The sequence below is a fragment of the Aphanothece stagnina RSMan2012 genome (assembly GCF_046764815.1).
Lineage (GTDB): Bacteria > Cyanobacteriota > Cyanobacteriia > PCC-6307 > Cyanobiaceae > NIES-981.
In genome coordinates, this window is sequence record NZ_JBKOUC010000003.1 from 1 (window position 1) to 113,631 (window position 113,631).

Genomic DNA, 113,631 nt, shown 5'->3' on the forward strand with positions numbered 1-113,631 from the left:
CCACCTACCCGAGTCTGGATCTCGATCCTGCCGTCCAGGCCGAGAAGCAGGACCTCCAGGGAGGTTCCCGATGACATCCACGCCACTGCTCGAGCTGCGCGGTGTGAGCGTCAGCTTCGATGGCTTCTGGGCGCTCAGCGATCTCAACCTCCGTCTTGCCCCGGGGGAACTCAGGGCCGTGATCGGCCCCAACGGTGCCGGCAAGACCACCTTCCTGGATGTCATCACCGGCAAGGTGCGACCCACCAAGGGAGACGTGTTCTTCCGCGGCCAGTCGCTCCTCGGCATCAGTGAGCACAAGATCGCCAGGCTCGGGATCGGTCGCAAGTTCCAGACGCCCCGCGTCTACCAGAACCTCACCCCCCGCCGCAATCTGGAGCTAGCCGTCAGCCGCCGTTCCTCCCCCTTCGATCTGCTGTTCGGCCGGCTCGATTCCAGCGCCCGGGACAGGGTGCAGCACCTGCTGGGGGTCGTGGGCCTCGAGCCCCACGCCAACCAGCGGGCCGGCGGTCTGTCCCATGGCCAGAAGCAGTGGCTGGAGATCGCCATGCTGGTGGCCCAGGATCCCCAGCTGCTCCTGGTGGATGAGCCGGTCGCGGGTCTGACGGATGAGGAGACCATGCTCACCTCCGAACTGCTCAAGCAGCTCTCCGGCGATCACACCGTGCTGGTGATCGAGCACGACATGGAGTTCATCCGCGACCTCAAGGCTCCTGTCACGGTGCTCCATGAAGGGCATGTGCTCTGCGAGGGCTCGATGGATCAGGTGCAGAGCGATCCGCGGGTGATCGAGGTCTATCTCGGCCGTGAGTCCGAGGGCGAATTCAACTGAACCGGAAGTCCATGACCGCCATCACCGTCCAGCCGACCTCCCCCCAGCCCGTCTCGGACAGGGTGCTGGAGGTTCAGGATCTGAACGTCTATTACGGCGAGAGCCACATCCTGCGCAATGTCGATCTGTCCGTGCGTCCCGGGCAGATGGTCTGCCTGATCGGCCGCAACGGGGTGGGCAAGTCCACCCTGCTCAAGACGGTGGTCGGGCTGCTCCGCCAGCGCAGTGGCCGGGTGGAACTGCTGGGCCGGGACCTCACCGGTCTGCCGCCCCACCGCAGGGCCCGCGGGGGCATCGCCTATGTGCCCCAGGGGCGCGAGATCATTCCCCAGCTCACCGTGAGGGAAAACCTCATGCTGGGCATGGAGGCGCTTCCGGGCGGCCTGGGCCAGCACCGCCACATCGATCCGGTGGTGTTCGAGCTCTTCCCCGTGCTGGAGAAGTTCCTGGCGCGACGTGGCGGCGACCTCTCGGGCGGGCAACAGCAGCAGCTGGCCATCGCCCGGGCCCTGCTCGGCAAGCCGAAGCTGCTGCTGCTGGACGAGCCCACCGAAGGCATCCAGCCCTCGGTCGTGCTCGACATCGAGCGGGCCGTCCGACGCATCATCGAGACCACCGGCATCAGTGTGCTCCTGGTGGAACAACATCTCCACTTCGTGCGCCAGGCGGACTGGTACTACGCCATGCAGAAGGGCGGTGTGGTGGCCAGCGGTCCCACCGCCGAACTCAGCAAGGAGGTGGTGGACCGCTTCCTCAGCGTCTGAGCAGCCGGCGCCAGAAGCTTTCGGCCCCCTCCAGCCGCGGCAGCGGCTGGTTGTCCAGCTGGCTGATCGGCCGGCAGCCCAGGCTGTTGAGCAGTACGGCGCCATCCCCGTGCAGGAGCTGGTCGGGCTGCACCACTCCCTCCGTGGCCAGTCCCAGGGCGAGGGCCCGGGCCCGCATCACCCCGGGCAGGCACCCGCTCGCCAGGGGCGGGGTGATCCAGTGGTGGCCCTGCCGCAGCATCAGGTTGGCCGCCGTGCCGCAGCAGAGCCCGCCAGCACTGCTGCTGAGCAGCGCGTCGTCGGCCCCTGCCGCGGCGGCCTGCCGACGGGCCTGGATGGCGGATGCATAGCTGAAGGTCTTGCAGCGGCTCAGCAGGCTGCCGGCCTGGCGCCGCTCCGTGGGACTCACGATCACCCGCACCGCGCTGAAGCTGGCCTCGAGGGCGGTGAGCTGCAGCCAGCACCGGTGCGCGCTGTGGCGGGGGATCGCCAGACCCCGTCCCCCCCCCGAAGCGGCGCTGCCCCGGCTCCAGTTCAGACGCAGGGCTCCCCGCCGGATCCCACTGCGCCGGATGGCCTCCGCGATGGTGTGCGCCAGGACCGGGGCCAGGGGCGGCGGCTCCATCCCCAGCAACCGGGCCCCGTCCGTCCAGCGCTCGAGGTGCTCCTCCAGCAGCCAGGGCTGACCTGCCTCCACCCAGACCGTCTCGAAGATCCCGTCGGCGAGCAGCAGGCCCCGGTCATCGAGGGGCAGCTGCAGCGCCCCCGGCTCCCCCCAGCGCCCGTGGGGGGCTGGGGAATCGATCCAGGCGATCGCTGCACTGCTCATGCCAGGGCGTCCAGCAGGGGATCCAGCTTCCAGCCCATCTCGTCGGCCTCGGCCTCGGGATCGGAGTCGGCCACGATGCCGCAGCCGGCATGGGCCCTGAACCTGGCTCCACGCACCAGCACGGATCGGATCAGGATGCTGCTGTCGAAGCTGCCATCGGGACCCAGGCGGAACAGGGAGCCGCAGTAGGGCCCGCGGGCCACTGGCTCCAGCGCACTGAGCCGGGAGCAGGCCCGGATCTTGGGGGCGCCGCTGATCGAGCCCCCAGGCCAGCAGGCCGTCACCAGATCCACGATTCCGGCGCCGGGGCGCAGCTGGCCCTCCACCACCGAGGTGAGATGGTGCACGCTCCTGTAGCTCTCCAGCCCCACCAGCTGGGGCACCCGGATCGAACCCGGCAGGCAGACACGGCCCAGGTCATTGCGGAGCAGATCGACCACCATCACGTTCTCGGCCCGGTCCTTCGGGCTGCTGACCAGTTCCGCGGCGGCGGCGGCATCCTCCCCGGGGTCGGCATGCCGGGGCCGCGTGCCCTTGATCGGGCGCGTTTCCACCCGGCCATCGGAGCTCAGGCGCAACAACCGCTCCGGGGAGGCCGAGAGCACCGCTTCGAGATCGGTTTCGCCGCTGGAGGGGGGGGCGCCGCCCGCCGGTGCGCGGATCGCCAGGCCTCCGAACGGGGCCGGACAGCGATGGCGCAGGCGGCCGTAGAGGGCGAGCAGCTCGGCGGCGCTGGCCGGTGCGGGAAGGGTCTGCTCACAGCAGGCGGTGAGGTTGGCCTGGAACAGGTCTCCGCAGCGGATCCAGTCCTGCACGCTGCGCACCTGGCCGGCGAAGTGCTGCCGGTCGGTGTGCCAGTGCCAGCCATCGCGCTCGAGGGCCGGCGCTGACGGCGGCAGCGGCGGGGAGGTGCCTGGCTGGCTGATCAGCTGGGTGAAGCGCTCCAGGCGCTCCGGGTCACGGCCCAGGAGTTGCAGGCGCTGCGCCCGGTGCTCGAAGACGAGCAGGGGATCGGGGCGCACGGCCCAGAGCACCGCCATGTCCGGGGGGCGCCAGTGCCGGGCGGGCTCCACCCAGGCAGCGGCCTCGTAGCCCAGCCAGCCCAGCCAGCTCTCGCCGCTGCGAGCGAGTTCGTCCAGCAGGGCCAGGGGGTCCGCCGCGCCGGGCTCCCCCGGCAGACCGCGGCAGCTCCGCTGCTCCACCGGCCCCACGGCCAGGTAGCTGAAGCTGGCGAGATCCGAGCCAGGCGGCGGGATGCCGGCGGGCTTCTCCTCCACCTGGCCGTCCAGCCAGACCAGTCCCTCGGCTCCGAGCGCACCGCTGAGGTGACACACCAGCGGCCAGGGGGGCTGCCAGGGCAGCTCCCGGCGCAGCAGGCGGGGACTCATCGACCGGCCAGGTCCGGCCGACCCGCCGCCCGCAGAGCCGCATCCCGGATGCGGCAGCTGTCGCAATGCCCGCAGGGGCGCGCTCCGCCGCTGTAGCAGCTCCAGGTCGTGGCGATCGGCACGCCGAGGCGCAGGGCCTCCTCCACGATCTGCGTCTTGCTCCAGTGCACCAGGGGCGCCCAGAGCCGGGCGCCGCGGCCTTCCCGGCCGGCCCGGGTCGCCAGGTCAGCCAGCTGCTGGAAGGCCTCCAGGTAGTCGGGACGGCAGTCCGGATAGCCGGAGTAATCGATCGCATTCACGCCGAGGACCAGCCGCGCCGCGCCGCGCGCCTCCGCCAGGCTGAGCCCCAGGGCGATGAACACGGTGTTGCGCCCCGGGACATAGGTGGGGGGAATGACGCCCTCCTCCACACCGGTCGTGGGCACGGCGATGGCCGCGTCGGTGAGGGCGGATCCCCCCCAGGCCGCCAGGTTCACCGCGAGGGTGTGGTGTTCGGGCAGCCGCAGGGCGCTGGCGATGGCGGCGGCGGCGTCCAGCTCGCGCCGGTGTCGCTGGCCGTAGTCGAAGGAGAGGCCGATCACCCGATAGCCCGCCTCGATCGCCAGGGCGGCCGCGGTGGCGGAATCGAGGCCACCGGAGAGCAGGGCGACGGCCGTTGGCGGGGAGCTGGGGGAGCTGACCATGGGCTCAGGCATGCAGGGGGCGCCGCTCAGCGGATCGCGAGCCACTTGTGGCACTGGAGGCTCAACCGCCAGTGCGGATGCCTGCGGACGTACTCCAGGGCCAGGCGCTCACCGGTCCTGCTGCCCCAGCCGGGCTGCAGGAGCAGGCGAGGGCTGGGGCCCCCGCTGCCGGCCTGGAGGGCCATGGCCTCGGCAAACGCGAGATCGTCCTCGTGGTGCACGATCACCTTGAGTTCATCGCACCGCTGCAGCAGCTCCGGGCGGGGCGGGCTGTGGCGCTTGGGGGAGAGGGTGATCCAGTCGAACTGGCCGCGGAGCGGATCCACCCCACTGGTCTCGAGGTGCAGGGGCAGTCCCTGAACGGCCAGCTGCCGGCACAGGGGCGCGAGGTCGTGGTGGAGCGGCTCGCCTCCGGTGATCACGACAAAGCCCGCCCCCATCCGACGCGCCTCCCCCACCTGGGCGCTCAGCTCCGCGAGCGGCAGCCTGGGGTGGGAGCGTTCCGGCCAGGAGTGCTTCGTGTCGCACCAGCTGCAGCCCACCGTGCAGCCCGCCAGGCGGATGAAGAACGCACTGCGGCCGGCATGGAACCCTTCACCCTGGAGTGAATGGAAGGTCTCCACCACGGGAAGGGCGGCGGGCGGGTGTGGGGTCGTGGACGCCGCCAAACCCTGATAACGAGCATTGCCAAACCCAATTCTAGGGAGCAGGCTTTCCATCAGCGCGGTCTGGCCTCGCCCCCTCCCTGCCCCCTGCAACGGTCCCCCTGACACGGCCCGTCGCGTCCTGGCAGCATGCTGGGTAGGCGCGGGTCAGCCGTTCAGGCCTTTCGGGTACGAGCCATGGAGTTGCCAGAGGGTCCGGATCTGCGGAAACTTGCCCGCTACGGGTTGCTGCGCCCCTACATCCGGCAGCTGGTGCTGGAGGAGGCGCTGGCCTCGGTGGAGCTGGAGTCCGACGAGCAGGAGGCGGCCTGGGCCCAGTTTCTGCAGGACAACGAGGTGGAGGGCAGCCAGGAGCTGAAGCAGCTCCAGGAGGGGCTGCTGCTCTCGGACGCCGACCTGGCCTATCAGGCGCTCTATCCCGTCAAGGTCTGGAAATTCAGTGTGGCGCGGTTTTCCGCGAAGGCCGAATCCCGCTTCCTGGCCAGCAAGCCCCAGCTCGACCAGGTGGTCTACAGCCTGCTGCGCACCCAGAACCCCCATCTGGCGCGGGAGTTGTTTCTGCAGATCAACGAGGGGGAGGCCAGCTTCGATGCCCTGGCCGCCGCCCACGCCGAGGGGCCCGAGCGGGCCACCCGCGGCATCGTCGGGCCCGTACCCCTGGCCCAGGCCCACCCCGAGCTGGTGCAACGGCTTCGAACCGCCCGACCCGGTGTCGTGCTGGAGCCCTTTCCGATCGCCGAATGGTGGCTCCTGGTGCGGCTGGAAAGCCTGATTCCTGCCACGTTTGACGAAGAGGTCTCCGACGCGATGATCCAGGAGATGTTGGATGAATGGCTCGAGCAGGAGGTCGACCACCGCATGGCGCAGCTTCGGCAGCACAGCCCGGTTGAGGTGGTGGCGGTTTCATGAGCTCCTTGCTCGACACGGCGGCCCTGCAGCAGCATCCCGCCTTTGCCGGACTGTCGGCGCAGGCCCGGCAGGCGTTGGAGCAGGCGGCCACCGTCCAGCCGTTCGCCCTCGGCGCCCCCCTGTGCGATGACAGCCTGATCCCCTCGAGGATCCTCCTGCTGCTCTCGGGTTCGGCCCGCCTGCTCGTGCGGGATCAGGACACCCTGCGCACCGCGGCGAAGCTGGGACCCGGCAGCTTCGTGGGGCTGGCCTCGCTGCTGCGGGCGGCCCCCTGCGAAGAGGTGAGCACGGCGTCCGCCGTGGAAGCCCTGGCCATTCCCGATGCGCTCATCCTCGAGCTGCTGGCGCAGGAACCCACCTTTGCCACCTGGTGCGGCTCCCACCTGTTCGACGCGGAACTGCTGGACCTGCTCGCCGGCCTGCTGGAACGCCATGCCCAGGGTGGAACCTCCCTGCTCGACCTGTGGCAGCAGGTGGCGCAGGGGGCCAGGCTCGTGCCGCCCGATGCGGCCGCGCTCCGCGATCTCCCCGCCGACCTGATCCTGTTGGCCGCCAGTGCGAACCTGGTGGCCCATCCCCTCGGCGCCCGGCTCGATCCGTCCGCCGGTGTCCCGGCGGCCAAGCCGCCCCTGCCGCCCCGGCTGCTGGCCCTGCCGGAGGCACCAGTGGCCCTGCTGGGCTCCCAGGGGCCCTCCACGGGCGCAGAGGCGGTTCAGGTCGATGGGGGCTCGGCCCTGGTGGCCAGCGGTGCCGGGTCGGCCCCCCTCGCCAGCCGCCTGGATCTGGGGCAGCGCGAGCGCTCGGAACTCCGCCTGCTGCGCGGCAACGGCCCGCTCGAGGAGACCCTCGCCTGTTTCCAGATGCTGGCGGCTCAGCTGAAGCTGCCCTTCCGCCGCGACTCCATCGAGAAGATCCTCCGCGACGTGCTGCGCCGCGGTCAGACCCCCGACCTGCAGCTCTGCGGCAACATCGCCGCGATGATGGGCCTTCACGTCAGCGGCGTGCGGGTGCCGGCGCGCCAGGGCACCCGCCTGCAGGTCCCCGCGCTGGTGCCCTGGAAGGGCGGGTTTGCCCTGGTGCGAGCCGCCGACGCCCAGGGTCTGGTGCTGGCCTCCCCGCGCGAAGGCTGGGTGACCCTGTCCCCCAGCGAGATCGAGGAGGCCTTCCCCAACGGCATCGAGCTGCTGTTGATGGAGCGCAGCAGCACCACCCCGGACCAGCGCTTCAGCTTCAACTGGTTCTGGCCTTCGTTGAAGCGCTACCGCGGTCTGCTGCTGCAGGTGCTGGTGGCCTCCTTCGTGGTCCAGCTGTTCAGCCTGGCCAACCCCCTGCTGATCCAGGTGATCATCGACAAGGTGATCGCCCAGCGCAGTCTCGACACCCTGCAGGTGCTGGGCATCGCCCTGGTGGTGGTGACCCTGATGGAGGGCCTGATCGGCGCGCTCCGCACCTTCCTGTTCACGGAGACGACCAACCGCATCGACCTGCGCCTCGGTGCCGAGGTGATCGACCATCTGCTCCGGCTGCCGCTCAGTTATTTCGATCGCAGACCCGTGGGTGAGCTGGGCACGCGGGTGGCCGAACTCGAGAACATCCGCGAGTTTCTCACCGGACAGGCGCTCACCACACTGCTGGATACAGCCTTTTCTGTGATCTACATTGCTGTGATGGTGATCTACAGCTGGTTGCTGTCCCTGATCGCCCTCTGTGTGCTGCCCATCCAGGTGGGACTCACCGTTCTCGGTGCACCCCTGTTCAGGCGTCAGTACCGTGATGCGGCCCACGAGAATGCACGCACCCAGAGTCATCTCGTTGAGGTTCTGACAGGAATCCAGACGGTCAAGGCCCAGAATGTCGAGATGATCAGCCGCTGGAAGTGGCAGGATCTCTATTCTCGCTACATCTCGCGCAGCTTCGAGAAGACCATCACCGGCACGGCTTTGGTGGAGACCTCTCAGGTTCTCCAGAAACTCTCTCAGCTGCTGGTGCTCTGGGTTGGTGCCAGTCTGGTGCTGAAGGGTGAGATGAGCCTGGGCCAGCTGATCGCCTTCCGCATCATTTCCGGCTACGTCACCCAGCCCCTGCTTCGACTTTCCTCGATCTGGCAGAACATTCAGGAGCTCAAGGTTTCTTTCGAGCGCCTGGCCGACGTCGTCGACACTCCGGAGGAGTCCAACGAGGCGGACAAGCAGAAGATTCCCCTGCCTCCCATTGTCGGCGACGTCGACTTCTGTGATGTCAGTTTCAGCTTTGAGCCTGACTCCCCCCTGGTGCTGCGGCATGTCGACCTGAGCATCCCGGCGGGAACCTTTGTGGGCGTGGTGGGCCAGAGTGGCAGCGGCAAGAGCACCTTGATGAAGTTGCTCACCCGTTTGTATTCCCCGAACCAGGGTCGAATCCTGATCGACCACTATGACATTGACAAGGTTGAGCTCTATTCGCTGCGCCGTCAGATCGGCATCGTCCCCCAGGAGCCCTTGCTCTTCTCAGGCTCAGTGGCCGAAAACATCGCCCTGACCGATCCAGATGCCACCAGCGACGCCATCGTGGAAGCGGCGCGTCTGGCCTGCGCCCACGACTTCATCATGGAGCTGCCCGGCGGTTATAGCGCCAATGTGGGGGAGCGGGGATCCGGCCTCTCCGGTGGTCAGAGGCAGCGCCTGGCGTTGGCTCGAACCCTGTTGTCACGGCCCAAACTTCTTGTGCTGGATGAGGCGACAAGTGCACTGGACTACGACACTGAACGACGTGTCTGCGATAATCTTCTGGAGAATCTGAGTCACTGCACGGTCTTCTTCATCACCCATCGTCTCTCCACGATTCGTCGTGCTGATCTCATTGTGATGCTTCAGGATGGTGCCGTCGTAGAGACTGGCAGCCACGATGAGTTGATTGAACGAAGGGAGCGCTATTTCGCCCTTTATCGTCAACAGGAGGCCCACTGATGGCTGACCAGCGTCGTGCATCCTCCCTGGTCAAAGCGGCCCAGAACGCCATCGAGCGGCGTGTCCAGACCGGCCACGAGGCGATGGTCCTGCAGCAGTCGCGCTTCCTGGCCAGGGCGATCACCTGGGCCCTGATCGGCACCACGGGGTTCGGCCTGGCCTGGTTGGCCCTGGCTAAGACGGATGAAGTGGTGATTGCCACCGGCAAGCTGCAGCCGATCGGGGATGTCAAGACCGTGCAGATGCCGGTCGGGGGTGTGCTCGATACCATGCTGGTCGAAGAGGGGCAGCAGGTGAAGAAGGGCCAGGTGCTGCTGCGCCTCGACAACGAGGCGACCGTCGATCGCCGGGAGAGTCTGACGGAATCGATTCAGTCGAAGCAGCACCAGCTGGAACTCAAGGAGCTGGAGTTGCAGCGCTATCTCAGCCTGAACGACACGGAACAGCGCTCGCTGGAGCGCAATCTGGCCCTGGAACAGCAAATCCTCGACCGGTTGGAGTCGCTGCAGAAGGTGGGTGCTGTGCCGGAACTGCAATACCTTCAGCAGCGCAACCAGACGCGCGAGGTTCAGGGCGAGCTTGAGAAAGTCAAGGTTGACCGCTTCCGTCAGCAGGCCATCCTGCAGCAGGCCGTTGCCGAAATCCGTGGTGAGCTCTCTGACCTGCGTAGCCGTTTGACCGAGTCCAAGGTGAACATCCGCTATCAGGACATTCGCTCTCCTGTGGATGGGATTGTCTTCGATCTGAAGCCCAAGGGACCCGGCTTCGTGGCCCAGGGCAGTGAGCCAGTCATGAAGATCGTTCCGCTCAAGGATCTCGAAGCCAAGGTTGAGATCGACAGTGCCGATATCGGTTTCGTGCGGGTGGGCAAGCCCGTGGATGTGAGCATCGACTCCTTCCCGGCTTCGGATTTCGGCGTCGTGCAGGGCACGCTGGTTTCCATCGGCTCGGATGCGCTCCCCCCTGAGGAGCAGAATCCGAAGTACCGCTTCCCCGCGGTGATCAAGCTGAACACCCAGCAGCTCAAGCTCAAGGACGGGCAGGGCCTGGACCTGCAGGTGGGGATGTCCCTCACGGCCAACATCAAACTGCGCAAGGTGAGCTATCTCCAGCTACTGCTGGGCGAGTTCAAGGACAAGACCGACTCCCTGAAGCGTCTCTGAGCTGCGGCCCCGTCTGAGCTGCTGTTCGCTGCGGTGTCGGTCGTTGCCTCCAGCACCTGGAGCTCCGATTCAGGTGCTGGAGCCTGATGTGGCCTCCACCATCTCGCGGGGGCTGGAGGGCAGGCGCTGCTGGGCCGCTTCCACCAGGCCGAGAAAGAGGGGATGGGGCTGGCCCGGCCGGGAGAGGAACTCCGGGTGGTACTGGCAGGCGGTGAAGAAGGGATGGTCCTTCAGTTCGATCAGCTCCACCAGCCGGCCATCCGGGGACGAGCCGCTGATGGCATAGCCCGATTCCAGAAACAGGTTCCGGTAGGCGTTGTTGAATTCGTAGCGGTGGCGGTGCCGTTCGTAGACCACCTCCTGGCCGTAGAGCCGGTGCCCCATCGTGCCGGGGGCCAGGCGGCAGGGGTAGACGCCCAGCCGCATGGTGCCCCCCAGGTCGACCACGTCCTGCTGTTCCGGCAGGAGGTGAATCACCGGATGGGGGGAGTCCGGATCGAGTTCGGCGCTGGTGGCGCCCTGCAGCCCTGCTTGGTTGCGGGCCCACTCGATCACGGCGCACTGCATGCCGAGGCACAGCCCCAGGAAGGGCACCCGCTGCTCCCGCGCCCAGCGAATCGCCGCCACCTTGCCATCGACGCCCCGGTTGCCGAAGCCCCCCGGCACCACCACCGCGTCCATGCCCTGGAGCAGGGCATCGGCGCCGAGGGTCTCGATCTGCTCGGCGCAGATCCAGCGCAGATCCAGGGAGGCATCCCGCTCGAGGCAGGCGTGGCGCAGGGCCTCCACCACCGACAGGTAGGCGTCATTGAGCTGCACGTACTTGCCCACCAGGGCGACCCGCACGGCGGGGCCGGGATGGCGCAGCTTGGTGACCAGCTCCTGCCAGCGGGCCATGTCGCTGCTGTGATCCTGCAGACGCAGCACGTCGAGCACCTCGCGGCACAGCCCCTCCTGTTCCATCGCCAGCGGAACGGCGTAGATGCTGTCGGCATCGAGGGCCTGGATCACCGCCCGGGTGGGTACGCCGCAGAATCCGCCGATCTTGCCCTTGAGGTCATCGGAGATCTCGCGATCACTGCGGCACACCAGCACATCGGGCTGGATGCCGATCGAGCGCAGCTCCTTCACCGAGTGCTGCGTGGGTTTGGTCTTCAGTTCGCCGGAGGTCCCGATGTAGGGCAGCAGCGTGACGTGGACATAGGCCAGATCGTGGCGTCCCACATCCCCGCGGAATTCACGGATGGCCTCCAGAAAGGGCAACGACTCGATGTCGCCGACGGTGCCGCCGATCTCGCCGATCACCACGTCAGCGCCGCTGTTGGCCGCCACCCGGTGAATGCGCTCACGGATCTCGCGGGTGATGTGGGGGATCACCTGCACGGTGCCGCCGTTGTAGTCGCCGCGGCGCTCCTTGTTGATCACCGCCTGGTAGATCGAGCCGGTGGTCACGCTGTTGAGCCGGGACATGGCGGTGTCGGTGAACCGCTCGTAGTGGCCCAGATCCAGATCGGTCTCGGCGCCGTCCTCGGTGACGAACACCTCACCGTGCTGGTACGGGCTCATGGTGCCCGGGTCAACGTTGAGGTAGGGGTCGAGCTTGAGAATGGAGACGCTGTAGCCCCGGCTCTTGAGCAGGCGTCCCAGGCTGGCGGCCACGATGCCCTTGCCGATGCTGGACACCACGCCACCGGTCACGAACACGAACTTGGGCACGTGTCCGGTGGTGGCGGTGTTCGCGGGCATGGCTCACCTGGCTGACCAGCCAATCTACCGACCCTCCCCAGGCAGCGGCTCAGCGCCCCAGCGGGGGTTCAGCCCTCCAGGAGGCTGCGCAGCATCCAGGCCGTCTTCTCATGGATCTGGAGGCGCTGGGTGAGCAGGTCGGCGGTGGGTTCGTCATTGGCCGCATCGGCGATGGCGAAGACACCCCGGATGGTGCGGGCCACGGCCTCATGGCCTTCCACCAGCTCCCTCACCATGGCCATGGCGGAGGGGATCCCATCGGTTTCGGGAATGGAGGAGAGGGTGCTGTAGGTCTGGGCTCCGAAGGGTGCGGGAAGGCCGAGGGCCCGGATGCGCTCCGCGATCTCATCGAGCGCAGTCCAGAGTTCGGTGTACTGCTCCATGAACATCAGGTGGAGCGTGTTGAACATCGGCCCGGTCACATTCCAGTGGAAGCCGTGGGTTTTGGCGTAGAGAACCGTGCTGTCGGCGAGGACGCGGCCGAGCCCTTCCGCGATCTGCTGGCGCTGGGATTCGGAGATGCCGATGTCGATGGGGGGGGCGGTGACGGCCATGGGTCTTATGCGGAATAACTCCGTTTTAGCTGGGGATGGGTCCGGCTGCGCGGCGCTGGGGCGTGGGGCGTAGGAGTTCGTTGTTGTTCGCGGCGAGGGGCCGGATCAGCGTTCGTCCAGGCTCCCCAGGTAGTCCAGCACCCTGCAGCGGTTCTGGGGCTGACGCAGCTTCAGGAGGGCGCGGGATTCGATCTGGCGGATCCGTTCCCGCGAGAGCTGCAGGTTCTCGCCGATCTCCGCCAGGGTGCGGGGCGTGTCGTCGTCGAGCCCGAACCGCTGCCGGATCACCGTGGCCTCCCGGCCGCTGAGCTGCTCCAGCAGTGCCTCGAGGTCGGCATGCAGCTGCTGCCGGGTGAGCTGTTGCTCGGGGGTGGCGTGGCTGTCCTCGAGCAGATCGCCCAGGGCTGTCTCGGTGCTGCCGCCGCTCACCCGTCCCTCCAGGGAGACCGGCCTGGGGATGTGCGTGAGGGTGCGCCGCAGGCGCTCCTCCTCCAGGCCCACCGCCGCCGCCAGCTCCGAGAGGCTGGGGGTTCGGCCGAGCCGGCCCGAGAGCTGGTGCTGGGCCAGCCGGACCCGGTTGATGGTTTCCGTGATGTGCACCGGCAGGCGAATGGTGCGGCTCTGGCTGGCCAGGCCCCGGGTGATCCCCTGGCGGATCCACCAGTAGGCGTAGGTGCTGAACCGGAAGCCCCGGCGCGGGTCGTAGCGTTCCACGGCGCGCTCGAGGCCGAGCGTGCCCTCCTGCACCAGATCCAGCAGGTCGAGACCGCGCCGCTGGTATTTCTTGGCCACGGCCACCACCAGCCGCAGGTTGGCCTGCAGCATCTTCTCCTTGGCGCGGCGGCCGCGGTGAAGGCTCAGCCGCAGTTCCGCCACGCTCAGGCCGCAGCGCTCGGCCCAGCCCGTCAGCTCCCCGTCCCCCTGCTGGAGCAGCAGCCGCTCCCGGGTCTGGACCAGCCGCGCCAGGGTGATCTCCTGCTCCTGGCTGAGCAGCTCAACGCGCCCGATTTCGCGCAGGTACAGCCGCACCGGGTCGTTGGTGGTCGAAGCGTGGGACAAGGGTGAAGGTCGGGGGTGGAGGTCGGGTCACTCCACCGATGGCAGCAGACCTTGCGCCGGGGCCCGATTCACGGCCTTTGCTTTGGTTTTGCGTCAGCGGGCTGTTGCACGGGCTCCGCTGCCGTGCCGGCTTACTCCTCGGCCACCCAGGTGCTGGCCACATGCAGCTCCTCCAGCTGCTGGTCCGCCACCCCGGCGGGGGCCTGGGTCATCAGGCAGCGGGCCTGCTGGGTTTTCGGGAAGGCGATCGTGTCGCGGATCGACTCCTCACCCGCCAGCAGCATCACGATCCGGTCCACGCCATAGGCCAGGCCGCCATGGGGCGGCGCGCCCATGTCGAGGGCCTCCATCAGGAAGCCGAACTGACGCTCGGCCTCCTCCAGCGGCAGGCCGATGGTCTGCAGCACCTGGCGCTGCAGGGCCGAATCGTGGATGCGCAGCGAGCCGCCGCCCAGCTCCAGGCCGTTGAGCACCAGGTCGTAGGCCTGGGCTCGGGCCGTGGGCAGGGTGGTGGCCCAGGCGCCGGGGTCATCGCCCAGGTCGTCCGGGTTGGGGGCGCAGAAGGGATGGTGCAGCGCCTCGAGCCGGTTCTCCCCCGCGTTGAACTCGAACATCGGGAAATCCACCACCCACAGGAAGTTCCAGCGGTCGTTCTCCCGGTCGGGTTTCACCATCCCCAGCTCTCGGGCCAGGAACTGGCGCACCCGGTCCAGCGCCTTGTTCACCGTGGCGGTGTCGCCGGCCCCGAACAGCAGCAGGGTGCCGGGCTCGGCGCCGGTGCGCTGCAGCAGTTCGGCCTTCTTCGCGTCCGTGAGGTTGTCCTTGATGGCGCCGATCGTGTCGATCTCGCCGCCGTCGCGCACGCGGATGAAGGCCAGGCCCCCGGCCCCCGCCGCCTGGGCTTCGCTGAACACATCGCCGCCGGGCTTGATCCGCACGTTGGAGAGGGCCTCGTTGCCGCCGGGCACGGCGATGCACTTCACCGAGCCGCCCGCGGCCACCGCCCCGCTGAACACCTTGAAGCCCATGTCCGCCACCAGGTCGCTCACGTTGGTGAGCTCCATGCCGTAGCGGGTGTCGGGCCGGTCGGTGCCATAGCGCTCCATGGCCTCGTGCCAGGTGAGGCGCGGGAAGGGGCGCGGCAGCTCGACGCCTTTCACCGTGTTCCAGATCGCGGCGATCAGGGCTTCGTTGAGCTCCAGGATCTGCTCCTGGTCCATGAAGCTCATCTCCATGTCCAGCTGGGTGAATTCCGGCTGGCGGTCGGCGCGCAGGTCCTCGTCGCGGAAGCAGCGGGCCACCTGGTAGTAGCGCTCGATGCCGCCCACCATCAGCAGCTGCTTGAACAGCTGGGGCGACTGGGGCAGGGCGAACCACTCGCCGCCGCACACCCGCGAGGGCACCAGGTAGTCGCGGGCGCCCTCGGGGGTGGAGCGGGTGAGCACCGGCGTTTCCACCTCGATGAAGCCCTGCTCCTCGAGGAAGCGGCGGGCCGCCTGGATCGTCTGGGCCCGCAGCCGCAGGTTGCCGTTCATGCGCTCGCGGCGCAGGTCGAGGTAGCGGTGGCGCAGCCGCAGCTCCTCGCGGGTGTTCTCCTCGTCGTGCACCGACACGGGGAAGGGCAGGTTGCCCTTCACGCTGTTCAGCACGGTGATGGCGCTGGCGAGCACCTCCACCGCCCCTGTGGCCAGCTTGGGGTTCAGCGATTCGGCGGGCCTGGCCCGCACCCGCCCCGCCACCTGGATCACGGTTTCATGGCGCAGGTGCTCGGCCACGGCGAAGGCGTCGGCCCCCAGGTCGGGATCCACGGTCACCTGCACCGTGCCGCTGCGGTCGCGCAGGTCGATGAAGATCACCCCGCCGTGGTCGCGGCGCCGGTCCACCCAGCCGCAGAGCTGCACCTCCTGGCCGGTCGTGTCCTGACGCAGGTCGCCGCACCCGTGGCTGCGCATGCTGAGAATCCCTGAGCAATGGGCGATTTTCCCACCCGGCCGGGCCTGCCCCGCGGCCCGGCGGCATCGCTCAGGGCGTCAGCCCCGCCGGTAGAACGGGCGCTTCACCACCACGGCGGGCTCCGCCTTCCCGCGGATCTCCACCGCCAGGTCGGTCCCGAGCCTGGCGGCGGCGGGAGGCACGTAGGCCAGGGCGATCGCCTCGCCCAGGGTGGGTGACCAGGTGCCGCTGGTCACCTCCCCCACCACCTGGCCCTGTTGCAGCACGGGGTAACCATGGCGGGCGATGGCGCGGCCCTGGAGCTTCAGGCCGACCAGGCGGCGCTGCACGCCCTCGGCGGTCTGCTGCTCCAGGCGGGCCCGGCCGACGAAGGCCTTGGGCATCTCCAGGTGCACGAGCCAGCCCAGGCCGGCCTCCAGGGGTGTGGTCTGGCTGTCCATCTCCTGGCCGTAGAGATGCATGGCCGCCTCCAGGCGCAGGGTGTCGCGGGCGCCGAGGCCGCAGGGGGTGACGCCCTCGGCCAGGAGCTGGTCCCACAGGGCGAGGCCCCCCTGGCGGGGAAGCAGCAGTTCGAAGCCGTCCTCGCCGGTGTATCCGGTGCGTCCCACGAAGGCCTGGCAGCCGGCCACGCTCAGCTGCCGGTGGCCGAAGCGCGGCAGATTCCCCAGCGCGGTGTCGCTCAGGGCTTCCAGACGGGCCTGGGCCTCGGGGCCCTGCAGGGCGAGCAGCACGCCGTCACCCTTGCGGTCGGTGATGGCGATGCCGAGGGGCTCGAGCTGGCTGCGGAGCCAGGCGGTGTCGCTGTCGGCGCAGGCGGCGTTGATGACCAGCACCAGTTCGTCGCAGGTCTGCCCGGCCTGATCGGCCTGGCGTCCGCGGTCGTAGACGATCAGGTCATCGCGGATGCCGCCCGCCTCGTTGAGCAGCACCGTGTAGCAGGCTTCGCCGGGACCGATCCGAAAGAGATCGGTGGGCACCAGCCCCTGCAGGGCGTCCTTGGCCCCATCGCCCCGCAGGGTCAGCACGCCCATGTGGGAGATGTCGAAGACCCCGCAGCGCTCGCGCACCGCCTGGTGCTCGGCTACCAGGCCGGAGAACTGCACCGGCATCTCCCAGCCGGCGAAGGGCACGAGCCGGCCACCCGCGGCCCGGATGGCGTCGTGGAGGGGAGTGCGCAGCAGATCCACGGCCAGAGGTTCGGGATCCCGAGGTTATGGCGGTGCCAGGACCGGCGGGGCCAGGTCGCTGTCTCGATCTGTTGCGGCCCCCTGCTGACCTGCGAAGAGAATCCGGAGATTCGGATTCCTCGACTGCACGCTGGGCTTGGTCCCCCTAGTTTGAGCGGCCTGGAGGTCGTGTGGATGGGTCATCGCCCGAGTTGCCGCAGTTGCCGCCATTGCTGCGCGCCCCAGGGTGAGCAGATGGGCTGGTGCATGATGCGGCGGCTTCCCATCCATCCCGAACTCGCTGCGGAGCTGTGGTGCCACCACTGGTCGGCCCGCTCACCCCGGTTGCCCCAGACCGTCGCCCAGGATCCGGGAACGGTGTGTGCCGTTCCCCAGACGACCCGCCAGCTCAGCCTCGAGGCGGTGCTGCCCCAGTTCTGAGCCCAGCCGCCGGGTGGGGCGCGCTGCGTCTTTGGGTATCTGCAACACAAAATCCTGGCACTCCGGGGATGTAAGACAGAAGTGACACCTGGTTGCCACAGGAGGTGACTGGACTTGATCGGAACCGCGACGCGCACCACGCCCATCGAGCTGATGTCGGCCCATGTGGACTGTGAGGTGGTGACCCTGCCCACCGGGGCCAAGGTGTACCGGCACGGAGCCCCCGCCGACTCGATCTACGCCGTCAGGCGGGGGATCGTCGAGCTGCTCGGAGCCACCCGGGAAACCCTGTGTTATCGGTCCGGGGAACTGTTCAGCTACCAGGACATCGTCTGGGGTGACGGCACCCACCACAGCGATGCCCTGGCCCGCACGCCGGTGGAAATTCTGCGGCTCGATCGTCTCCGCTTCCTCAACCTGCTCCACAACCACCCGACCCTGGCCGTGCAGCTGATCAGTCAGCAGCATGTCCGCCTGCGGGAACAGCGCACCAGCGGCACCTGCTGCTACTGAGTTCGGAGCCTCAGCGGCCCAGCAGTCTCAGCGGCCCAGCAGCAGCAGGAGGCTGCGCGTCACCTTGGCGGCCAGCACGCTGCTCACGCCGGTGGGGTCGAGCTGGGGGGCCAGTTCCACCACATCCGCCGCGACCAGGTCGTGGTGGCGCAGCTCATTCACCAGGGCCGCGAAGTCCGGCCAGTGGAAGCCACCGGGCTCGGGGGTGCCGGTGCCGGCCATCACCGCCGGATCGAACCAGTCGAGATCCACGGTGAGATAGATGGGCCGGCCCCGCAGCGGCCCCAGGGCCTCCGCCATGCGCTCGATCGCCACCAGCCGTCCGCTCTGGCGCAGCTCGCTGAACTCCTCCCGGGTGCCGCTGCGGATCGCGATCTGCAGCAGCTGCTGGCTCGGCAGCACCTCCAGGCACCGCCGCATGGCGCAGGCATGGCTGTGGTGGGCACCGAGCCAGCTCGAGCGCAGATCGGCATGGGCGTCCAGCTGCACCAGCACCAGCTCGGGGTGGCGCTGGGCCACCGCCGCCACGGCGCCGGAGCTGATCGAGTGCTCGCCGCCGAGCATCAGCGGCCGCAGCCCCTGCGCCAGCACGCGCGCGGTCGCCTGGCGCACGGCCTCCACCACGGGTTCGGGGTCGCCGAAGGGAATGGCCAGGGCGCCCAGATCCGCGAAGGCCAGATCCTCCAGGTCCCGATCCAGCTGGGGGCAGTAGGTCTCCAGGCCGCTGCTCACCTCCCGGATCGCTGCCGGTCCGAAGCGGGTGCCGGGACGGAAGGAGGTGGTGCCGTCGTAGGGCACGCCGAACAGGGCCACCCGGCAGCCGCCGGGATCGCGGCGGCTGGCCATGTAGATGGCTCCGTCGGTGTCGAAGAGCTCGGCCATGCTGGGATTCATGGTCGGCTTCATCGGTTGAGGTCGCGCTCGATCGCGGCGGGCACGGCCTCGAAGGCCCCCCGCTGCCAGCGGGGACTCCAGATCTCACAACCGTCGGCGACGACAGCGGCACGCACGGAATCGGGCTCGAGGTAGCGGCGGCCGTCCGGGGCGGCGAAGGTCCAGCTCCACCAGCCGCTGGGGTACATGGGCACCCAGCCGTACATCGGGTCGGCGTGGCCGAACACCTCCCGCAGCAGCCGCACCATGGCCAGATGCACCTCCCGGAAGGCCTCGGGGGATTCGCTCTGGGTGGCGAACACGCCACCGGGTCGCAGCAGGCGGCGGCAGTGCTCGAAGAAGGCCCGGTTGAACAGCCCCTCGGCCGGTCCGGCCGGATCGGAGCCGTCCACGATCACCACGTCATAGCTGGCATCCGGAGCGTTGGCGGCCCAGGCGATCCCATCGCCCACCGTCAGGTGGAAGCGAGGGTCGCTCCAGCAGCCGCCACCGATCGTGGGCAGGTGCTGCTGGCTCCACTCCACGACCAGACCATCGATCTCCACCATGTCCAGATGGCGCACCCCGGGGTGGCGCAGGCATTCCCGCGCCGTCCCCCCGTCGCCCCCGCCGATCACCAGCACCCGCTCGACCGCCGCGGCACTGCAGAGGGCCGGATGCACCAGGCATTCGTGGTAGTGCCGTTCCTGCCGCTCGGCCGTCATCCAGCAGCCATCGAGCAGCAGGCCCTTGCCGTAGCGCTCGCTCTCGATGATGGTCACCGTCTGGAACGGCGAGGCCTGTTCGGCGATCACCCGGCCGGCCAGGCCGTAGCGCACGCCCTCGAAGACCTCGTCGATCCAGCCTGGGGGGTTGGCCATGGCCCGGGGGAGATGGTCGAACGCTGTCTCCGTACGGTTGCACAGTCCGGGTCCGGCCCCTGCGGTTCCGTTCCGTCCATGGCAGGCTCAGGGCATGGCCTCCGACCAGCCCAGCGGCGATCTGCGCATTACAGCGGCGGTGCGGATCCCGGCCGCGGAACTGCGCTGGCGCTTCTCGCGCGCTTCAGGCCCGGGGGGACAGAACGTCAACACCACCGACTCCCGCGTCGACCTGATGTTTGACCTGGCCGCTTCGGCGGCACTGCCGGAGGCCCTCAGGGCCCGGGCGCTGGAACGGCTGGCGCCGCGCCTGGTGGAGGGAGCCGTGGTGATCACCGCCCGCGAGCATCGCTCCCAGTGGCAGAACCGGGTGGCGGCCCAGCGGCGGCTGGTGGCCCTGCTGCAGCAGGCCCTGCAACCGCCACCGCCGCCCCGACGCCGCACCCGTCCGACCCGCGGATCGGTGGAGCGCCGGCTGGACTCGAAGCGGCAGCGCAGCGCCCTCAAGAGCCGGCGAAGCTCCCGGGTGCCGGTCCCGGAGGGCTGAGCCTGGCGGGCCCTCCCCTAGGCGGTGGGATCAGCCCCGGGCTGTTCAGCCTGGGCCTCGGCCCGGATCGCGGCCTTGGCCTGCTGCCAGTGCTGCTCCAGCTCGCGGATGCTCCGGCCCTGGAGATCGCCCCCCAGGGCGGCCTCGACGCGCGAGAAGCGTTCCAGGAACCGCCGGTTCGTGCCGGCGAGGCCCTCCTCCGGATCGAGGCCGCACCAGCGGGCCACGTTCACCAGGGTGAAGAGCACATCGCCGAGTTCCTCCTGGGCGTGAACCCTGTCGCCGCTGGCCACGGCCTCCTTGAGCTCCTCGAGCTCCTCGTGCACCTTCTCCCACACCCCCGCCATGGCCTCCCACTCGAAGCCGGCCGCGGCGGCCTTGCGGGAGATGGTCATGGCCCCGGCCAGGGCGGGCTGACCGCGCACCTTGCCGGCCAGCCGGTCGCTGAGGGGGGACGGGAGCGGGTCGGCCGCGGCGCTCCCCTGACGCTCGGCGGCCTCCTGGGCCTTGATCGCCTCCCAGCTGGCCTTCACCGCCGCACTGTCGGTGGCCTCGGCACCGGCGAACACATGGGGATGGCGCCGCACCAGCTTGGCGCCGAGGCCTTCGGCGATGCCCTTGAGATCAAAGCGGCGCTCCTCGGCCGCGATCTGGGCATGCAGCACCACCTGGAGCAGCAGGTCGCCGAGCTCTTCGGCGAGGTGGCGGTCGTCGCCGCGGCGGATGGCATCGGCCACCTCGTGGGCCTCCTCCAGCACGTAGGGCACCAGGGAGGCGTGGGTCTGCTCCAGATCCCAGGGGCAGCCGCCCTCGGGATCCCGCAGGCGGGCCACCACGGCGATCAGGTCCGCCAGGGCGGCCAGGGTGGGGTCGGAGACCATGGGCGCGGGTTCAGGGCTGGGCAGGTTCAGGGCTGGGCATCAGCGGCGGCGCCGCGATCGGGGCCAGCGCGGCATCGGGTCGCCATCCTGGATCAGGTGGAGCCAGCTGCTGGCCTCCACGCCCACCAGGGCGCTGACGATCGGTCCGCGCTGGTGCTGCCAGAGGTTCCCGGCCCAGCCGATCCACACGGAAGGCGCCGGGGTACCGAGGGGGGTGAGGGCCGCCGAGCCGGCCAGCACGAGGACGGCGAGATAGGCCAGGCGCACCGCCGTGCCCAGCAGTGGACTGTGGGAGAACAGCGAGCGGTGGGGGAGGACCTTGCGGTACGGCCACCACAGCCAGCCCAGGGGGCCCCAGCGACGGGTCGCGTTGGAGCGGGTGTCGAGGTCGGGCGAGAGCCAGAGCCCGCCCAGCAGGAATCCCGCTCCGGCGCACAGCACCCCCACCGGACCGAGGGCCGGTCCCCACAGCAGCCCGAAGGGCAGGGCGAGCAGGCCGGTGGCCCGGTCGTGGTGGCGGCCGCTGGCCATCAGCCGCTCCTGCCCAGGCTCCGGGCGGCCGGCGGGGGCAGCCGCCGGCATGGCGAGCCGCTGCCGTCGCCCTCCCGCCAGCGGCGGTTGATCCAGTAGTACTGGTCGGCATAGGCCTGGATCCAGGCTTCGTGCCAGCGCGCCACCGCCCCCGCCTGCTCCGCGAGGCCGTGGGGACCACTCCCGGGCCGGATGGGTTCGCCGCAGATCAGCCGGAAGGTGCCGTCGTCCTCGCGGACATGGGCCACCGGGAAGAGGGGGGCGCCGGTCTTCTGGGACAGGGCCACCGGGCCAGTGGCGAACTTGGTGCTGAGCCCCAGAAAGTCGACCACCAGGTCGCTGCGGTGGCTGTAGAGATCGGTCATCACCACCAGGCCGCAGCCGTCACGCAGGCTCTGCAGGATGCCGCGGGCATCGAACTGGGAGATCCAGCGGCAGTGGTTGTCGGCGCTGCGGGCGGCGTTCAGCAGCTCGTCGGCGCGGGGGTTGTGGGCCGGCCGGTAGATCACCGCCAGGTTGTCGAGGCGCTGGCTCAGCCAGCGCAGGCCCAGGTCCCAGCAGCCCAGGTGCAACGAGCCGATGATCACGCCCTGGCCCTGGCGCTGGCAGGCCAGCAGCTCGGCCAGGCCGGCACCCTCGGCCGTGATCCGGGCATCGGCGACCGGCTGGATGATCGATTCCAGGCAGGAGAGGAAGAAGCTCTCCAGCGACAGGCGGGCCAGAAGTTGCCTTTGCTGATCGCTGAGCTGGTCGCCGTACACCCGCTCGAGGTTCGTGGTGGCCGTGCTCAGGCGTCTGGCAAGGGCAGGCCGGGCCAGCCCGATGGCCAGATGGATGCCCCGCCGCATCGTGGCGTGGCGGCGACCGCGCAGCAGGGCCAGCAGCAGCCGCACCCCCAGGGCCTCGATGCGCCAGCGCAGCCGCTGCCACGCCGACGGGGGACGCCGTCGGCGACGCCTTCGTACCTGCGGTAGCGTCGTGCCCACGCGCGATTAGCTCAGCGGTAGAGCGCCTGCCTTACAAGCAGGATGTCGCTGGTTCGAACCCGGCATCGCGCATGGGCAAGGGTCGTGCTGAGGCAGGGATCCGGGGTGGAGGGCCATCAGGCGGCTGCACGGGTTGGGCTGGAGTATCCGCGAGACCACGGCTGCGGTTCAACCCAGGTAGGGATCCAGGAATCGGAGCGGCTCGCGCATCGTGGCCGAGAACCCCAGCAGTCCACGATCCCTGTGGACATAGAGCAGCGAGTCGTCAGCGTCGAGCAGGAAGGTGCCTCCCCGCTGGGTGAGGAAGTCGTCGCGGGGGACGTAGGTGCCCCAGTGCCCGAGCACTTCGCCCATGTTGCGCAGCCGGATGGTGGCCAGCTCGAACGGCCGCAGAAACCCCCTCCCTCCCGCGAGGGCGAACAGCGATCCCTGCAGCGGCGGCAACGGCGGGGCATGGATCACCGCCTCCTCGGCGATGCGCTGCGGCGCCTGTCGATCACCGGTGTAGCCGCGCAGCACCTCCGGGAGCGTGCCGGGCGAGCCCAGGCCCGCGCACATCAGCAGCAGGTTGCCCCACGCTCCGATCGGCAGCTGCAGCCCCGCATAGAGCCCAAGGGAGCGATGCAGGGCCGCATCCGGCACCGCCTGCAGCCGCTCCAGCGGCAGCGCGGTGAAGGCGCAGAAGCGCTGCCGGCCCGCCTCTGCCCCGATGCCGAAGGCCAGCAGGTTGATCCCGGCCGCCTCGAGCCGGGGCAGCCAGGCCGCCAGGGCCTGGGCGTACTCCAGGCTGTCGAAATCCCCCAGCTGCCCCCACACCACCACCAGGCGGCGCCGGCCCGTGCCCATGCCCTCGTGGCTGCCCAGCACCTCCAGCAGGGCTGGAGGTGCTGCGGCCGGAGGCTGGCCGATGCCGGGCGCGGGGGGCATCTACGTGGGAGCAGGACCGGGAGCCTCCAGCATGGCCGGGACCCGGCAACACGCCGTTGCACTCTGTTACAGTCTCCTTAACAAAACGCAACGCTCATGACGGACTCCACCAGCCGCTTCGGCTTCAGTTCCTTCGCCGAGACCTGGAATGGCCGCCTGGCCATGCTCGGCTTCGTGATCGGCCTGGCCACCGAGCTGCTCACAGGCCAGAGCATCCTGTCCCAGCTCGGCCTGGGTTGAGCGACATGACCACCGATTTCACCGCGGCCCTCGCCGCTCTCTTCGTCCTCACGGTGGTGCTCACCGCCATGGTGGCCTTCGTGCTCTCCCGCCCCAGCGACCTTTCGCCCAGCTCCCGATGATCGCCGCTCTCGCTCTCGTGCTGATCGTGGCCTGGATGGCCGGCGCCCTGCTCCAGCCCGACCTCGCCAGCTGATCTCCCCCTCCGTCCCCTCCATCCACCTGCGTCATGGCCAACACCCCGGCAGACGACAGGTGGGTTCAGGGCGCTGCCACGAATGCTTCTGAGCCCCTGTCCCTGGGCTGAACCCAGGGCGGTTTCACTCAGGCGACGGTGTTCAACGCCTGCTGCAGCGCCTCGGAGCGGCTGAGGCTGGCGTTCTCCGGCGGCAGCTTGGCGAACAGGCCGAGCTTCTCGAGCCGTTGGCGCGTGGTGCCTGTGGCGCCGACGACGAACACCTGGCGGCCCTTCTCGATGGCTTCCTCGACGGCGTTCTCCACCGCCAGGGCGGCGGTGACCCCGAGGTGGGACACCTCACTGAGATCGAACACCACGGCCTTGCAGTCGCCGATGGCGTTGTGCTCGCGGCCGATGGCCTTGGCCACCCCGAAGATCATGGCGCCGGTGAGCTGGAAGAGCAGCACCTGGCCCTGGCCCTGATCGAGCAGGCGCTTCTCCTCGGGTTCGAGCAGCAGGTCGCCATCGCCGGTGGAGACCGACTTGACGGCCCTGCTCTGCAGGGCGCTCATCTTGTCGATGGTGAGGATGTTGGCGATGAACACGCCGATGCCCACGGCGGCGATCAGGTCGACCAGCACGGTGAGGGCGATCACCAGGTACATGATCAGCGCGCCGGTGATCGAGATGCGGTGGGCGCGCTTGAGGAAGCTCCAGTCGACGATGTCGAAGCCGACCTTGAGGGCGATGCCGGCGAGGACGGCCTGGGGGATTTGGGCGGCGAGGCGACCGCCCACCAGGATCACCAGCATGAGGATGAGGGCGCGGCTGAGGCCGGAGAGGGCGCTGCGGCCGCCGGCCTGGATGTTGACCACGGTGCCCATGGTGGCGCCGGCGCCGGCGAGCCCCCCGAAGAGTCCGGAGACGAGGTTGCCGAGGCCCTGACCGATCAGTTCCTTGTTGGAGTCGTGCTCGGTGCGGGTGATGCTGTCGGCGATCACGGCGGTGAGCAGGGCGTCGATGCAGCCGAGCATGCCCAGCACAACGCCATCGATGAGCATCAGCTGGAGCTGGGGCAGCGCGAAGTGGGGCGTCACCAGATGGGGGAAGCCTGAGGCGATCGCGCCGATGCGGCGGATGCCCTCCACCTCGGCGGAGGCATCGGCGCCGCGCAGCAGGGTGAGCGAGAGGATCGTGCCGGCGATCAGGGCGATCAGCTGGGGCGGGGCGACCTTCTTGATGCGGGCCGGCGTGAACCAGAGGATGGCCAGGGTGACCAGGGCCAGGGTCACTTCCGCCGGTCGGGCACCGGCGATCAGGCCCGGCAGGTTGGTGAGGGTGCCGAGCACGCCGCCCCTGGGGATGGCCTGGCCGAGGAACGGTCCGAGCTGCAGCACCATCAGGATGATGCCGATGCCGCTCATGAAGCCCGAGATCACCGTGTAGGGCATCTGGGTGATGTAGCGGCCGAGGCGCAGCACCCCGAACAGGATCTGGAACACCCCGGCCAGCATCACCACGGTGAAGGCCATGGCCAGGCCGGTCTCCCGGTCGGGGGCCTGGCCGATCAGGCTGGCGATGACGGCGGTCATCACCACGGTCATCGGGCCGGTGGGCTCGGAGATGAGGGTGGGGGTGCCGCCGAAGAGGGCGGCGAAGAGGCCCACCAGCACGGCGCCCCAGAGGCCGGCGGCGGCACCGGCGCCGGAGGCGACCCCGAAGGCCAGGGCCATCGGCAGGGCGATCACCGCCGCGGTGACGCCGCCGAACAGGTCGCCCCTGATGTGGCTGCTGCTGAAGTGGTTCAGCAGGCGGAAGGCAGGTCGCCCGGGTGGCGCCGTCACTGTGGCCATCGCTACATCGTGGCGTGTTGGGCGGAACCTTAAGGGGTGGGATGGGCGTCTTGCCCCTGTGAGGCCGTCTTTCGGCTAAGGCCTGATGAGAATCGCAAGGATGGGGCGCTCGCCTCAATGCGGAGGCCGAAGGGCCCAGAAAATCCAGGGGCTGCGTTAAACCTTGGGCTCGGCAATCCGCAGGCCTGGCTGTGGTGTTACTTGTTGTTTTGCTGGCATTCTGGTTGGCCCTTCGTGTGCTCTTGGTCCTCGGTCAGGTGTCCCGGCACAGTCCGGAAGCCAGTCTGGCCAGGGATTTCCAGCGGGAGCTGCGCCACAGGGGGTTGATCGACTGGCGCTGGTCAGGTTCCGCGGGGGACTGACTGCCGGAGCTGGGCGAGCCGATTGATCACCTGTGCTGATTGCAGGCATCACGGGCTCCACTGGTTCCCGATGTGTTCAGGGCAACAGATCGGCCCCAATCCCACCTAAAACTCCTTGCACACCTTCCGCACCTGATGGATCCCTTGCCCGCGCTGCTGATGGAAGTCGGCAGCCACCAGGTTGAAGTGGCCGAGACCCTGATAGGGGTCGGTCGTTTTCTTGTGATTTTCGTGGCGGCGCGCGCCATGGCCGAGCTGATGGTGCGCCTGCAGCTGCCCACCATCCTCGGGGAACTGGTGGCCGGGGTTCTGATCGGCGCCTCCGGCCTGCATCTGGTTCTCCCTCCTGAGGCTCAGACCCAGCTCAGCTCCGCCGTTCTGGGGCTGGTCGGCTCCCTGGCGGATGTCACCCCGGACACGGTGGCCTCGATCTACCGCGAAACCTTTCCCAGCCTGGAGGCCGTGTCGCAGATCGGGCTCTTCGCCCTGCTCTTTCTCACAGGGCTGGAAAGTGAACTCGACGAGCTGGTGGCGGTGGGGGTGCAGGCGAGCACGGTGGCCTTCACCGGCGTGGTGCTGCCCTTTGCGCTCGGTACCGCAGGGCTCTACTTCATCTTCCATGTGCCCTTGATCCCGGCGGTGTTCGCCGGCGCCGCCATGACGGCCACCTCGATCGGGATCACGGCCAGTGTGTTCGGGGAGTTGCAGTGGCTCAAGCGCAAGGAGGGCCAGATCGTGATCGGCGCGGCCGTGCTGGACGACATCCTCGGCATCGTGATTCTGGCGGTGGTGGTCTCCCTCGCCGGGGGTGGTGCCTTCACGATTGGTCCGATTCTCAAGCTCTGCGCCGCGGCGCTGGTGTTCGTGGCGGCGGCGCTGTTCCTCAGCCGCACCGCGGCGCCCGGGTTCGACTGGGTGGTGGACCGCCTCAAGGCTCCCGGCGATGTGGCCGTGGCCAGTTTCGTGGTGCTGACGCTCAGCTGTTTTGCGGCCCAGGCCATCGGTCTGGAGGCAGCCCTCGGGGCCTTTGCGGCCGGGTTGATCCTCAGTGCCTCGAAGCACACCCACGACATCGACACAGCGGTCAAGCCCCTGGTGGCCCTGTTCGCCACCGTGTTCTTTGTGCTGATCGGCACCGGCATGGATCTGTCCGTGCTCAACCCCTTCGACCCCGCCAACCGGGAAGGCCTGATCGTGGCCGTGTTTCTCCTGGTGGTGGCCGTGGCGGGCAAGGTGGCGGCGGGTTGGTGCTACACCAGCAAGGAACCCACCAACCGCCTGGTGGTCGGGCTGGGCATGATGCCCCGTGGTGAAGTCGGTCTGATCTTTCTGGGCCTCGGCACCCAGGCCGGCATCCTCACCCCCGCGCTGGAGGCAGCGATTCTGCTGATGGTGATCGGCACCACCTTCCTGGCTCCGATCCTGCTGCGGGTGGTGATCGGCACCAAGCAGGCCCCCGTCCCCCAACCCTCCTGAGCCCCGGGATGGCGCCGGCGTCTCCCTATGCCGGATGCAGGGTCTGCCTCACCACGCTCCACGGCAAGGAGCGGGTGCTGGCCAGGCCCTTTTTTCATGGGCTCGGGGCTGAGCTGCTCGTGGCCGGCTGCGACACCGACCAGCTCGGCAGCTTCAGCGGTGAGATCGAGCGGCTGGCCGACCCTCTGACCACCTGCCGCCGCAAGGCTGCGCTCGGACTGGCCGCCACCGGGCTCCCGCTGGGCCTCGCCAGTGAGGGGAGCTTCGGGCCCCATCCCGCCGTGCCCTTCCTGCCGGTGGGCCAGGAGGTGCTCGTGTTCATCGACCTGGAGCGCGAGCTCACCGTGGTGGAACAGCGGCTGGAGCTGCGCACCACCTTCGCCAGCCGCACGGTTCGGCCGGCCGAGCTCTCCAGCGCCGCCTTCACGGCCTGGCTGCACCAGGTGCGCTTCCCGAGCCATGCCCTGATCGCCCGGCCGGCCCAGCCCAGTCCGCGCGCTGCCAGGCTCTGCATCAAGGCCATTCGCAGCCGGGCTGATCTGGAGGGGGCCCTGGGCCACTGCGCTGCCGCTTCGGACGATGGCGCGGTGCTGGTGGAAACCGACATGCGGGCCCATTGCAATCCCACCCGGATGGCCAGCATCCGACGGTTGGGATTCCAGCTCGTGCGGCGGCTTCGAGAGCTGTGCCCAGCCTGTGGTTCACCCGGCTGGGGAAGAACCGGCACGCTGGCCGGTCTGCCTTGCCGCTGCTGCGGCACCGCCACGTCGCTCACCGCCCAGGAGCGCTGGGGCTGTGCCGCCTGCGGCCGCACTGAGCTGAAGCCACGTCGGGATGGCAGGCGGGAGGCTGATCCGATGCACTGCCCCTGGTGCAACCCCTGAACCTGGTGCAACCCCGGATCAGCGTCAGCCAGCGGAGGTGGCCTGTGCCAGGGCGGGGCGACAGGGCAAAAAAAACCGCTTGAAGTGGACCTTCAAGCGGCTTGACCTCCAGGAAGCAAGCACTATGGGCAAACTTCCCGCCGTTCTCAATAAAAAGCTACACGGAATTCTGTGGGTGCCACTACGCCGGACTGGCGTCGATCACGCCACCTTATGGTTCCAATCTGGAATCCTGCAGGTCTGAGCCGACACATCCGCACAGGCAAGCCCTAAGGTTTGCGGACCAAATTTCATACGCGCTTCCTTCCATGTCTCTGGCGGGCTTTCAGGGCCCTCGACTGGTTTTCAGGCGTCGATGTCATCAGCTTTGCTTCTGCCTTCCATCGGCAGTTCTTGTCCTGTCCCTGTGCTGATTCTCTGAGGCTTTGCGCTTCCATTCCTCACCTCCCCCCGCGATGGTCATCTCCATGTCACGTCGTTGTCTGCGCCTGAGCCTCCGGGCTGGTGAGACGTTGCCTGCCAACATCGGCTGGCGGCTTGAACAGGGCTATCTCTGGTTGGCCCGCTGGACCGCGGGTGCCGACCCTCTCACGCTTGGGGTCTGGGGACCGGGCGAGTTGGTGATCCCGTCGCTGGTCGGCCTGTCGGATCTGGAATTGCGCTCCCTCTCGCCGGTGGTGGTGGTGGAGGAGGAGCCCTCGAGTGCGATGGAGCAGGAGTTTCTCCAGGACCAGCTGCGCCAGTCAGCCATGCTGTTGTTGCTCAGCCGCGTGCGACCGGCGGAATCCCGGTTGCTGCAGTTGCTCGATTGGTTCGGGACACGCTTCGGCACCATGACCGGCCAGGGGGTGCAGTTGCGGTTCGGGGAGAGGCCGCTGACCCATCAACAACTGGCCGACATTGCCGGCATGACCCGGGTCACCGTGACCAAGGCGCTCAGCCAGTTCCGTCAGGCCGGGTTGATCACGGGGCAGCAGGACGGTGCCCTGTTGCTGCGACGGCCTGTGGCTGACCTGTGGGAGTGCCACTGAACCCCCGATGGTCAATGCTTGTCCTGAGTTGCGGAGTTGATGCCGTGTTGATGCGTGTCCTGCTGGCCCGTTCCCCTCCTCGCTGAGGGTTCGGATTCCAGCCTAAACCTGAAAACTGCAAGCACCCCTAGAGGATCAAAGGTGTCCGACTTCTTAGAGCTTTTTATCAAGCAGCTCCAGTCTCCAACGCTTGGCTTCCTGATCGGCGGCATCGTGGTCGCCTCGTTTGGAAGCCAACTCGCGATTCCTGATTCGATTTACAGGTTCATCACCTTCTTCCTGCTGCTGAAGATTGGACTGACCGGTGGCATTGCCATTCGCAAATCCAATCTTGCCGAGATCTTCCTGCCTGCCCTGGCGGCGATCTTCCTGGGAATCATCATCGTTCTGATCGCCCGGTACACCCTGGCGAAGCTACCTGGAATCAAAGTGGCAGACGCCGTGGCCACAGGAGGCCTCTTCGGCGCCGTGAGTGGCTCCACCCTGGCGGCCGTTCTGCCCCAGCTCGATACAGCCGGTGTGGGTTACGAGCCCTGGACTGCAGCCCTCTACCCCTTCATGGATATCCCGGCCTTGGTCACGGCCATCGTTGTGGCGAGCGTCTACCTCAGCAACCATGGCGACAAGAGCTCGGGCAAGGTGGAGATCTGGCCGATCGTGAAGGAGAGTCTGCAGAGCTCGGCTGTCACCGCCCTGCTGCTGGGCCTGGCCCTGGGCATTTTCACCAAGCCTGAGCCGGTTTACGAGACGTTCTTCAACCCGCTGTTCCGTGGTTTCCTTTCTGTGATGATGATCATCATGGGCATGGAAGCCGCGCAGCGGATGAATGAGCTGCGCAAGGTGGCTCAGTGGTATGCGGTGTATGCCTTCATCGCGCCGTTCGTGCATGGCTTTCTCGCCTTCGGTCTTGGCCTTGTGATCCATCAACTCACGGGCTTCAGCTACGGAGGCTGTGTGGTTCTGGCGGTGATCGCTGCTTCCAGCTCTGATATCTCCGGGCCTCCCACCTTGCGCGCCGGCATCCCCAGCGCCAATCCATCCGCCTACATTGGCGCCTCCACCGCCATCGGCACTCCAGTGGCGATCGCGCTCTGCATTCCGCTCTTCATCGGCATCGCCGAAATATTGCCGAAATGATGGCCGGTAGTTAAAACTTCAAAGCAACAACCAATCGGAGGTCTACGTCATGAGTCAACAGGTTTGGAAGCTGGTGATCGTTGGGGAGGAAATCCTTTCCAAGAAGCTCATCAAGCTCATCAAGGCAGCAGGGGCCACTGGTTACACGGTGAATGCAGCCGGTGGTGAAGGTAGCCGCAATGTGCGCTCCACTGGAGATCCAAGCGTGTCGCATACGCTTTCCAATGTGAAGATCGAGGTTCTTACCGGCACCCGTGAGCTGGCCGACAAGATCACCCGTGAGATTGAGGCCAAGTACTATGCCGACTACTCCATCATCACGTATATTTATCAGGTTGAGGCTCTGCGCGACCATAAGTTCTGAGCCGAGCTGAATCGGCGTTTAGCTTCATCTGGCCCCGGCTGTGCCCTTGCGCCCAGCCGGGGCTTTTCGTGTGGGCTGTGGCGTGGTTGGCGCGGCTCCCGTTCCCGCGTCTGCAAGCAGGTGACGCTCCAGCGGCCTGGCCAGGCTCCGCGCTCCAGGGGGGGCTCTGGGGACGCACCTTGACGTGATCCCGCGTGTCCGGGCCGGGGGCGACCCCTGTGCAGGAGCCGCCAGGCCGGAGACCCCATCTGGCAGCCAGAGGCTTTGCCGTGCCCTCCCTCAGCATGGAGCCGCGGCGGTAATGGCGCTGCAGGTCATGGCTGAACCTGATTCTTGTAGCACCAGATCATCAGCATGTGATCGCTTGTGCTCCGGCCTGCAGTTGATCATCCCGGCTTATCCCTCCAATCCGTAATCCTGGCGCTTTGGGGTGCCGCAATGGCGCAAGAAAGCCTTAAGGTTCCCGGACTCAACTTCGGTGTGACGCCATCCATGACTCCGACGGTCTTCAAGGCCATCGGCTGCATCTGAAGGGTTGAGTCTTCCGGTGAATCATTGGTCTGTGGTCTGCAGATCCTTCTGATTCTTTGTGCCTTTGTTGTCGCGTTCAGTTTCTTTCCTTGCTCCTGTTGCTGTCCCGTTATGGCCGTCTCCATGTCACGTCGTTGTCTCCGCCTCAACCTGCGGGCCGGTGAGATGTTGCCGGTCGATCTTGGCTGGCGGATCGAGCAGGGTTATGTCTGGCTGGCCCGCTGCTGCCCGAGCGGCGACCCCCTCACCCTCGGGGTGTGGGGGCCGGGTGAGCTGGTGATCCCGGCCCTGATCGGTTTCTCAGGCCTGGAGCTGCGCTCCCTCTCCGCCGTTGTGGTGGAGGAAGAGCAGCCCAGCAGTACCCAGGAGCGCGAGTTCCTGGAGGGGCAGCTGCGCCAGGCCTCGATTCTGCTGTTGCTGAGCCGGGTGCGGCCGGCGGAATCACGGTTGCTGCACCTGCTCGATTGGTTCGGCACCCGCTTCGGCACCATGACCAGCCAGGGGGTGATGCTGCGGTTCGGGGACAGGCTCCTCACCCATCAGCAGTTGGCCGATATCGCTGGCATGACCCGGGTGACCGTGACCAAGGCCCTCACCCATTTCCGTCAGTCCGGTGTGCTGGCGACCCAGGCCGGAGGAGCGCTCCTGATGCGGGTCTCGGCTTCCGAGCTCTGGGACTGTCCCTGATCGGCCGATGGTCCTCCTTCCCCTGCCACCCCTCGTGGCCACCGTGATGTTGACGCCAGTCCTGCTGGCCCGTTCACCTCCCCCCTGAGGGTTCGAACCCAGCTTGGAGCCTAAGGCCTTCCCACTGCAAGGGTTGCCGCTTGATGGCTTGCCGCTTCCTTACTTCCTGCTTCATGTGATGGCCGTGGGCAACATCATGTCTGCCCATCGGTTTCGTTCGCCCGTGCCCTTCATTTCTACCTGTCGCCATGCTGAACCGACGTCGTTTTCTCACGCTTGCCAGTGGCTCCCTGTCCGCAACTCTGCTGCTGGCCGGGTGCATGGGCACCCCACCCACAGGTTCCGGTGGGGGTGCCTCTCCGGGAACCGGGGTGGATCAGGCTGCCAGTGCCAAACTCGAAACAGGCACCATCAAGCTTGGCTATATCCCGATTCTTGAAGCTGCTCCCCTGGTGGTGGGGGTGGAGAAGGGTTTCTTCGCCAAGCACGGGCTCAAGGTGGAGCTGGCCAAGCAGGCCAGCTGGCCCGCGGCCCGCGACAACGTGGTTCTCGGCTCCGGAGGCGGAGGCATCGATGGTGGCCAATGGCAGCTACCCATGCCCCACATGATCACGGAGGGCATCATCACCGATGGCAAGAAGGTGCCGATGTACGTGCTGGCCCAGCTGATCAGCCAGGCCAATGCCATCGCGGTGTCCAACAGCCTCAAGAACGACGATCTGGGAGTTGATCTCTCGTCCAAGGTGGATGTGTTCAAGCGCTTCCCCCAGAAGGAGGGGCGCAAGTTCCGGGCGGCCCACACCTACCCCAATGCCAACCAGGACATGTGGATCCGCTACTGGCTGGCGGCGGGTGGCATCGACCCGGACAAGGACATCGAACTGCTGACGGTGCCCTCCACCGAAACACTGCAGGGCATGCGCAACGGCACGATGGAGGCCTTCTCCACCGGTGATCCCTGGCCGTTCCGCATCGTCAAGGACAACATCGGCTACATCCCGGCCCTCACGGCCCAGATCTGGCCCTTCCATCCTGAGGAATTCCTTGCGGTGCGCGCCGACTGGGTCGACAAGCATCCCAAGGCCACCCTTGCTTTGATCAAGGGACTCATCGAAGCCCAGCAATGGGCCGACAAGCAGGAGAACCGTGATGAGGTGGCTGAGCTGATCTCCTCGCGGGCTTACTTCAACACCCCCGTTGAGGTTCTCAAGCCGGCTCTGAAAGGTCAGTATCAGCTGGGGGCCTCCCTGAAGGCGGAGAATGATCCCCTCAAAGGACCCATCTACTGGAGCAGCCCACGCGGTGTCATCTCCTATCCCTACAAGGGCCTGAGCCTCTGGTTCCTGGTGGAATCCCTGCGCTGGAACATGCACCCAGGCAAGCTCACCAGCATTGATCAGGCCAAGGCGATCGTCGACAAGGTGAACCGGGAGGATCTCTGGCGGCAGGCCGCCCAGGAGCTGGGACTCCCGGCTTCCGAGATTCCCACAGGATCATCGCGCGGCAAGGAAACCTTCTTTGACGGCGTGGTGTTTGATCCCGAGAACCCGCAGGCCTACCTGAACAGCCTGAAGATCAAGCGCTGATCCCGCTGCACTGATCCTGCTGCGCTGAAGCCGCAACCCTGGGTGGCTTCAGCGCCCTTCCTTGCCCCTTGTGATCAGCCAGGTCCCGATCCTCCGTTCACCTCACTACCCCTTCATGACCACCTCTCGTTTGCAGCCTGCCGGTTGGCTGTCGTGGTGGAAGACTCACCGCAAAGTGTGGCTTCCGCCCCTGCTTGGCATCGCTGGATTTCTTCTCTTCTGGCAGCTCAGCGCCAGCCTGGGGCTCACCCGGCTGCCCGGGCCCCTCAGCCTCTGGACCAACGAGCGCACCCGGGAGCTGCTGCTCTACCCCTTCTACGACCGCGGCGGCCTGGACAAGGGTCTGTTCTGGCAGACGGTGGCCAGCCTGGGCCGGGTGGCTCAGGGCTATTCCCTGGCTGCCATCGTGGGCATCGGGGTGGGGATCGCCGTGGGCCTCAATGCCTCCCTGAACCGGGCGCTCGATCCTCTGTTCCAGTTCCTGCGCATGGTGGCTCCGCTGGCGTGGGTGCCGATCGCCCTGGTGCTGTTCCAGAAGAACCAGCCGGCAGCCATCTTCGTGATCTTCATCACAGCTGTCTGGCCGATTCTGATCAACACGGCGGAAGGGGTGCGCCAGATCCCCCAGGACTACAGAAATGTGGCTCTCGTTCTGCAGATCTCGCGCTGGCGTTTCTTCACCAAGATCCTCCTTCCTTCGGCCTTGCCCTACATCTTCACGGGGCTACGCATTTCGATCGGGCTGGCCTGGCTGGCCATCATCGCGGCGGAGATCGTGATGAGCGGCATCGTGGGCATCGGCTTCTTCATCTGGGATGCCTATCAGCAGAACTACGTGAGTGACATCGTGCTGGCCGTGGTGTGGATCGGCGGAGTCGGACTCCTGCTCGATCGTCTGATGGCCTGGTTGCAGAGCCGGATCAGTCCGGGTCAGTGAAGCGGCCAGAGGCCCCTGTGATTTGTTCCTCTTGCACTGCCTTCCGATGACCCCCCCATCCCTTGTTCAGGTTCAGGAACTTGCCAAGACCTTTCCCCTTGCTGCTGGAAACACTTACCTCGCGCTCCAGGGAATCGACCTGGAGATTCGAACGGGTGAATTCATCTCCCTGATCGGCCATTCCGGCTGTGGCAAGAGCACGCTGCTCAACATGCTGGCCGGTCTTGATCACCCCTCCGAGGGGGTGGTGCTGGTGGATGGCGATCGGGTGCAGCGCCCCGGTCCGGACCGCATGGTGGTGTTCCAGAACTATTCGCTGTTGCCGTGGCTCACGGTGAGCGAGAACATCGCCCTCGCCATCGACGAGGTGTACCCCGACCTCAGCCGCCAGCAGCGCCAGGAGCTGGTGGACGAGCACATCGCCATGGTGGGCCTGGGCCCGGCCACCCACAAGCTGCCGCGGGAACTCAGCGGCGGCATGCGCCAGCGGGTGGCGATCGCCCGCGCCCTGGCGATCCGCCCCAAGCTGCTGCTGCTGGATGAACCCTTCGGCGCCCTCGATGCACTCACGCGGGGGAATCTGCAGGAGAAGCTGATGCAGATCTGCAACGACCACGCCCTCACCGCGGTGATGGTGACCCACGACGTGGACGAGGCGGTGCTGCTTTCCGACCGGATCGTGATGCTCACCAACGGCCCCGGTTCCCGGGTGGGCGGCATCCTCGACGTGGACATCCCACGCCCTCGCCGGCGTCTGGAGGTGGTGCACCACCCGAGCTACTACAGCCTGCGCTCGGAGATCATCTATTTCCTCAACCGCCAGAAGCGGGTGAAGCAGTGGCAGGCCAAGCCGCACCAGGTGGTGGCCCGCCACGGGCTCGAGAAGGTGAATCTGGATCTGGGCTTCATCCCGCTGGCGGCCTGTGCACCGCTGGCGGTGGCGGAGGCCAAGGGCTTCTTCGCCAAGCACGGCCTTGACGAAGTGACTCTCGTGCGCGAGACGAGCTGGCGCGGCGTGACCGACGGCCTGCTGGATCGCACCCTCGATGCGGCCCTGATGCCCTCGGGCATGCCCACCTGGATGACCGGGGGCGGGCACGGCGGCGATCCCACGCCGATCGTGTCGGCCCTCACCCTCAGCCGCAACGGCAACGGCATCACCCTGGCGTCGCGCCTGGCGGAGCAGGGGGTGAGCACGGTGGCCGACTACCGCGACTACCTGCTGCGCACGAACCGGGAGCCCCACACCATGGGGATCGTGCATCCGGCCTCGATGCACAACCTGCTGCTGCGCTACTGGCTCGCCGCCCACGCGATCGATCCCGACCGCGATGTGTACCTGCAGACCCTGCCACCGGCCCAGATGCTGGCCGACCTCAAGGACGGCTCCATCGACGGCTACTGCGTGGGGGAGCCGTGGAACGTGCGGGCGGCCCAGGAAGGCCACGGCTTCCCGATCGTGGGGGACCTGGAGATCTGGTCGGGCCATCCCGGCAAGGTGCTCGGTGTCCGCGAGGACTGGGCCCTGGCCTACCCCAACACCCACATCGCCCTCACCAAGGCGCTGCTGGAGGCTTGCCGCTACTGCGCCGACCCGACCCACTGGCACGAGCTGAGCCTGCTGCTGAGCGACCGGCGCTACCTGGGGATGAAGCCCGAGCTGATCCGCTTCGGTGCCGCTGGCGGCAACGGGGAGGAGAGCAGCTTCACGCCGCACACGCTCTTCTTCGGCGCCGGCGTCAACCGGCCCAGCCGCAGCGAACACCTCTGGATCCTCACGCAGCTAGCCCGCTGGCGGGAGATTCCCTTCCCCCGCAACTACGTGGAAGTGCTGGAGCGGGTGTGCGCCGTGAGCGTCTACAGCACCGCCGCCCGGGAGCTGGGCCTGGAGGACGTGAGTTACCAGCGCGGCGTGATCGAACTCTTCGATGGGGTTCCCTTCGAAGCCGACGATCCGATCGGCTACCTCAACCGGCTGCGGATCCACGACGACTACAGCGTGGCCGAGATCCCGATCGGCTTCCCGCGTCCGATGGCCTCCTGACGCGGCCGAACCTCACGCCTGCCCCCCTCTGTGCGCCTTGTGCGCCCTGTCCCCTGGCCCGGCTCCGCGCCCGCCCCCATCCACCCCACCCACTGCCATGATCACCACTCCGATCGGCCAGCCTGCCGCCGGCTCAGCCGCGGCACGCCCCCTGCTCTGCTTCGAGGCGCTCGGCAAGACCTACCTCACGCCCCGCGGTGCTTACCCGGTGCTGGAGAACATCAACCTCAGCATCGAGGCGGGTGAATTCGTCTGCGTGATCGGCCACTCCGGCTGCGGCAAGAGCACCTTGCTGAACATGGTGTCAGGCTTCGCCACCCCGTCCACCGGGCAGGTGCTGCTCAAGGGGGCCCCGATCGTGAAGCCCGGCCCCGACCGCATGGTGGTGTTCCAGGGCTATGCCCTGCTGCCCTGGCTCACCGCCTACGAGAACGTGCACCTGGCCGTGGATTCGGTGCACCCGAAGCTGCCGGAACGGCAGAAACGGAAGATCGCCATGGAGCACCTGGAGCTGGTGGGCCTGGCGGCGGCTGCCCAGAAGACGATCGGGCAGATCTCTGGTGGGATGAAGCAGCGGGTGGCGATCGCCCGGGCCCTGGCGATCCGACCGGAGGTGCTGATCCTCGATGAGCCCTTCGGAGCCCTCGATGCCATCACCAAGGAGGAGCTTCAGGAGGAGCTGCTGAACATCTGGAACACCCAGAAGTGCACCGTGCTGATGATCACCCACGACATCGATGAGGCCCTGTTCCTGGCCGATCGGCTGGTGATGATGACCAACGGCCCCGCCGCCGGGATCGGCGAGGTGATGACCATCGGGTTCCCCCGTCCCCGCAACCGGGAGGACATCATGGAAGACCCGCGTTACTACGAGCTGCGCAACCACGCGCTCGAGTTCCTCTACTCCCGCTTCGCGCACGACGACGCGGCCTGAGGGGCCCCGGCTTCAGGCCGCCTGGGGTGGGAGATCCTCAGCCGGCAACGCCGGTGGTGGGGCAGAGCTTCTCGCTCAGCCAGGCCACCGGCACCATGGCCAGAGGGGCCAGGCCGCACACCAGCCACTGCTGGCTGCTGAGAGGTTCGGTGTCGAAGAACCCGTTCATCCACTCCGTCTGGCTGAACACCACCTGCAACAGCAGCGCCGTGACGATCCCGCCCAGCAGCAGCGGTACCTGCTGCCACTGCTGCCAGCTGCCCTTGCTCACCTGGCTGATGCTCAGCAGGTACACCACCTGGGCGAGCACCAGGGCCTGAATCGCCATCGTGCGGGCCAGATCCAGATCGGCTCCCTGGCTTTCGGCCCCGAGCACCACCCCGAAGATCAGCACCCAGTAGAACGCCGACACCAGCAGCACCCGACGCACCAGGCCAGCGCTCAGCAGCGGCTGGTGCGGGGAGCGCGGTGGCTGGCTCATCAGCTGCGGGGGCCGCGGTTCGAAGGCCAGCGGCACGGACAGGGTCAGGGCGGACACCATGTTCAGCCACAGCACCTGCAGCGCGGTGACCGGCAGCTCCAGCCCCAGCAGGGCGCCGAGCAGGATGGTCATCGAAGCGCCGCCGTTGACGGGCAGCACGAAGGCCAGCGTCTTGCGCAGGTTGAGGTAGACACCCCGGCCTTCCTCCACGGCCGCCTCGATCGTGGCGAAGTTGTCGTCGGTGAGGAGCATGTCGGCGGCTTCGCGGGCGACCTCGGTGCCGCCCTTGCCCATGGCGATGCCGATGTCGGCCTGCTTGAGCGCCGGCGCGTCGTTGACCCCATCCCCCGTCATCGCCACCACGGCCCCCTCGGCCTGCAGGGCCTTGACCAACGCGAGTTTCTGAAGCGGAGCCATCCGGGCGAACACGTCCGTGTCCCGGGCGAGCTGTCGCAGCTCGGCCTCGCTGCGCCCCTCCAGGTCCCGGCCCTCCACAGCCCGGACCGGGCGGCCGGTGGCCAGCCCCAGCTGGGTGGCGATCGAGCGGGCGGTTTCCAGATGGTCGCCGGTGATCATCTTCACCGTGATGCCCGCCTGCTGGCAGGCCAGCACGGCGGCCTGGGCCTCCGGTCGGGGCGGATCGAGCATGCCCTGCAACCCGAGAAACTCCAGCTGGCCGGCCAGCTGTCCGTGCACCAGCCGCTCCTGTTCGGCCGGTGCGCGGCCGATGGCGAACGCCAGCACCCGTTGACCCTGGCGGGCCATGGCACGGACGGCGGTCTCGATGGCTTCGCGATCCAGCGGTTCACGGCGGCCATCGGCCCCGAGCTGGTGGCTGCAGCGCTCCAGCACGGCTTCCACGGCTCCCTTCATCAGGATCCGCTGATCGCCATGCAGGGTGGCCATGAACTGCTGCTCGGAGGCGAACGGAATCGCGTCCCGTCGCGGATGGTCCTCCAGGGCGGCGCGTCGGTCCAGACCCACCGTCTCGGCGGCGCGCAGCAGGGCTGTCTCGGTGGGATCCCCCACCAGCCCCTCCCGGTGGCTGGCTCGGGCGTCGTTGCAGAGCAGGCCGGCCAGCAGGGTTTCCTGCAGGGCCACGTTCCGGCTGAGGGGATCGGCGACCCCGCTCCTGCCCTCCGTGCCCGGCCAGAGGCGGTCGAGGCTCAGGCGCTCGCCGCCGGCGTAGACCTCCTGCACCGTCATCCGGTTCTGGGTGAGGGTGCCTGTCTTGTCCGAGCAGATCACCGTGGTGCTGCCCAGGGCCTCCACCGCCGGCAGCTTGCGCACGATGGCATTGCGGCGCGCCATGCGGTTGACCCCGATGGCCAGGGTGATCGTGACGATGGCCGGCAGTTCCTCGGGGATGGCTCCCACGGCCAGGGCCACGGCGCCGTCGAACATCTCGGCGGCTTCGCGGCCACGGGCCACGCCCACCAGAAAGGTCAGGCCGGCCAGCACCACCACGAGCTGCAGCAGGGTGCGGGTGAACCCGCGGAATTTCCGGGTCAGGGGCGTGCTCAGGTTCACCTGTTCCGCGAGCGAGCGGGAGATGCGCCCCACCTCGGTGCCGTTTCCGGTGGCGACCACCAGACCGCGCCCCTGGCCCGCGGTCACCAGGCTGCCGGCGTAGGCCATGCCGCTGCGCTCGGCGACCGCTGACGGGGATGGCACTGGCGCGGTGCCCTTCGGCACCGGCAGGGATTCGCCGGTGAGGGCCGATTCGTCGACCTGCAGGCTGCGCGCCTCGAGCAGGCGCAGATCGGCCGGCACCTTGTCTCCGGCATCCAGCAGCACCACATCGCCGGGGACCAGCTCCTCCGAGTCGAGCCGCTGGCGGAGGCCATCACGGACCACCTCCACCTCCGTGCGCACCGCCAGCGCCAGGGCGGCGATGGCGGTTTCCGCCCGGTGCTCCTGGATGTAGCCGATCACCGCATTGATCAGGGTGACACTCCAGATCACCCAGGCCTCGCCGGGTTCTCCCAGCAGCAGCTTCACGGTTCCCACCCCCAGCAGGGTGTAGAGCAGCGGATCGTTGAACTGGCCGAGGAAGCGCCGCCAGGCCGGCTGGGCTTCCCGGTGCTCGAACCGGTTGGCCCCCCACGCCTCCAGGCGCCGCTCGGCTTCCCCGCCGGGGAGTCCCTGCCCAGGGTCACTCTCCAGGGCTTTGAGCAGGTCGACCGCCGGCGTGGCGTGGGCCTGGCCGAGCAGGGCGGTTGGTGCGGCAGGCACGCCAGGCATGGCCCCATCATGACGTTGCGATGCCGTTCCGTGGCGCCGAGCGATGACGACCTCCCTGGTGATGCTGGGCGACAGCCTGGTGGATACGGGCAACCTCGACGAGCTGGCCCGGCTGGTGGGTCAGGATCCCTTCGAGGAGCGGATCTATGACCGCGGCGGCAACGTCAAGGCCTCCGACGGCCCGGTGTTCGCCGAGCAGATCGCCCGCCGGCTCGGTGCCCGTCTGAACTCCATCGAGCGGGTGAACCTGCTCGATCTGCCGGCCAGGCTGATCTTCGGCAGCGGCGGCCCGGCACCCCAGCTCCTCAACTACGCCTATGCCGGAGCCACATCGGGTCTGGCGGGCTCCCGTCGCGCCGGACTGGCCCCCTTCCCGCTCGGTCTGCTGTCCCAGGCCCGGCTCGCCAGCTCCACGCTGCCGGCCCGGGACGATCTGGATGCGCTGATCATCGCCGGCAGCAATGACCTCACGGATCTGGCGCACCGCCCGAGGGCCCTGCTGAAGGTCCTCAGGAGCCCCGGTCAACGGGACAACCGCCGCCTGCGCGACCGCACAGCCCGGCGGATCGCGGCCAACGTGCGGCGATCGGTCGACACGATCACCGGTCAGGTGGATGAGACCCTGATCGTGGGCCTCGCCCCTCTGAGTGCAACGCCTTACCTGCAGCGGGTGGCCTCCCGCTTCTCACCCTCCCTCGAGGAGGCGTTCCTGCGCTTCATCGACAGCACCGCCCGCCGGGTGAACCGCAGGCTGGAACGCCGTTTCAATGCGCCCGGCCGTGACGATGACGTGCTCGTGGTGGATGGGTTCAAGGCCTGGCAGAGCGTGGCCGCCCCCCGCTTCCTCGACGATGTCCACCCCACATCCCGAACCAGCGGAAGACTGGCGGATTTCGTGGTTCGCGGGATTGCCGGCTCCTCCGATCTGAGCAGCTACGGCTTCGCGACCTGAGCGGGCTTGCTGTCGGTTGAAGCGTCGGTTCAAGAGTCGGCTGAAGCGTCGCTTGAAGACGCCGGATCGGCAGCGCTCGCCTCAGCCTGGTGCAGCACGCGCTGCGGGAAGGGGATGGAGATTCCCTCCCGGCGGAAGTTCTGCCATACCGCCGTGCTCACGGCGCTGCTGATCGAGATGTTGGTCATCGGATCGGTGATCCAGAAGCGGAGGGCGTACTCGATCGCCGAGTCGCCATAGCCCAGCACCAACCCCTTCGGCGGCGGGCTGCTGAGCACGCCGGAGACCTCGGATGCGGTTTGCTCCAGCAGGCGGATCACCTCCGCCGGATCATGCTGGTAGGCCGCCCCGACGAGCACCTGGCCGCGACGGAGTCGATCGGTGCCGGTGTAGGTGGTCATGGTGGTGGTGAAGAACGTCTGGTTCGGGATCACCAGCTCGGCGTTGTCCCGGTCGCGCCAGAGCACGGCGGCCCGCAGGCCCAGGCGGCGCACCTCACAGGGGTCGCCCTCGACGAACAGAACATCGCCGGGTCGCACCGATCCCTCGAACAGCAGCCACAGCCCGCTGATGAAGTTGGAGAAGACTTCCTTGATCCCGAAGCCCAGTCCCACCGACAGTCCCCCGGCCACCGCCAGGATCGCGGTGCGGTTGAAGCCGATCTGATCGAGGGTCCAGATGATCCCCACCGCCACGACCGAGTACTGCAGCAGCAGCGCCAGGGCGCGACGCCCGCTGTCGCTGATTCCGATCACCCGCTGCGCCAGCTGAGCCAGGGCATGGGTGGGAGGCCCTGAACCCATCAGCAGCAGATACAGCACCAGGGCGGCGAGGAAGACCTGGCCGGCCGTCACTTCGGTGCCGAACCAGGAACCCAGGGAGATCAGCGCCAGATTCCGGGGTGCATCCACCTCCCTGATCATCAGGCCAAAGGCGATCAGCAGATACAGCGGCCGCAGCAGGCCGATATCGAGTTGCTGAAGTTGCTGGGCAGGCATGGTGTGGTGCAGCCGGCGCCGCAGCATTCCGAGCCCGAACCAGCCGGCGGAGAGCAGCAGGATCACGACCAGCAGCCGGTGGGGCCGGGCCAGGAGCGCCAGCAGCAGGGCGAACAGGGCCAGGCTTCCCAGCAGGGCCTGACGACGCAGTCGCAGGCCGTGCGGTGCCCCCCCCAGCCGGCGGCCGAGCCAGTAGTAGACGATGACAGTCAGCACCGCCCCCGCCAACTGCAGCAGCACATCGGGGCGCTCCAGGTACCCCACCCACCCCGCGCTCTCGAGCAGCAGTTCATTCATGGGGCTTCTGGCGGAGGATCTTGATCAGGGCGTCGGTGGCGCTGGCGCTGTCCAGTTCGCCGTAGCGGAACTGCGTGAGGATCTTGTTCAGCGCGTTCTTCTCTGTCCTCAGGGCGATCAGCTCTTCGGTGAGGTTCTGGGCCTCGCTGGCCTGGCGCTGGGCGGCCAGCAGGGCCGCCAGGTTGGCGGAACTGGCCACCGGCAGCGTCGCCCCCCGGCTCACCGGCAGCAGCCCCTGGGTCTGGATCGTGAAGGCACGTTGCACCGGAGGGTTCAGGGTGAAGCGCGCCAGGGCCTTGGCGACGTTCCGTTGCCGGGGGCTGGAATTGCGGCCGAACGTCCACATCCGCACGGTGGAGATCGGGCTGGCGGCCCCGCCCGGGCCTGAGGGAAGCGGCGCCAGTGCCAGATGGCTTCCCAGCTCCTTGCGCAGCAGCGAGGCATCCTGACTGCGGCAGTGGATCCAGTCGAAGCGCCCCGTCCGCAGGCCCTCCACCAGTTCCCCCTGGGACCCCGCGAAGCTGATCCGCTGCTGCAGATCGGCGTTGCGCAGCCAGCCCAGCCAGTTCTGGATGGCCTGGATTCGTTCGGGGGTGGCTGCGGCCCCCCGTCTCACCTGGGCAATGCTCTCGAGAGCCCCCAGGCTTCCCATCGTCCAGGCCAGGTTGCCCAGATCCAGGGTGAGGCCGATGCTCTGACCGCGGCTGCTGGCCTCCATCAGGGCGCTCAGCGTTTCCGGCGCCTGGGCCATGCGACGCCGATCGAAGCAGGCGAGCTGCGGTTCCTGGCCCACCGGCAGACCGAACCACTGGTGCGGCGCCGACCTCACGTACGGGATCAGTTCCGTCCGCACCAGCTCACTGGAGGGGTTCGGCACCGCAATCGCGGTCACCAGCTGGTTCTGGTGGAGGGTCTCGGCCGTGAGGCCATCCACCAGCATCAGGTCAGGACCCAGGCCGCTGTGGGTGCGCCGGCGGATCTCTTCGACGAACCGGTCGCGGTCGAAGACCAGCACCTCCAGGTGCACACCTGGGCGCACCTCACGAAAGGAGCGCTGCAGGTGGGAGAACCGCTCGCGGAGCTGCTTCTGCCGCTCCAGCTCGGAGGCCAGGTCAGGCGCCCTTTCGACCCCGATGGCGACGTACACGATGGTGTGGAGCCCGCCCTCCAGCCGGCCGTTGCCGGGGGTGCAGCCCGCCAGCGCACTCAGCAGCAGCAGGCCGGTGGTTGCGGCCAGGGTGGCTCCGGCCCGCCCTGGACGGTGCCTCCGGCTGGTGGTGGAGGGGGAGGCTTGGCGGGGCGGGTGCGGGATGGCCACCGGTGGGCCTCAGTCTTCCGGGTAGAGCAGAGCGGCCAACTCCTCGGCATCGACGTCATAGACGCGGGCCAGGGTGGTCTCGATCGCGCTGGTCACCACGTCGGGAAGGAAGCGCATGGCGTTGATGGCGTCGTCGGCGATCTCCTCGGTGAGCATCGGCTCCCCGCCCAGCTTCTCGTCGTTGATCACAGCCATCACCCAGCTCTGATAGGCGGTGACCAGATCGGCGAACTCGAGCTCCGGGTCGTTCAGGTCCAGGGCCATCCGGCGTCTCCAGGGACGTTGCCCCTGCAGTTTGCCCACTGGCGAGGATGGCTGCGCAGATGCCGGCGCGCTCCGTGACCGATCCGACCGCTGTTTCCAGGCCTGAAGCTGCTGCCGTGCCTGAGGCCTCGCGCCTGCAGGCCACGTTGTTCGATTTCGCCATCACCGAGCTGGTGCGCCAGCACCGCGACAGTTTTCAGCCCGCCTGGAGCGCCGAGGGCTGGGCGAAGCTGCTGATCTGGCTGGCGCTCAACTGCGGCTGCTCCGGCGACCAGGCCAGCCTCGAGGCCTTCGCCACGGCCCTGGGTCCCGCTCTGCGGACCCGGTTGCGGCGGGTGTATTTCGAACGGGAGCTGACCGCCCTGGATCTCCGGCTGATGGCCGATCCGGCCGAGCCCCAGGCCCTGGTGCTGCCGCTGGCGCCGGCTGGTGAGCCCCTCACCCTGGAGCGTGCCGCCGCCGCACTGGAGCAGGTGGGCCTGGCGGCGAGGCTGGATCCCGACACCGCCCGCTGGCGCTGCTTCGAGGCGGCGGTGGCGATTCCCTGGGCCCAGCCCCCAGCGCCCCCTGCCGCCGCGCCCCCTGCCGCAACCGCCCAGCCATGAACCTGATCGCCAGCTACCGCAACGCCGGCTACGAGGCCGTGGCCGATGCGGTGATCGCCTTCTTCGACCGTCGCCCCGATCTGCAGCGGCCCGGGGTGGCCTTCGGACCCGAAGCCGGGCCAGGGGCCGCGCCGGACCAGGCGCCCGCCATGGCGCCCGCCAAGGTCTCCACCGACATCAGCCTGGTGGCGATCGACCGCAGCGATCCGGAGGCCTTCGCCCTGGCGGAGGTGATCCTGCGCGGGGTGAACGCCGGGCTGGCCCACTACCTCCGGGAGCGGCCCCTGCTGGGCTCCTGCTGCCCCGAGCAGAGCCTGTTCGTGAACCCGATCTTCAACCTGCAGCGCTATGCGCCCGGCGAGGGATTCCACGCCTGGCACTGCGACTGGACCCTCAGCGACGAGGCCACCGAACCGCAGGCCCGGGTGCTGGCCTGGATCCTCTATGCCAACTCCCTGCCGGAGGGCGGCACCGAGTTCCACTGGCAGGGCCACCACGAGGAGGCCGAGCGGGGCAAGCTGCTGATCTTCCCGGCGGGGGTGTCGCACATCCACCGCGGCCGGGTGAGCCAGTCGCACACCAAGACCATCGCCACCGGCTGGATCAACGCCGGCCGGCTGGAGGACTATCTGCGGCGGCTGGCGGCGGGCTGAGGCCTCAGCCCAGCCTCAGCGGTCGGGGGGGAAACTGTTCGTCCGCGGTCACGCCGAGCCGGATCGGCCGCGGCTGTCCCCGCTCCGGAAGCGTCACCTCCACCCACACCCGCTCAGGGCGGGGGCGACGGGAGGGATCGGGCCCCGTCGGCGGAATGAAGAAGGCCACGGGTTGCTGAAGTTCCACCCATCCGGCCGGTGTGGAGCTCCGGACGCGCAGGGCTCCAGGCGTCCCCCGGGGCACGGCCTGGGCCAGCACCTCGCCGCCGCGGCTGTGAAGACTCACCCAGCCCCGGCTGCCGCCAAGGCCGGAGCTGTCCGCCTCGGCAGGCTGCCCATCCAGCCGCAGCCGCAGTCGCAGGCTCACATACCGCCCCCGGATCGGGAGGTACGGGTCCACAGGCTGGGTGCGGGCCCAGCCACGCGGCCGCAGGGCCCTGTCCGTCAGCAGCTGGGCCCCCAGACTCAGCAGGAGGCAGGCCTGCAGCAGCCCCAGGATCAGCCCACGGCGCCCGCTTCCCTGAACCTTCATGGCTGTGGCTTCCCCTGCATGGAAGCCAGCAGGCGCCGCCGCCACACCTCCAGCCCCCATCCCCCTCCCAGGAACAGCACCCCCAGGCCAACCAGGCTGGCCGAACGTTCCAGGTTGCCCATCACGTTCGACACGTAGAAGCCCAGCACCGTGCTGGCGATGAAGGCAGCGCCGAAGTTGATCCTCTCGGTGCGTCTCTCCACCACCCCCCAGCCGACGAGCAGCAGCCCGCCGGCGATCCACCAGGGGTAATGGATCAGAGGCACGGCCCACCGGGTTGTGGCGAACGTGATGGCGAGCCCGGCCAGCACCCATCCCACCGCCACGGCCAGGTGCCAGATGCTTCGCCCCCGCCACCGCCAGGCCGCGAGCAGCGGCAGCAGCAGCGCGCCTGACCAGCCCAGCAGCAGCAGCAGCGCGTCGGGCCCGGGGCCTGCCTGCAGCTGCGTCGGTGTGATCAGGGTCACTTCCCAGAACACCGCCGATCCAGGCAGGGCCAGACCACCGACCCACACCAGCACCCGGCGGGGCGGCGAACAGGGTCCGGGACCCTGAGCAGCCCCCAGGTAGGCAAGGCTCGTGAGCACCAGCCCCGCGGCCATGGGCAGCAGCGCAGAGCGTGGCAGGGTGCCCATGACCTGCTCGCATCGGAGCAGCCATTCGCCCGCCAGCCAGGCCGGGGCCAGCAGGGCGAGCAGGGCCAGCTGAGGCCACTGACGCAGCAGCCACCATCCCAGCCCGGCCCCCAGTCCCCACAGCAGGAGTCCGAGCGGCCAACGCGCCTCGAGATGGAAGATCTGGCCGGTCAGAAAGATGCCAGCTCCGAGGGCCACGCTGCCCACACCGTGGAGTGCCACGGCAAGGGCGGGCAGGAGGGTGCCAAGCCCGGCGCCGAGTCCATGCAGGACCAGCAGGAGTGCCAGCAGCAGGCTGAACTGCTGTCCGGGGGACAGCGCCTCCCAATGGGTGGAGACCAGCAGCAGCACCCCCGCCGCCAGCAGGACCCCGCCCAGGGAGACCGCCACAAGGGTGGGGATCCTCAGCGACGGGGCGGAGGGCCCGAGGTTCCGGGCTTCCCAGGAGCGGATTCGCTCAGCCGTCGCGCCATCGATCAGCCCCGCCGCCTGCCAACGCTCCAGTTGCTGGCTCAGGGACATGGCCATGACCCATTCCGGGACCCACACCAGACCGTAGCGAGGGCTTTCCGCCTCCACCTCAGCCCCGCCGGATGCCCCGTTCGAGGCATGTGTCCTTTGTTCAAGGCCGGATGCCCCTCCAAACGGCGCTGCATACGTTGCAGTCAGCCCCTGACCCTGTGGCGATGCCACTGAACGAATACCGCTCCGGAGCGGCCTTCCCCGGCGTGATCGGCCGCACCGCCGACGTGTCGACCCCGGCCTGGCCGGAGCCGAACCGCGCCCCCGAGGGCAGCCCCAACGTGCTGTTCATCGTGCTCGACGACCTGGGCTTCGGCCAGCTCGGCTGCTACGGCAGCCCCATCGCCACGCCGAACATCGATGCCCTGGCGGCCGACGGGCTGCGCTTCAGCAACATGCACACCACGGCGCTGTGCTCGCCGTCGCGCTCCTGCATGCTCACGGGGCGCAATCACCACTCCAACGGCCTGGCCTGCATCACCGAAGGCTCGATGGGGTACCCCGGCTCCAACGGCTACATCCCCTTCGAGAATGGGTTCCTCTCGGAGATGCTGCTGCAGAAGGGTTACAACACCTATGCGGTCGGCAAGTGGCACCTCACGCCGGCCGAGGCCACCTCGGCGGCGGGGCCCTACGACCGCTGGCCCCTGGGCCGGGGCTTCGAGCGCTTCTACGGCTTCCTGGGGGGCGACACCCATCAGTACTACCCGGAACTGGTGCGCGACAACACCCAGGTGGAGCCCCCCGCCACCCCTGAACAGGGCTACCACCTCACGCCGGATCTGGTGACGCAGGCCAAGGCGATGATCGCCGACGCCAAGCAGGTGGCCCCCAACAAGCCCTTCTTCCTCTACTTCGCCACGGGCGCCATGCACGCGCCGCACCATGTGCCGAAGGAGTGGGCTGACAAGTACAAAGGGCAGTTCGATGGTGGCTGGGACGCCTATCGCGAGCAGGCGTTCGCCCGCCAGAAGGAGCTGGGCATCATTCCCGGGAACACGGTGCTCTCCCGCCACGATCCCGACGTGCCCGACTGGGAGACCCTTTCGCCCGAGGAACGGCGGCTTTACGCCCGCATGATGGAGGTGTATGCCGGCTTCCTGGAGCACACCGACCACCATATCGGCGAGCTGATCGGTTTCCTGAAGGACCTGGGGGAATACGACAACACCCTGATCATGCTGATCTCCGACAACGGCGCCAGCTCCGAGGGTGGGCCCACGGGTTCGGTGAATGAAGGCAAGTTCTTCAACAATGTTCCCGATAATCTTGAGCAGAATCTGGCGGCCATCGATGACATCGGCGGCCCGAAGTATTTCAATCACTACCCCTGGGGCTGGACCCACGCCGGCAACACGCCCTTCCGCCGCTGGAAGCGCGAAACCTACCGGGGCGGCACCAGTGATCCGTTCATCGTGTGCTGGCCGAAGGGCATCGCCGCCCGGGGCGAGATCCGCAGCCAGTACTGCCATGCCATCGACATGGTGCCCACCGTGCTGGAGGCCCTCAGCATCGAGGCGCCGGCTTCCATCAAGGGGGTGACCCAGAGCCCGATCGAGGGATTCAGCCTGTTCGATTGCTTCAACGACGCCGACGCGCCCAGCCTGCACCGCACCCAGTATTTCGAGATGTTCGGGCACCGCTCCCTCTATCACGAGGGCTGGCGGGCGGTGTGTCCCTGGCCCGGCACCTCGTTCACCGAATCGGGGCGGCGCTTCGGGGATCCGATCAGCTACGACCAGCTGATCCAGTTGGATGCCCACGGCTGGGAGCTCTACAACCTCGAGGCGGATTTCGCCGAAACCCAGGATCTCGCCGCCGCCGAACGGGAGCGGCTGATCGCCATGATCGGCATGTGGTATGTGGAGGCCGGCCGCTACAACGTGCTGCCGATCGACAGCCGCGGCACCCAGCGCTTTGCGATCGAACGGCCCCAGATCGCCGTGGATCGCGAGCGCTACATCTATTACCCCGGCACCCAGGTGGTGCCCGGAAATGCGGCGCCGCGCCTGTTGAACCGGCCCCACGCGATCTCGGTGGAAGCCGTGGTGCCCGAGGGTGGCGCCGACGGCGTGCTGTTCAGCATGGGCGGCAATGACGGTGGCTTCGCGTTCTACGTGCAGAACGGCACGCTCACCTACGGCTACAACTACGTGGCTGACAGCTACTTCAAGGTGGTCGCCACCACGTCCATGCCGAGTGGCCATCACATTTTCAGCGTGGAGTTCACCCCTACTGGCCCTGTCGACATTGCCAACGGCCGGGGCACGCCGGCCCACATCACGCTCCTGGTGGACGGCGAGGCCGTGGGTCAGGGTGACCTGCCGGTGACGATCCCGCTGCAGCTTGGCCTGGCGGCTGGTGTGGCGGTGGGGGCCGATCCGGGTTCCCCCACCATGCCGGATTATCAGCCGCCCTTCGCCTACGCCGGTGAGGTGAAGCGGGCCCTGGTGGATGTGTCCGGTGAACCGCTCGAGAACCTGGAGGAGCGGATGCGGATGATCCTGGCGCGCCAGTGAGGCAGCCTCCCGATCCAGCGCCCCATCCGGCCTCCCGGGGCTGCGACCACCCGCATTGCGAACTGCAGCAGAGCGTTGTCAGGGCAGGCGGGGCTGGCCAGCTTGAAGTGTCGCTTTGGTTCTGCTCCGGTGCCTGACGCCTATCCCCTCGTCGTTGAGGTGATCGTTCCCTTCCTGTTCAAGCTTGCCGGGGCGATCGCCCTCTGGATCGTGGGCGGCTGGCTGATCCAGCTCAGCCTGCGCCTGCTGCGCCGCGCCCTCAACCGCGGCAGCCTCGACGCGATGGTGATCGGCTACCTGGTCAACATCCTCGGAGCCCTGCTCCGGGTGGTGCTGGTGGTGGCGATCCTGGGCTTCTTCGGCATCCAGACCGCCAGCTTCGCCGCCCTCCTGGCCGGTGCCGGCGTGGCGATCGGTGCCGCCTGGAGCGGGCTGCTGGGCAACTTCGCCGCCGGGGTGTTTCTGCAGATCTTCCGGCCGATCAGCGTGGGGGACTACATCGAAGGTGGCGGCGTCGAAGGCACCGTGGAGGAGGTGGGCATGTTCGTGACCTCCATCACTTCGCCGGCCAACGTGCGCCACATCGTGGCCAATAACAAGCTCTTCGGCGACAACATCGTGAACTACTCGGTGCATCCCTACCGCCGGGTGGAACTGGTGGCCCAGCTCGACAACTCCGCCGACGTGGGCCGCGCCATCGCCCTGCTCAAGGAGGGGCTTCAGGCGGTGCCCAACCAGTACCCCGACAAGCCCGCCGATGTGGAGGTTCTGGAGTTCACCGAGCGGGGCCCGAAGCTGGCGGTGCGCCCCTACACCCACACCAGCCACTACTGGCAGGTGTACTTCGACACCAACCGGGTGATCAGCGACGTGCTCGGCAAGGCCGGCTTCCCGGTGCCCCGCATCCCCGTGGCGATGCAGAGTTCGGCGGCCTGAGGCGGCGTCACGTTTTGCGAGCATGGGCAGCCGCTCTGCCAGCCCCCTGTGACCGAGGCCCTGCCCAAGACCTACGACCCGGCGGGCACCGAGGCCCGCTGGCAGGCGGCCTGGGAGCAGGCCGGCGCCTTCCACCCGGATCCGCAGGCGCCCGGTGAGCCCTTCTCGGTGGTGATCCCGCCGCCGAACGTGACCGGCAGCCTGCACATGGGCCACGGTTTCGAGACGGCCCTGATCGACACGATCGTGCGCTTCCAGCGCCTGCGCGGCCGCAACGTGCTGTGTCTGCCCGGCACGGATCACGCCTCGATCGCGGTGCAGACGATCCTCGAGAAGCAGATCCATGCGGAGGGTGGCAGCAGGGACGACCTGGGCCGTGACGCCTTCCTGGAGCGGGCCTGGAGCTGGAAGGCCGAGAGCGGCGGCACGATCGTGGGCCAGCTGCGGCGCCTGGGCTACTCGGTGGACTGGCAGCGGGAGCGCTTCACCCTCGACCCCGGCCTGAGCGCCGCGGTGGCCGAGGCCTTCGTGCGCCTGCACGAGCAGGGGCTGATCTACCGGGGGGAATACCTGGTGAACTGGTGCCCCGCCTCGGGCTCGGCGGTGAGCGATCTGGAGGTGGAGACCAAGGAGGTGGACGGCCACCTCTGGCACTTCCGCTATCCGCTCAGCGGTGAGCCCGGCGCCGATGGCACCGACCATCTGGTGGTGGCCACCACCCGGCCCGAAACGCTGCTGGGTGACACCGGCGTCGCGGTGCACCCGGGCGACCCCCGCTATGCCGCCCTGGTGGGGCGCAGCCTCACCCTGCCGCTGGTGGGCCGCCAGATCCCGATCGTGGCCGATGGGCACGTGGATCCGGCCTTCGGCACGGGGTGCGTGAAGGTGACCCCCGCCCACGACCCCAACGACTTCGCCATCGGCGCCCGCCATGGCCTGCCGCTGATCACCGTGATGGCCAAGGACGGCACGATGAACGCCGCCGCCGGTCGCTTCGAGGGGCTGGATCGCTTCGAGGCCCGCCAGGCCGTGGTGGCGGCCATGGAGGCCGAAGGCTTCCTGGTGAAGGTGGAGCCCCACCGCCACAGCGTGCCCTTCTCCGATCGGGGCAAGGTGCCGGTGGAGCCGCTGCTCTCCACCCAGTGGTTCGTGCAGGCCGAGCCGCTGGCGGCCCGCTGCCGCGAGGCGCTTGATCGGGCCGAACCCCGCTTCGTGCCGCAGCGCTGGGAGAAGGTGTACCGCGACTGGCTCACCGACATCCGCGACTGGTGCATCAGCCGCCAGCTCTGGTGGGGCCACCGCATCCCCGCCTGGTTCGTGGTGAGTGAAACCGGCGGCGTGATCACCGACGCCACCCCCTACGTGGTGGCGCGGGATGCCGCCGAAGCCGAGGCGAAGGCCAAGGCGCAGTACGGCGCGGCCAGCCGGGCGGCGGGGCGGGAGCTGCAGTTGGAGCAGGACCCCGACGTGCTCGACACCTGGTTCTCCAGCGGCCTCTGGCCCTTCTCCACCCTGGGCTGGCCGGACGAGACCAGCGCCGATCTGGCCGCCTGGTATCCCACCAGCGTGCTGGTGACCGGCTTCGACATCATCTTCTTCTGGGTGGCGCGGATGACGATGATGGCCGGCGCCTTCACCGGCCAGATGCCCTTCCGGGACGTGTACATCCACGGCCTGGTGCGCGATGAGAACAACCGCAAGATGAGCAAGTCAGCGGGCAACGGCATCGATCCGCTGCCGCTGATCGAGCGCTACGGCGCCGATGCCCTGCGCTTCGCCCTGGTGCGGGAGGTGGCCGGCGCCGGGCAGGACATCCGCCTCGACTACGACCGTGCCAGCGGCAGCTCCGGCACGGTGGAGACGGCGCGCAACTTCGCCAACAAGCTCTGGAATGCCACCCGTTTCGCCCTGATGAACCTGGGGGGCGAAACGCCCGCCAGCCTGGGTGGGCCGCTGGCAGCCGAACTGGAGAGCGAGGACCGCTGGATCCTCTCCCGCCTGGCCCGCACGGCGGAGCAGGCGGCGGAGCTCTACGGCAGCTACCGGCTGGGGGAGGCGGCCAAGCTGCTCTATGAGTTCGCCTGGAACGACCTCTGCGATCAGTACATCGAGTGGGCCAAGCCACGGCTGGCCGGTGAGGAGGCCGGCGTGCGCACGGCGGCGCGGCGGGTGCTGGCCACCAGCCTCGAGGCGCTGCTGGTGATGCTGCACCCGCTGATGCCCCATCTCACCGAGGAGCTCTGGCACGCCGTGACCGGCGCCGAGGCCACACGGTTCCTGGCTCTGCAGGCCTGGCCCCAGCCGGAGGCCGCCTGGCTGGACGAGCGCCACGAGCAGGCCTTCCAGTTCGGCATCGAGGCGGTGCGGGCGCTGCGCAACCTGCGGGCGCTCTCCGGGGTGAAGCCCTCCGAGCGTCTGCCGGTGGGGGTCCACAGCGGCAGCCCCGAGCGCCGGGAGTTTCTGGAGGTGAACCAGGAGAAGATCCTGCGCCTGGTGGGGGGCAGTGCTCTCGGCCTGGAGCCCCAGCCGGCGGCGGGTCAGCTGCTCGGCATCGTCGACAGCGACGCCCAGGTGAGCCTCAGTGTGCCTCGGCAGAGCCTTGAAGCCCTGCGCAGCCGGCTGGAGAAAGACCTGGCCAAGGCCGAGAAGGAGATCAAGGGGCTGGCCGGCCGCCTGGCCAACCCCAACTTCGCCGGCAAGGCGCCGCCTGAGGTGGTGGACGAGTGCCGCGCCAATCTGGCCGAAGCCGAGGCCCAGGCGGCACTGGCCCGCGGGCGGCTGCAGGGGCTGGGCTGAGCTCAGTCCCTCACCAGTAGGCGGGATTCCTGAACGGCTTCACGCAAGTGGGGCGACCGGAAAGGGCGGGCAGCGGCTCCCCCGTGAGGGAACAGCCCAGCCACCCCTGCGGCTGGGAGAGCGGAAATGGCGGCTGGATCGTGTCCGGTGCGATGGGCTGGAACCCCGCCTTGCCGTAGAAGGCAGGGTCGCCATAGGTGACCACCACCGCCACCGCGCGACGCCGGAGCTCACCCAGGCCGCCGAGGATCAGCCGGCTGCCGATGCCCTGGCGCTGCCGATCTGGGTGCACCGCCACGGGGGCAAGCATGTAGGTCAGTGAGGCGTGCGCAAACCGAAGGCGGCTGAAGATCACGCAGCCCACCAGAGCGCCTCCCTGGTGGGCGCCGATGGCCATCACCTCCTGATCGTCGATCAGGCCGGCGAGCGCGGAAGCCAGGTTCCCCACCAGGAGGCCCTCACGCTCGCCTTCGGAGGCGGTGAACGTGAGGGTGAACAGCTCGGCTATCGCGACGCGGCTGCTGGTGTCGAGAGAATCGAACGTGAGGGGCTGGGGTGTGGGGTGTGCCATGGGTCGGCATGGGAAGTTCGCTATTGCAAGTTCGCTGCTAGATGCAAGCTCCATTCCTCTCAACGGAGCAGACGACAATCGCCGCTCCGATACTGCCTGTTCTGGGCCGGTATTTGAGCAGAGCAACACCTGCAGTGTCTGCCGACATGATGAGCCGTAATGAGGTCGATTCATCTCTGCTTGTCACTTCAATCCGGTGGTTCAACAGGTCTTGAGTATCTTGCAGGAGATGGGCTGATGCCAGAGCGTGCGATGCAGGAACGAGCGATGCCACACGACACCTTGGCCGGCCAGAGACGCTCTCATGTGCTGGTCATCGGAGCCGGCTGGGCCGGCTGGGGCGCCGCCAAGGCGCTGTGTGAGGCCGGCGTTGGTGTGACGTTGGTGGATGGGATGGCCGACCCCACCGGAAGCCAACCTGTCACCACCCAGAGCGGCAAACCTTTTGAGGCGGGAACCCGAGGCTTCTGGAAAGACTATCCCAACATCAATGCCCTGACGGAAGAGCTCGAGGTTGGCAGCATCTACACCGACTTCACCACCAGTGCGTTCTGGTCGCCCGATGGCTTGGAGGCCACGGCTCCGGTGTTCGGTGCGTCGCCCCGGTGGCCGAGTCCCCTGGGGCAGGTGCTGGCCACTGTCACCAACTTCAAGCGCCTGCCTGTTCGGGATCGGCTGAGCATTGCAGGGCTTCTCTACGCCATCCTAGATCTCAATCGCAGCGATCGGGTTTTCCAGCACTACGACGACCTCAACGCCCAAGCACTCTTTGTGAGGCTTGGCATCAGCGCTCGCATGATCGATGACTTCCTGCGGCCCACCTTGCTGGTGGGTCTGTTCAAGCCGCCCGAGGAGCTCTCGGCGGCGGTGGCCATGGAGCTGCTTTATTACTACGCCCTGGCCCACCAGGATTCCTTTGATGTTCGCTGGATCCAATCCAGGAGCATCGCCGAGCATCTGTTTCAGCCCCTCAGCCGCAGGCTGCTGGTACGCCATGACCTTCGGGTGATGGGGGGAACCCTGGCCAGGCGGTTGCATGTTTCGGCAGACACCCAAGCCATCCGCTCCATTGAGCTGCAAAGCGTGCGTACAGGCGACATCACGGTGCTGGAGGATGTGGATGCCGTGGTGTTGGCGGTGGGGGCAAAGGGGCTCAAGGCGTTGATGGCCCGATCGCCGCAATGCAGCAAGGCGGCACCCGAGCTGGTTGCCGCGGCGTCGCTGGGTTCGATCGATGTGGTGTCCACCCGGCTGTGGCTGGATCGTTACGTTCCGATTCCCTATCCGGCCAATGTGTTCTCCCGCTTTGAGGCCCTGAAGGGCGCTGGCGGCACCTTCTTCATGCTGGATCAGCTGCAGAAGGATGCGGAGCAGGCGCTCTGGGGTGATGAACCGCCGCAGGGTTCGGTGGTGGCCAGCGACTTCTACAACGCCGCCGGCATTGCGGCGATGACGGACCAGGAGATCATGGATTGTCTGATGCACCAGTTGCTGCCCTTCACGCATCCTGAGTTCCGGAACGCGAAGGTGGTGGATGCCGAAGTGCGCCGCTATCCAGGCTCTGTGTCTCACTTCTCTCCCGGCAGTTTCAGAAAGCGGCCACCCCTGGAAACCTCCATCCCCTCGATCGTCTGCGCTGGCGACTGGGTGCGGATGGGCGACCGGGAGCATGGCGCCAAAGGCCTCTGCCAGGAACGCGCCTATGTGTGTGGCCTGGAAGCAGCGAACTCCCTGATCAGACGCAACCTGGTGAAGGGCTCAGATCCATCGAAGACGCTCCAGCACCCCGTGATCCCTATTCGTGCCGATGAACCGCAGGTTGTTCTGGGTCGTGCCCTCAACAAACTTGTGATGGACCCCATCGAGAGCTTTGGTTTGAAACTGCCGTGGTTTGGCTGACCATGAGTCCCAGATAGCTGTTGTTGTGGACATCTGTAGGGGCGTGGAATCGCCTGATGGCTCCATGATGAGCCGATGGCTACTGTTGTTTCTGACGCCGCCCCTGAGTGGCAGGCAGGGAGGCTGGGGTGCCGAGGCAACCAGTTCTTGGAGGCCTGTCCACTCCAGGGGCCTGTCAGGAAGGATGTGAGGAATGTGGTCAAGGATGTGAGAATAGAGACCATAGCAATACCCAGGTCAGATTTCGGGGGAGATGAACAACACCCAAGCCCTCAGAACCCAAAGACATCTTGTCGAGAAGTACATAGCGGACGGCAAGCACATCGTATATTGCTATCTACGAGCAAAGTCATCAAAGACGTCTAATCAAGGAACCCCATACTACATAGGTATCGCATCGATCGTGGAACGACCGTATATGCGACATGAGTGGAGAGACGGCACTGGTCGCAGACGATTTATACCAGTGCCCAAAGAAGAGGCCCTAATCCGAATTATGGATGTACTTGAGTCTAGAGAAGAAGCGCAGCAGCGCGAGCAGTTCTTCATAGCGTGGTATGGAAGGAGACATATTGAAGAAGGGGGCATACTGCTAAACAGAGGCGCTGGGGGCGAGTCGGGAAGCTATGGAAACAAGGTGCCCAAACGTAGGATTGCAACGTGGAGCTATGTTAAGGATAGCGCCGCAAGGCTTGGTGTCTCACCCCAGGTGTACGTTCATATCCCCAAGTCAGTGAAGGCAGCCTATGCCCAATATCGCCTAAGGTATCCAGACAGAGAAGTTGGAATTATCGAGTTCCAGAAGACGATCTATAAGCCGGACAGCGAGAGCCGACTTCGGACTGGCTGGAAAGTGGTAGGAGCCACTAAGGAAGAGTGGGACAAGCTCTCAATGAGCCAGAAAGAGGTTGCATTTGAACGTCACGAAAGGGGGATGCCCTGGGACATGGACTGCAGGCGCAATCCTAATCCTGAGACAGTAAGGAATCGCCTGCAGAAATCACTTAGAGCTAAACACGAAAAAGGGGCAACAAGTTTAGGCATGCCTGTGGAAATATATGCAGCTCTAACGCCGAATCAGCGCTATGAGATCAAGAAATGGCTAGCTGCCAACCCTGGCGCTACATGGGACCAAAAGCCCAAGGGCAATGAAGCGAGGCCCAAAGGCAGAGCTCACTCGGGTTTGATGACTGCCGCCAACAAATACGGAGTAGAGATCGACCTATATGCGTCACTATCCGATAGCGAAAGACGGAACCTCCACAGAAGATACAATAGAGGGAGAAGGGGTGAGGAGCTGATCAGGCCAATAGTTGACAAGCGGATGTCATGCGAAGACGATATCTGAATAGGTCGTCTTGAACGGCTGGCAGGGAGGGTTTAGCCACGTCTATAACAGAGAACTTCGGAATGAACATGAGTTTAGCTATACGTCATTTTGGGTTCCTGCTCTTCCTAACGCTCAAGATCAGAAGCGGGCAGTATCATACGCATAGACATCATCTACTGCCCCCGTCTTCTGCATCTTGATGTTAGCCTGTTCAGCAGACGTTGGCATTGCCTACTGGTGGCCATAATACGACATAATCGCCTCTGCCAATATCTTGCTTGCAGTACCAACGCCAATAGATTTACCAATTGCCCATGACCCACTGAGGGCTTTTGATGCCATCCTCCCGATCCAGCCACTTGTCCGCTGACCCAGCGAACCATCTGGGGCGATTGCAGGCTCATGGGCAATAGCTTCTCTTAATTCGGCCAAGTCTTCTTCCTGCACCCCCTGTTCCGACAACTTTCTGATTAGATCTTCAACATCTCCCTTGCCTACACACATAGTAAGATCTTGGTTTAAGCTTGATTCAGACACATTTCCAAGGACGCCCTGAAAGTTGTGGATGTTAATGCTGGGTGTCAATGTTGCTTTAGCTTTTTCTTCCTTCGAAAACACAAGGCCATCACCAAGGATTCCTTGACTCTCAAGTTCTAATGACCACTCTAGGATCCTTGTCCTCACCGCATCAATGACCATGCTAGCTTGATTGGGGGAGAGTTTACGAACAGGAGGAAGCTGCCCAAAGTTACCCTGTGATTCAAGCAAGAAGGCTTCTTCTTTATGCGAAAGTGGCACATTAATGTAACTTCCTTCTTTTGCAAGAGTGGTGACCAGCGATTGAAGATTCTCGATCGGATCTCTTAGTTCCACGTTGCACAATGCATCGGTATACCTCTGGTCGCTTATATAGATGGGGATGAGGCCATGAACCGGATTTTCAGCCTGAGCTCAGCTCGCACTCTCCGATAGTCAGGTACATCGACATGACTATCGTATCCATTCAATTCGCGTTCAATCCATTGCCTGAACTCAACAAGGCCAAGCTTTCTTGCGACCAAAAGCGCCTTGCGCAGCAGATCTGAAATGTCATTTACCTTGTCTGTGGCCAGGATCTGTAGCTGCAACACTATTGATTCATTTCCCATATATGAGTTTTGAGGCAGTGGATCTCAAGCTTACACAGGCCTCGCCTGAGCTGGCTAACGCTTGCCATCACCAGGCCGCATGGTGTTCTGCGAAACTGAAGAGCTGAGGGTGGCGGCACTGGTGGATGGCATTGTTATGCGACTACACGTTCTCAGCAAGCTCTATATGACCCATTAATCCTAGAAAGCAGTCTAGCGCCTGCTGTACAAAGATTGACTTATCGGTATAGGGATAGATCAGCACATAGATCCTTAGGAAGGATACAACGACTGCTCGCCTCCGCTCCAGAAATCCATCGATGCCAGTAACATTTGGAATCCCACTGGCTTGCGCATACAAGACTTTGTTTCGATGATTTGCCATCCGCTTAACATACCTTATGATATCTTGACGTGACTCGCCTGAAGCAATCTCCAGGAGTTCCTGCTCAAAGAAATAGACTCGGTCATTCAGTTTAATCGAGAAACCCAATGGAGGATCGCATGTGATCGTTTGACCTTGGAATTGAAAAGACAAAGAAAGTTTTCTCTCGCTCTCCGACCCAATCAGGAACAGACTGTATTCAGATCCGAAAGGAAATCCTGGTTCTTTCGACCACGCCTCTACAAACTTAAATATTGCTCGCAGGAATGGCTCCAGGGCATGCTTATAAGCATGATCCTTGAATCGAATTTTCTCGGCATTATGATAGCCTTTCTCCTTAAGGACAAGAAAGATCGCGGTAGCTGCCTCCTCCTCTGCGGTTATCGCTCTGAGTACCGCCATTTCTGGATCTATTTCCTTGAGCCTCGTGGCGCGCTCTAAGTGATGTACAGAGTTTCTTGCGCAGTGCCTCGATTGTCCGCTTGCATTGTTGACTATGCATTCGAATATATGGCTATCAAAGTCGGTATCATAAATCATAGCCTGATCGCATAACGGCAGCGATCACCGAGTCGGAACCAGCGATCATCCATTCCAAAACCACGCGCAAGTCCGGCTTCGCGTGCATCGCATTGTTATTCTGCGCTATCCGATGGTGTTAACGCTGCAATTTCTTTCTTGGATAGATATGTGTAGCCCGACTGGCTAAACATGCAACGGCCAATGCTATCGGACTCAATTTTGTCCATAAGACCATTGTGTCGATTTCGTTTTGCACTATTGATGTTTTTTAGAATTGAAATTCCGTCTGCTAGGCCATCAACGAAAGTGATAGTCTGTTCGTCTCGAAACACATAGAAAGAAGCAAGCCCGCCAGGGTCGATGAATCTTTCAGTTGCCAGTTCCGCGCCATCAGGATCCATCACGATAACTATTTTTTCGTACTCCGCAAGAAAAGGGTGGGTCAAGTTCAGTTCAACCGAAAATTCGTAGCCGTCTATGACCGTGGAACATTTGTGAGCAGGTTTAGATCCATAAGTCCCATCGCCGTTATCGGGCCGGCTCATCGCTGCAAAAGGGTCAAAAGACGGGAGGAAAAAGTAACCTGCGATACAAGCGCCAATAGCCCCAATTACCACGACAGATGCAATCAGTAGCTGTAATGTTCTAGTTCGCATGGGCACTCTCAAGCCGAACTAGTCATTGGACGGTTCCGCAAACCGCCCCAAGCCTGCGATCCCTTTCCGTGAACCGCGCGCCGAGGCTGAGCCCTGAAATGCGGAAAGCATTCTGCCGCAAGGGTTCCCGTCATTCGTCACTCCGGCGTGGGCTTGGTTCACGGGTCCGTGAACCCATCGTGCGTTGTGCGACAGAAGTGGTCTGCTCCGTCAGCCCAGGCCTCTGGCCGGACAGTGTCACCATCACTGCTGAAGCTATCGCAGCTGAAGTCTGAGATCACCCGGCTGCCAGCTCTGGTTGAACCAGGGTTCCAGCGGTCCATAGAGCCGCAGGATCACGTTGTAGCCCTTCCCAGGCATCGTCTGCACCCAGTTCGCCTCCTGGCCTGCCGGTGGTGTGGGCCCGAACCAGATCGTGGCGCCGCCATCGGCCTTCGTCTTCAGGCCGGCACTGTTGCTGTCGATCCCGGCCGCCTTCTGATCGGTCGGCAGCAGCGAGCGGGTCTGGTTGTCGTACACCGTGAGGGCCCAGAAGTCCTTCGCCGGAATCGGCCCGGGCAGGGTCACCGCGTAGGTGCGGCCGCCATCGAGATAGCGCCCGGCAGCGTCGCGCACGGTGAGGGCATAGGCCGAGCCCGTGCCCGGCTTCGCGTCGCTCATGGCGGGCGTGATGCCGGTGGCGAGATAGAAGAACAGCGCCCTGGCATCGAGCAGGCGCTCCGCCCCCGAAAGGAACTGGTAGCTCCCCCCCACGAAGGGCGTGGTCCACTGCCGGTCCTTGAAGATCCGGGTGCGGGGATCGCGGGACGCGAAGGCGTTCGAGCGGGCGTAGGCGTTGCCCACCGCCACGGCCTCCGTCAGCGTCTTCTTCAACCGCGCGTCCGGCGCGAACGGCTGCCCCTTGCGGATGCCGATCGCGGCGTACAGGCCCACGGTGTCGGGGTCCACCCAGTCGGCAGGTTCGTTCTGCACCACGCCGTTCAGTTCCTCGTAGAAGCTGAAATCGTTGGCGCTGATCGTGTTGAACGTCACGCCGGAGAGGTTCACGAACGGCGACGCCGGGGGGTTGGCCGCCTGGGCCAAGGGGAACACCGCGGCTTTCGCCTTCACAGCGGCCGTGGCGGCCGCGAGATCGCCCTTCTCCACGAACACCCGATAGAAGATCACCAGCCGGTTGGTGCGCGGCCTGGCGATGTGAAAGCCCTGTTGGGGCAGGCTTGCCTGGTAGCCGGGTGGCACGAACAGATAGTCACCGCCCGCGCCCTTGTCGGGCCCGGTCACGCCCACGTCCGTCACCCAGCGGAAATCGGCGTCGTCCACCGGGCCGAGCGTCCGGGGCGGCACCCGCACCACCATCGGCCCGTCCTTCAGATTCACGCACATCAGCACGTAGACGGTGGTGGTGTTGGGCGTCAGGAAGAGGGAACGGGCGTCCATCAGCTGCTCGGTGATGCCGATGCCACCGTTGGGCTTCACACCCGCGTCCTCCAGGCCGCGGCAGGCGGCATACACCGACGTGGCCGACATCCCTCTGACAAAGGCCTCGATGCCCCGGTTGAAGTCGATCTGGTCGTAGGCGAGCTGCACCGTCGCCGGATCGGGCGCGCCGTCCTGGAAGCGCAGGGTGCCGATGCGGGTCTGCACCGTGTCCGGTGTGGTGATCCTGGCGGGCACGTCCGGCGCGTACCTCGGCTGGGCCTGGCTTTCTGCCGCCGCCATGGCCACGATGGATGCCACGGTGAGGCCAAGCAGCCGACGCGGATGGCGTTGCTGTGGGCCCCGCCTGGTTGGGGCTGGCTGCAGCCGGGCCTGGGCTTCGGCCCTTCCCTGAGCCGCCGTCCGGTTGTCTTGCATTGTTGTGATCCGCGCCACAGAGAGGCCCTGGGAGATGCCGGCGCCACTCCCCAACCCGGGGGCGGCCGACCGGCATTCCGAAGCTAGGCATGGCTCAGGGCGGCGAGAACCCTCCGCCTGTCGCCATGGCTCGCCCAGGGAACCGCTGGACGGATTCCACCTACAGCCCGCGGCGATCCAGCGCCTCCGCCAGCCGGGTCACCGCCGAGGCCAGCTGGGCCTGGGTGTCGGGCGGAGCCACCGCTTCCTCCTTGCGCTTGACCGCCTCGATGGCCCGCACGATCAGGAACACCACGAAGGCGATCACCAGGAAGTTGATCAGGGCCACCAGCACGGCCCCGGCCGGCCAGGCATTGATCGAGTCCACCTGGGCGGCCTTGAGGGCCGGCTCCAGCAGGTTGGTCATCACCAGGCTCACCACGGCGTCCACCACCTTCCCGAAGGCTCCGCCGATCACCACCGCCACGGCGAGATCCACCACGTTGCCCTTGTTGATGAAGGCCTTGAAGTCGGCCAGGAAGCTGGAGCGGCGGGGAGCCATGGGACTGGGGCCTCGAGGGGATCGCGGAAACCTACCGGGCCCGCTTCGGCGCGCCAGCCCCAGCCCAGGCCGGAACCTCCTGTGCGACCCTCGGCCGCCTCAGGGCTCCTCGTTCCGTTGCCGCTCCACCAGGGCCTGAAGCCCCGCTTCGATGGCGGGGGGCAGGCTGATCCGCAGGTTGCCCGTACTGAGGTGCAGATCCCGCTGGGGGAACGGCACCGTGATGCCGCGCTCCCTCAGCAGCGCCTCGATCCGGAAGTTGAGATCACTCACGATCTCGTACTGGCGGCGAGGCTCCCGCGTCCACACCAGCAGCGTGAAGTTCAGGGCGCTGTCGCCGAAGCTGCTGAAATACACCCGCGGCGGTGGCGCCTTCAGCACGGCGGGATTGTCACGGCAGGCGGCGATCAGGGCCTCGCGCACGGCGCCGGTGTCGGAGCCGTAGGCCACCCCCACCGGCACCTGCAGCCGTGACACCGGGCTGCCATGGCTCCAGTTGATCACCCGCGACTCGAGAAATTCGGAGTTCGGCACGATGATCGTCACCCGATCCAGGGTGGTGACCTTGGTGCTGCGCAGGCCGAGGCTCTCCACGCTGCCCTGCAGATCGCCGATCTCCACGAAGTCGCCCACCTGGATGGGGCGCTCGAAGATGATGATCAGGCCGCTGAGGAAGTTCTTGCTGATGCCCTGAAGGCCCAGGCCCACCCCCACCCCCAGCACGCTGGCGAAGAGCGTGAGCGAGGTGAGATCGAGCCCCCACAGCTGCAACAGCACCAGCGTGCCCACCAGCAGCAGGCCGTAGCGCGCCACGAAGGCCACGGCCTCCTGGCCCCCCTCGCTCATGCCGGTGTACCGCAGCACCCGTTTGCGCAGCAGGCTCTGCAGCAGCCCCACCATCTGGGCCAGGGCCACGAACAGCAGCACCAGCACCACCAGGTCCTGCAGCGAATAGCTGCGGGCCCCCAGGGGCAGGAAGGGGGCCTCCAGCCAGCTCCGGGTGGCCTCGAGCAGCCCCGCGCCGAGGCGGCGGCTGAGGGGGAAGAGGTTGGTCACCAGGGCGGCGGCCCCCAGCCAGATGCCGGATTGCAGCAGCAGCAGCAGGCTGCGCAGCAGGAACCGGCTGGAGCGGTCACTGCTCTCGCCCTCGGTGGGCAGGGGGGCCAGGGCCTTGGGGTACCAGCGCCGCCAGAGGCGACGCAGGACGACGTGCAGTCCCAGGCCTCCCAGCAGGATCGCCAGCACCACGGGCAGCATGCGCACCAGGTGCTCCGGGCTGCGTTCCCGTTGGGCCGTGGCGATCGCCTGATTCAGCTGACGCTGCCAGAGCTCGGCCTGTTCCCGTGCCTCCAGCCCCTCCGGCACGTCCCGTTCGGTGACCGTGACCAGGGTGCGGCCGTTGAGCTCCAGCACCGGCAGGTTGTTGCTCTGGCGCACCTCCAGGCTCACGGGTCTGGCGGAGGCCACCGCGTCTTCCAGCCGCTGGTTGACGGTGCTGCTGCGCTGCTCGGCGGTGAGGTGGCGTGACCCCCAGATCCGGAACAGGGTGCGGCCATCCAGCACCACCGGGGCTGAAGCCGTGGCCGGCTCGGCGCTCTGGGCCCTGGCGGCAGTCGTGCCGGCCTCGCTCCAGAGGGGCGCCAGGGCCAGGGCCAGGGTGAGCAGCGCCGCCAGCAGGGGCACCAGCCCAGGGGGGCGAGGGCCGAGGCGTGGGCGGGCAGACCTCATGGCGGCGCGCATGGGGCTGCAGGCTAGGCAGGGTGCCGGGCCGGTTCTGCATGCGGTGCGGAGGGGATGCCTTCAGGTGAGGCCCCGGGGATCTCATTAGGTTGCGGCCAACGCTGTCCCACCCCGCGGAGGGTCATGCCATGCCGTCTGCCATCGCGTCGGCGCCCGCTGGCGCTTCGCAGGGCGTGCCGCCTCCCCATGCCCTGGCCGCCGCGGAGGTGCTCAGTCACTGGGGCTCCAACCCCAGGGACGGCCTGGAGGCCGGTGAGGTGGCCTCCAGGCAGGAGCGCCATGGCTGGAACGCCTTGCCGGAGCTGCCCGGCCAGCCGGCCTGGCTGAAGCTGCTGCTGCAGTTCCACCAGCCCCTGATCTACATCCTGCTGGCGGCCGGTCTGATCAAGGCGCTGCTGGGCTCCTGGACCAATGCCGTGGTGATCACGGCGGTGGCCGTGGTCAATGCCGTGATCGGCTATGTGCAGGAGGCCCGTGCCGAAGGGGCCATCGCCGCCCTGGCCCGCTCGGTGAGCACCGAAACCACCGTTCTGCGCGATGGCCAGACCCTGAGGATTCCCTCCCGGGAGCTGGTGCCGGGCGATGTGGTGCTGCTGGCGGCCGGCGACAAGGTGCCGGCCGACCTGCGCCTGCTGGCGGCGCGTGAGCTGCAGATCGACGAGTCGGGTCTCACCGGCGAATCCCTGCCCGTGGCCAAGACCCTGGCGCCCCTGCCCGCCGACACACCCCTGGCCGATCGCCGCTGCATGGCCTACGCCGGCAGCTACGTGACCTTCGGCCAGGGGCGGGGTGTGGTGGTGGCCACCGGTGAGGCCAGTGAGATGGGGGAGATCTCACGCTCCCTGCAGCAGCGGGTGTCGCTGAGCACCCCGCTCACCCGTCGCTTCGCCCGCTTCAGCCGGGTGCTGCTGATGTTCATCCTGGCGGTGGCGGCCCTCACCCTGGCCATCGGCCTGGGCCGCGGCCAGCCCTTCGCCGAGGTGTTCGAGGCCGCCGTCGCCCTGGCGGTGAGCGCCATTCCAGAGGGCCTGCCGGCGGTGGTCACGATCACCCTGGCCATCGGCGTGAACCGCATGGCCGCTCGCCACGCCATCATCCGCAAGCTGCCGGCCGTGGAAGCCCTGGGCAGCGCCACGGTGGTGTGCTCCGACAAGACCGGCACCCTCACCGAGAACCAGATGACCGTGCAGGTGGTGGTGGCCGGTGGGGTCAGCTACCGGGTGAGCGGCACCGGCTACAGCCCCCATGGCGACCTGCTCGACGGCGACGGAGCCGTGGTGGATCCCCTGCCGCCGGCGCTGGAGCAGGTGCTGCGCTGCGGCGTGCTCTGCAACGAGTCCCGCCTCAGGCAGCAGCACGGCGCCTGGACCATGGAAGGGGACCCCACCGAGGCGGCCCTGCTGGCGGCGGCCGAGAAGGGCGGTCTCACCCAGGCCGGGCTGGAGCCGGTCTTCCCCCGGCTCGATGCGATTCCCTTCGCCTCCGACTACCAGTACATGGCCACCCTCCACGACGGGCCGGAGCGGCTGCTGCAGGTGAAGGGATCGGTAGAGGCGCTGCTGCCGCGCTGCAGCGGCATGCTTGCCGCCGATGGCGCCGTGGTGCCCCTCGATGCCGAGGCCGTTCTTCATCGGGTGGATGATCTGGGCGGGGAGGGCCTGCGGCTGATCGCCTTTGCCTCCCGGGTGCTGCCCCACCACCGCCACGCCCTCGACCACGGCGATCTGGACGCTGATCTGGTGTTTCTGGGTCTGCAGGGCATGCTCGATCCGCCGCGGCCGGAGGCGATCCGTGCCGTGGAGGCCTGCCAGCGCGCCGGTATCTCGGTGCGCATGATCACCGGCGATCACGCCGCCACCGCCGCCGCCATCGCCGGCCGCATGGGCATCGGCGCTCTCGGGGCTGAGGGGCTGCGGGCCTTCACCGGTCAGGAGCTCGGCGCCATGGATGCCGCCGCCTTTGCCTCGGCGGCCCGCGACGGGCATGTGTTCGCACGGGTGGCGCCGGCCCAGAAGCTGAAGCTGGTGGAAGCCCTGCAGGCCGGCGGCGCGGTGGTGGCGATGACGGGCGATGGCGTCAACGACGCTCCGGCCCTGCGCCAGGCCGACATCGGCATCGCCATGGGCCGGGGCGGCACCGAGGTGGCCCGCGAGGCCGCCGACATGCTGCTAACCGACGACAACTTCGCCTCGATCGAGGCGGCGGTGGAGGAGGGGCGCACGGTGTACCGCAACCTGCGCAAGGCGATCGCCTTCCTGCTGCCGGTGAACGGCGGCGAGTCGATGACGATCCTGATCAGTGCGCTGTTGGCCCGCGATCTGCCGATCCTGGCCCTCCAGGTGCTGTGGCTCAACATGATCAACTCGATCACGATGACGGTGCCGCTCGCCTTCGAGCCCAAGGCGGCCGACACGATGGCGCGGCCGCCGCGGGACCCCGGCGAGCCCCTGATCACGCCGCGCCTGCTGCGCCGGATCCTGGTGGTGTCGCTGTACAACTGGCTGCTGATCTTCGGGGTGTTCGAGTGGGCGCGCGGCGGTGGCGGCAGCCTGGAGCTGGCCCGCACCGCTGCCATCCAGGCCCTGGTGGCGGCCCGCATCGTCTACCTGCTGAGCGTGAGCCAGCTGGGGCGCACCCTGGCGTGGCGCCTGCGGGCTCCCTCCATCCGCCTGGCCCGCGCTCCCCAGCTGCTCCTCGGCGTGGGCGTGGCTGTGCTGCTGCAGGTGGTGTTCAGCCAGTGGGGGCCGATGAACACCCTGTTCAGCACCGAGCCGATCGGCGCTCCGGAACTGGCGATGTGCGGCCTGGCGATGGTGGCGATGCTGCCGGTGGCCTGGCTGGCCCACCGCCTCGACCCCGATGCCTAACCGCTCAGCAGCTGGCGCAGTCCGGCCTCATCCAGCACCGCGACCCCCAGGCTCTCGGCCTTGCTGAGCTTGCTGCCGGCCTCCTCGCCGGCCACCACGTAGCAGGTTTTCTTGCTCACTGACCCCGTCACCTTGCCGCCGGCCGCCTCGATCAGGTCCTGGGCCTCGCGGCGGCTCAGGGTCGGCAGGGTGCCGGTGAGCACGAAGGTCTTGCCTGTCAGTGTTCCCTCCGGCTGTTCCGCTCCACGCCCTTCCCCGTCAGGCTGCGGCTCGGCCGCCAGGCTGAACCCCTGGGCCGCCAGCGCCGCCAGCAGATCCCGGTTGGCCGGCGTATGGAACCACTGCTGCAGGCTCTGGGCGATCTCCGCGCCGATGCCGAACACCGCGGTGATGCGCTCCGGGGTCTCGGCGGCGGCGGCGGCGAGGTTGTCGGCGCTGGGGAAGGCCCGGGCGAGCGCCTTGGCATTCACTTCCCCCACGTGGTGGATGCCGAGCCCGTAGAGCTGGCGGTGCCAGGGCTGCTGCTTCGAGGCGGCCAGGGCCGCCACCAGGTTGGCGGCCGACTTCTCCCCCATCCGCTCCAGGCTGGCCAGCAGGGCCGCATCGAGCCGGTAGAGATCGGTGATGGCCCGCACCAGGCCGCGATCCACCAGCTGCTCGATCAGCTTGCTGCCCAGGCCGTCCACATCCAGCGCCGCTTTGCTCACCCAGTGGCGCAGGGAACCGCGCAGGATGGCCGGACAGCTGCTGTTGACGCAGCGGGTGGCGGCCTCGCCGGACTCGCGCACCAGCTCCGAGCCGCATTCCGGGCAGCGGCTGGGCAGCTCCAGTGGCCGGGCCCCGGCCGGCCGCAGCTCCGGCAGCACCCGCACCACCTCCGGGATGATCTCGCCGGCCTTGCGCACCACGATCGTGTCGCCGCTGTGCAGGTCGAGTTCCGCCAGCCGGTCGGCGTTGTGGAGGGTGGCGCGGCTCACCGTGGTGCCGGCCAGGGGCACCGGCTCGAACTCCGCCACCGGCGTCACCACGCCGGTGCGGCCCACCTGGGCCACCAGGCGCAGCAGCCGGCTGGGGGCCTCCTCGGCGGCGTATTTCAGCGCGATCGCCCAGCGCGGGGCCTTCTGGGTGAAGCCGGCGTCGGCCTGCAGGCGCAGGTCGTTGAGCTTCATCACCACCCCGTCGGTGGCGTAGGGGAGCTGCCGGCGCGCCTCCTCCCAGCGGCCGAAGAACGCCTCCACCGCTGCCAGATCCCCCAGCAGCTCGGCATTGGGGTTCACCTTGAAGCCCGCGGCCCGCAGCCACTGCAGGCTGCCCCACTGGTCACCGGGCCGCGGCGGATCCCCCCCGCCCGGTTGCCAGTCCTCAGGCAGATGCAGCGTGTAGGCGAAGAAATCCAGATGGCGGGCGGCCACCACCTTCGGGTCGAGCTGGCGCAGGGTGCCGGCACAGGCGTTGCGGGGGTTGGCGAACGGGGGCTCGCCCCGCTCGGTCCGCTCGGCATTGATGGCCGCGAAGGTGGCATCGGGGATCAGGGCCTCGCCGCGCACCTCCAGCCAGGCGGGAGGCTGCGCCAGCGGCAGCCGCAGCGGCACGCTCTGGATCGTGCGCACGTTGGCCGTGATCTCCTCGCCCCGCTCCCCGTCGCCGCGGGTGGCGGCCCGGATCAGCACGCCCTCCCGGTAGCTGAGCGCCAGGGCGTTGCCGTCGATCTTGAGCTCCCCCACCATGGCCAGGGCCGGGCGGGGAGCCTCGCCCTCAGGCAGGCGGTCGAGCACCTTCAGCAGCCGGGTGTACCAGGCCTCGAGCTCCTCGATCGAGAAGGCGTTGTCGAGGCTCAGCAGGGGGATGCGGTGCTCCACGCTCGTGAAGCCCTCCGCCGGGGTCCCCCCCACCCGCTGGGTGGGACTGTCGAGCGTGATCAGCTCGGGGTGGGCCGCCTCGAGGTCCGCCAGCTCCCGGTAGAGCCGGTCGTAGACCGCGTCCTCCATGACGGGGGCATCGAGCACGTAGTAGGCGTGGGCGGCCCGGGCGAGCAGGGGGCGGAGTTCGGCGACCCGGGCCCGCGGGTCACCGGCGTCGGGGGAGGCGGAGGTCACGGGCGGCCAGGGGGGCGCAGCTCAGCTGGCCACGGTCTTGATCCGGTCGATGCGCCACTGCTCGTCCACCTTCACGAAGGTGAAGTCGAGCGGCAGCTCCTCCTTGGCGTCGGTGAGCAGCTTCACGGTGAGGATGAGCTGCCCCTCCTGGAGCCGCGGCCGGCCGGACTTGAGGTTGCGGTAGCGGTTGAGCTTCAGGCCCGCCAGGTACTGGATGAACTGCTTGCGGTTCACATGGGTGCGGTAGTTCTTGGTGGTGAGCAGGTAGGCCCCGTCCACCTGACCGCTGGCCACCTGGGTGAAGAACTGCTTGAGCAGCGGATTGATGCCGCGGGCGCTCAGCACCAGCTTCACCGCCGTGATCGTCCAGTAGAGGAGCAGGGCCCCGGCACCGGCCAGCAGGGCCTTGGTGCCGATCTCGCGGGTCAGACCCCAGTCCATAGGCCGCTGAACCTGTGTTGAATGGCCCCAGAGTCTGACTGACCAGGCCCCCCGGCGTGCCCCTCGAGCCCCTGCTGCCCCTCTTCCACCGCCTCAACCGCGAGCATTTCGAGGGCAGCCTTGCCCCCGGTGGCGCTCCCCTGGTGGATCTGCGCTGGAGTGACGGCCGGATGCGGCGCACCGCCGGGCTCTACCGCCGGGGGCGCCACGCCGATGGTCGCCCCCTCTGCGAGATCGTGCTCTCGCGCCCCCTGCTGGAGCCGCTGCCCCAGCAGGCCCTGCTCAGCACCCTCTGCCACGAGATGATCCACGCCTGGACCGACCGGGTGCTGCGGGTCGAGGAGGTGCACGGCCCCTGCTTCCGCGGCCGCATGGCGGCCATCAACGCCGCCCAGGCCGAGTTCACCGTGAGCCTGCGGCACCGCTACCCCCTTCCCGGCGGCGGCACCCCGACCCACCGCTGGCTGGCCCGCTGCCCCCGCTGCGGCATCACCGCCCCCTACCGCCGGCGGGTGCGCGGCCTGGCCTGCCGCGTCTGTTGTGAACGCCACCACGGCGGCAGCTGGCATCCCAGTTGTCTGCTGGAGTTCCTGGAGGCCGCCTAGGGTCACTCCGACCGCAGCCACCCCGTGGGCGTTTTCCTCTGGACTCTGGAATTCGGTGGGGTGGCGATCGCCCTGGTGGGCCTGGGCCGGGAGCGCTGGCTGGCGACCCGGCGCCGCTGACCGCAGCTCGGTAGCGTTGAGTTCCTGAAGGCGCCCGATGCGCGACTCCTGGTCCGACCCTGAGTTCCCCCCTCGCGGGCCGGCTCCCCGCGGGCCGATGGGCCGGGATTCCGGCCGCCCTGGCGGCGATCGCCTGGAGCAGGGGCTGGACAGGCTGGTCTCGGCAGGGCGTCAGCTGGTCGATGGGGTTTCCGGGGCTCGCCCGGGCTCGCGTCCGCCAGCGCGGGGCACCGGCCGTGGAGCCGCCCCACTGCCGCGCCTCAACGAGCTGGGCCGTTGGGTCGAGAACAAGCTCGACTGGATTCTCGAGGACGACGACGACTGGCGTGAGCCCTGGCAGGAGGTCGGGCGGGAGCGCTCGGGACCGGGGGATCCCCGTCCCGAGCCAGCCACTGCGCCGCCAGCGGCCTCGCCTGCGCCCGTCTTCCGAGCGAAGGATGGCCGCCGGCGCCTGGAGGCCATCTCCCGCCGGCCGCCTGCGGGCACGCCTGCCGGCATCTCAGCCGCCCCTGGCCGGCCCCTGCCGCCGGAGCCCGTCGCCGCTCCGGATCCGGTCGCCGCTCCTCCGGATCCGGTCGCTGCAGAGGACCCCTGGCCCGATCCGCAGAGCTTCAGCCTGCCCCGCTGGCAACGCCCGGCGGCGGCTGGTCCGCTGTCCTCGCCCCCGCCCGATGCCCCGTCCAGGCCCGATAGCCGTGGGGCACGGCCCATGCCCCGTTCGAGCCGCCGCCGCTCTCCCTGATTAGCGTTGGACCACCCGAACGTGGTCCATGAGCAGCCTGGTGGTGGTCGGTTTCCCGAAGGTGGAGGAAGCCGAGGAGGTGCGGCGCGAGCTGGTCGACATCCAGCGCGAGCAGCTGATCGCCCTGGAGGATGCCGTCGTGGTGGAGCACGATGCGGAAGGACAGGTGCATCTGCGCCAGGCCCTCAACCTCACCGCCGCCGGGGCTCTCGGCGGCGGCTTCTGGGGGACCCTGGTGGGCCTGCTCTTTCTCAACCCCCTGCTGGGTGCGGCGGTGGGGGCCGGTGTCGGTGCCGCCTCGGGTTCCCTCTCCGACATCGGCATCAACGACGGCTTCATGCGGGAACTCGGCGAGACGCTGCCCCAGGGATCTGCCGCCCTCTGCCTGCTGGTTCGCGAGGCAACCCCCGACCGTGTGATCGAGCGTCTGCGCGCCCACGCCCCCCACGCCAGGCTGCTGCGCACCAACCTGAGCCACACCGACGAGGATCAGCTGAGGGAACTGCTGGATCGGGCCCGCAAGCAGGCAGAAGCACTCCGCCTGGGCTGAGCCCGGCGCAGCGGCACCTGGAAGCCGGTGCCGCGCTCGCGCAGCTCCTGGTTCACCGGACGCACCAGCTCACGCGGGAGCTCCACGGCCATCTCGGCCGCCGAGGTGCTGATCGCCGGCGAACCGTGCACCAGGGCTTCGAGCAGATCGGCCCAGAGCTGGACCAGCCTGTTCTGGCCCATCGGACGGAGGCCTTCCGCCTCCAGCACCCTGCCGCAGCCCTGGCGGCTCCACAGGGCATTGCGGTGCTGGCCGTGGGGGTGGGGCTGCAGGGCCAGCTCGTCGTGGAGGGCCGCGGCTGTGGGGGCGCCGTTGGGTTGCCGCAGGCCCGCATGGGCCAGCAGGCGGCCGCACAGCACGGCTGAGATGCCGTAGAGCCGGCCCAGGTCGGTGAGATTCAGCCAGTCGGCCTGGGCCGTGGGATCGGGGCCAGCGGAGCTGGGGAACTGGGGCACCATGACGCCACCGCGAGAGGTCCCAATGATCCGGACACCATGCAGTGCGTCAATCTGTCAATTGGCGCTCGTATCAACCTGTTACCAAGTTTGCAAACCGATAGGACGGTGGCCATCGCGATCGGTCGCCGGTCCCAGCCAGGTCTCCAGCCGGGGGGAGAAGACCTCGCGGATCACGGTCAGCGGCTGGCCCCCCCGGAAGAAGCGGTAGTGGCGGCTCCAGAAGGGGCCCGGCCGGCCGAAGCGATCCGCCAACCAGGGGGCATCGACCCTGGCCAGGCCATCCACCTCGCGGAACAGCTCGGCCCGCTTGGCGGTCAGGCTGCGCCAGATCGGCTGATCGCGCCGCTGCAGATGTTCCTCGGCCAGCGCCTGGTTCCACCAGCTCTCGGCCCAGGCCAGGGTCTGGTCGCCGCAGCGCAGCCAGACCTGGCGTCGCAGCAGCGGCGAGGCCAGCTCTTCCACTTCGGCCGGTGGATTGGCCCCGTCGTCGTCGGCCCGCCGCTGGGGCGCCATCGCGATGAGCTCGATCTCCACCGGCAGTCCGGTCAGCGACTCGAGATGCCGGGTCGGACTGCCGTCGCCCAGCAGCAGCAGCCGCCAGGGACCGCTGAGCGAGGGGCACACGGAGTCGTGCAGGGTGCCGCCCACCAGGGCCGTTTGCCACAGCAACGTGGGCGATGGGGCGGGGGCTGCCACCGGCATCCAGGTTCGCCAACGGGGCCTGCCTACCCTAGAAATCGCACCGGGTGGCCGCGGCCATGACAGAGGCTGGCCCCGAAGCCGCGATCCCGGCGCCGGGGTTGCCGCCGGTGGTCGTGACCAACCTCCACCGCCGCTACACCGGTGTGTCAGCGACGGTGCGGGCCCTGGTGCCGCTGCAACGCCGGTTTCGCGCCATCGGGCTGCTCGACGGGGGCCACCTCGGTCTCCCTCCCGGCATGGCGGTCGGGGATCTGCTGCGCCAGGGCTGGAGCCGGCCCCGGCCCTGGCGCTGGCGGGTCTGGCATGCGCGTCGGGATCTGGAGATCGTGCTGGGTCTGCTGCTGCGATCCGTGCTGCGCCAGCCGTGGCGGGTGCTGTTCACCTCGGCTGCGCCCAAGCCTCCCGGCGTCGGGCTGCGCTGGCTGATCGGCCGCTGCGATGCCGTGATCGCCACCTCAGGCCGTTCCGCGAGCTTTCTGCCACCCGGACGGGTCACCGCCACCATTCACCATGGCGTCGACACGGCGTACTACACGCCGGGGGATCGCTGGGAGAGCGACCTGCCGGTGGTTTCCGCCGACGGCTCGGGGGGGGCGTACCTGATCGGCTGTTTCGGCCGCATCCGGCCGAGCAAGGGCTGCGACTTGCTGGTGGAGGCCCTGATTGCGCTGCTGCCGAGCCGGCCGCTGTTCTCGGCCATCTTCACGGGTCTGGCACGGCCTTCGGAGCGCGCCTACCTGGACGGGATGCTGGCCCGCATCCGCGCCGCGGGGCTGGAGCACCGCATTCGCTTCCTGGGCGATCTCGATCGCGACACGGTGCGTGGTTGCTACCGCCGCACCCTGCTGTGCGTGGCGGCGTCCCGGCGGGAGGGATTCGGGCTCACCCCCCTGGAGGCCATGGCCTGTGGCTGTGCGGTGCTCACGTCAGGGGCCGGCGTCTGGCCGGAGCTGATCGATGGGGCGGTGGGACGACGCTTCGCTACCGGCAGCCTGGAGTCCCTGACCCATGAGCTGGCCCTGCTGACCGCGGAGCCGGCGGAACTGGTGGCGATGGGACGCCGTGCCCGCCAGCGGGTGCTGGAGCGCCACTCCCTCGCGCGGGAAGCGGCCGCGATCGACGCTGTCTATGCCGGGTTGCTCGGATCCGGGTTGCTCGGATCGGCTCCCGCCCTGCCTGGCTGAGCAGCCCGGTTGGGTCGGAATCCTGCTCAGCTGCCGCTGCTGATGCTCACGCGGCGCTGTTCGCCGCCCCGCTCGATCACAGCCGCATCCCCGCTGGCCGAGCGGAGCCGCCAGCCGCTGCTGCCGATCGATTCGCCCACGGCGGCGCTGGTGGAGGAATTGCCGATCTGGAAGATTGCGGCACCGCCGTGACCCGGTGCCTGCACCACCCCCACGAGTTGGGGTGCTGGGCCCCCGCCCCCACCCGACCCCGATGCCCCGGCCGGGCTGCTGGAGCCGCTGTAGGACCGGCTGGAGCCGCTGGCGGCGGGGGCCGGACTGCCCACCCTGCTGCTCATCGGCACCTTCAGCACGTTGGCGGCGGGTGCTCCGCTGGCTGGAAGGGTGGCCAGTTCCTCCATCCAGGGTTCGGCCGGCGGTGGGGGCGGCAGAGAGGGATCCTCAGCCGTGGCGGCCAGATCTGGCTGGGGCTGCACCGCTGCGCTGGCCTCCGCCGTGGCCGGCCCCATCGAGCGGAGTCGCTCGATCAGCAGCATGTTGCGTTCCTGCCGAATGGCCTGCTGGCTCTGGTTCCAGACGCCCAGGGCCATCAGGCCGATGCCGGCCATCACGGTCACGGTGAGACTGACACTGGCCAGCACCAGGGTGGGCTGGTGGCGGGCCGATGGAGCGGCTGCGGGCCTGCGTGGGAGCGGCTTCTGCCGTGGAGGGGAGCCCGGGGCGGGCGCCGGCGAAGGGGCGACGGCAGTGGCTGGGACGGCCGAGGTGGCGACGGCCGAGGTGGCGACGGCAGTGGCGGGGCGGCTGATCTCGTCGGCTGTCGCCGGGGTGTCGCAGATCTCGACCTCGATGGCGGCCTCCGGCGAGAACACCCGGTTGAGCACCTGCTCCGCCCGCAGTTCCCAGTAGGCCTTGGAGGTGGGAATGCCACGAACCGGCGTCACAGGCCCATCCCCAACGAAGTGGGGCACAAGGTACTCCGATTTCGTCGGGCTGACGAGGGGGCGACGGTTGGCATCTCCGCTCCAGGCTGGTGGTTCTCAGGCGGCCCGTGCGCCGAAGGGCCTCATGGCGCGAGCTCCGGTGCCCTCCAGCAGCCGATCCAGAAAGGTGCCGGAGTGCAGAAGTCCCTCGTAGAAGTGAACACCGAGGAAGGTCTGGGAGCCATCGGGCTGGGACCAGCAGGTGGCGACCGGGATCCGCATCTCGGCGATGCCGATCGCGGGGCGCAGCACCAGCTCGAAGCGACTGCCGCGCAGGAACTCCACGGCGCTGTGGGTCAGCAGGCAGGCGCCCGCGCGGCTCAGATCCCACAGCACCCCATGGTGCTGGGGGTCACCGCCGGCCCAGAGCTCGGTGGTGATGCCTCCCGCCGTCAGGGGGATGATCCGCCGCGGGATGGTCCGTTGGCAGATGCCGGAAGCCGTCGATGGAACGGGCAGCGCCTGACCGGCGGAACGGAATCCCATGGTTATCCCTGCATTGGCGCCTTCTTATCAGTGCTAGACCAACCTGTCCAGGCTGCGCAAATCGCCGGGAGGGCTCCAGCCTGTAGCTGCTGCTACCGGGTGTTCCCAGGGCCCAGGTGCCGTCAGGCCCTAGCCGACCAGCATCATCTTTGCAAAAGTCATCTTCGCAAAAGTCATCGTTACAACAATCATCGTTGCAGGCGTCATCCCAGCAGAGCCTGGGCGTGGTGCTCGAGATGGTCGTCGATGAAGCTGGCGATGCAGAAGTAGCTGTGGTCGTAACCCTCCTGCAGGCGCAGGGTCAGCGGCTGACCGGCGGCGGCGGCGGCGGCGGCCAGCGCCTGGGGATGCAGCTGGGTGTCGAGGAAGGGATCCGCCGTGCCCTGGTCCACCAGGATCGGCAGGGGGGCGCCGCCGGCCTCCGCGCTCCCCCAGGCCAGCCGCCCCGCCGCCAGCAGGCCGGTGGCATCCCATTGCTGCCAGCCCTCGTCCTCCGGACCGAGCAGATGGCCCAGGGCCTTCTGTCCCCAGGGGCAGCGGCTGGGGCTGGCGATCGGGGCGAAGGCGGAGACGGCCCGGTAACGCCCGGGGTGCCGCAGGGCGGCCACCAGGGCCCCGTGACCCCCCATCGAGTGACCACTGATGCTGCGGCGTCCGTTCAGGGGCAGGGCCGCCTCCACGCAGCGGGGCAGCTCTTCCACCACGTAGCTGTGCATGCGGTAGTGGCTGGCCCAGGGGGCCGCGCCGGCATCCACGTAGAACCCGGCGCCGTGTCCGAAATCCCAGCTGCCTTCGGGGTCGTCCGGCACCGCCGCCCCCCGCGGACTGGTGTCCGGCATCACCAGCGCCAGGCCCAGCTCCGCGGCCCGTCGCTGGGCGCCGGCCTTCTGGCTGAAGTTCTCATCCGTGCAGGTCAGGCCGGACAGCCAGTACAGGGCTGGAACCACTTCACCGTCCAGGGCTGCCGGCGGCAGGAACACCCCGAACACCATGCTGCAGCCCAGCTCCCGCGCCTGGTGGCGGTAGCGGCGCTGGGATCCGCCGAAACAGCGGCTGTCGCTGAGCAGTTCGAGCTGGGACACGGATCAGGACCGGTTCAGAAGTGGATCACGCTGCGGATGCTGCTCCCCTCGTGCATCAGTTCGAAGGCCCGGTTGATGTCCTCCAGGCCCATCGTGTGGGTGATGAAGGTCTCCAGCGGGATCTCTCCCCGCTGGGCCTTCTCCACATACAGCGGCAGTTCCGTGCGCCCCCGCACCCCCCCGAAGGCCGACCCGCGCCAGACCCGCCCGGTCACCAGCTGGAAGGGGCGGGTGCTGATCTCCTGGCCGGCCCCGGCCACCCCGATGATCGTGGATTCACCCCAGCCCTTGTGGCAGGCCTCCAGGGCCGCCCGCATCACATCGACGTTGCCGATGCACTCGAAGGAATAGTCCACGCCGCCATCGGTCAGATCGATCAGCACCTGCTGGATCGGCGCGTCGTGGTCGCGGGGGTTGATGCACTCCGTGGCGCCCAGCTGGCGGGCGATGGCGAACTTGGCCGGATTCAGGTCGATGCCGATGATCCGCGACGCCCCGGCCATCACCGCGCCGATCACCACCGCCAGGCCGATGCCCCCCAGGCCGAAGACGGCCACCGTGCTGCCGGGCTCCACCTTGGCGGTGTTGAGCACGGCACCGATGCCGGTCGTCACCCCGCAGCCCAGCAGGCACACCTGCTCCAAAGGCGCTTCCTTGCTGATCTTCGCCACCGCGATCTCCGGCAGCACGGTGTACTCCGAGAAGGTGGAGGTGCCCATGTAGTGGTGCAGCATCCGGCCGTCCCTGGAGAAGCGGCTGGTGCCATCGGGCATCACCCCCCGCCCCTGGGTGGCGCGGATCGCCTGGCAGAGGTTGGTCTTGCCCGACAGGCAGAACGTGCAGCGACGGCACTCCGGCGTGTACAGGGGAATCACGTGGTCGCCCACGGCCACCGAGCTGACGCCCTCGCCCACGGCCTCCACGATGGCGCCGCCCTCGTGGCCCAGGATCGCCGGAAACAACCCCTCCGGGTCGGCCCCCGAGAGGGTGTAAGCGTCGGTGTGGCAGACCCCGGTGGCCACAACCCTGAGCAGCACCTCACCCGCCTGGGGTGGGGCCACATCCACCTCCGTGACCTCCAGGGGCTGGCCGGGGCCCCAGGCCACGGCGGCTCGGCTGCGGATCATCCCTTCGGCGCGGTTCCCGCCATCCTGACGCTCACCCGGCCGTCCCCACCGCGGGCAGCGGCCGCCGCCGCTTCTGCAGTTCGAGCCAGAGCATCAGCGCCGTGATGTCGGCGGGGCTCACGCCGGGCACCCGGGAGGCCTGGCCCAGGGTGTGGGGTTGGACCGCCGTGAGCTTCTCGCGGGCTTCGCGGGAGAGCGTGCCGATGGCGGCGTAGTCCAGGCCTGGCGGGAGGGGCCGCTGCGCCTGTTTCCTCACCTGATCGACCTGCTGCTGCTGACGGGCCAGGTAGCCGCTGTACTTGATGTCGATCTCGGCCGCTTCGCGCACGTCTCTCGGCAGGGCGGGGTCCGCCAGACCGTGGGCCACCAGATCGTCGCTGTGGAAGCCCGGCCGGCGCAGCAGCTCGGCCAGGGTGATCGAGCCCTTGATGGCGGCCTGGGTCGCCGCCACGATGGCGCTGGCGGCGGCGTCGCTGGCCTTGAGACGCACGGTCTCCAGGCGGCGTTTTTCGGCGTCGATGGCCTCCTGCTTGCGGCTGAAGATCTCCCAGCGGCGCGGCTCGATCAGGCCCAGTTCGTGGCCCAGGGGCGTGAGCCGGCGGTCGGCGTTGTCACCCCGCAGCACCAGGCGGTATTCGCTGCGGCTGGTGAGCACCCGGTAGGGCTCGCGTAGATCCTTGGTGACCAGATCGTCGATCAGCGTGCCGATGTAGCTGCCCTCACGGGGGAAGTGCACCGGCGCCTCGCCCCGGACCTGTCGGGCTGCATTGAGCCCCGCCACGAGCCCCTGGGCGGCCGCCTCCTCGTAGCCCGTGGTGCCGTTGAGCTGGCCGGCGCTGAACAGTCCCGCGATCCGTTTCGTCTCCAGCGAGGGCTTCAGCTGGGTCGCCGGCAGGTAGTCGTAGTCCACGGCGTAGGCCGGCCGCAGCATCACGCAGTGCTCCAGGCCCGGCAGGGTGCGCAGCAGTTCGAGCTGCAGCCGCTCCGGCAGGCCCGTGGAAAAGCCCTGCACGTAGATCTCCGGGGTGTCGCGACCCTCCGGTTCCAGGAAGATCTGGTGGCTCTCCTTGTCGGCGAAGCGCACGATCTTGTCTTCGATCGAAGGGCAGTAGCGGGGCCCTTTGCTGTCGATGAAGCCGCCGTAGATCGGCGTGAGGTGGAGGTTGTCGCGGATCAGCTGGTGGGTGGCCGCGGTGGTGCGGGTGATGTGGCAGCTCATCGGTTCGCTGCTCACCCAGGCCGCCGGATCGAAGGAGAAGTAGCGCCCTTCGGCGTCGCTGGGCTGCTCCTCCAGCCGGTCGAGCGCGAGGCTGCGCCGATCCACCCTGGCGGGAGTGCCGGTCTTGAGCCGGTCGGTCTGGAACCCGAGGCCCTCCAGGGCCTCGGTGAGCCCGACGGCGGCCTGTTCGCCGGCGCGGCCGGCGCTCATCGACTGGTTGCCCACCCAGATCCGGCCCCCCAGGAAGGTGCCGGTGGTGAGGATGACGGCCCGGGCGGCATAGAGGCTGCCGAAATAGGTGCGAACCCCGGTGATCCGGCCGGCCGGACCCTGGCCTGGTTCCCAGCCGGCGCCGCCGCCATCGGTCTCACCCTCCACCTCCAGACCGGTCACCATCGCCTCGCGCAGGGCCAGGTTCGGGGTGTGCTGCAGCAGCTGGAGCATCTGCCGGGCGTATAGCCGCTTGTCGGTCTGGGCGCGCAGGGCCCACACGGCCGGGCCGCGGCTGGCGTTGAGCACCCGCTTCTGCAGGGCCGTGGCATCCGCCAGCCGGCCGATCACGCCGCCGAGCGCATCCACCTCATGCACCAGTTGGCTCTTCGCCGGGCCACCGACGGCCGGGTTGCAGGGCTGCCAGGCGATGCGGTCGAGGTTGAGCGTGAACAGGGCCGTGCTCAGGCCCAGCCGGGCCGCGGTGATCGCCGCCTCGCATCCGGCGTGACCACCTCCCACGACGATGACATCGAACGTTTCGGTTGCGCCGCCGCTGCCCGGGTCGGCGGCAGGAGTTGACCAGGCCATCCGCAGATCCTATTCAGGCTGCTTCGCGCCGATCCAGGCATAGCGGATCGTGTAGGCCTCTGGCGTCCCCCACCCCCAGAGCGGTGGCGCGGACACCGGCTGCAGCTCCCCGGCCCGGAGGGTCCGGCCGAAGCGGGTCTGCAGCAGCGTCGTGAGTTCCTCCGCCCGGTGGTTGGGGTCGACCAGCACCAGCACCCGGGCGTCCTGGCCGGTGTGGCGCCCATCGCCCGCCGCGATCGTCACTTTGGGGGTCAGCACCGGCGTCGCCTCGAACACCTGGCGGGCGTTCCCCCCCAGGAAGGTACCGCTGGCCACGATCCAGTCGGGGCGGCCCTGCTCCCGCTGCACTTGCGCCAGCAGCGGCAGCAGGGGCGCGGTGCGGCTGTCGTTGCGGCCGGTGAGCCCCGCCAGGACCGTGCGGCCCGGCAGCAGCAGGGATGTGGCGGTGGCGGCCACCACGGCGGCCGCCACCAGGGCGCGCTGGCGGCGCCGATCCAGCGCTCCGGCCAGCACCGCCACACTCACCGGCGCGTAGAAGAGGAGGGGCTGATACCAGCGGTCCTTGATGCGGCTGGCCCCCGTTGCCAGCACGAAGGCCAGCAGCACCGCCGCCAGGCAGAGGGGCAGGCGCAGCAACAGCCGGGCACGCTGCGATCGCCCCCCGCCGATGGCCGCCGATGGCTGCTCCTCCCCGGCGGAGGAACTTCGCCACAGCACGGCCACGGCGGCGAGCCAGAACGGGCTCAGGAAGGCCAGGGCGGCGGCGGCGGCGCTGAGCAGGCCCCTGGGCCGGCTGGCGAGCCCCCCCTCCAGTTCCAGTTTCTCCAGGCCCCCCAGGGACAGCGGGGCATGGTCCACCACCCACTGGAGGTGCGGGAGCACCAGCGCCGCCGGGATGGCCAGGCTCAGGATCAGCCGGGGCCTCAGCAGCACCCGGCGGAAGGACGGCAGGCTGAGGGCTGCCAGCACCAGGCTGGCGAGGAAGAGGCCGTAGCTGTATTTGCTGAGCAGGCCGGCCGCAGCCAGCAGGCCGAGCCCGGCGTAGCCGGTCGCGGTGGGTTGCCGTTGCAGCCGCAGCAGCTGCAGCAGGGTCAGGGCCGCCACGCTGGTGGCCAGCACCGAGTGGGTGAGATCCCGCTGCGACTCCCAGATGAGCTGGGGAATCAGGGCCAGGCCGCTGACGGCGATCAGCTGCTGCCGAGCGCTGAACGCCAGCTCCCGTCCGACCCCCAGCAGGGCGGCCACCAGCAGGCTGAGCAGCCCCACCTTCAGGCCCAGCAGGGGCCACAGCGCCGGCCCCGTGACCAGGAACACCAGCTTGACCAGATAGGTGTAAAGCGGGGGCTGGGGCCCGTAGCCCAGCTGCCAGCTCTGGCTCAGCAGCAGTTGTTCCGCCTGATCGCGATCCGCCGTTCCCGACACCAGACCCTGGCTGATGGCATTGAGCAGCAACCAGGCGGTGCAGATCAGCCATAGCCGCCGTTCACCCCCTCCCTCGCGGCCCGTGCGGGGCTCAGTCCTTCCAGGCATCGCCGATCCAGCGAACGGGCATCACGAAGTGACGCAGCTGCTCCCAGGGGTGGGGGCTGGCCAGGGCGGCGGCGATGTGGCGGCGGCGCCCCCGGTAGGGCGGGCTGTCCGCTTCCCAGCGACCCGCCACCACCTCCGCCGGATTCGGCCCTCCCGGGAAGGTCACGATGCGGGCCCGGCGGGGCTGCGGTGCCGGCCGCAGATACCGCAGCGGCAGGGGCCCCAGGCAGTGGAGGCGGAAGTGGCGATTCCAGCCCCGGGGCCAGAACTGCAGGTCACTTCCCACGCAGTGGGTGACGTAGTGCTGCTCGTACTGGAAGCGGTCGGCGATGGCCTGGGGATCGGCCTGGAACCGCTCCAGGATCTCCGGCCGGGAGCCGATCAGGAAGCGGAAGACAGAGGTCTGGCCGAGGCCGCTGAGGGGCTTGGACCAGTTCCGCTCCAGGATCACCGCATCCCGGGCCCCCAGCGTGAAGTAGCCATCGAGGGAGCCGATGATCACCGAGTCCAGATCCACGAACAGGGCCGGACCCGACAGGCCGTGCAGATCCCGGTTCCAGAGACTGAGCTTGCGCCACTTGCCGCGGGAGCGCTGGGGGAGCTCGCAGTTCAGCGGCGGCAGCGGCAGGCACTCGATCTCGGGGCGGATGCCGTCGGTGTCGTCGGTGAAACAGATCACCCGAAACGGGCAGCTGAGATGGCGGGCGACCATCCCGTGGAGCCGGTTCACATAGTCGGGGCCGTACTTCCGCCCCCATTTCATGGACAAAACCTGCCTGACCTCACCCTCCGCGCCCGCTGCCTGGCTGCCCAACCCCAACTGTCACTGGTGTGGGCGAAAGCCTAGGGCGACCTCAGGCCGCCAGGTTTCGGAAGCGCGTGAACTGGGGCTCGAACAACAGTTTCACGGTGCCGACCGGGCCGTTGCGGTGCTTGGTCACGATCACCTCGGTGATGCCCCGGTCCGGAGTCTCGGGGTTGTAGTACTCGTCGCGGTAGATCATCAGCACCAGGTCGGCATCCTGCTCGATCGATCCCGATTCCCGCAGATCACTGAGCATCGGCCGCTTGTTGGTGCGCGATTCCACCCCCCGGCTGAGCTGGGAGAGGGCCATCACCGGCACGTTGAGTTCGCGGGCCATGCCTTTGAGGCCGCGGGTGATCCGGGAGAGCTCCTGCACCCGGTTGTCAGGGGTGGACCCCTCCATCAGCTGCAGGTAGTCGATCACGACCAGTCCGAGTTCCTTGCCGGTTTCGGCCATCAGCCGCCGGCAGAGTGAGCGCATCTCCAGCACGCCGGCGTTCGGTTTGTCATCGATGAAGAGCGGAAGCTGGCCAAGGCTGTTGATCCCCTGCCCCAGCAGCGGCCATTCCTCCTGCTGCAGCCGGCCCGTGCGCAGGCGGCCGCTCTCGATGCCCACCTCCATCGACAGCAGGCGGTAGGTGAGCTGCTCCTTGCTCATCTCCAGGGAGAACACGCACACCGGCAGCTGGTGCAGCTGGGCCACGTTCTTGGCGATGTTGAGCACGATCGAGGTCTTGCCCATGGCCGGCCGGCCGGCCACGATGATCAGGTCACTGCGCTGCAGTCCCTGGGTGATGGCGTCCAGGTCGTAGAAGTTGACCGGGATCCCCGCCACCGAGGTGCCGAGCGAGCGGCTCTCGATCTCGTTGAAGGTGCTGGTGAGAATCTCGGCGGTGGGGGTGAGCCCGACGGAGGGCTTCTCCTGGCTGATGGCGAAGATCTGCTGCTCGGCCTCATCGAGCACCTGCTCCATGGGCTTGCTCTGGTCGAAGCCCAGCCGGATCACCTCGTTGCCGGAGCGGATCAGCTGGCGGCGCAGGAACTTGTCCATCACCAGGCGGGCCACCTGGTCGATCGAGGCCGTCGAGATCGTGCGCTCCACCAGCTCCACCAGCCGGCCGCTCCCCCCCACCTTCTCGAGGGCCCCGGTGTCCGCCAGCCAGGCGGTCATGGCGGTGAGGTCGGTGGGCTTGCCCTGGCTGTGCAGCATCAGGGCCGTGCGGTAGATCTCGCGGTGGGCTCCGAGGTAGAAGGCCTCCGGCTGCAGCAGGTCGGCCACTCGGCTGATGGCATCCGGGTCCAGCAGGATGCCGCCCAGCACGGCCTCCTCGGCCTCCAGGTTCTGGGGGGGGACGGAGTCGGGCAGCGCTTCGAAGCTGGCCTCCTCCCGGGGCCTGCTGCGTCGGGAGGCTGGGCGGGGGGGGTCGCCCTCAGGATCCAGGTTCGTCAGAGGAATGCTCACCATCGCTCCAGGTTCGCTTGGGTGCAGGCAGGATCCCGGGCGGGGCTGACGGAGGGGACCGCCATTCTGCAGCCATCGCCTCCGTCGTCGGGTTCCGGCGGCCGGGGTGGGTGGGGCGGGGTCCCAAGCAAACGCCCCGGGGCCGGAGAACCGGCGACCGGGGCGTGGGCCAGGGTGGCTTGAGGGGGAGGCGAGCAGGCCGGGACAGCCGCCCTGGCCCTGGGTCAGTGGCTCAACTTCAGTGGCTCAACTTCAGTGGCTGACCACTTCGAGGTTGATCTCGGCCACCACCTCGGGGTGGAGCTTGACCTGCACCTTGTAGGTGCCGGTGCGGTGGATCTCGGGCACGGTGATGTCGCGGCGGTCCACATCTTTCTTGGTGGCGGCCTCGATGGCTTCGGCCACATCACCGTTGGTCACGGTGCCGAACAGCACATCGTCACCGCCGGTCTGCTTCTTGACCGTGAAGCGGCCGATCGTGGCCAGGGCGGTGCGGAGGGCCTCGGCCTCAGCCCGGAGGGCGGCCTGGCGCTCGGCTTCCTTGGCCCGGCGGGCCTCCACCTGCCGCAGCACGGCCGGGGTGAGAGGCACCGCCTTGCCGGTGGGCAGCAGGAAGTTCCGGGCATAGCCCGGAGCCACCTCCACCAGGTCCCCATCCTTCCCCAGGCTGAGGACGTCTTCGCTGAGAACGACTTGTACGCGCTTGGCCATGGGGAATTTACGGGTGTCTGATCACGTGCCGATCGGCCACTCTACGGGACCAGGTGGGGCCTGGTTCAGCGACTCCGCCGGGAGCCCCGGGCGGCGCCGGCGGGGACGCGGACCTGGGTGGCCAGCCCGAGCCGGCGCATCAGGCGGATGTGCTGCCAGGTGAGGTCGATCTGGCGGCCGAAACCCTGGCGTGCCGAATGGGGGAAGGCGTGGTGGTTGTTGTGCCAGCCCTCACCGAAGGTGAGCGCCGCCACCCAGGGGTTGTTGCGGGAATGGTCGCCACTGTCATGGGCGCTGCGTCCCCAGCAGTGGGTCGCCGAATTGACCAGCCAGGTGCAGTGGTAGACCACCACGAGACGGAGCGGAATGCCCCAGAGCACCAGGGCCCAGCCGCCGGCGCCGGTGACGGTGCCGATCCAGAAGAGCAGCCCGGCCAGGGGCAGCTGCAGCACCAGGAACCAGTTGTTCAGCCAGCGGTAGTAGGGATCCTTGGCCAGATCCCCGGTCAGCCTCGGGACCGCGCCCATGGCCGGGATGGTCTGGAACATCCAGCCCATGTGGCTCCACCAGAAGCCCTTGAGGCTGCTGTGGTGGTCGAGCTCCGTGTCGGAGAACTTGTGGTGGTGGCGGTGCAGGCCCACCCAGTCGATCGGACCGTGCTGGCAGCTGAGGGCGCCGCAGGTGGCGAAGAAGCGCTCCAGCCAGGTGGGAACGCGGAAGGAGCGATGGCTGAGCAGCCGGTGGTACCCGGTCGTCACCCCCAGGCACGCCGTGACCCAGTAGAGGACGAGGAAGCTGGCCACCGCCGGCAGGCTCCAGAAACGGGGCAGCAGCGCCACGGCGGCGAGCACGTGGATCGCCACCATGAAGCCCACCGTGCCCCAGCGGGTGCCCCGCTTGATCTGGGGGTGGGGTTCGCCGGCCCGGGGCTGGTGCAGCGCAGCGGCGCGGCGGATGCCGTTGGCGCCCCTGTTGATGGTGGCGGGCTGGCGTGTGTTGCGGGCCGTGAGGCGCGCCCCCGCCTGGGTGGGGTATGTGGCGGTCATAACGGACCGGCTCCTGATCAATCGGTACGATAGTAGCAATACGAATTCAGATCGCAAGGCATCTTCGTGGGTTATCGGGATGATCTCGCGACGGGGCGGGTGGCGTTTGCCCACCTGATCCGCGTCTGGCACGGCCGCAACGGCTGGAGCCATCGGGTGCTGCCGGCGCTGGCGGAGGCCCTTGATCTCGGCCGGGTGCACAACTCCCAGCTCTCGATGCTCCGCAACGGCAAGCTGGCCTCGCCGGGCCCGGAGGTGTTCCTGGCCCTGGGCCGCATCAACCAGCTGCTGGCCACCGAGGTGCTGGGGGGCGCGCTGTCGCCGGCGCTCCGGGAGCGGCTGTCCGGCCATCCCGAGCTGATCGCCGATCTCGAGGCCTCGGCCCTGCCGGTGCAGGACCAGGGGGAGCCCGTGCTCGGTCCCGGCGAGTTGCTCGAAGTGTTCGTGGGGCTGCGCCAGCCCCCCCCCCGCCTTCGATCTGCGCATCGCCGAAGCCGAATCCCGGGCCCTCAGCGCGGCCCTGGCCGATCTGCTCACCGCGGGGCGCCCCTGGCGGCTCTGCCGGGATCAGGTGCTGGCGGCCTATCCGGTGGCCAAGCGCCAGCGCCGGGAGCGTTTCGCCGAAGTGATGGCGGGGCAGCGCGACTACGCGGCCACCGAACTGGACAACGAGCTCCCGGATCTCCGCCGCACCCTGGCGGCCCTCGGCGGCCTCGACGAGCAGCGGCTCGGACCCGACCAGTTCCTCGAACTGCTGCGCCGCCGCGCCCGGGAGCTCGGCGCGCTGGTGGAGCCCCCGGCCCGCGATGCCCTCAGCGAGGCGATCCGCGCCGAGCTCGGCGGACTCTGGGACGGCTGAGCGCCAAACCTGCCTGGGGCACCTCGCGCTCCGTTCGACCTCGCGCTCCGTTCGGCAGCCGGTGCTCAGGGGCGGTAGCGGGCCACCCGCACCCTTCGGGCCAGCCCCAGGACCTGCAGCAGCCGGATGTGCAGCCAGGTGATGTCGATCTCGAACCAGCGCAGACCGTGGCGGGCGGAATGGGGAAAGGCGTGATGGTTGTTGTGCCAGCCCTCGCCGAAGCTCAGGATCGCCACCCACCAGCAGTTGCGGGAGAGGTCGGGGCTGTCGAAGTTTCTGTAGCCCAGGGCATGGGTGGCCGAGTTCACCAGCCAGGTCACGTGATACACCAGCACCAGGCGCAGGGGGATGCCCCAGAGCACCAGCCCCAGCCCGCCGCCATGCACCCCCGCCCACTCCCCGTAGCCGTAGAGGGCGGCGGCCAGGGGCAGTTGCACCAACAGGAACCAGCGGTCCAGCCAGCGGTAGAAGGGATCGCGCTGCAGGTCGCCGGTCAGCCGCTCCACGTGGCGCAGGGCCGGAATCTCGTGCAGCATCCAGTCGCTGTGCGCCCACCACAGTCCCCGCGCCGCGTCGTGGTGGTCATTGGGCTGGTCTGAGTACTTGTGGTGATGCCGGTGCAGGCCCACCCATTCGATCGGCCCGCTCTGGCAGGCCAGGGCGCCCATCAGCACCAGACCCCGCTCGACCCACGCAGGGGCCTGGAAGCTGCGATGGGCCGCGAGGCGGTGCAGCCCCAGGGTCACCCCGAGAACGGTCGTCCAGTAGAGCGCCCCCAGCACGACCAGGGCCTGCCAGCTCCAGAACCGGGGCAGCAGCGCTGCCACGGCTCCCACATGCATCGCCAGCATGAAGCCGGTCGTGCCGGCCTTGAACCGTCGCTGACGCGGTGGCAGGGGGGCGCGCGGTGCCGCCAGGGCGGCCCGCACACGGTCTTCCTGGCGCCCGCCGGGCCGCTCCACCCGCACGATCTCTGGCTGGACGTCCGGTCCGAGGGCAGGGTCGCCGGCCAGAGGGCGGCTGGATTCGGAGCGGAGCACCAAGGGGATGGGGGGGGACAGGGAGGGTCGGCGCTGGGGCGAGGGCATCACGGCCCAGCGGCCAGGGGGGCGACCCCGAGGCCGCGGAAATCTAGACGGGCAACATGGCCCTACCCGGCCCGACCCGATGCCGACCTCCGACTGGGCCGCCGCACGGCTGGCCGCCGCCGCCGACCGCATCGCCCCGCTGGCCGAGCGCCACACCGCCGCGGTGCAGCCCCGGCTGGAGCGGGTGCTGGCCGCCTTCGCGGCCGAGCGGGTCGGGGTGCACCACTTCGCCTCGGTGAGTGGCTACGGCCATGGGGATCAGGGCCGCGACGTGCTCGACCGGGTCTTCGCCCGGGTGCTGCAGGCCGAGGCCGCGGCGGTTCGGCTCCAGTTCGTCAGCGGCACCCATGCCATCGCCGCCGCCCTGTTCGGGGTGCTTCGCCCCGGTGATCGTCTGCTGGCCCTCACCGGCCGTCCCTACGACACCCTTGAGGAGGTGATCGGCCTGCGGGGCAGCGGCCAGGGCTCCCTGGCCGACTTCGGCATCGCCTACGACGAGCTCGACCTCACCCCCCAGGGCCGGGTGGACCGCCAGGGGCTGGAGACCGCCCTGGCCACGCCCACCCGGATGGTGCTGATCCAGCGCAGCTGTGGCTACAGCTGGCGTCCCTCCCTGTCTGTGGACGAGATCGGTGAGCTGGTGGATCGGGTCAAGCGGCGGCAGCCGGGTTGTCTGGTGTTCGTGGACAACTGCTACGGCGAACTCGTGCAGTCCGCCGAACCCACGGCCGTGGGGGCCGACCTGATCGCCGGTTCGCTGATCAAGAATCTGGGCGGGACGATCGCCCCCACCGGGGGCTATGTGGCGGGGCGCCGGGAGCTGGTAGAGCGGGCCTGCTGCCGCCTCACGGCTCCCGGCATCGGCAGCGAGGGCGGCACCAGCTTCGATCTGAACCGCCTGCTGTTCCAGGGACTGTTCCTGGCGCCCCAGATGGTGGCGGAGGCCCTGATCTGCAGCGAGCTGGTGGCGCAGGTCTTTGATGACTTCGGCTTTCGGACCCATCCCGCCCCCGGTTCCGAGCGCAGTGACGTGATCCAGGCGGTGCGGCTGGGTTCAGCCAGCTTGCTCAAGCTTCTCTGCCGGGCGTTCCAGGCCGCCTCGCCGGTGGGGTCCTACCTGGATCCCGTGCCGGCCCCGATGCCGGGTTACGCCAGTGAGCTGGTGATGGCGGGAGGCACCTTCATCGATGGCAGTACCAGCGAGTTCAGTGCCGATGCCCCTCTGCGGGAACCGTATGTGCTCTACACGCAGGGGGGGACCCATCGGGCCCATGCCCGGCTGGCGCTGGAGCGGGCCCTGACGGCTCTCGCCGAATCCGGACACCGTCCTCCAGACTGATCCGCACCTTCCGCCCCACCGCTCGCGATGGCGCTCTCCTTCCCCAGCGACTGCCGGTATGCGGACAGCCACGAATACGTCCGTGCCGAGGGGGGGCGGGCACGCCTCGGGCTCAGCGCCTTCGCCATCGATCAGCTCGGGGACATCGTCTTCGTGGAGCTGCCCGAGGTGGGCACGGAGCTCAGCCAGGGGCAGAGCTGCGGCAGCATCGAATCGGTGAAGGCCGTGGAGGATCTGCTGGCTCCCATCTCCGGCGTGGTCGAAGCCCGCAACGAGGCCGTGATCGCCAGCCCCGAGGAACTGCAGAACGACCCCTACGGCGAGGGCTGGCTGCTGCTGGTCAGGCCTGCGGATCCCACCCAGATCGACGGCCTGATGGACGCGGACGTCTATGCCGCCAAGGTCCAGGGTCACTGAGGGTGGAGCACACACAGCCGATGGACAACGCCATGCCCAGCGGTTCCTCCCGCCCGACCTTCGTGGAGCGCCACCTCGGCCCCGGCCGCGAGGAGCAGACCGCCATGCTCGAGGAGCTGGGCCTCGCCAGCCTGGAGGAGCTGGCCGGGCAGGTGGTCCCAGCCGACATCCTGCTCAGCCCCGAAGCTGCCGCCGAGGGCCTCCCCTCCCCGTGTGACGAGGCCACGGCCCTGGCCGAACTGGCCGGGATCGCCACTGAGAACACGGTGGTGCGCAGCCTGATCGGCCAGGGGTATTACGGCACCGCCACCCCGGCCCTGATCCAGCGCCACGTCTTCGAGAATCCCGCCTGGTACACCGCCTACACCCCCTACCAGGCCGAGATCGCCCAGGGGCGTCTCGAGGCCCTGCTCAACTTCCAGACCCTGATCAGCGAGCTCACCGGCCTGCCGATCGCCAATGCCTCCCTGCTGGATGAGGCGACGGCCGCGGCCGAGGCCATGGCCCTGGCCCGGGCGGTCTGCAAGCGGTCCGGCGCCCGTCGGTTCCTGGTGGATCGGCAGGTGTTCCCCCAGACCCTGGCGGTGTTGCGCACCCGGGCCGAGCCGCTGGGGATCCTGATCGACTGCATCGATCCCAGGGCCCTGGCGGCCCAGGGCGACGCCCTGCCCGAGGACGCCTTCGGTCTGCTGCTCCAGCTGCCTGGGCAGGACGGCGGTCTCTGGAACCCGGCCTCCCTATTGGGCGCGGCGGCGGCCGTCGGGGTGGTGACGGCGGTGGTGATCGATCCCCTCGCCCAGGTGCTGCTGGCACCGGTGGGGGAGCTGGGCGCCGACATCGCCGTCGGCAGTGCCCAGCGCTTCGGGGTGCCCATGGGGTTCGGAGGCCCCCACGCGGCCTTCTTCGCCACCCGCGAGGTCCACAAGCGCCAGATCCCCGGACGCCTCGTGGGCCGTTCCCTCGATGCGGAGGGCCATCCCGCCCTGCGTCTCGCCCTGCAGACCCGTGAGCAGCACATCCGCCGCGACAAGGCCACCAGCAACATCTGCACGGCCCAGGTGCTGCTGGCCGTGATGGCCGGCTTCTACGCGGTCCACCACGGTCCGACCGGGCTGACGGCCATCGCCGAACGGGTCGCCGCCCTGCGCCATGGTCTGATGGCCGGCCTGGAGGCCCTCGGGCTCTCGCCGGACCCCGGCCCGGGGTTCGACACCCTGCTGGTGCGGACCCCCACCGCCGACGACCTGGTGCAGGCCGCCTGCCGCGGGGGCTTCAATCTCCGCCGCCTGGATGGCGCCTTCGGCATCAGCCTCGATGAGCTGAGTGATCCGGAGGAACTGGCGCGCCTGCTCCGCTGTCTGGCCCCGGATGGGGAGGCCGCGCAGCGCGCCGTGGAGTGCTGCTCCCTGGCCCTCGCGGCAGGCGACTGGCGCCAGCCGTGGGAGCTCCTTCCCCAGCGGCAGCGCCCCTGGCTGCGGCAGTCCGTGTTCCATCACCACCGCAGCGAGACCGAACTCCTGCGCTACATCCAGCGCCTGGCGGCCCGGGACCTCTCCCTGGTGCACGGGATGATCCCCCTGGGCAGCTGCACGATGAAGCTCAACGCGGCCGCTGAGCTCGGCCCGGTCAGCTGGCCCGCTTTCGCCCAGCTCCACCCGTTCGCCCCTGCCGACCAGTCCCGGGGCTACCGGCGGCTGGCGGCTGATCTCGAGCGCTGGCTGGCGGCCATCACCGGTTTCGCCGGCGTGTCGCTCCAGCCCAACGCCGGCTCCCAGGGGGAGTACGCCGGGCTGCTGGCGATCCGCGCCTGGCACCGCAGCCGGGGCGACCAGCACCGGGATGTCTGTCTCATCCCCACAAGCGCCCACGGCACCAATCCCGCCAGTGCGGTGATGGCCGGCATGCGGGTCGTGGCCGTGGCCTGCGATGGCCAGGGCAACGTGGATCTGGCCGACCTGGAGGCGAAGGCCGATCTCCATGCCGAGCGGCTCGCGGCCCTGATGGTCACCTACCCCTCCACCCATGGGGTGTTCGAGCCGGCCATCCGGCGCATCTGTCAGCTGGTCCATGGCCGCGGCGGCCAGGTGTATCTCGACGGCGCCAACCTCAACGCCCAGGTCGGCCTCTGCAAACCGGGGCTCTACGGCGCCGACGTCTGCCATCTGAACCTTCACAAGACCTTCTGCATCCCCCATGGGGGCGGAGGCCCCGGGGTCGGCCCGATCGCGGTGGCCGCACACCTGGTGCCCTTCCTGCCCGGGGATCCGGCCAGCCCCGAACCTGCTCCCCATGGGGCCGGCCCGGTGGCGGCGGCTCCCCTGGGCAGCGCCTCGATCCTGCCGATCAGCTGGATGTACATCCGCATGATGGGGGGGCCGGGCCTGCGCACCGCCAGCCAGGTGGCCCTGCTCAGTGCCAACCTGATCGCCCACCGGCTGGACCCCCACTTCCCCGTGCTCTACCGCGGCGCCGCCGGCCGGGTCGCCCACGAGTGCATTCTGGATCTGCGGCCCCTCAAGCGGAGCTGTGGTCTGGAGGTGGATGACCTGGCCAAGCGGCTCATGGACTACGGATTCCATGCCCCCACCGTGAGCTGGCCGGTGGCGGGCACCGTGATGGTGGAGCCCACCGAAAGTGAGTCCCTGCGGGAGATCGACCGCTTCTGCACCGCCATGGTGGCCATCCGGGCCGAGGCGGCCGCCATCGAGGCAGGACGGGCCGACCCCGTGGACAACCCGCTCAAACGGGCTCCCCATACCCTGGCCGCCGTCACCGCCGATGGCTGGGACCGGCCCTACAGCCGTCAGGAGGCGGCCTTCCCGGCCGGTGAGGAGCAACGGGCCACGAAGTTCTGGCCCGCCGTCGCCCGGATCGACAACGCCTATGGCGACAGGAATCTCGCCTGCACCTGTCCGTCGGTTGAGGAACTGGCCCAATCCGCGTCGATCGCTACTGCCGCTTGAGCCCGCGTGGTACACACTGGCGGGGCAGGGTTCCTCAAGCCACAGACTTTCTTTGGTTTATTGACCTTGTTTTTCGCGGACAATCTGCTGCAACTGCGCTGTCAGGCGCCGGTTCGGCACCAGCTCCCTCTCGGGGGCTGATCATCCCGGCCATTCATTTCGTGGGGACCATGGACGGCAACGGAGACACAGGCAGCACCGGCAGCTCTGGCGGCCGGGCCCTCGGCAGGGTGGAAGGCACCAACGTGGTGCGGGTGCCCTTTGGGGTGCGTCGGGCACGGCGCACACGCCCTGCCCGCCCGGACCACTGGGCCACCCTGGTCCTTCCCTTCCAGGCCGGTGTGGACCCGACCCCACCGCCCCAGGCGGCCTGAGTCCGGGGCCCTGGCCCGACCCTCGTCATTGGCGCGATCAGTCAGTAGCGGGATCAGTCAGTAGCGCGATCAGTAGGCGGCGCCGCTGCGTCGCTGGTGGACCGCCGTGGTGCCGACGGGATCCAGCACACCCCCGTGGATCACCTCGGCGTAGAGCAACCAGTGGTCGCCGCATTCCATCCGTTGGCGCACGCAGGCTTCCATCCAGGCGAGGGCTTCCGGCAGTACAGGCTGGCCCCCGGGCGTTTCCTCCAGGTTCAGGCCCGCGAAGCGATCGGCGCCCGGGCTGAAGGGTTTGAGGAACTGCTTCATCGGTCCGTTCTCCCGCCCTTCCGCAAGCACGTTGAGCGCGAAGTGGTCGCCGATGTGAAGCAGTCCTTCCACCGCCCGGTCCTTGGCCACGGCCACGGTGAGGCCGGGTGGATGGAAGCTGGCCTGGCTCACCCAGCTGGCCACCATCGCCCCCCCCAGACGGGTGTCGCCGGACGACTTCACGGCCGTGAGCACGGACAGGGAGCCCACCACCCGGCCCAGCGCCTGGATGGCGGGATTGGTACGGCTGTCCTGCAGACCTCCGGCACTGCGGCGCTCCTGGCGTTTTCTGGCGCCCAGCAGTTCCCGGCCCAGGGCGGTGCCGGTTTCCTCGATCGTCTTGAGGGTGACGGGATCGGGGCTGAACTTGACCTTGATCGGCTCGAAGGCGAAACGGAAGCCCCCGTCACGCAGCTTGTTCTCCAGGAGCTCGAGCGCTTCGCCGCTCCAACCGAAGCTGCCGAACACGCCCACCGGCTTGCTGCGGTCGCCCTCGGCGAGCACGGTGCCCAGGGCCGCCACGATCGGCGTGGGGGCGTGACCGCCCAGGGTGGGTGAGCCGATCAGCAGGGCATCGGCGGAGCGGATCACGGCCTGGAGCTGCTCGGGCTCGCTGAACTCACAGTTGAGGCTCTCCACCCGCACCCCCGTCCTGGAGACGCCCTGGGCCAGGGCATCGGCGATGGTGGCGGTGTTGCCGTAGGCGCTGGCGTAGAGCAGGGCCACGGAGAGCCGGGATCGGTTCTGGCCCTCCCCCCAGCGCCGGTAGTCGGCCAGGAGGCTGCGCCAGCTCTCGGCGATGGCCGGGCCGTGGAAGGGGGCGATCGTGCGGATCGGCAGTGCGTCGATCCGGTCGAGAACGGTTTCCACCTGGCGGGCCATCGGGGCCATCAGGCAGTCGTAGAACCAGCGCCGGTCTTCCTCGGTGCTGCTGCGGTTCGCTTCGGCGAACGAGTCCTGGCAGATGTGGGCGGAGAAGAACTTGCTGCTCATCAGCAGGCCGGTGCTTTCCTCGAACGCCATCAGCGCGCCGGGCCAACGGGGTGTGGGAGCGGGAATCAGCCGCAGCTGCAGCCCACCGGCCAGCGGCCGGCTCGCTTCCTGCTTCACCACGTCGATCGGCGGCAGCGGCGGCAGCGGTTCCGGCTCCGGCGCGCCGGCAGGGGCGGGACGCCGCTGATCCCAGAGCTCGCGCACCAGCTTCGCCCCCGCATTGGAGGCCACCAGGGCCAGGCTCGGCCAGCGGGCCGCCATCGCCCGCAGCAGTTCCACCCGGTTGGGGTTCACCACACCCACCACCACCTTCAGCGGTGCCTCGCTGGGCACCAGCTCCGCCAGGGCGGCAAAGAAGGGTTCGGCGTAGGTCATGCCGGGTGGGTGGATGAGCACCGGCGGCACGGCGTGGCCACCGGCGCTGCTGCCCGACTCGAACAGGAAGCTGTTCGCCGTGGTGCCCCGTTCCAGGCCGTACTCCACCTCGAAGCGCGAGCGGCGTGGGCTCAGCCCCCGCAGGCACAGCAGCCCGGGCTCAAGACGGATCATCAGCACCCGACGCTCCGACGCTGGGGCTGCGGCAACGGGAGATCCGCTGATCGAGGTCTTCATCAGTAGTGGTTGCCCACCTTGCGGTGGTGCACGGCGGTGGTGGCTTCAGTGTCGGCCACATTGCCCTCCTCCACCTCGGCATAGATGAGCCAGTGGTCGGGCCCCTCCATCCGCTGGGCCACGCGGCAGCCGAGGAAAGCCAGGGCATCCCCGAGCACGGGGCCGCCCGAGGCGGCGCCCTCCACGGTGGTCACACCGGCGAAGCGGTCCGCCCCCGGGGGGAAGCGCTTGAGGAAATGGCGCAGCACCTGCTGGTGGTTGTCCTCCCGCAGGATGTTGAGCACGAAGCGATCGCCCACCTGCATCAGGGCCTCGATGGCCCGGTCCTTGGCCACGGCCACGGTGATGCCGGGGGGCTCGAAGCTGGCCTGGCTCACCCAGCTGGCCACCATGGCCCCACTGCGGCTGCCTCCGTCGCTGTCCTGCTGCCTGGCGGTCACCACGTAGAGGCCCCCGCTGAGGCGACCCAGGGCCTTGTCCAGGTCACCGTCGAGGGCCTTCATCGCCGCGATCGTCTTCGCCTTGGTGAGCAGCTGGCCCAGGTCGGTGCCGGCTTCTTCGCAGCGCTGGTAGTCATCCGCCAGGGGCATCTCACGGATGCGCAGAGGATCGAAGGCGCTCTTCTGGCCCAGGCTGCGCAGCTGGGAGGCCACGGTGTCGATCGGCTCGTCGTTGCCGCCGAAGGCGTCGAAGCAGGCCACCCACTGCTTGGGCTTGAGCGCCGCCAGCAGCGTGCCGATCGAGGCCTGGAGCTCTGCCTCCGGCTCAGCGGGCCAGGTGGGGACCACCACGGCGCTGGCCTCACTGATCAGGGCCGTGAGTTCCTGGGCGTCGGTGGCGCGCAGATCGACCAGCTGCACCTGGGCACCGGCCTTGCCGATGCCGCGAGCGATGGCCTGGCTGAGCCGGTCGCAGAAGCCGTACTGGCTCACGTAGCAGACGGCCGCGTAGGCCTCCCCGGCGCTCCGGTCGCTGCTCCAGTCGCGGTAGTCGTTCACCCAGAGGCTGAGGTGATGGCGCAGCAGGGGGCCATGCCCCACGGCGATCGTGGTGATCTCCGGCAGGGCCTCCATGCGTTTGATGGCCTGCAGCACGCTGCGGGCATTCGGCCCCATCAGGCAGTCGTAATAGAAGCGGAAGTCCGGCGCGATCGCGCCGGGGTCCACATCGAACAGATGCTCGGAGCAGTAATGCAGTCCGAAGGCATCGCAGGTGTAGAGGATGCCGGTGCCGTGGTCGAAGGAAAAGATCGTGTCGGGCCAGTGCAGGTTGGGGGCGCTGAGGAAGGAGAAGCGGTGCCCCAACCCGCTCTCGGGATTGGTGCCGAGATCGAGCTCGTCGCCACTTTTCACGGCCCGGCTGCGAAAGGGGCGGTGCACCTGGTTCTCCAGGAACTGAATCGCCACCTTTGAGCCCACGATCAGGATCTCGGGGTTGCGGTCGATCAGATGGCCGATCAGTCCGGAATGGTCGGGTTCGGTGTGCGAGACGATCAGGAAGTCGATCGCGGCCGGATCGATCTGCTCCTCCAGCAGGGGTAGCCAGGTGTCCGCAAACTTGAGGTGGCTGGTGTCGATCAGAGCCGTCTGGGCGCCCCGCACCAGGAAGGCGTTGTAGGTGGTGCCGTTGCGCAGGCCGAACTCGATGTCGAAGCGGCTGCGATCCCAGTCGAGTGAGCGGATGGTGGTGGTGTCGGCGGCGATGGCCTCGCACTGCAGGCTGAGGCGCGGCGCGGCTCCGGAGGTGGCTCCGGTGGCGGCGCCGGACGTCGTGGCGGACGTGGAGGTGGCAGCTGCCATGGACACCCGGTGGAACGACCTGAACTGTAAGGACGCTGCCTGGAGAGCTGACCCGTGTGGCCTTACCCCCGGATGTGGCCGGGTGTGCTCGCAGCTGTTGTCACAGTCACAGGCAGAGGCAGGGTCACAGGCACGGGCACGGTCACAGCCAGTGCCAGTCGCTGAACCGGGCCGCCTGTCCGAAGGGCTGGCCCGCGGCGTCCCACAGCGTCCAGAGCCGCGCCGCCCGGATCTGGAAACGTCGACCCTGGCTGTCGACCCGAACGCCGCTGTAGCCGGAGAGGGCTGTGGCGGTCTGAGCGCTGCGCAGGGCCTGCCGGCGGCGGGAGCGCTCGTGGGGCTCGGCGGTCACTTGGGAGGGCAGGCCCACCATCGCGGCCCAGCGACGCTGCCAGAGCATGAGAGCCGCCCGGTTGGCATAGATCAGCCGGGGTCCGGGATCGACATCGGGATCGGCGCCGTCGTGGGCCAGCACACAGAACGGACTGATGAACAGGGCCTGGACCCGCTGGCTCGGGCTGGCATCGACCGGCAACCCAGCCAGCAGGGGGGCGCCGTAGGCCAGCTGATGGGAAGCCAGGATCCGTTCGGCGACGCCCACGGCCGTCGCCGTCAGCCAGGGCGCGTCGACCAAGCCGGTGATTTCGGCGGCTCCCCCTGCGGCGGCTCCCCCCTCAGCCGCCGTCACGGCCGTTGCCCATGGCCCTGGCCATGGCCAGGGCGGCCAGGCGCTGGCTGTGGGCCTTGAGGTTCTCCAGGAACCGGTGGTTGGCTTCCGGGAAGCGGGGTTCTTCCGCCAGGGGAAGGGGGCCTGCGGCATCGAGGCCCGTGTCCCCTTCGAGGGCCGGCGTGATCACCACCAGATCGGGATCGAGGGCCGCGCCGTAGCGCCACCAGCGGTTGGGGTCCTTGATGGCGGGATGGACCGGGTGGGGGCTGCCGGGATCGGGCAGCTTGCCGCGCCCGCTGGCCCGGGCCTGCTTGGCGAGCACTTTCTGCCGCCGCTTGGCCAGGTCCGCCAGCAGCTGGGCGCGGGTGCGTCCGCGCAGCTGGAAGAGCACGAAGGGGTCTTCGCTGAAGCGCTCCCCCATCAGGTAGAAAACGGCACTCACGTGCTTGCAGGGATTGATCTTGTCGGGGCAGGTGCACTCGCTGCGCACTTCCTGCAGCTTGAAGGGGAAGAGGCGCTTGCCGCTCGCCGCAAAGGCCCGCTCGATGTCCTGGGGCATGACACCGGCCAGCAACTGGGCCGACCAGCGGGCCTTCTGGCTGAGGGCCTCCAGCACGTAACCCCAGTCGTCGTCGTTGAGCACGTCGAGCCAGAGCTTCACCTTGTAGGGGTCAGCTTCCCGGCCCTGCACCCGGGCATGGACGCGCCGCCCTTCGAAGCGGATGGAGGTCACATTGCCGGAACGGGCGTAGTCCCAGGCGCGCTCGAGCCGCTTCTTGAAGCGGTAGGTGTTGATCAGCTCCATCCACTGCTCCACCCACCAGGGCTGCTGGCCCAGGCCCTCGTCGCCGAGCTGGGTGGTGATGGGGCTGACGGTCATGCCAAAAGTATGCCGACCCCCGGTCCCGTTGGACCAGCGGGGTGATCGCGGGCGATCAGGGCAACCCGGCGGCAGGGGGTCGCTGGCTGGGATCTCCCGTTGAAAGGCCGCTCGCAGGCCCGCGGCATGGGTGCCAGCGGGGGGTGTCCGCTCCGCCTGCTTGGGGCATCGTCCTGGGGCAAGGATGGGACCGCGCAGATTCCGGGTGGGGCAGAACAGCTAGAATTGCCCTCCATGGTTTGGATCTCGGCCGAAGCAGGTCAGCTCCCCGTTGATCGCCTGTTGGCTCTGCATCGTCGGCCCACGAAAACACTCAGAGGAAGTGATGAAATCAACCCACTTTGGCCATGGATGGATGAAGCAATCAGGTCGAACCATCGGCTTGCTTGCTGTTCCCTTGTCCTTTCTGTTGGCACTTCCTCCGGTCCTGGCGGACCTCAGGAGCCAGTTCCCCGGACGGCGGATCGGTGGGGGCACCCGAGGCGAGTGCTCGGCCCGGCTGTTGGCCCATGTCGTGCCCATGTCCAGTGTGTTTGCCCCCGATGGAGGTGGAAAGCTGGGGGTGCTCGTGGGCCCGGGGGCCGCTGATACCACGTTGGTCATGGAATTCACCCCCTACCAGGCCAAGTCGGCCACACCACGCTCGGAGCGCAGGCTTCCACTCCGTGGAGCAGGTCTCTATCTGGTTTCCGTTCCTGAGATCAGCCAACCACTGAAGTGGGAGTCCTATTACAAATGTGGCTCCAATGCGGCCAAGATTCCCGGAGGTGACGAGCTGGGAACCTTCAGTTTTGTCGGCCAGGACTCGCCACCGGCCGTGAGCCTGCTGGTGGCGGAAGGCACCGCCGAGGATCAGAAATTCATGCGGAGCCTTCAGGCGTATGCCAAAAGTTGCAATCAGGCCATAGCGTCTTCAGAGATCATGTCCCTGTTGGCCATTGATTCCAAGGCCACCATCGACGAGATCCCCCAGAGACTGAGTGTGTTTTGTGATTAACTTTCCGTCAAGGCGGACGGGGTGGATTCGTTTGGATTTTGTTCGGGCTGCGCACGCGAGCTGAGCAGTTCCCAGATCTGGATGGGCTGATTTCTTCCCTTGAGGTGCATGCAGCCCCATTCTTTCCAGTTCAGATGGGTCTGGCTGCTTTCAACGAGATGACGGGTATCGGCTGAAACCAAGATTCTGCAAACCCCTTCGTGCCTCTGCTTTTCAATGCTCTCGAGCCTGGACGCACAGTTCACGGCATCGCCAAGGATGCAGTACTCCAAACGCTCCGTCCCCCCCATGGAGCCGGCTACAACGGGACCCGTATGAATGCCAATACGAAGTCGCATTGGCGGCTTTCCTTCTGTCGCAAGAATCGAATTCAGCTTCTCAAGGTGGTCGGCGATTTCTAGAGCGACTTTGACCGCAAAACAGGCATCCTCGCGCTCTCCATGGCTCACTGGAGCCCCAAAAGCTGCCAGAAATCCGTCACCAGTAAACTTGTTGACGATGCCTCCAGAATGAACGATTGATGAGATGCATTGGCGCATCCCTCGATTGATCCAGTCAAGCAAGTCGTTTGGGCGCATCCCTTCAGAGACTGTGGTGAAGTCTGCAATATCTGAAAACATCACTGTTACGATCAGCTGGCGGCCTTCGAACCTTCCTTCACTTAGAAGGTTGTCGCGATTTTCCCATAATTTCTGTGCCACCTCCGGAGATGTTGCCTGCCCAAGCAGGCGCTCAATCTGTTGGCGATGCTGCTGGCTCAATGTACCGCGTTGAATCCATGCCACAGTGCCCATCACCAGGAATGATATGGCAGGAAGCGTGATCCCAAGCCAGTAATTTAACAAGTAGAGGGCCCCAAAGCCTGCCAAGACAAAGAGCGAAGTTCCAAGGAAGACATAGATGACACTCTTTCGAATGGCCAGGAATGAATTGCCAAGATAGATCCCTAGCAGGATGGCCACTATTTCTAAGCCGGAGTTCATCCATGGGGATGCAGTCCGGATCAGCCGGGATTCCTGTCCTTGTGTGCGATCCAGCAGTGAGGCCAGGCGATGGGCGTGAATCTCGACTCCGGGAACCTGGAATTGGCTGGTACTGAGCAAAAATCGTGTCTGAGAAACCGGAAAGAGGTCGCGCAGGGATGGAGCGGTTGTGCCAATCAGGATGATTCGGTTCTTGATCTGGGTGGCTGGAACCTTGCCTGTGAGCAGATCCTGCAGGCTCCAGAGTGGAAACGATCCAAGCCTTCGGTAGGGAAGCATTTGTTGCATACCACCCGCGTCGGCATTGCGGTAACCGCCGGATGCAGGCTGCAACCACTGGGCGTGGGACGTGTCGGCTTCCAGCTGGTCACGCAGGGCCGTGGATCCTGTGGCCACCTCCAGCAGGCGCATGGGGAAGGAGACCATGCGTGGGTCAGTTTGGCCGGCCACATGGACCAAATCGCGCCGTAACGTTGCATCCGGATCAATCAGCAGGTCGTTGTAGGCCTGTCTGTCCGGTGGGGTTCCAGGGATGGCAGGAATCTGCTCAGCCTCATTGAAGATCGATACAAGCTTGGGGCTTTCCTTGTAAAGGTCGTTCAGGCATTGGCGGTTGGCCCCAACACCTTGATCACGGTAGAGATCAAGCCCAATGGCCACACTACCGTCAGCAAGGAGCTTCTTGATTCCTTCGCAAAGGTAGCGATCATCGACCGGCCAGCCATACTGCTTCAGGTCTGATTCTGAAATCCCAATGATTGCTATGGGGTCACTCTCTCCACTGCTCGATCGACGGATCGATGCAACAAAGTCATAAAGCAGGAGATCGATAGACTCTGTAATGCTGCTCTGACCAAGGAGCACCAAGACAGCCGCGGCCCCTCCATAGAAGAGACTGTATCGAGCACCAGCCGTAAGACGCCGCAACCAGGCAGGGCGAAACTTGGGAGCCATGGAGAACCACACGAGAATTCATCAGTTAGTTGGCGCAGTTCTATCTAGGCACTGCGCCGGTGAGCAACCGGTTGTGGACCTGCTCCCAAGGACTCACTCCATCGTTGCAAGCCGTGAGCCTGGAGGCAACGCAACGGCGGCCAAGAACATCAACGTGAGGGTCGGACCATTCCTTGAGACACTGCGCAGGAGTCGTAAGGTGGTTGAACACACACCAAGGAGGCTCATCTGGGCTAAGGGGTGTCCTCTTGATATCCGTTAGGCTCAGGTCAGCTCTCTTGGTCCCTGCGCAGCCATCAATGCAAGACCGCACAACTGACTTCGTTCATCCGGACACGAGGCGGGCAGAGAACTATGAACGACTGATCCGTTTGGCAGGGGAAATCGGAAGAGAGCCGGATCTGGATAGCCTACTTTACAAGATTCTCGAAAAGAGCAGGCCCTGGATTGGCGCCGAGGCATGCTCCATATTCTTGGAAGATAAAAAGACTGGTGAGTTATGCATTAATTCAGCCTATGGCGAAAGCGCTCCGCAGCTCAATGAAATAAGAATTCCTGCCGGTGTCGGGATCGTTGGCAAAGCCATGGAGACCAAATCAATCATACGCGTGGATGATGTCTCGAAAGATCCTCGCTTCTATTCCAAGGTTGATAAAACAACGGGCTGGGTCACGAAGGCCTTGATCGCTGCTCCTCTGCTGGATGGAAACAATTGCATCGGGGTGATCGAATTTCTCAACCCAATCGATCGCCCCAGCTTTGATGAAGAAGACGAAGAAGAAGTGGAGTACTTTGCATCGCTGGTTTCAGCATCCCTCGTCCGAATTCAATCCAATGCGGCAGCCATCGAGCGTGCCCAGGTGCAACGTGACCTGGATCTGGCGCGGGACATGCAGATAGGTATCCTGCCGACCAGGTTCCCAACCCAGGCAGAATTTGCCAATCTTGATCTTTATGCTGCGCTTGATCCAGCCACGGAAGTAAGTGGTGATTTATACGACTTCTTCCCATCCGGAGATGGAAGGCTGTTCTTTCTTGTAGGAGATGTTGCAGGCAAGGGCGTTGCGGCGGGCTTGTTCATGGCGATTGCGCGAACCTTGATCAGATCGACAGCGCGCCAATACAAAGATCCGGTTGAGATCCTGAGCCAGGTGAATGCGCAGCTTTATCCGGAGAATGCGGCCATGCTTTTTGTGACGATCATACTTGGCGTCTACAATCCTGATACTGGAGAGGTCGTCTATGCCCAAGGCGGCCACAACCCAGCGCTATACATTAAAGAGACAGGGTCATGTTGTTATGAAGATCATGGTGGACAGCCACTGGGTGTGTTCAAAGACGCAAGCTTTGTGATGGCCTCTCGGCATTTGGGCAGGGGTGAGACATTCTTCATTTATACAGATGGCATAACAGAGGCCATGAATGAAGACCACGCCCAATACGGAGAAGATCGTCTAAAGGAGACGATCCAGTCCTCAAAATCTCAGTCAGCCAAAGAACTGGTCAACGATGTACTTGCGAATGTTCGAGGCTATGTTGGTGCCGCCGAGCAGTCTGACGACATCACTGTCTTGGCGCTTCGCAGAACTTGAATGGGCTCATGCGTCTGTAAAGCCTTCGCTGATCTCAATGATTCGTCCATCAGGGTCGCGGATCCAGACTGTCTTCCAGCCAGGGATATAGTCATCAAAACTAAGGGGTCCTAAGGTAATGTCAACACCTTGGATGGTCTTCAGCTTTGCATCTACATCGTCGACCTTAAAGGCCAGATGGCGAAAGCCTGGAGCGGTCGGTCCGTCCATGCTGGCCTGAGGCGAGGGCGCTGGGCCATCAGCCTGAAAAAGTTCAAGATAGAAGGCACTGTCGGCCATCTTGATAAAGATGATCTCTCGACCATCCGGTAAGGTGACACTCCTCGTACGTCTGAATCCAAAGTTCTCGGCATACCAAGCTTCTGTCGCGGCTTGGTCAATGCAATTGATGGCAAGCTGTGAAATAATCTGAAGCATTTTCTTTTAAGCTGTCAGTGACAGTGAAGTGCTGGAGAATCCTGAGGCTCTGATGGCCTCAGCCGATTGTTGACGCGAGTTTACGCGACGCTTCCATCGGGATACTGGGTCATCCCAGCGAAGTGAATCTTGATCTTGCCCGACTCATCAAGAACCCAGCTATCTGCAAAGCGCATATGGGCTTCTCCATCGGGAATCTTTAGAGTAATTGCCTCGACAATCATCAGAGTTGTTGGATCTTGAGTCTCAGCCCAAAAAGCAATGTCCGTTTCGAGTCCTTCGATGCCTAGGATCCCCTCAAAATGGGTCTTTAATTCTGTGTGGCCACGGAAGTACTTGGGCACTTTCTCAAAGCTGGATATGAGCAGGGCATCCTCAGAGTATTGGTTGAGAAGACCGTGAATATCCTTGGCTAGAATGAGGCGAATATGCTCTCTATAGAGATCGCCTAATGGGGTCGAGGGGACATTCTTCATGGCAGAATCCGTTAGAAAGGCGAGTCTTTTGATGAAATGATGCGTTCGAGAAGTGACTAGATGACGTGGCTACAGTTTGCAAGAGCCTTCTTCATAGTTCATCCCATTCACAATATATTTGGAAACCTGAAGACCCTTGTCGCTGCGGACCAGCTCCCACGTCTGATCGGCATCCATCATCAGTCTTGTGCTTCTGGCTGCTGGTGGCTTCCAAACACTTGCCTTCCAGTTGACCACGACATGGGCTGTGCAAGTCGAGTCTGTTTGCGAGATGATATCTGCAACTTTCAAAGTATGTATCTCATCGAAGAAGATATCAATGACTGTTGAGTACCAGCCTGCGTAGCCTTCAAAGCCACTGACAGTGGCCTCCGGAAATACCAGCTCAACATCAGAAGTCAACAATGGTCGATAGGATTCCAGCGGGGCGTGGATATCGAGGAGCTGGTACCAGGCACTGGCAAAGGCCCAGATCTCTGGATGGGTGAATGTGCTCATGGGAGTTGTGTTGGGGGTTTTGAAATGGAAACTGTTACCAATTCAGAGGCTAGATGGCTTGTGCTTTACTGTCCACAGTGGACGCCGATGAGTTCTGGGTGCACGTCTCCATCAAGCACAAGGTTGATCAGGTAGGGCTCTGTGCTGTGGATCATGCGGTCAATCGCCGCCTCAACCTGAGAAGGCTTCCAGACTCTCTCACCCTTGACACCCATCGATTCGGCTAGTTGCTCAAAGGATATTTCGGGTGCAGAAAGGTCAAAGCATAGCGGATAGTCGTGTTCAGCTATACCTTGCGCTTGCCAATACTGCTTGATATTGGCCTGGAGAAGTCTGTACGAACGATTTTGGCAAATCACGAACTTGGCGGCAATCCCATGGCGTGCCGCTGTCCAAAGGCATTGGATGGTGTACATACTTCCGCCATCGCCCGATATTCCGATGACTTGCTTGTCTGGATGGGCCAGTTTGATGCCAATGGCTCCAGGCAACCCCGTGCCGAGAGAGCCTCCCCGGGTCCAAAGCTTTTGGCCTGGACGCTGAGCAGGCAAATGCGTTGTTATGGGGGGGGAATTGGTAAGGGCTTCGTCAAACAGAATTGCGGTTGCGTCTAGCTTGCTTGCTAGCTGTTGGAAAAAGAAGCCTGAAGGCATGAATGTGGTCTTGTTGTCATAGGCATCATCGGGAATAGATGGATCCAGATCGTAAATCGTGCTGGTTTGGTTGGTGGCCTGCTGCTTTCTTACTTCATTGGCCTTTTGACGAACAGTGGCTTGGCTTGAGGAACGGTCGTCCCCAAGCTCATGCAGCGAGGCATTCAGCTGCCTGAGGAGCCCCTTGGGATCACCCACTATGGAAAGGTCTACACGATGATTCTTGGCAATGTTGTTGGGATTGGAATCCAAATGATAGACTTTGCAGCCCGGGGTGAATATATCCCCAAGGTTCGGGAATACTTCAGGAAGTAGAAAGCAGCCAACTGCTAAGCACCAATCGGCTGCTTTTGTAATTGGCAGACTATTCTCGCCAAACATGTGCCCGGTGCCTCCGAAGAAGAGAGGATGGTCTTCAGGGAAGTTCACCTCTCCTCCATCAGCCTGATACACCCTGGACCCGCTGGCCTCCGCCAACGCGAGAAGCTCCTCGTGGGCCCCGCTCCAGGCAACCCCATCACCGACAAGGATGATCGGATTCTCCGCCTGTTGCAGCGTCCTGACGATTTCGGCAACATCCCTGCTGTCAGCAGCCTGGGCGATCGAGGGGATGTGGGCAGGATAGATATCCTCAACCACTTCAGCATCCAGGACATCCTGAGGCAGACATAGATAGACAGGGCCGCATGGTGGGGTTGCAGCAACCTTGATGGCCCGACGCACCATCCGCAAGAGGCTGGAGGGATGGCTGACCATGGCCGACCACTTGGTCACCGGCTCAGCCATGGCAACAAGATCGCCGGCCATCTGGGCGTCCATGGCTTGATAGCGAATGCCAGCGTCTCCACCAATCACCACGAGGGGGGCCTGCCCCCTCATGGCTTGGTAGAGGTTGCCGATGGCATTCCCAAGGCCAGGTGTCGAATGGATCTGAACCAACGCAGGTTTGAAGCGTGCTCTTGCATAGCCATCGGCACAAAGAACTGCGATGGACTCCTGCAGGGTGAGGATGTATTTAAGCTCAGGAACAGCCGAGAGTGCATCCAAGAACCCTTGTTCTACAGTGCCCGGATTCCCAAACATGTAGCAGAGGTCATTGGCTACAAACTGCCGCAGAATGGCTTCATGGCCGCGCATGGGATGTCTCCTACCAGCCGTAACGAGTCAACCCTTGCTCAAGCGCCTTAACCATTAATTCTCCAACCAGTGTGGAATCCTGGGTGGAGCGGCCAGTCAGGAACGGATAGTCCAAGATTGTGGAAATCGTGTGTCCGACTCCACCGTGAAACTGACCATCAGGCCCGACAGCATCTCGCAGGATATATTCCAGTGGATAGAAAGGAGGGCCAAAATTTGCCGAAGTATTCATTGGCTGGTCATCGTAGCCATACATTTGAGCGAAGCCAGTGCCATCTTTGTAGTCATATTCACGAGCATGCCCTGTCACATGCTTTCCAGCAATAATGCTCTTGCGATCAGTCCAGTCGCGCGCAAAGGCTAGGCAGGTCACGCAATAGCATTCGGCAGCGATCAGTTTGTTTCGGTCTAAATATCCAAGGATGAGATTGTGTAGGCGCTCATTATTGACCATGTCAACCATTGGGCCGCTCCCTCCAGGCATGAGAAGAGCATCATAGGGATCAACAAAACGCGTCCAAAACTCTTCCCGAGTTTGATAAAACTTCTCTAAGTCATGCCCGAAGTTGCTGCTGTTGAAGTAGGGCATCAAGGGCAACTCCTTCTCAAGGCTGATCGGAGCATCAAGAAGAGAGGAGTCCTCAACCTCCTTGGTTCTCTTGGCAAAATGTGGACTGGTGACGCACTTCCCGAGTGGAGGATCCATATAGGTCTCGTCCATGCTTGGAGGCAAGGCCGGTGGCTTGCGTCCCCGGGGGGTCATGAAGTCAAAGCTATATCCGGCTTGCTTGAGTACATCATAGGGACCGACAAGTTCTTCCCCCCAATATCCCCACTCGGAAAGGACGACAAGGATCTTCTTAGGCATGGGACTCGGGATAGTAATCGAGAGAAGACCATTCACTCAGGCGCGAGACTACAATCCTTGAAAACGGAGAAGGCCTGATGCGATCTCTGCAGTTAGGAGGCGCCAAGGAATGGTTATAGCAAATCTAGGCCGGGATCCAGAGGAGGAGAACTGTCTATAGGAGAAAAGCGGAATCTCATACATATCTCTTAAGGTCGCCCCAGCCTGTGTATCTCCTGATACGACGGTGGGTTTATAGCACTACGTTGACAGAATAGGCACCTGTGTTCATATCCACAACAAACCGATGCCAGCCGGTCCGGGAAGGTTTGAAACTGATGGGCGGTGGATTTCCATGGGAGGTCAGGTGACCATGCTTCTTTAGTTGCTCAAGGGAGGAATCCATGGGCGATGGATTGTTGGGTTCAGACAGTGATGCTCCATATCCATCCAGCTCATAGTCGGCGAATACAAGATGCCAGTCCGAAAGATTGGCTACAAACTTGAATTGATATTCTGAATCAGCATCAAGAAAGATGTAGCGTTCAAAGCGTTCGCCGCCGATTTTCTGCATTCTGTTCTCAGCTTCCTTTGGTGACCAGGCAATCAGTGGTTCGGCAAAACTTCCTACGATGGACAAGGAATCAAGGCCATCAATGCGGTGGAGGCACTGGTTCCCATCAACGCAATGAAGTGAAAAGCGATCGGTATTGAGATCATAGACAAACTGGATTCGGGCATCACGCTGAACCTGAAAGCAGATGTTGGCTTCATTGGGCTTGCCGTGCCATGCCACGCCTTGGATTCCTTGCTCAGAAATATCCCCGATCCAGCAACCGAGTCCCATCGTGTCGAGGAACAGCTCATGGGCGAGACCAAAGTTGATCACATGATCCCCTGCCTTCACATCCAGGGTCAGTTCATAGATGCCATTCTTTCCCTTTGACTCCTGCATGAATGTGGCTTGATTGGTCGGGTCAAACGGAGCACTGTTATGCACGGATCCGAGTAGCTGAACCGAGTCAACCCGATTCAATACTCTGACTTCCGCTCCCCCTTGCAGTGGTTCTACGGTTAACTTCATTCCATCTTCCACGGCCTTTAACCAGAACCGGTATGTTCCATCTTCTGAGACCGCTACTGTTGCTGCAGAGTGAAGGCAGCGTCCGTGACTGCTGCCGAATCCACTGCCTTGGATCAAATCAATCGTCTGATCAGCGTCTGTCTGATCAGCGTCTGGAATTCTCTCCCACATCAGTGCCTTCGAGATCCTTGCATGAGCACTGCTGGGTCGGTTTATCGCGCTGAATCCCTGGTCCTCATCATGATTTCTTGAAATTAAAAACTGATAGACTCCATCTGAACGAAAGTCAATACCTCCATTCTTGCGAAGCTCAACGTCAATGAACCACGAGCCCGATGCGTGGGGCTCGAAACTGCGCGACGGACGACACTCATCAAACTTGCCAAACATGTCTTCCCCATCCCAGACAAACCCATTCAGCTGGAATGATGAGGCCTCATTGACCTGAGCAAATTCCGATACCTGACCCCCGATTATCTTTAGACACGGACTTCTCGTATCGACGGATAACCGATACTCACAGGGCTTGTTGACTTGGAGCGTGATATTCCGTCCAGCTTCACCCCAAGCTGACTCAACGAGTCTGATCAACCCATGGGATATATCCTCATCGGCAGCCTTCTTGAAGACTCTGCTCGGGTTGTGGTTGCCAACAAACCGGAAATTATAGATACCATTGCCATGTCGGCCCCCGCGTGGATGCAGAAAGAAGGTCTGCCACCATTCACCACGATGCCCATCCCAGATCATGTCGTTGGCTTGACAGAAGGGGTTCCAGCGATTCCGATGCGAGTGAACCGTTCCTAGAATCGACAGGCTTTCAACACTTTCACAGTCAAGATGACTTGAGCTATGAACGGGAAACGACAGCACGAGCATTATAAGTAACCTAAGCCCCAAGTCTTTGGGGGCATTTGGAATGGTTTGGCAGACGGACGCTAATTCTTCAGATTTTTGCTACGAACTATTTCACGTTGTGGCGGATCTGTCTGACCGGTTCCGTGGCTGAAGCTCATCCACTCCTGCAATCCTGCGGTTTCTGCGCGCCCTGGCCGTCGCTCAGCCTCTGTGTGATCGGGGTCCCGTGCTTCCCGCGCTTTCAGAGGGATACTCCGCCTCGGGTCTGGAGGCTTCAGTGGGAGGGAGTGGGAGGGCGCGGATCGGGACGTTCATCCTTCTGCTGCCAAGGAGAGGTCTGATGCCAAGGCGAGGTCTGACAGCTCCAGTGTGGTCCCTAACAGTGATCCAAAGAGTGGGATCGCAGACATACTCTTCAGCCCGGATCTCATTCTTACCCTTTGTGTCAGGATGCCCCACTTGTGGCCCCTGCTGTAGCGCATAACAGCACCAAGGGTCACAATGGTGGTCAAGCCATGCTGATCCTTTCCCTAGCCTCCGACAGCTGCGACCGCTGTGTAGCTCAGCTGCTAGCTACAGCTTGAACTCCTTTTGACATTCATCAGCATCGCGGGACCGAAGCAAGGTGGTGGGTCCAGGTGACCCTGCCTAGCCCCATGGTGAACATTCCATCGTTGCCCAGCCAGTCCAACCTCTCCCCTTCAGCAAGCCAACGGCCATGAATTCATTAGACTTTACATTCTCAGATCTTATCTCAGGCTATGTCATGGCCTACGACCCTGTGGGTCGAACCATTGATCTGAACACCTCCGATGGCAGGCCGTATCGGGCCCTGCTCACCGCCAATACCTATGCCCGCCAAACGCAGAACATCAGTGAGGGATGGATCGATTGCGGAGGACAGCTTGAGCAGCTGTTGGCCAAAGGCAGAATCGTCTTCCTGTATGGAACATATTTCCCAGAGCGGGAGGTCAGCTTTGAAGTTAACTATATCGTCTTTGCCGGATCAGACGGAGATTCATATCGCTATGCCGACCAAGGTTGGTGGATTGACCAGGTGGACTCAATTGCATCGTCATATCTCAAGTGGCAATTCGACTATCCTAGCCAAGAGATAGACTATGCCAACTATCGTACGCTGATCAATCTTACCGGTGCAAAAGCAACGGGGGATTATCTGCAAGAGACGGATACCATTTCCCGGATGGTGTATGGCATGGCGTCAGCCTACATGCTGACCGGCAAGGATGAATTCCTGGAGGCGGCAGAAAAGGGTACTGAGTATCTACGCGACAAAATGCGGTTTGTTGACTCTGACACTGGTTTGATCTATTGGTATCATGGCATGAAGGTGGGCAGCGGAGGCCAGGAGCAAAAGCTTTTGGTTTCTGAGTTTGGAGATGACTATGACTGTATCCCGGCCTATGAGCAAATCTATGCTTTAGCCGGTCCCATCCAAACCTATCGCCTTACTGGTGACCCAAGGATCCTGGAGGATGCAGAAAAGACAGTTGAACTCTTTCATACCTATTATCGTGATAACGAGAAGGGAGGATATTACTCACATGTCCATGCTGTAACCCTCAGCCCCCACGAGGAGTCTTTGGGGAGAAACAAGGCCAAGAAGAACTGGAATTCAGTCGGAGACCACGCTCCCGCCTATCTCATCAATCTGTGGCTAGCCACACAGCAGCAACAATACCTCGACATGCTCGAGGAGACATTCGATACGATTACTGAGCACTTTCCAGATTACGATTCTAGTCCATTCGTCCAGGAGAAGTTCTTTGATGACTGGTCCAAGGATCAAGAGTGGGGTTGGCAGCAAAACCGTGCTGTAGTTGGCCACAACTTGAAAATCGCATGGAACCTCATGCGTTTTCAGGGTGTGTTACCCAAACAAGAGTATTTGGACTTGGCCACCAAGATTGCTGAGTTGATGCCTCAGCATGGCTATGATAAGCAGCGGTTTGGTTGGTACGATGTTGTAGAGCGTGTTAAACAGCCTGGGCAGCAGTTTCATCGCTTTGCATGGCACGACCGTAAGGCTTGGTGGCAGCAAGAGCAGGGAATCCTTGCTTATCTTATCCTTCAAGGACATATACCCACGGAAGAAAGCTATAAGAAGTATGCCGATGAGTCGTCAGCCTTTTATAATGCCTTCTTCCTTGATCAAAATGACGGCGCTGTTTATTTCAATGTTCTCGCCAATGGGGTGCCCTATTTGCTTGGTACAGAGCGCTTCAAAGGTAGTCACTCCATGAGTGCCTACCACTCTACTGAGCTCTGTTTCCTTTCCACGGTCTATATTGATCTACTGATTGAGAAGCGGCCTCTTGACCTTTACTTCAAGCCCCACCCCAACGGGTACTTGAACAGACGGCTCTTTGTCTCACCTGACATCCTGCCACCCAAAAGTGTCGTTATCTCAGCCTGTGAGATCGATGGACAACCATATCATGACTTTGATGCGGACCAGCTGTTTGTGACTCTGCCATCCACTAATCAGCGCATCAAAGTAAAAGTTACGCTTACCCCCTGTTCTTGAGAACTTACAAGCCGCTGCCATGAGCCTGAAACTTAGCGAGACAACAGCCAATGGCTGGCAAGTCATTGGTGTTGCCGGATCAGTTGACTCAAAGACTGTGAATGAACTTCGAGACTTTCTTGATGAGCATGTTAAGGGAGGCAATCCAGTTGTGCTGGATCTTGCTGAAGTTCCCTTCATGTCCAGTGCCGGATTGAGAACTCTCCTCACGCTTCACCGTCAGACTCAGGAGCTAGGCGTTTCCTTGGCACTTGTTGGCTTGCGCCAGGAAATTGCCGATACGATGAAAGTCACGGGTTTTTTCCAATACTTTACTGTCTTTAGCTCCTTGTCTGATCTTCCACCTCAATAGGTTTAAGTATATGCTAGATCGTATTGATCTTCTCCCAACAGACCAGATTTCGGGTTACAAGGTCAGACCTGGTAAGCCTTTGCCTTTTGGCGTTTCGCATGTTCCAAATGGCCTTAACTTTTCCCTGTATACGAGTGCTGGAATTGCTTGCACACTCGTTTTGTTTAGAAGGGGAGAGCCAGCGCCATTTGCCGAGATTGAATTTCCGCCGGAATACCGAATTGGGGATGTATTCTGCATCGTTGTATTTGACTTAGACTACGAAGATCTGGAATACGGCTTCAGAGTTGATGGTCCTTTCAATCCTGCCAATGGTGACAGGTTTGATCGAACCAAAATCCTGATGGATCCCTATGCCCGTCTCATCTCAGGAAGAGATGTCTGGGGCAAACAGCCCGACTGGGGGAATGAGATCTATCCTTATCGAGCGAGAGTCTCTTTCGATGACTTTGACTGGGAAGGCGATCGCCCTTTGGAGCTTCCACACCAAGATCTCGTGATTTATGAAGCCCACGTCCGTGGCTTTACCAAGTCATCATCTTCTAGTGTTGAGCATCCCGGGACCTATGCAGGGCTTGTCGAAAAGATTCCTTATTTGAAGAGTTTGGGTATCAATGCAATTGAGCTGATGCCCGTCTTCGAGTTCGATGAGTTTGAGAACTCCCGAGTTCATCCCGACTCGGGAGAGCAACTATTCAACTACTGGGGCTACAGCACCTTAGGCTTCTTTGCTCCCAAGGCCGCCTTCGCTGCTACTGGCATGTATGGGATGCAGGTCGATGAGTTTAAGCAGTGTGTGAAGCAGCTGCATGCAGCTGGGATTGAGGTCATCTTGGATGTTGTATTTAATCATACTGCCGAAGGTAATGAACAAGGCCCTACGCTCTGCTTTAAGGGGCTAGATAATAAGATCTATTATATGCTCACTCCTGAGGGCTATTACTTTAACTTCAGCGGAACAGGCAATACGCTTAATTGCAACAATCCAATTGTTCGTGCCCTGGTTCTGGATTGCCTGCGCTATTGGGCATCCGAGTATCATATCGATGGCTTCCGTTTCGATCTTGCCTCGATTCTTGGTCGTGACCCTTGGGGAGCCCCGCTTGCCAATCCTCCCCTTCTCGAGTCACTGGCGTTTGATCCGATTCTCTCTTCCTGCAAGCTGATAGCCGAAGCTTGGGATGCTGGTGGGCTTTACCAGGTGGGCACCTTTCCCGCTTTTGGCCGCTGGGCTGAGTGGAACGGAAAGTACCGAGACTGTGTTCGACGCTTTCTGAAGGGTGACCACGGCATGGTTGGTGACTTTGCACAGCGAATTCAGGGTTCTCCGGATTTGTACCTAGCGAGTGGGCGTGCACCGGCAACTTCCATCAATTTTGTGACTTGCCATGACGGCTTCACCCTGGCCGATCTTGTTTCCTTCAATGACAAGCACAACTTTGCCAATGGAGAAGGAAATCAAGATGGCGGCAATGATAACCACAGCTGGAACTGTGGCGCAGAGGGTTGGACCGATAACCCCTCCATCCTTGCCTTACGCACCCGGCAGATGATGAATGCGTTTGCCCTGCTGCTGACCTCGAGGGGGGTGCCGATGTTCGTCATGGGTGATGAGTTCGGTCGTTCCCAGCAGGGCAACAACAATGCCTACTGTATCGATTCTCCCCTGTCCTGGATTGACTGGTCTCTTCTGCAGTCCAACAGTGCATTGCACGACTATGTCTCCTCCTTGATTGCGTTCCGTCACGCCCATCCCTCATTGCGCGTCAATTCTTTTGCCAGTTCCATGACTCTCGACGGGGTGCCATCATCCAGCTTTCACGGCACCCTCCCCTGGTCTCCCGATTGGTCAGATGGCTCTTGCCAGATTGCTTGGATGTTCAGTTCCGACGTACCCCGGAATTCGACTGAACCCTCAGGAGCTGACACCGTCTATGTGATTGCCAACATGGCCCACTACGCCAGTTGGTTCGAACTCCCGCAGATTGCCTCAGGGAAATCTTGGCGGATCTGCTTTAATACGGCAGATCCCGCGGGTCCGACCTTCCCTGACCAACCACCTTTGCAGTCTCAGGGATTACTCGTCGGTGAGCGTTCGGTCGTCGTCTTTTCACTCTGATTCCTGATCATGCCCCTCTCTATCAATGTCGATCCCCAGGTTACCCATGTATCCCTTCATCTTGAAGGTGAGGTTGACTCAAAGTCCGCGCCAGAGCTCCTGGATGCCTTGACAAAGATTGGTCTTGCGGAGCTTGCCGAGCTGCGTATCCATGCCATGCAGCTCACCTTCATGAGCAGTGCAGGTCTTCGTGCGCTTGTCTTCGCCAAGCAGAAAATGCCGCATACATCGCGCTTGATCTTCATCGGAGGCAGTGATGAGATCAAAGAGGTCATTGAACGTACTGGCCTGGGTAGTGCTGTGCTGATGGTTGACACAGATTCGGAGCTCGACTGAACTCCATGAACAACGATCTGGGCCCTTCCTCTTCCCAGCCGTCCCTAGAGCTCCCTGCCACTATGGACAGCTGGGACCAGCTGATGGCCTTTGCTCGACTTCATGCTGAGGCAGCAATCACCGACTCCTCTCGCGTCTACAAGCTGATGTTGGCTGTTGAGGAGCTTCTTTCCAACATCATGCGTTCCGCCTCAGGCGTTGGGGGGGGATCGCATCCCGATGACGATTCCCTTTGCCCAGTCATCCGGATTTCCTTCAGACGTGGGGCGAGCACTGCTTCGCCACCTCTTGAGATGTTGACCATCTCCATTGAAGATTCCTGCCCAGCCTTTGATCCTCACCTTGAATCCATTCCAGCCTCAATTGCTGATTCACCCATTGAGACGAGACAGATTGGTGGGCTGGGGTTGTTCTTAGTCAAATCATCCGTTGATCAGGTTGACTATCAGTTCAAGGACGGTCGCAACCAATATCTTCTTTCGATGGTTTGTGATTCATGAACTGCTGTTAAGCCCTTACCAAGGTACGCCAAGGAGTTCAATGCCACTCCAAAAGAATGGATGCTCTAGCCCTTTGGCAACCCTTTGCTGCTGCTCTGTA

The 113,631-nt window shown here is 65.9% G+C and carries 100 protein-coding genes, 1 tRNA gene and 1 pseudogene (1 of these 102 only partly in view); 45 read left to right on the forward strand and 57 right to left on the reverse strand.

From position 1 onward, the window contains the following. Positions 1-70 precede the first annotated feature (70 nt). Together urtD and urtE are read left to right on the forward strand one after the other, a co-directional pair. Positions 71-832, forward strand: coding sequence for an urea ABC transporter ATP-binding protein UrtD (urtD, locus tag ACLNEE_RS02835; protein ID WP_411423021.1), 762 nt, complete (start codon positions 71-73; stop codon positions 830-832). A gap of 62 nt (positions 833-894) precedes the next feature. Beyond that, the gene (gene urtE, locus ACLNEE_RS02840; RefSeq protein ID WP_411423022.1) at positions 895-1,596 is read left to right on the forward strand and encodes an urea ABC transporter ATP-binding subunit UrtE; all 702 of its coding nucleotides are present in this window, start codon (positions 895-897) and stop codon (positions 1,594-1,596) included. On the opposite strand, the gene ACLNEE_RS02845 is transcribed toward urtE, so the two are convergent. From ACLNEE_RS02845 to ACLNEE_RS02860, 4 genes are read right to left on the reverse strand one after another with little or no spacing between them, the layout of a single operon-like run. Then, positions 1,586-2,425, reverse strand: coding sequence for an aminotransferase class IV (locus ACLNEE_RS02845; protein WP_411423023.1), 840 nt, complete (start codon positions 2,423-2,425; stop codon positions 1,586-1,588). The genes urtE and ACLNEE_RS02845 overlap by 11 nt on opposite strands. After that, positions 2,422-3,813 (reverse strand): anthranilate synthase component I family protein, encoded by a 1,392-nt coding sequence (locus tag ACLNEE_RS02850; protein ID WP_411423024.1) that lies wholly within the window; start codon positions 3,811-3,813, stop codon positions 2,422-2,424. The genes ACLNEE_RS02845 and ACLNEE_RS02850 overlap by 4 nt, the downstream gene beginning before the upstream one ends. Continuing rightward, positions 3,810-4,496 carry a 7-cyano-7-deazaguanine synthase QueC gene (gene queC, locus ACLNEE_RS02855; protein WP_412006747.1) on the reverse strand — a complete coding sequence of 229 codons (687 nt, stop codon included), beginning with the start codon at positions 4,494-4,496 and terminating at the stop codon, positions 3,810-3,812. Before queC ends, ACLNEE_RS02850 begins: the two co-directional genes overlap by 4 nt. Before the next feature lie 26 nt (positions 4,497-4,522). Continuing rightward, the gene (locus tag ACLNEE_RS02860) at positions 4,523-5,164 is read right to left on the reverse strand and encodes a 7-carboxy-7-deazaguanine synthase QueE (RefSeq protein WP_412006748.1); all 642 of its coding nucleotides are present in this window, start codon (positions 5,162-5,164) and stop codon (positions 4,523-4,525) included. Between the two features lie 174 nt (positions 5,165-5,338). Here ACLNEE_RS02860 and ACLNEE_RS02865 point away from each other — a divergent pair, with 174 nt between their 5' ends. From ACLNEE_RS02865 to ACLNEE_RS02875, 3 genes are read left to right on the forward strand one after another with little or no spacing between them, the layout of a single operon-like run. Next, a complete protein-coding gene (locus ACLNEE_RS02865) occupies positions 5,339-6,070 on the forward strand; it encodes a peptidylprolyl isomerase (RefSeq protein WP_411423027.1) in 732 nt (243 codons plus the stop codon). Further along, the gene (locus ACLNEE_RS02870; RefSeq protein WP_411423028.1) at positions 6,067-9,015 is read left to right on the forward strand and encodes an ABC transporter transmembrane domain-containing protein; all 2,949 of its coding nucleotides are present in this window, start codon (positions 6,067-6,069) and stop codon (positions 9,013-9,015) included. Before ACLNEE_RS02865 ends, ACLNEE_RS02870 begins: the two co-directional genes overlap by 4 nt. Then, positions 9,015-10,178 carry an HlyD family secretion protein gene (locus ACLNEE_RS02875; RefSeq protein WP_411423029.1) on the forward strand — a complete coding sequence of 388 codons (1,164 nt, stop codon included), beginning with the start codon at positions 9,015-9,017 and terminating at the stop codon, positions 10,176-10,178. Before ACLNEE_RS02870 ends, ACLNEE_RS02875 begins: the two co-directional genes overlap by 1 nt. 69 nt (positions 10,179-10,247) lie before the next feature. Here the strand turns inward: ACLNEE_RS02875 and ACLNEE_RS02880 are convergent, their stop codons facing one another. The 5 genes from ACLNEE_RS02880 to gcvT form a co-directional block, all read right to left on the reverse strand. Beyond that, complete coding sequence (locus ACLNEE_RS02880; RefSeq protein ID WP_411423030.1) at positions 10,248-11,894, reverse strand: CTP synthase; 1,647 nt, start codon at positions 11,892-11,894, stop codon at positions 10,248-10,250. Between the two features lie 98 nt (positions 11,895-11,992). Beyond that, complete coding sequence (locus ACLNEE_RS02885) at positions 11,993-12,478, reverse strand: Dps family protein (protein WP_411423031.1); 486 nt, start codon at positions 12,476-12,478, stop codon at positions 11,993-11,995. A gap of 105 nt (positions 12,479-12,583) precedes the next feature. Then, positions 12,584-13,537, reverse strand: a complete 954-nt coding sequence (locus tag ACLNEE_RS02890; RefSeq protein WP_411423032.1) for a sigma-70 family RNA polymerase sigma factor — start codon at positions 13,535-13,537, stop codon at positions 12,584-12,586. A 131-nt stretch (positions 13,538-13,668) separates the two neighbouring features. Continuing rightward, positions 13,669-15,489, reverse strand: coding sequence for an aspartate--tRNA ligase (gene aspS, locus ACLNEE_RS02895; protein ID WP_411423033.1), 1,821 nt, complete (start codon positions 15,487-15,489; stop codon positions 13,669-13,671). 78 nt (positions 15,490-15,567) lie between these two features. Further along, entirely contained in the window at positions 15,568-16,683 is a 1,116-nt protein-coding gene (gcvT, locus tag ACLNEE_RS02900; RefSeq protein WP_425625128.1) for a glycine cleavage system aminomethyltransferase GcvT, read from the reverse strand. 243 nt (positions 16,684-16,926) lie between these two features. Between gcvT and ACLNEE_RS02905 the strand changes: the two genes are divergently transcribed. Beyond that, positions 16,927-17,097: a hypothetical protein gene (locus ACLNEE_RS02905; protein WP_412006750.1), complete on the forward strand. Its 171-nt coding sequence runs from the start codon at positions 16,927-16,929 to the stop codon at positions 17,095-17,097. 114 nt (positions 17,098-17,211) lie between these two features. Continuing rightward, complete coding sequence (locus tag ACLNEE_RS02910) at positions 17,212-17,610, forward strand: cyclic nucleotide-binding domain-containing protein (protein ID WP_411423034.1); 399 nt, start codon at positions 17,212-17,214, stop codon at positions 17,608-17,610. A gap of 27 nt (positions 17,611-17,637) precedes the next feature. Here ACLNEE_RS02910 and speB read toward each other — a convergent pair whose 3' ends face one another. Then, positions 17,638-18,504, reverse strand: a complete 867-nt coding sequence (gene speB / locus ACLNEE_RS02915; RefSeq protein WP_412006751.1) for an agmatinase — start codon at positions 18,502-18,504, stop codon at positions 17,638-17,640. Between the two features lie 8 nt (positions 18,505-18,512). Then, entirely contained in the window at positions 18,513-19,364 is an 852-nt protein-coding gene (gene speE / locus ACLNEE_RS02920) for a polyamine aminopropyltransferase (protein WP_411423036.1), read from the reverse strand. A gap of 94 nt (positions 19,365-19,458) precedes the next feature. Between speE and arfB the strand changes: the two genes are divergently transcribed. Beyond that, entirely contained in the window at positions 19,459-19,911 is a 453-nt protein-coding gene (gene arfB / locus ACLNEE_RS02925) for an alternative ribosome rescue aminoacyl-tRNA hydrolase ArfB (protein WP_411423037.1), read from the forward strand. A gap of 17 nt (positions 19,912-19,928) precedes the next feature. On the opposite strand, the gene mazG is transcribed toward arfB, so the two are convergent. From mazG to ACLNEE_RS02940, 3 genes are read right to left on the reverse strand one after another with little or no spacing between them, the layout of a single operon-like run. After that, positions 19,929-20,792 carry a nucleoside triphosphate pyrophosphohydrolase gene (mazG, locus tag ACLNEE_RS02930; protein ID WP_411423038.1) on the reverse strand — a complete coding sequence of 288 codons (864 nt, stop codon included), beginning with the start codon at positions 20,790-20,792 and terminating at the stop codon, positions 19,929-19,931. Positions 20,793-20,831: 39 nt separating this feature from the next. Continuing rightward, positions 20,832-21,323: a metal-binding protein gene (locus ACLNEE_RS02935; RefSeq protein ID WP_412006752.1), complete on the reverse strand. Its 492-nt coding sequence runs from the start codon at positions 21,321-21,323 to the stop codon at positions 20,832-20,834. Continuing rightward, positions 21,323-22,309: a lysophospholipid acyltransferase family protein gene (locus ACLNEE_RS02940; RefSeq protein ID WP_412006753.1), complete on the reverse strand. Its 987-nt coding sequence runs from the start codon at positions 22,307-22,309 to the stop codon at positions 21,323-21,325. Before ACLNEE_RS02940 ends, ACLNEE_RS02935 begins: the two co-directional genes overlap by 1 nt. Here ACLNEE_RS02940 and ACLNEE_RS02945 point away from each other — a divergent pair. Then, positions 22,310-22,381 (forward strand) — tRNA-Val (locus ACLNEE_RS02945). Positions 22,382-22,477: 96 nt separating this feature from the next. Here the strand turns inward: ACLNEE_RS02945 and ACLNEE_RS02950 are convergent. Further along, a complete protein-coding gene (locus tag ACLNEE_RS02950) occupies positions 22,478-23,236 on the reverse strand; it encodes an AhpC/TSA family protein (RefSeq protein WP_411423041.1) in 759 nt (252 codons plus the stop codon). A gap of 96 nt (positions 23,237-23,332) precedes the next feature. Here ACLNEE_RS02950 and ACLNEE_RS02955 point away from each other — a divergent pair, with 96 nt between their 5' ends. Beyond that, on the forward strand, positions 23,333-23,476 hold the full coding sequence (locus ACLNEE_RS02955; protein ID WP_411423042.1) for a chlorophyll a/b-binding protein: 144 nt from the start codon (positions 23,333-23,335) through the stop codon (positions 23,474-23,476). Between the two features lie 324 nt (positions 23,477-23,800). On the opposite strand, the gene bicA is transcribed toward ACLNEE_RS02955, so the two are convergent. Then, complete coding sequence (gene bicA, locus ACLNEE_RS02960; protein WP_411423043.1) at positions 23,801-25,507, reverse strand: bicarbonate transporter BicA; 1,707 nt, start codon at positions 25,505-25,507, stop codon at positions 23,801-23,803. Positions 25,508-26,004: 497 nt separating this feature from the next. Between bicA and ACLNEE_RS02965 the strand changes: the two genes are divergently transcribed. The 10 genes from ACLNEE_RS02965 to ACLNEE_RS03010 all read left to right on the forward strand — a co-directional run bounded on the left by ACLNEE_RS02965 (position 26,005) and on the right by ACLNEE_RS03010 (position 37,480). Further along, positions 26,005-27,345, forward strand: coding sequence for a cation:proton antiporter (locus tag ACLNEE_RS02965; protein ID WP_411423044.1), 1,341 nt, complete (start codon positions 26,005-26,007; stop codon positions 27,343-27,345). A gap of 8 nt (positions 27,346-27,353) precedes the next feature. Further along, positions 27,354-28,229 carry a DUF6671 family protein gene (locus ACLNEE_RS02970; RefSeq protein WP_412006754.1) on the forward strand — a complete coding sequence of 292 codons (876 nt, stop codon included), beginning with the start codon at positions 27,354-27,356 and terminating at the stop codon, positions 28,227-28,229. A gap of 467 nt (positions 28,230-28,696) precedes the next feature. Continuing rightward, entirely contained in the window at positions 28,697-29,260 is a 564-nt protein-coding gene (locus tag ACLNEE_RS02975; protein WP_411424617.1) for a Crp/Fnr family transcriptional regulator, read from the forward strand. A 141-nt stretch (positions 29,261-29,401) separates the two neighbouring features. Then, a complete protein-coding gene (locus ACLNEE_RS02980; protein WP_411424618.1) occupies positions 29,402-30,397 on the forward strand; it encodes a sodium-dependent bicarbonate transport family permease in 996 nt (331 codons plus the stop codon). A 49-nt stretch (positions 30,398-30,446) separates the two neighbouring features. Further along, the gene (locus tag ACLNEE_RS02985; RefSeq protein WP_411424619.1) at positions 30,447-30,761 is read left to right on the forward strand and encodes a P-II family nitrogen regulator; all 315 of its coding nucleotides are present in this window, start codon (positions 30,447-30,449) and stop codon (positions 30,759-30,761) included. A gap of 654 nt (positions 30,762-31,415) precedes the next feature. After that, on the forward strand, positions 31,416-31,979 hold the full coding sequence (locus ACLNEE_RS02990) for a Crp/Fnr family transcriptional regulator (RefSeq protein WP_411424620.1): 564 nt from the start codon (positions 31,416-31,418) through the stop codon (positions 31,977-31,979). A 248-nt stretch (positions 31,980-32,227) separates the two neighbouring features. After that, complete coding sequence (locus ACLNEE_RS02995) at positions 32,228-33,565, forward strand: CmpA/NrtA family ABC transporter substrate-binding protein (protein WP_412006755.1); 1,338 nt, start codon at positions 32,228-32,230, stop codon at positions 33,563-33,565. A gap of 115 nt (positions 33,566-33,680) precedes the next feature. Then, positions 33,681-34,502, forward strand: coding sequence for a nitrate ABC transporter permease (gene ntrB, locus ACLNEE_RS03000; protein WP_411423788.1), 822 nt, complete (start codon positions 33,681-33,683; stop codon positions 34,500-34,502). Between the two features lie 46 nt (positions 34,503-34,548). Beyond that, entirely contained in the window at positions 34,549-36,546 is a 1,998-nt protein-coding gene (locus tag ACLNEE_RS03005; RefSeq protein WP_411423806.1) for an ABC transporter ATP-binding/substrate-binding protein, read from the forward strand. A 97-nt stretch (positions 36,547-36,643) separates the two neighbouring features. Next, entirely contained in the window at positions 36,644-37,480 is an 837-nt protein-coding gene (locus ACLNEE_RS03010) for a nitrate ABC transporter ATP-binding protein (RefSeq protein WP_411423789.1), read from the forward strand. Between the two features lie 37 nt (positions 37,481-37,517). Here the strand turns inward: ACLNEE_RS03010 and ACLNEE_RS03015 are convergent, their stop codons facing one another. Further along, on the reverse strand, positions 37,518-40,205 hold the full coding sequence (locus tag ACLNEE_RS03015; protein WP_411423790.1) for a cation-translocating P-type ATPase: 2,688 nt from the start codon (positions 40,203-40,205) through the stop codon (positions 37,518-37,520). A gap of 43 nt (positions 40,206-40,248) precedes the next feature. On the opposite strand from ACLNEE_RS03015, the gene ACLNEE_RS03020 reads away from it, so the two are divergent. Continuing rightward, positions 40,249-41,157: an SGNH/GDSL hydrolase family protein gene (locus tag ACLNEE_RS03020; protein WP_411423791.1), complete on the forward strand. Its 909-nt coding sequence runs from the start codon at positions 40,249-40,251 to the stop codon at positions 41,155-41,157. 29 nt (positions 41,158-41,186) lie between these two features. On the opposite strand, the gene ACLNEE_RS03025 is transcribed toward ACLNEE_RS03020, so the two are convergent. Genes ACLNEE_RS03025 through ACLNEE_RS03035 form a run of 3 tightly spaced genes read right to left on the reverse strand, consistent with a single transcriptional unit; the run spans position 41,187 to position 44,034 of the window. Beyond that, positions 41,187-42,452, reverse strand: coding sequence for a mechanosensitive ion channel family protein (locus ACLNEE_RS03025; RefSeq protein ID WP_411423792.1), 1,266 nt, complete (start codon positions 42,450-42,452; stop codon positions 41,187-41,189). Then, a complete protein-coding gene (locus ACLNEE_RS03030) occupies positions 42,445-43,770 on the reverse strand; it encodes an extracellular solute-binding protein (protein WP_411423793.1) in 1,326 nt (441 codons plus the stop codon). The genes ACLNEE_RS03025 and ACLNEE_RS03030 overlap by 8 nt, the downstream gene beginning before the upstream one ends. Positions 43,771-43,779: 9 nt before the next feature. Next, positions 43,780-44,034, reverse strand: a complete 255-nt coding sequence (locus tag ACLNEE_RS03035; protein ID WP_411423794.1) for a hypothetical protein — start codon at positions 44,032-44,034, stop codon at positions 43,780-43,782. A gap of 116 nt (positions 44,035-44,150) precedes the next feature. Between ACLNEE_RS03035 and ACLNEE_RS03040 the strand changes: the two genes are divergently transcribed. Together ACLNEE_RS03040 and ACLNEE_RS03045 are read left to right on the forward strand one after the other, a co-directional pair. After that, entirely contained in the window at positions 44,151-44,639 is a 489-nt protein-coding gene (locus ACLNEE_RS03040) for a hypothetical protein (RefSeq protein ID WP_412006756.1), read from the forward strand. Further along, entirely contained in the window at positions 44,636-45,292 is a 657-nt protein-coding gene (locus ACLNEE_RS03045) for a 2OG-Fe(II) oxygenase (protein ID WP_411423796.1), read from the forward strand. The genes ACLNEE_RS03040 and ACLNEE_RS03045 overlap by 4 nt, the downstream gene beginning before the upstream one ends. Before the next feature lie 4 nt (positions 45,293-45,296). On the opposite strand, the gene ACLNEE_RS03050 is transcribed toward ACLNEE_RS03045, so the two are convergent. Continuing rightward, positions 45,297-45,824 carry a hypothetical protein gene (locus ACLNEE_RS03050; protein ID WP_411423797.1) on the reverse strand — a complete coding sequence of 176 codons (528 nt, stop codon included), beginning with the start codon at positions 45,822-45,824 and terminating at the stop codon, positions 45,297-45,299. Continuing rightward, positions 45,821-46,987: a DUF2157 domain-containing protein gene (locus tag ACLNEE_RS03055; protein ID WP_411423798.1), complete on the reverse strand. Its 1,167-nt coding sequence runs from the start codon at positions 46,985-46,987 to the stop codon at positions 45,821-45,823. The genes ACLNEE_RS03050 and ACLNEE_RS03055 overlap by 4 nt, the downstream gene beginning before the upstream one ends. A gap of 158 nt (positions 46,988-47,145) precedes the next feature. On the opposite strand from ACLNEE_RS03055, the gene ACLNEE_RS03060 reads away from it, so the two are divergent. The 3 genes from ACLNEE_RS03060 to ACLNEE_RS03070 all read left to right on the forward strand — a co-directional run bounded on the left by ACLNEE_RS03060 (position 47,146) and on the right by ACLNEE_RS03070 (position 53,232). Beyond that, a complete protein-coding gene (locus ACLNEE_RS03060; protein ID WP_411423799.1) occupies positions 47,146-49,500 on the forward strand; it encodes an arylsulfatase in 2,355 nt (784 codons plus the stop codon). A gap of 129 nt (positions 49,501-49,629) precedes the next feature. Further along, positions 49,630-50,436 (forward strand): mechanosensitive ion channel family protein, encoded by an 807-nt coding sequence (locus ACLNEE_RS03065; RefSeq protein ID WP_412006757.1) that lies wholly within the window; start codon positions 49,630-49,632, stop codon positions 50,434-50,436. A 48-nt stretch (positions 50,437-50,484) separates the two neighbouring features. After that, entirely contained in the window at positions 50,485-53,232 is a 2,748-nt protein-coding gene (locus tag ACLNEE_RS03070; RefSeq protein WP_411423801.1) for a valine--tRNA ligase, read from the forward strand. Between the two features lie 10 nt (positions 53,233-53,242). Here the strand turns inward: ACLNEE_RS03070 and ACLNEE_RS03075 are convergent, their stop codons facing one another. After that, the gene (locus ACLNEE_RS03075) at positions 53,243-53,803 is read right to left on the reverse strand and encodes a GNAT family N-acetyltransferase (RefSeq protein ID WP_411423802.1); all 561 of its coding nucleotides are present in this window, start codon (positions 53,801-53,803) and stop codon (positions 53,243-53,245) included. Between the two features lie 180 nt (positions 53,804-53,983). On the opposite strand from ACLNEE_RS03075, the gene ACLNEE_RS03080 reads away from it, so the two are divergent. Then, the gene (locus ACLNEE_RS03080; protein WP_412006758.1) at positions 53,984-55,702 is read left to right on the forward strand and encodes a hydroxysqualene dehydroxylase; all 1,719 of its coding nucleotides are present in this window, start codon (positions 53,984-53,986) and stop codon (positions 55,700-55,702) included. Between the two features lie 253 nt (positions 55,703-55,955). Further along, positions 55,956-57,050: a hypothetical protein gene (locus ACLNEE_RS03085; protein ID WP_411423804.1), complete on the forward strand. Its 1,095-nt coding sequence runs from the start codon at positions 55,956-55,958 to the stop codon at positions 57,048-57,050. A gap of 213 nt (positions 57,051-57,263) precedes the next feature. Here the strand turns inward: ACLNEE_RS03085 and ACLNEE_RS03090 are convergent. The 7 genes and pseudogenes from ACLNEE_RS03090 to ACLNEE_RS03120 form a co-directional block, all read right to left on the reverse strand. Beyond that, positions 57,264-57,956: pseudogene (locus ACLNEE_RS03090) on the reverse strand (AbiTii domain-containing protein); the annotation flags it as partial. Further along, complete coding sequence (locus tag ACLNEE_RS03095) at positions 57,938-58,180, reverse strand: AbiTii domain-containing protein (RefSeq protein ID WP_411423805.1); 243 nt, start codon at positions 58,178-58,180, stop codon at positions 57,938-57,940. The pseudogene ACLNEE_RS03090 and the gene ACLNEE_RS03095, both read right to left, overlap by 19 nt. Before the next feature lie 142 nt (positions 58,181-58,322). Next, on the reverse strand, positions 58,323-59,084 hold the full coding sequence (locus tag ACLNEE_RS03100) for a hypothetical protein (protein WP_412006759.1): 762 nt from the start codon (positions 59,082-59,084) through the stop codon (positions 58,323-58,325). 95 nt (positions 59,085-59,179) lie between these two features. Continuing rightward, complete coding sequence (locus ACLNEE_RS03105) at positions 59,180-59,611, reverse strand: hypothetical protein (RefSeq protein WP_411424241.1); 432 nt, start codon at positions 59,609-59,611, stop codon at positions 59,180-59,182. A 366-nt stretch (positions 59,612-59,977) separates the two neighbouring features. Next, positions 59,978-61,459, reverse strand: a complete 1,482-nt coding sequence (locus ACLNEE_RS03110; RefSeq protein WP_411424242.1) for a DUF1254 domain-containing protein — start codon at positions 61,457-61,459, stop codon at positions 59,978-59,980. Positions 61,460-61,736: 277 nt separating this feature from the next. Further along, complete coding sequence (gene mscL / locus ACLNEE_RS03115; protein ID WP_411424243.1) at positions 61,737-62,117, reverse strand: large conductance mechanosensitive channel protein MscL; 381 nt, start codon at positions 62,115-62,117, stop codon at positions 61,737-61,739. A 99-nt stretch (positions 62,118-62,216) separates the two neighbouring features. Then, entirely contained in the window at positions 62,217-63,845 is a 1,629-nt protein-coding gene (locus ACLNEE_RS03120) for a mechanosensitive ion channel family protein (protein WP_411424244.1), read from the reverse strand. 140 nt (positions 63,846-63,985) lie between these two features. Here ACLNEE_RS03120 and ACLNEE_RS03125 point away from each other — a divergent pair, with 140 nt between their 5' ends. Beyond that, a complete protein-coding gene (locus ACLNEE_RS03125; RefSeq protein WP_411424245.1) occupies positions 63,986-66,724 on the forward strand; it encodes an HAD-IC family P-type ATPase in 2,739 nt (912 codons plus the stop codon). Here ACLNEE_RS03125 and ligA read toward each other — a convergent pair. Together ligA and ACLNEE_RS03135 are read right to left on the reverse strand one after the other, a co-directional pair. Continuing rightward, a complete protein-coding gene (ligA, locus tag ACLNEE_RS03130) occupies positions 66,721-68,820 on the reverse strand; it encodes an NAD-dependent DNA ligase LigA (protein ID WP_411424246.1) in 2,100 nt (699 codons plus the stop codon). The genes ACLNEE_RS03125 and ligA overlap by 4 nt on opposite strands. A gap of 21 nt (positions 68,821-68,841) precedes the next feature. Continuing rightward, positions 68,842-69,261 carry a hypothetical protein gene (locus ACLNEE_RS03135; RefSeq protein WP_411424247.1) on the reverse strand — a complete coding sequence of 140 codons (420 nt, stop codon included), beginning with the start codon at positions 69,259-69,261 and terminating at the stop codon, positions 68,842-68,844. A 56-nt stretch (positions 69,262-69,317) separates the two neighbouring features. Between ACLNEE_RS03135 and ACLNEE_RS03140 the strand changes: the two genes are divergently transcribed. The 3 genes from ACLNEE_RS03140 (at position 69,318) to ACLNEE_RS03150 (ending at position 71,278) form a co-directional block, all read left to right on the forward strand. Continuing rightward, positions 69,318-69,866, forward strand: a complete 549-nt coding sequence (locus tag ACLNEE_RS03140) for a SprT family zinc-dependent metalloprotease (protein WP_411424248.1) — start codon at positions 69,318-69,320, stop codon at positions 69,864-69,866. 157 nt (positions 69,867-70,023) lie between these two features. Continuing rightward, positions 70,024-70,728: a hypothetical protein gene (locus tag ACLNEE_RS03145; protein ID WP_411424249.1), complete on the forward strand. Its 705-nt coding sequence runs from the start codon at positions 70,024-70,026 to the stop codon at positions 70,726-70,728. 28 nt (positions 70,729-70,756) lie between these two features. Next, on the forward strand, positions 70,757-71,278 hold the full coding sequence (locus tag ACLNEE_RS03150; protein WP_411424250.1) for a DUF1269 domain-containing protein: 522 nt from the start codon (positions 70,757-70,759) through the stop codon (positions 71,276-71,278). On the opposite strand, the gene ACLNEE_RS03155 is transcribed toward ACLNEE_RS03150, so the two are convergent. Both ACLNEE_RS03155 and ACLNEE_RS03160 read right to left on the reverse strand, forming a co-directional pair. Beyond that, complete coding sequence (locus ACLNEE_RS03155; protein WP_411424251.1) at positions 71,218-71,736, reverse strand: hypothetical protein; 519 nt, start codon at positions 71,734-71,736, stop codon at positions 71,218-71,220. The two genes, ACLNEE_RS03150 and ACLNEE_RS03155, sit on opposite strands and share 61 nt — an antisense overlap. Before the next feature lie 78 nt (positions 71,737-71,814). Further along, positions 71,815-72,432 (reverse strand): chorismate lyase, encoded by a 618-nt coding sequence (locus ACLNEE_RS03160; protein WP_412006760.1) that lies wholly within the window; start codon positions 72,430-72,432, stop codon positions 71,815-71,817. 62 nt (positions 72,433-72,494) lie between these two features. On the opposite strand from ACLNEE_RS03160, the gene ACLNEE_RS03165 reads away from it, so the two are divergent. Continuing rightward, positions 72,495-73,622: a glycosyltransferase family 4 protein gene (locus tag ACLNEE_RS03165; protein ID WP_412006761.1), complete on the forward strand. Its 1,128-nt coding sequence runs from the start codon at positions 72,495-72,497 to the stop codon at positions 73,620-73,622. A 26-nt stretch (positions 73,623-73,648) separates the two neighbouring features. On the opposite strand, the gene ACLNEE_RS03170 is transcribed toward ACLNEE_RS03165, so the two are convergent. The 10 genes from ACLNEE_RS03170 to ACLNEE_RS03215 all read right to left on the reverse strand — a co-directional run bounded on the left by ACLNEE_RS03170 (position 73,649) and on the right by ACLNEE_RS03215 (position 84,694). Next, positions 73,649-74,566: a hypothetical protein gene (locus ACLNEE_RS03170; RefSeq protein ID WP_411423712.1), complete on the reverse strand. Its 918-nt coding sequence runs from the start codon at positions 74,564-74,566 to the stop codon at positions 73,649-73,651. Positions 74,567-74,662: 96 nt separating this feature from the next. Next, a complete protein-coding gene (locus ACLNEE_RS03175; RefSeq protein WP_411423713.1) occupies positions 74,663-75,091 on the reverse strand; it encodes a PilZ domain-containing protein in 429 nt (142 codons plus the stop codon). A gap of 203 nt (positions 75,092-75,294) precedes the next feature. After that, a complete protein-coding gene (fghA, locus tag ACLNEE_RS03180; RefSeq protein ID WP_411423714.1) occupies positions 75,295-76,173 on the reverse strand; it encodes an S-formylglutathione hydrolase in 879 nt (292 codons plus the stop codon). Positions 76,174-76,187: 14 nt separating this feature from the next. After that, positions 76,188-77,297: an S-(hydroxymethyl)glutathione dehydrogenase/class III alcohol dehydrogenase gene (locus ACLNEE_RS03185; protein WP_425625183.1), complete on the reverse strand. Its 1,110-nt coding sequence runs from the start codon at positions 77,295-77,297 to the stop codon at positions 76,188-76,190. Between the two features lie 34 nt (positions 77,298-77,331). Continuing rightward, positions 77,332-79,320 (reverse strand): tRNA uridine-5-carboxymethylaminomethyl(34) synthesis enzyme MnmG, encoded by a 1,989-nt coding sequence (gene mnmG, locus ACLNEE_RS03190; RefSeq protein WP_411423716.1) that lies wholly within the window; start codon positions 79,318-79,320, stop codon positions 77,332-77,334. Positions 79,321-79,329: 9 nt separating this feature from the next. Beyond that, complete coding sequence (locus tag ACLNEE_RS03195) at positions 79,330-80,850, reverse strand: glycosyltransferase family 39 protein (RefSeq protein ID WP_411423717.1); 1,521 nt, start codon at positions 80,848-80,850, stop codon at positions 79,330-79,332. Beyond that, entirely contained in the window at positions 80,834-81,613 is a 780-nt protein-coding gene (locus tag ACLNEE_RS03200) for a glycosyl transferase (protein ID WP_411423718.1), read from the reverse strand. The genes ACLNEE_RS03195 and ACLNEE_RS03200 overlap by 17 nt, the downstream gene beginning before the upstream one ends. 91 nt (positions 81,614-81,704) lie before the next feature. Further along, positions 81,705-83,120: a replicative DNA helicase gene (dnaB, locus tag ACLNEE_RS03205; protein ID WP_411423719.1), complete on the reverse strand. Its 1,416-nt coding sequence runs from the start codon at positions 83,118-83,120 to the stop codon at positions 81,705-81,707. 249 nt (positions 83,121-83,369) lie between these two features. Further along, positions 83,370-83,828 carry a 50S ribosomal protein L9 gene (rplI, locus tag ACLNEE_RS03210; protein WP_411423720.1) on the reverse strand — a complete coding sequence of 153 codons (459 nt, stop codon included), beginning with the start codon at positions 83,826-83,828 and terminating at the stop codon, positions 83,370-83,372. A gap of 65 nt (positions 83,829-83,893) precedes the next feature. Then, on the reverse strand, positions 83,894-84,694 hold the full coding sequence (locus ACLNEE_RS03215) for an acyl-CoA desaturase (protein WP_411423731.1): 801 nt from the start codon (positions 84,692-84,694) through the stop codon (positions 83,894-83,896). 751 nt (positions 84,695-85,445) lie between these two features. Here ACLNEE_RS03215 and ACLNEE_RS03220 point away from each other — a divergent pair. After that, complete coding sequence (locus tag ACLNEE_RS03220) at positions 85,446-85,733, forward strand: hypothetical protein (protein ID WP_411423721.1); 288 nt, start codon at positions 85,446-85,448, stop codon at positions 85,731-85,733. Positions 85,734-85,798: 65 nt separating this feature from the next. Here the strand turns inward: ACLNEE_RS03220 and ACLNEE_RS03225 are convergent, their stop codons facing one another. Then, complete coding sequence (locus ACLNEE_RS03225; RefSeq protein ID WP_411423732.1) at positions 85,799-86,584, reverse strand: acyl-CoA desaturase; 786 nt, start codon at positions 86,582-86,584, stop codon at positions 85,799-85,801. Positions 86,585-86,900: 316 nt separating this feature from the next. On the opposite strand from ACLNEE_RS03225, the gene ACLNEE_RS03230 reads away from it, so the two are divergent. The 4 genes from ACLNEE_RS03230 to ACLNEE_RS03245 all read left to right on the forward strand — a co-directional run bounded on the left by ACLNEE_RS03230 (position 86,901) and on the right by ACLNEE_RS03245 (position 91,914). Beyond that, entirely contained in the window at positions 86,901-88,160 is a 1,260-nt protein-coding gene (locus ACLNEE_RS03230; RefSeq protein WP_411423722.1) for a methionine gamma-lyase family protein, read from the forward strand. A gap of 27 nt (positions 88,161-88,187) precedes the next feature. Next, entirely contained in the window at positions 88,188-88,577 is a 390-nt protein-coding gene (gcvH, locus tag ACLNEE_RS03235; RefSeq protein ID WP_411423723.1) for a glycine cleavage system protein GcvH, read from the forward strand. Between the two features lie 20 nt (positions 88,578-88,597). After that, positions 88,598-91,540, forward strand: coding sequence for an aminomethyl-transferring glycine dehydrogenase (gcvP, locus tag ACLNEE_RS03240; protein ID WP_411423733.1), 2,943 nt, complete (start codon positions 88,598-88,600; stop codon positions 91,538-91,540). 170 nt (positions 91,541-91,710) lie between these two features. Next, on the forward strand, positions 91,711-91,914 hold the full coding sequence (locus ACLNEE_RS03245) for a hypothetical protein (protein ID WP_411423724.1): 204 nt from the start codon (positions 91,711-91,713) through the stop codon (positions 91,912-91,914). A 69-nt stretch (positions 91,915-91,983) separates the two neighbouring features. On the opposite strand, the gene ACLNEE_RS03250 is transcribed toward ACLNEE_RS03245, so the two are convergent. The 4 genes from ACLNEE_RS03250 to ACLNEE_RS03265 all read right to left on the reverse strand — a co-directional run bounded on the left by ACLNEE_RS03250 (position 91,984) and on the right by ACLNEE_RS03265 (position 97,180). Beyond that, a complete protein-coding gene (locus ACLNEE_RS03250) occupies positions 91,984-93,831 on the reverse strand; it encodes a diflavin flavoprotein (protein WP_411423725.1) in 1,848 nt (615 codons plus the stop codon). Next, a complete protein-coding gene (locus ACLNEE_RS03255; RefSeq protein WP_411423726.1) occupies positions 93,831-95,630 on the reverse strand; it encodes a diflavin flavoprotein in 1,800 nt (599 codons plus the stop codon). The genes ACLNEE_RS03250 and ACLNEE_RS03255 overlap by 1 nt, the downstream gene beginning before the upstream one ends. Before the next feature lie 142 nt (positions 95,631-95,772). Then, positions 95,773-96,318: an MEKHLA domain-containing protein gene (locus ACLNEE_RS03260; RefSeq protein WP_411423727.1), complete on the reverse strand. Its 546-nt coding sequence runs from the start codon at positions 96,316-96,318 to the stop codon at positions 95,773-95,775. After that, a complete protein-coding gene (locus tag ACLNEE_RS03265; protein ID WP_411423728.1) occupies positions 96,305-97,180 on the reverse strand; it encodes an SWIM zinc finger family protein in 876 nt (291 codons plus the stop codon). The genes ACLNEE_RS03260 and ACLNEE_RS03265 overlap by 14 nt, the downstream gene beginning before the upstream one ends. Positions 97,181-97,781: 601 nt before the next feature. On the opposite strand from ACLNEE_RS03265, the gene ACLNEE_RS03270 reads away from it, so the two are divergent. Next, complete coding sequence (locus ACLNEE_RS03270) at positions 97,782-98,177, forward strand: hypothetical protein (protein WP_412006762.1); 396 nt, start codon at positions 97,782-97,784, stop codon at positions 98,175-98,177. Here the strand turns inward: ACLNEE_RS03270 and ACLNEE_RS03275 are convergent. Beyond that, entirely contained in the window at positions 98,174-100,024 is a 1,851-nt protein-coding gene (locus ACLNEE_RS03275) for a CHASE2 domain-containing protein (RefSeq protein ID WP_412006775.1), read from the reverse strand. The two genes, ACLNEE_RS03270 and ACLNEE_RS03275, sit on opposite strands and share 4 nt — an antisense overlap. A 389-nt stretch (positions 100,025-100,413) precedes the next feature. On the opposite strand from ACLNEE_RS03275, the gene ACLNEE_RS03280 reads away from it, so the two are divergent. Continuing rightward, positions 100,414-101,706 (forward strand): SpoIIE family protein phosphatase, encoded by a 1,293-nt coding sequence (locus ACLNEE_RS03280; RefSeq protein WP_411424098.1) that lies wholly within the window; start codon positions 100,414-100,416, stop codon positions 101,704-101,706. 6 nt (positions 101,707-101,712) lie between these two features. On the opposite strand, the gene ACLNEE_RS03285 is transcribed toward ACLNEE_RS03280, so the two are convergent. The 6 genes from ACLNEE_RS03285 to ACLNEE_RS03310 form a co-directional block, all read right to left on the reverse strand. Next, complete coding sequence (locus ACLNEE_RS03285) at positions 101,713-102,123, reverse strand: VOC family protein (protein WP_411424099.1); 411 nt, start codon at positions 102,121-102,123, stop codon at positions 101,713-101,715. Positions 102,124-102,203: 80 nt separating this feature from the next. Then, positions 102,204-102,599: a Cif family virulence factor gene (locus tag ACLNEE_RS03290; RefSeq protein ID WP_411424100.1), complete on the reverse strand. Its 396-nt coding sequence runs from the start codon at positions 102,597-102,599 to the stop codon at positions 102,204-102,206. Positions 102,600-102,668: 69 nt separating this feature from the next. Further along, a complete protein-coding gene (locus ACLNEE_RS03295) occupies positions 102,669-103,097 on the reverse strand; it encodes a hypothetical protein (RefSeq protein ID WP_411424101.1) in 429 nt (142 codons plus the stop codon). A 65-nt stretch (positions 103,098-103,162) separates the two neighbouring features. Next, positions 103,163-104,887 (reverse strand): thiamine pyrophosphate-binding protein, encoded by a 1,725-nt coding sequence (locus ACLNEE_RS03300; RefSeq protein WP_411424102.1) that lies wholly within the window; start codon positions 104,885-104,887, stop codon positions 103,163-103,165. A 10-nt stretch (positions 104,888-104,897) separates the two neighbouring features. Then, positions 104,898-105,755, reverse strand: coding sequence for a type 1 glutamine amidotransferase domain-containing protein (locus ACLNEE_RS03305; RefSeq protein ID WP_411424103.1), 858 nt, complete (start codon positions 105,753-105,755; stop codon positions 104,898-104,900). A gap of 232 nt (positions 105,756-105,987) precedes the next feature. Beyond that, positions 105,988-107,697 (reverse strand): hypothetical protein, encoded by a 1,710-nt coding sequence (locus ACLNEE_RS03310; RefSeq protein ID WP_411424104.1) that lies wholly within the window; start codon positions 107,695-107,697, stop codon positions 105,988-105,990. Between the two features lie 697 nt (positions 107,698-108,394). Here ACLNEE_RS03310 and ACLNEE_RS03315 point away from each other — a divergent pair. The 5 genes from ACLNEE_RS03315 to ACLNEE_RS03335 are packed head-to-tail and all read left to right on the forward strand — an operon-like array spanning position 108,395 to position 113,531. Then, a complete protein-coding gene (locus ACLNEE_RS03315) occupies positions 108,395-110,224 on the forward strand; it encodes an AGE family epimerase/isomerase (RefSeq protein WP_411424105.1) in 1,830 nt (609 codons plus the stop codon). Between the two features lie 19 nt (positions 110,225-110,243). Beyond that, positions 110,244-110,576 (forward strand): STAS domain-containing protein, encoded by a 333-nt coding sequence (locus ACLNEE_RS03320; RefSeq protein ID WP_411424106.1) that lies wholly within the window; start codon positions 110,244-110,246, stop codon positions 110,574-110,576. A gap of 10 nt (positions 110,577-110,586) precedes the next feature. Next, positions 110,587-112,695 carry a glycogen debranching protein GlgX gene (gene glgX / locus ACLNEE_RS03325; RefSeq protein WP_411424107.1) on the forward strand — a complete coding sequence of 703 codons (2,109 nt, stop codon included), beginning with the start codon at positions 110,587-110,589 and terminating at the stop codon, positions 112,693-112,695. A 9-nt stretch (positions 112,696-112,704) separates the two neighbouring features. Beyond that, positions 112,705-113,031 (forward strand): STAS domain-containing protein, encoded by a 327-nt coding sequence (locus ACLNEE_RS03330; protein WP_411424108.1) that lies wholly within the window; start codon positions 112,705-112,707, stop codon positions 113,029-113,031. Positions 113,032-113,036: 5 nt separating this feature from the next. Further along, complete coding sequence (locus ACLNEE_RS03335) at positions 113,037-113,531, forward strand: ATP-binding protein (RefSeq protein ID WP_411424109.1); 495 nt, start codon at positions 113,037-113,039, stop codon at positions 113,529-113,531. A 15-nt stretch (positions 113,532-113,546) separates the two neighbouring features. Here the strand turns inward: ACLNEE_RS03335 and ACLNEE_RS03340 are convergent, their stop codons facing one another. Beyond that, a protein-coding gene (locus ACLNEE_RS03340) for a CHAT domain-containing protein (protein ID WP_411424110.1) crosses the window boundary here: on the reverse strand, positions 113,547-113,631 show its 3' end. 1,154 nt of this gene lie beyond the right edge of the window; the window shows 85 of its 1,239 coding nt (coding positions 1,155-1,239); its start codon lies off the right edge, out of view; its stop codon occupies positions 113,547-113,549.

Excerpts from the sequence above, each read along its gene's own strand:
- urtD (WP_411423021.1), top strand. The coding sequence starts at position 71 with ATGACATCCACGCCACTGCTCGAGCTGCGCGGTGTGAGCGTCAGCTTC.
- ACLNEE_RS02845 (WP_411423023.1), bottom strand. The coding sequence starts at position 2,425 with ATGAGCAGTGCAGCGATCGCCTGGATCGATTCCCCAGCCCCCCACGGG.
- ACLNEE_RS02850 (WP_411423024.1), bottom strand. The coding sequence starts at position 3,813 with ATGAGTCCCCGCCTGCTGCGCCGGGAGCTGCCCTGGCAGCCCCCCTGG.
- queC (WP_412006747.1), bottom strand. The coding sequence starts at position 4,496 with ATGGTCAGCTCCCCCAGCTCCCCGCCAACGGCCGTCGCCCTGCTCTCC.
- ACLNEE_RS02865 (WP_411423027.1), top strand. The coding sequence starts at position 5,339 with ATGGAGTTGCCAGAGGGTCCGGATCTGCGGAAACTTGCCCGCTACGGG.
- ACLNEE_RS02870 (WP_411423028.1), top strand. The coding sequence starts at position 6,067 with ATGAGCTCCTTGCTCGACACGGCGGCCCTGCAGCAGCATCCCGCCTTT.
- ACLNEE_RS02875 (WP_411423029.1), top strand. The coding sequence starts at position 9,015 with ATGGCTGACCAGCGTCGTGCATCCTCCCTGGTCAAAGCGGCCCAGAAC.
- ACLNEE_RS02885 (WP_411423031.1), bottom strand. The coding sequence starts at position 12,478 with ATGGCCGTCACCGCCCCCCCCATCGACATCGGCATCTCCGAATCCCAG.
- aspS (WP_411423033.1), bottom strand. The coding sequence starts at position 15,489 with ATGCGCAGCCACGGGTGCGGCGACCTGCGTCAGGACACGACCGGCCAG.
- ACLNEE_RS02905 (WP_412006750.1), top strand. The coding sequence starts at position 16,927 with ATGCGGCGGCTTCCCATCCATCCCGAACTCGCTGCGGAGCTGTGGTGC.
- speB (WP_412006751.1), bottom strand. The coding sequence starts at position 18,504 with ATGAATCCCAGCATGGCCGAGCTCTTCGACACCGACGGAGCCATCTAC.
- speE (WP_411423036.1), bottom strand. The coding sequence starts at position 19,364 with ATGGCCAACCCCCCAGGCTGGATCGACGAGGTCTTCGAGGGCGTGCGC.
- arfB (WP_411423037.1), top strand. The coding sequence starts at position 19,459 with ATGGCCTCCGACCAGCCCAGCGGCGATCTGCGCATTACAGCGGCGGTG.
- mazG (WP_411423038.1), bottom strand. The coding sequence starts at position 20,792 with ATGGTCTCCGACCCCACCCTGGCCGCCCTGGCGGACCTGATCGCCGTG.
- ACLNEE_RS02935 (WP_412006752.1), bottom strand. The coding sequence starts at position 21,323 with ATGGCCAGCGGCCGCCACCACGACCGGGCCACCGGCCTGCTCGCCCTG.
- ACLNEE_RS02950 (WP_411423041.1), bottom strand. The coding sequence starts at position 23,236 with ATGCCCCCCGCGCCCGGCATCGGCCAGCCTCCGGCCGCAGCACCTCCA.
- ACLNEE_RS02955 (WP_411423042.1), top strand. The coding sequence starts at position 23,333 with ATGACGGACTCCACCAGCCGCTTCGGCTTCAGTTCCTTCGCCGAGACC.
- bicA (WP_411423043.1), bottom strand. The coding sequence starts at position 25,507 with ATGGCCACAGTGACGGCGCCACCCGGGCGACCTGCCTTCCGCCTGCTG.
- ACLNEE_RS02965 (WP_411423044.1), top strand. The coding sequence starts at position 26,005 with ATGGATCCCTTGCCCGCGCTGCTGATGGAAGTCGGCAGCCACCAGGTT.
- ACLNEE_RS02970 (WP_412006754.1), top strand. The coding sequence starts at position 27,354 with ATGGCGCCGGCGTCTCCCTATGCCGGATGCAGGGTCTGCCTCACCACG.
- ACLNEE_RS02975 (WP_411424617.1), top strand. The coding sequence starts at position 28,697 with ATGTCACGTCGTTGTCTGCGCCTGAGCCTCCGGGCTGGTGAGACGTTG.
- ACLNEE_RS02985 (WP_411424619.1), top strand. The coding sequence starts at position 30,447 with ATGAGTCAACAGGTTTGGAAGCTGGTGATCGTTGGGGAGGAAATCCTT.
- ACLNEE_RS02990 (WP_411424620.1), top strand. The coding sequence starts at position 31,416 with ATGTCACGTCGTTGTCTCCGCCTCAACCTGCGGGCCGGTGAGATGTTG.
- ACLNEE_RS02995 (WP_412006755.1), top strand. The coding sequence starts at position 32,228 with ATGCTGAACCGACGTCGTTTTCTCACGCTTGCCAGTGGCTCCCTGTCC.
- ntrB (WP_411423788.1), top strand. The coding sequence starts at position 33,681 with ATGACCACCTCTCGTTTGCAGCCTGCCGGTTGGCTGTCGTGGTGGAAG.
- ACLNEE_RS03005 (WP_411423806.1), top strand. The coding sequence starts at position 34,549 with ATGACCCCCCCATCCCTTGTTCAGGTTCAGGAACTTGCCAAGACCTTT.
- ACLNEE_RS03010 (WP_411423789.1), top strand. The coding sequence starts at position 36,644 with ATGATCACCACTCCGATCGGCCAGCCTGCCGCCGGCTCAGCCGCGGCA.
- ACLNEE_RS03015 (WP_411423790.1), bottom strand. The coding sequence starts at position 40,205 with ATGCCTGGCGTGCCTGCCGCACCAACCGCCCTGCTCGGCCAGGCCCAC.
- ACLNEE_RS03020 (WP_411423791.1), top strand. The coding sequence starts at position 40,249 with ATGACGACCTCCCTGGTGATGCTGGGCGACAGCCTGGTGGATACGGGC.
- ACLNEE_RS03025 (WP_411423792.1), bottom strand. The coding sequence starts at position 42,452 with ATGAATGAACTGCTGCTCGAGAGCGCGGGGTGGGTGGGGTACCTGGAG.
- ACLNEE_RS03035 (WP_411423794.1), bottom strand. The coding sequence starts at position 44,034 with ATGGCCCTGGACCTGAACGACCCGGAGCTCGAGTTCGCCGATCTGGTC.
- ACLNEE_RS03045 (WP_411423796.1), top strand. The coding sequence starts at position 44,636 with ATGAACCTGATCGCCAGCTACCGCAACGCCGGCTACGAGGCCGTGGCC.
- ACLNEE_RS03050 (WP_411423797.1), bottom strand. The coding sequence starts at position 45,824 with ATGAAGGTTCAGGGAAGCGGGCGCCGTGGGCTGATCCTGGGGCTGCTG.
- ACLNEE_RS03055 (WP_411423798.1), bottom strand. The coding sequence starts at position 46,987 with ATGGCCATGTCCCTGAGCCAGCAACTGGAGCGTTGGCAGGCGGCGGGG.
- ACLNEE_RS03060 (WP_411423799.1), top strand. The coding sequence starts at position 47,146 with ATGCCACTGAACGAATACCGCTCCGGAGCGGCCTTCCCCGGCGTGATC.
- ACLNEE_RS03075 (WP_411423802.1), bottom strand. The coding sequence starts at position 53,803 with ATGGCACACCCCACACCCCAGCCCCTCACGTTCGATTCTCTCGACACC.
- ACLNEE_RS03085 (WP_411423804.1), top strand. The coding sequence starts at position 55,956 with ATGAACAACACCCAAGCCCTCAGAACCCAAAGACATCTTGTCGAGAAG.
- ACLNEE_RS03095 (WP_411423805.1), bottom strand. The coding sequence starts at position 58,180 with ATGGGAAATGAATCAATAGTGTTGCAGCTACAGATCCTGGCCACAGAC.
- ACLNEE_RS03100 (WP_412006759.1), bottom strand. The coding sequence starts at position 59,084 with ATGATTTATGATACCGACTTTGATAGCCATATATTCGAATGCATAGTC.
- ACLNEE_RS03105 (WP_411424241.1), bottom strand. The coding sequence starts at position 59,611 with ATGAGCCGGCCCGATAACGGCGATGGGACTTATGGATCTAAACCTGCT.
- mscL (WP_411424243.1), bottom strand. The coding sequence starts at position 62,117 with ATGGCTCCCCGCCGCTCCAGCTTCCTGGCCGACTTCAAGGCCTTCATC.
- ACLNEE_RS03120 (WP_411424244.1), bottom strand. The coding sequence starts at position 63,845 with ATGAGGTCTGCCCGCCCACGCCTCGGCCCTCGCCCCCCTGGGCTGGTG.
- ACLNEE_RS03125 (WP_411424245.1), top strand. The coding sequence starts at position 63,986 with ATGCCGTCTGCCATCGCGTCGGCGCCCGCTGGCGCTTCGCAGGGCGTG.
- ACLNEE_RS03135 (WP_411424247.1), bottom strand. The coding sequence starts at position 69,261 with ATGGACTGGGGTCTGACCCGCGAGATCGGCACCAAGGCCCTGCTGGCC.
- ACLNEE_RS03145 (WP_411424249.1), top strand. The coding sequence starts at position 70,024 with ATGCGCGACTCCTGGTCCGACCCTGAGTTCCCCCCTCGCGGGCCGGCT.
- ACLNEE_RS03150 (WP_411424250.1), top strand. The coding sequence starts at position 70,757 with ATGAGCAGCCTGGTGGTGGTCGGTTTCCCGAAGGTGGAGGAAGCCGAG.
- ACLNEE_RS03155 (WP_411424251.1), bottom strand. The coding sequence starts at position 71,736 with ATGGTGCCCCAGTTCCCCAGCTCCGCTGGCCCCGATCCCACGGCCCAG.
- ACLNEE_RS03165 (WP_412006761.1), top strand. The coding sequence starts at position 72,495 with ATGACAGAGGCTGGCCCCGAAGCCGCGATCCCGGCGCCGGGGTTGCCG.
- ACLNEE_RS03175 (WP_411423713.1), bottom strand. The coding sequence starts at position 75,091 with ATGGGATTCCGTTCCGCCGGTCAGGCGCTGCCCGTTCCATCGACGGCT.
- mnmG (WP_411423716.1), bottom strand. The coding sequence starts at position 79,320 with ATGGCCTGGTCAACTCCTGCCGCCGACCCGGGCAGCGGCGGCGCAACC.
- ACLNEE_RS03195 (WP_411423717.1), bottom strand. The coding sequence starts at position 80,850 with ATGCCTGGAAGGACTGAGCCCCGCACGGGCCGCGAGGGAGGGGGTGAA.
- ACLNEE_RS03200 (WP_411423718.1), bottom strand. The coding sequence starts at position 81,613 with ATGAAATGGGGGCGGAAGTACGGCCCCGACTATGTGAACCGGCTCCAC.
- dnaB (WP_411423719.1), bottom strand. The coding sequence starts at position 83,120 with ATGGTGAGCATTCCTCTGACGAACCTGGATCCTGAGGGCGACCCCCCC.
- rplI (WP_411423720.1), bottom strand. The coding sequence starts at position 83,828 with ATGGCCAAGCGCGTACAAGTCGTTCTCAGCGAAGACGTCCTCAGCCTG.
- ACLNEE_RS03215 (WP_411423731.1), bottom strand. The coding sequence starts at position 84,694 with ATGGTGGCGATCCACGTGCTCGCCGCCGTGGCGCTGCTGCCCCGTTTC.
- ACLNEE_RS03225 (WP_411423732.1), bottom strand. The coding sequence starts at position 86,584 with ATGCTGGCGATGCATGTGGGAGCCGTGGCAGCGCTGCTGCCCCGGTTC.
- ACLNEE_RS03230 (WP_411423722.1), top strand. The coding sequence starts at position 86,901 with ATGCCGACCTCCGACTGGGCCGCCGCACGGCTGGCCGCCGCCGCCGAC.
- gcvH (WP_411423723.1), top strand. The coding sequence starts at position 88,188 with ATGGCGCTCTCCTTCCCCAGCGACTGCCGGTATGCGGACAGCCACGAA.
- gcvP (WP_411423733.1), top strand. The coding sequence starts at position 88,598 with ATGGACAACGCCATGCCCAGCGGTTCCTCCCGCCCGACCTTCGTGGAG.
- ACLNEE_RS03245 (WP_411423724.1), top strand. The coding sequence starts at position 91,711 with ATGGACGGCAACGGAGACACAGGCAGCACCGGCAGCTCTGGCGGCCGG.
- ACLNEE_RS03250 (WP_411423725.1), bottom strand. The coding sequence starts at position 93,831 with ATGAAGACCTCGATCAGCGGATCTCCCGTTGCCGCAGCCCCAGCGTCG.
- ACLNEE_RS03255 (WP_411423726.1), bottom strand. The coding sequence starts at position 95,630 with ATGGCAGCTGCCACCTCCACGTCCGCCACGACGTCCGGCGCCGCCACC.
- ACLNEE_RS03265 (WP_411423728.1), bottom strand. The coding sequence starts at position 97,180 with ATGACCGTCAGCCCCATCACCACCCAGCTCGGCGACGAGGGCCTGGGC.
- ACLNEE_RS03270 (WP_412006762.1), top strand. The coding sequence starts at position 97,782 with ATGGAATTCACCCCCTACCAGGCCAAGTCGGCCACACCACGCTCGGAG.
- ACLNEE_RS03280 (WP_411424098.1), top strand. The coding sequence starts at position 100,414 with ATGCAAGACCGCACAACTGACTTCGTTCATCCGGACACGAGGCGGGCA.
- ACLNEE_RS03285 (WP_411424099.1), bottom strand. The coding sequence starts at position 102,123 with ATGCTTCAGATTATTTCACAGCTTGCCATCAATTGCATTGACCAAGCC.
- ACLNEE_RS03290 (WP_411424100.1), bottom strand. The coding sequence starts at position 102,599 with ATGAAGAATGTCCCCTCGACCCCATTAGGCGATCTCTATAGAGAGCAT.
- ACLNEE_RS03295 (WP_411424101.1), bottom strand. The coding sequence starts at position 103,097 with ATGAGCACATTCACCCATCCAGAGATCTGGGCCTTTGCCAGTGCCTGG.
- ACLNEE_RS03300 (WP_411424102.1), bottom strand. The coding sequence starts at position 104,887 with ATGCGCGGCCATGAAGCCATTCTGCGGCAGTTTGTAGCCAATGACCTC.
- ACLNEE_RS03305 (WP_411424103.1), bottom strand. The coding sequence starts at position 105,755 with ATGCCTAAGAAGATCCTTGTCGTCCTTTCCGAGTGGGGATATTGGGGG.
- ACLNEE_RS03310 (WP_411424104.1), bottom strand. The coding sequence starts at position 107,697 with ATGCTCGTGCTGTCGTTTCCCGTTCATAGCTCAAGTCATCTTGACTGT.
- ACLNEE_RS03315 (WP_411424105.1), top strand. The coding sequence starts at position 108,395 with ATGAATTCATTAGACTTTACATTCTCAGATCTTATCTCAGGCTATGTC.
- ACLNEE_RS03320 (WP_411424106.1), top strand. The coding sequence starts at position 110,244 with ATGAGCCTGAAACTTAGCGAGACAACAGCCAATGGCTGGCAAGTCATT.
- glgX (WP_411424107.1), top strand. The coding sequence starts at position 110,587 with ATGCTAGATCGTATTGATCTTCTCCCAACAGACCAGATTTCGGGTTAC.
- ACLNEE_RS03330 (WP_411424108.1), top strand. The coding sequence starts at position 112,705 with ATGCCCCTCTCTATCAATGTCGATCCCCAGGTTACCCATGTATCCCTT.
- ACLNEE_RS03335 (WP_411424109.1), top strand. The coding sequence starts at position 113,037 with ATGAACAACGATCTGGGCCCTTCCTCTTCCCAGCCGTCCCTAGAGCTC.